This window comes from Tatumella ptyseos ATCC 33301 (genome assembly GCF_000735525.1).
Classification (GTDB): domain Bacteria; phylum Pseudomonadota; class Gammaproteobacteria; order Enterobacterales; family Enterobacteriaceae; genus Tatumella; species Tatumella ptyseos.
The window spans coordinates 1-96,965 of the sequence record NZ_JMPR01000047.1 but is presented as its reverse complement, the minus strand read 5'-3'; the positions used below and the strand labels follow the sequence as shown (position 1 = coordinate 96,965).

The window sequence follows — 96,965 nt, the reverse complement described above, 5'->3', positions numbered from 1 at the left end:
CGATACTACTGGTTACTGCCACTACATAATGTGAATTGGTTGCGGGGGCCGGATTTGAACCGACGACCTTCGGGTTATGAGCCCGACGAGCTACCAGGCTGCTCCACCCCGCGTCCGTGGATGCGCACTATACTCTCCACAGCCTTTGATGCAACCCATTTATGATAAAAAACGTAAAAAAAACCGTCATCTGCTGAATTTTACGGCACTTTTCTTTTTTTATGTAAATCACAAGGGCTGTTAATGCGGAAGATTTTATTATCACCCTGCCTCTGCTATCTTCGCTTCAGATAATTCAGCGAAGGCAGCGTAATGAAAGGAAAATGGGTAAAGCTTGCACTGACCGGGGCATTTCTGGCGTTACTGGCCGGATGTTCTTCCCGGCCTACCGACCGCGGTCAGCAATATAAAGACGGAAAACTGGATCAGCCCTTTGCGCTGGTTAACCAGCCGAATGCGAAAGGGAGCCCGGTAAACGCACGAGACTTTGCCGAACAGGTCCGGCAGATCCAGGGGGCTTCCGGCGCACTCTTTAATCGTAACAGCAGTACCTATACTGCCATTGAAAGCTGGCTGGTCGCCGGGGGGAATACCCGCGAGCTGCGTCAGTTTGGTCTCAATGCCTGGCAGATGGAGGGGACCGATGATTATGGGAACGTCCAGTTCACCGGCTACTACACCCCGGTGATCCAGGCCCGCTATACCCGTCAGGGGGAGTTTCAGTACCCTATTTATCGTATGCCACCACACCGCCGCGGGCATAAATTGCCGAGCCGCGCAGAAATTTATAACGGTGCACTAAGCTCCCGGTATGTGATTGCCTGGAGTAACTCATTAATTGACAACTTTATGATGGATGTCCAGGGCAGCGGTTATGTGGATTACGGTGATGGCCGGCCGTTGACCTTCTTTGGTTACGGAGGCAAGAATGGCTGGGCGTACCACAGCATCGGTAAAGAGCTTATCGATCGCGGGGAAGTGAAGCGGGAAGATATGTCAATGCAGGCCATTCGTGAGTGGGCAAATAACCACTCTTATGCAGAGGTCCGGGCCTTGCTGGAAACAAACCCTTCCTTTGTCTTCTTCCATCCGGAATCCTACACTCCGGTCCGTGGGGCCAGTGCCGTGCCGCTGGTGGCTAAAGCCTCCGTTGCTGCCGACCGCTCGCTGATCCCGCCCGGAACCGTATTGCTGGCCGAAGTGCCACAACTGGATGAGAAAGGGAAGTTTAATGGCACGTACCGGATGAGGCTGATGGTCGCTTTGGATGTCGGCGGGGCAATTAAGGGACAACATTTCGATATTTATCAAGGGATTGGCCCTGAAGCGGCCCATCTGGCCGGTTTTTATAATCACTACGGACGCGTCTGGGTGTTAAAATCCGCGCCGGGAACAGGATTACTGACCCGCTAAGCATCCGGCGGAAGAGGGCAAACATAGCCACTCTTCCGCCTGCGGTAATAAAGAATGCGGTAATAAAGAATAATGAGAAGAAAGAGGATCTATGCCGGAAGTGACTGATACCTGGCGCCAGCGTTTTGGCGGTACAGGTCGTTTATATGGTCAGCAGGCTCTGCACTGGTTTGCAGATGCACGCTTTTGTGTGGTTGGCATTGGCGGCGTTGGCTCCTGGGCCGCAGAAGCATTGGCCAGAACCGGCATCGGCCATATCACGTTAATTGATATGGATGATGTCTGCATCACCAATACTAACCGGCAGATCCATGCGCTTCGCGGTAACGTGGGGCAGGCAAAAACCGAAGTCATGGCTGAACGCCTGCGGCAGATTAACCCGGAATGTGATGTTGTCTGTATTGATGATTTTGTGACGCCGGATAATGTGGCTACCCTGCTGGATAACCGGTTTGATTACGTCATCGATGCCATCGACAGTGTCAGACCCAAAGCGGCCTTGCTGGCTTACTGTCGCCGTAACAAGATCCCGTTGATCACTACCGGCGGCGCGGGCGGGCAAATCGATCCGACGCAGATTGCGGTGACGGATCTGGCGAAAACGATTCAGGATCCACTGGCGGCAAAATTGCGTGAGCGACTGAAATCCGATTTTTCTATCGTTAAAAACAGTAAAGGCAAACTGGGCATCGACTGTGTGTTCTCTACCGAAGCCCTGGTCTATCCGCAACCGGACGGTACTGTCTGTGCTTCCCGCAGTACGGCTGAAGGCCCGAAGCGTATGGATTGTGCTGCAGGATTCGGTGCAGCCACGATGGTCACGGCCAGTTTCGGATTTATTGCCGTTTCTCACGCGCTGAAAAAGTTTATCGCCAGAAAAGAACGTCAGGCGGCTGATGCCACCTGATGCTCTGCGGTTCAGGCGCTGCGGGCAATACGATGAATGGCTGCGGCCAGAGCTTCCAGACCACTACTGCGACTGGCACTAAGCTGTTCTTTTAACCCCAGTCTGTCAAAAATGGCCAGCGGATCGACACCGGATAATTCGCTGGCTGTTTTCCCTTCACATACCGTCAGCATCACTGCCAGTAACCCTTTAACGATGCGTCCTTCGCTGTCACCGTAAAAATGGAAAGTGCCATCATCCAGCCGCTGACTTCCCAGCCAGACACGGTTTTCGCATCCGCTGATTTCATTCTCCGGTGTTTTCAGTGTTTCCGGCAGGGCCGGTAATTTCCGGCTCAGCAGGATCAACTGGCGGTAACGTTCCTCCCAGTGGCGGAACTGGCCGAACTGCTCAGTTAACCCGGCATCGGTGATGTCGTGACCAAACGGATGTGGTGCGATTAAAGACGTCATAACATTACTCACTTAACAGATCATGGGCCATCCGGACTGCCCGGACAAAAGCGTCAACATCCTGTTGATTATTATAAGGGGCAAATGACGCGCGCAGGCAGCCCTGAATGTCCAGCGCCTTCATCAGCGGCTGTGCACAATGTTGTCCCGCACGTATCGCTATATTTTGTTCTGCCAGCAGGGTCACCATATCGGACGGATGGATGCCCCCGATACTGAAAGATAACAGCGGGGCATTATGCTGCCGGAAACTGCGAAAACCGGGCAGTTCCGCCAGTTGCTGTTCTGCGTCAGTGGCCAGAGATTCACTCCACAGTGCTGCAGCCTGGTGGTCCACGGTGGCTAAAAAGTCCAGAGTGGCGCCAAAGGCGCAGACGCCGGCAATATTCGGTGTACCGGCTTCCAGACCATGGGGGGGGGCCATTGCACTGAACCCATCGAAACTGACCTGGTCGACCATTTTTCCGCCTCCCATCCAGGGTTTCATCTCCGCCAGACATTCGGTACTGGCATAGAGTACCCCGACACCGGTCGGGCCGTAGAGTTTATGGCCGGAAAAAGCATAAAAGTCAGCCTGAAGGGCGGTGACATCGGCGGGCTGATGAACGATCCCCTGGGCACCGTCGACCAGTACTCTGACGCCTGCGGCATGCGCCGTAGCAATAATGTCGGACAATGCCGGGAGTGCCCCGGTCACGTTTGACATCTGGCTTATCGCCAGCAAACGGGTTTTACCGGTCAATAGCTGCGGCAGCAGATCGTTGCGCGGCAGCCCTTCAGCGGTCACCGGCCATTTCACCACGCGGGCCCCTTTTTCGGCAGCAATCATCAGCCAGGGGATCAGGTTAGCGTGATGCTCCATCTCACTGACCAGGATTTCATCACCCGCTTGTAACTGATGTGACAGCCAGCTGTGTGCGACCAGATTGATGGATTCGGTCGTGCCCCGGGTCCAGATTATCTGTGACGCGCTCTGCGCGTTGAGTAACTCCGCGACCTGCTGGCGGGTATGCTCATAAGCAGCGGTCAGTTTTCTCGCCTGCGAGTGCTGACTGCGGTGCACCGTTCCCGCCGCGCGGTAACATGCTGTGCTGGCATCAATCATCGCCTGAGGTTTCAGGGCGGTGGCCGCACTGTCCAGATAGATGTCATCCCCGCTAAGTGCAGGAAACTGCTGGCGAAAACGGGCGGCATCAAAACCATTCATAACGTACTCGTGTCCGGTAAATTTAAGATAAGACTGAAAAAACCTCACCCACTGGTAAAGTTGTAAATATGTCATATGATTTATTAGCAGACTGTAAGCATATTTATTGCTTAATGTTAGTTATCCGTCGCTACGGACGAAAACATGGACTGCATATTGACAGAATCGCTGACAGTTTAAGGTATTCTTATCTGTAAGGAGATAATAAATGAAAAAGCAACTCGCAGCAGTATTCGCGGTATCCGCGCTCGTCTTCACCCTGGCTGGTTGTTCGTCTAACTATGTCATGCATACCAACGATGGCCGTACCATCGTAGCACAAGGTAAACCCAGCGTTGATGACGATACCGGTATGATCGTCTATAAAGACAGCAGTGGTATTAAGCAGCAAATCAACCGTTCTGATGTGAAAGAAATGACTCAGCTCGGTCAGTAAGGGTATCGTATTGATTGCAGTCGCCGGTGGCGGCTGCTTTATCTTCTCTCCTGTTCGCCCTGCCACGGTTCTGACGTATTATCCCCCCGGCCCCTGCCATTTTTTTACTGAAATGATTAATTATGCCGTTCTTCTGTCAGGTTTATGCATAATCCGGATTTATGCAAATATCTGCGCAAACGTTTAGCTTTTCGCATAAGCTGAGTTATTGCGGCTTGCAGCGTTTTTACGGGGGGAGATGGCATCATCGGCGGGATTGAATACGAAAGACAAAAAAAAACACCGCATAAAGCGGTGCTGTAAAAATATAAACTATGGACAGACAGGGTATATCACAGGAAATAAATCAGGTCTGAAAAACAGACCAAATGCAAACACAACATCACCACCTAAAGCCAAAAGAGTCTGAAATGACTGGTTCAGAAAACTTTTCGTTCCGGCTCAGGAAGTGCGTGAACTATAGGTATTTGCTGGTGCTTCCTCAAGGGACAATTTATAATGCTTCGGATAAAAAAAACTAATGCCTGAGTGCGTTCCGGCTCCGGCATCCTATTAGCCCTGAATCTGAAGACTGTTATGTCAAAACGACTGCCTCCTCTTAATGCCCTGAAAGTCTTCGATGCGGCCGCACGGCACCTGAGTTTTACCCGGGCGGCCGAAGAACTGTTTGTGACCCAGGCCGCTGTCAGCCACCAGATTAAATCGCTGGAAGACTTCCTCGGCCTGAAACTGTTCCGCCGTCGTAATCGCTCGCTGTTACTGACCGAAGAAGGTCAAAGCTATTCGCTGGATATTAAAGAAATATTTTCCGCACTGAATGATGCTACCCGTAAACTACAGGCCCGGAGTGCGAAAGGTGCATTGACGGTCAGTCTGTTACCCAGTTTTGCGATCCAGTGGCTGGTCCCGAGGCTATCCAGCTTCAACCAGGACTGTCCGGGCATCGATGTCCGTATCCAGGCGGTTGACCGTGAAGAGGATAAACTCTCTGACGATGTGGACGTGGCTATCTTCTATGGCCGGGGGAACTGGCCGGGCTTGCGGGTGGAAAAACTGTATGCTGAATATCTGCTGCCGGTTTGTTCACCGGCGCTGCTGACCGGTGAGTTTTCACTGAAGAGCCCGGCCGACCTGGCTCATTTCACCTTATTGCATGACGCATCGCGCCGTGACTGGCAAAGCTATACCCGGCAACTGGGACTGAACCATGTCAATGTTCAGCAGGGGCCCATCTTCAGCCACACCGCAATGGTATTACAGGCCGCCATCCACGGGCAGGGGATTGCACTGGCGAATAACGTGATGGTGCAAAGTGAACTGGAAAGTGGCCGTCTGGTGTGTCCGTTTAATGATGTTTTGGCCAGTCAGAACGCTTTTTATCTGGTTTGTCATGACAGTCAGGCAGATCTGGGTAAAATAGCGGCTTTCCGGCAATGGATTCTGGCGCGTGCCGCCAGTGAACAGGAAAAGTTTCGTTTTCGCTATGATTAGCAAAACAGGACGCAGCCAACGTACCCGATGAGGAACAGGACATGTCCAGCCGCACGATGTTTATTTTTGCCGCCATCAGCGGTTTTTTACTGGTGGCTTTCGGTGCTTTCGGCGCCCATGTGTTAAGTAAAACCCTGAGCAGCAATGAGATGGCCTGGATCCATACCGGCCTTGAATATCAGGCGTACCATACGCTGGCTATTCTTGGCCTGGCATCGGCAATGCTGCGCAGGGCGAATATCTGGTTTTACTGGAGTGCAGCACTCCTTGCGTTAGGGACAGTTCTCTTCAGCGGCAGTCTTTACTGCCTGGCACTGTCTCATCTGATGTTTTTAGTTTTTGTGACGCCGGTCGGAGGCCTTTGCTTCCTGGCCGGATGGTTTTTGATGTTGATTGGCGCTCTGCGTCTGAAACGAAAGGCAGGCAGCCATGAATAAGGTTTTACTCTATTGTCGTTCCGGGTTTGAAAAAGAATGTGCGGCAGAAATCACCGCCCGTGCCACAGCACTGGAAGTGTTTGGTTTTGCGCGGGTGAAGGATAATTCGGGCTACGTGATTTTTGAATGTTATCAGTATGAAGATGCCGATAAATTGATCCGTCAGATCCCGTTTGCATCACTGATCTTTGCCCGACAGATGATAGTGGTCGGTGAATTATTACGGGATTTACCGCCGGACGATCGTATCACTCCGGTGTGTGGCATGCTGACGGGGGCCGTTGAAAAGGGGGGAGAACTGCGTGTTGAAGTCCCCGATACTAATGAAGCCAAAGAACTGCTTAAATTCTGCCGAAAATTCACGGTGCCACTACGGGCTGCATTACGTCAGAACGGTATTCTGCTGAATTATGAATCGGCAAAGCGTCCGGTCGTGCATGTTTTCTTTATTGCCTCCGGTACCTGCTATGTCGGTTACTCTTACCCGGAAAACAACTCTCCGTTGTTTATGGGGATCCCACGGCTGAAGTTTCCGTCCGATGCCCCGAGCCGTTCAACGTTAAAACTGGAAGAAGCATTCCATGTTTTTGTGCCGGCAGATGAATGGGACGAGCGTCTGGGGAGCGGAATGTATGCGGTGGATCTGGGAGCCTGTCCGGGCGGCTGGACGTATCAGCTGGTGAAACGCAGTATGATGGTGTATGCGGTCGATAACGGACCAATGGCCCCTGCGCTGATGGATACCGGACAGGTGATCCATTGCCGCGAGGATGGCTTTAAATTCCGTCCGGCAAAATCGAATGTGACCTGGCTTGTCTGCGATATGGTGGAAAAACCGGTCAGAGTCGCGGCACTGATGACAGAATGGCTGATCAATGGCTGGTGCAGGGAAGCCATTTTTAACCTGAAACTGCCGATGAAAAAACGCTATGAAGAAGTCACTCAGAACCTGCAAATGATCGCGGAATCGCTGCAGGCCGGGGGGATCAATGCACAGATCCAGGCGCGTCACCTCTACCACGATCGCGAAGAGATCACCGTCCATGTTCGTCGTATCTGGGGAGCCGCGCCAGGACGTCGTGACGAACGCGAATAAACTGCGTTACCTGCCCGTCGCGGGCAGATAACGCAGGCTTTTCAGGTTTCCCTGTAAATCCAGACAGGTTGCCAGTCGGGCAACCTGTCTGGAGATCAGCGCAATTTCCTGCGCGCCCTGTAATTTCTTACGCCACTTTTCTTCTACCTGATCCAGTTGCTGAAAAAGCGTCTCCAGATTATCAAAACGGCGGATAAGCTCTGCCGCACTCTTTGGCCCTATCCCAGCCACACCGGGAATTTTGCTCCCTGCGATACCGCAAAGCCCCCAGTAATCCGGCAATTGTCCGGGGGAGACACCGTATTGCTGCCGGATAAAAGGCACATCCAGCCAGCGTTTCTGAAAGTAGTCACGTAAGCGAATTTCGGGCACCAGCAACTGGCAGTAACCTTTGTCTGTCGACACAATGGTGGTTTGCTGGCCAGCCTGCGCCATTTTACAGGCCAGGGTAGCGGCCAGGTCATCGGCCTCATCGTCGGTGGCATGCCAGCAATGAATACCGCTTTCAGCAAATACCTGATGCAGGGCAGGCATCAGCAGGCGCAACTCTTCCGGCATCTCCGGACGACCGGCTTTATATTCACTCAGTACCTGGTGTCGCCAGCCTTCACGCTGATGCGGGTTATCAAATACGCCGACCACATGGGTGGGCTGGGTGTGTTGCAGTAACTGGCGCAGGGCGGCACGGGTGCCGGTCAGACACTGATTACCCTGAACCGCATGGATTCGGCGAATGAGGTTCAGTGCATCGATGATCAGTAGATGATAAGTCATAATTGCCGGAGAATATAAACGCTGAAAACTGCGTAAAGTAAAAACAGAAGCTGCTTACCGGCGGCTGGCCGGTAAGCAGAGAGACTACCTGATGATTTCGTAGCAAGGGACATACGCACTGCCCGGAAGTTTCATCCGGTGTTGAGCGACGAACCCCTGTAACATTTCATCCATGCGGTGCATGATATCGGCATCACCATGAATTTTAAACGGTCCGTGGGCCCGGATTTCGCGGATCCCGATGTCTTTCACATTTCCTGCCACGATCCCTGAGAACATCCGGCGCAAATCTGCGGCCAGTTTCTCTTTCGGCTGATCCTGGTTCAGGTTAAGGGCTGACATATTGGCATGGGTCGGCTGGAACGGCAGTTGCAGTTCCGGTTCGATACGCAGTGACCAGTTAAAACTGTACGCATCGCCGGTCTGACGGCGGTACTCTTTCACGGCGGGCATCGCCTGCTTCATGGTTTTTGCTACCGCATGGGCATCATCAATAATAATCCGGTAATGACGGGTGGCCGCCTCGCCCAGGGTATTGATAATAAAATCATCCAGTACACGGAAATAGTCTTCACTTTCTTTCGGCCCGGTCAGTATCAGCGGCAGAACCTGCTGCTGGTTGTGCGGATGCATCATAATGCCCAGCAGATAGAGTAGTTCTTCGGCCGTCCCGACGCCTCCCGGGAAGATAATGATCCCGTGCGCGATACGGACGAAGGCTTCCAGCCGTTTTTCGATATCCGGCATGATAATCAGTTCATTAACCAGCGGGTTCGGTGGTTCAGCAGCGATAATCGACGGTTCGGTCATGCCGATAAAACGTCCTTCACGGTAGCGCTGCTGTGCGTGGCCGACAGCGGCACCTTTCATCGGCGCTTCCATCACGCCCGGGCCACAGCCGGTACAAATATTAAGTTCACGCAGACCTAACTGCGTTCCGACATCCCGGCAATACTGGTATTCCACAGGGTTTACTGAATGCCCTCCCCAGCACACCACCGTATTCGGTAACTCACCCACATGCAGAGCACGGGCATTACGCAAAATTGAAAACACCATATTGGTGATGTAGGCCGAATCTTTCGGGTTAGGTTCACGAAAACGTGCCGAATGATTCAACTGGCCGGTGACGAACAGGATATCCCGTAACACGGCAAATAAGTTCGCCTGCAGGGAGCGGATGATCTGACCGTCGACAAAGGCATTTTCCGGCGGATTAATCAGCTCCAGTTTTACGCCGCGCTCGCGACGCAATACGTTAATATCGAAGTCTGTAAACTGTGACAGCAGTTGCTGACTATTATCCGTCAGGCTGCCGGAATTGAGCACCGCCAGTGAGCAGTTGCGGAATAACTGATACAGGTCACTGCTGGCGGTTCTTTTCAGCATATCTACTTCCAGTTGTGAAAGCAGATCCATAGCCCCAAGAGGGCTGATATGTGTAATCAAGAGAACTCCTTACTCCCCGCGGGGAACTGCTGCATCACACAGCGGCTGTAAAATCATTTACCGTGACGCCGGCTCCCTGTCCGGCCCTGTTTTTATCTGGCCGGTGCTTCAGAGTATCGCTGGCGTACGGATTTTCACAAGTGATAAGTAGTTATTTCCTGTGATGATTACGGGGAGTTACGGAGTTTACTGACGGGCCAGTCGGGCGACAGGGGCTTCGAATGCCACGTTACTGCGCCACGGATTAATGTCCAGGCCACCTCTGCGTGTGTAACGGGCATAGACGGTCAGTTGTTCCGGCTGGCAAAACTGCATCAGGTCATTGAAAATGCGCTCAACACACTGTTCGTGGAATTCATTATGCTGGCGGAAAGAGAGCAGGTAACGTAGCAGTGCTTCACGCTCTATCCGTGGACCGCGATAGCGGATCATCACAGAGCCCCAGTCAGGCTGTTGAGTGATCAGACAGTTGGATTTCAGAAGATGGCTGACCAGCGTCTCTTCGACGATGTCGGATGTGGTGGCGTCTTGCAGCAGATTATTATCAAAGCTGTAATTATCGACAGTGATCGGCAGGTCGTCGATGCACTCTCCGGCGAAATGGCCGACCGGCTGTCCTTCCGCCTCACTGAGGCTGGAGAGTGTCACTGTGACTTTTCCGCCGGCACAAGCGCTGAGATCTTTTTCAAGCGTGGCTCTGACGGTTTCAGTATCTGCAAATTTTGTCTGATTGAAACTATTCAGATAGAGTTTAAAACTTTTCGATTCAATCAGATTACGGCTGGTGGCGCAGAGAGCCACGTAGCCGATAGCAACGCGCGGAACGCCCTGGTCATTCAGCCAGGAGAGTTCGTACAATGTCCAGAGGTCTTCGCCATGAAAGGGCAGGTTACCTTCCTGTAAACCCAACCCGTCACGGTTGAGGCTTCGCGGGACCGGTTGTAATAACTCCGGAGCATAGTGTTCAGTGTAGGAAGTTTTTTTCCCCAGGGTCAGACCTTCCAGGGCCTGATGTTGGTCATAATGAGTCATGAAAGTACCACGGATAAAGTAAACGTTGTGCTCAGTGTACCCGATCAGAAGTGAGAAAATGAATGATGCAGCAAACCTTAGATGCTTTACACGCCTTTACCCGCCGCTATTGTGAGAACTGGCAGCAGCAAACCGGCCATTTTCCGCTGAGTGAAGCACTCGCGGGAATCGATTCTCCCTGTGTTGAGTACAGTGACGAGCAGGGAGTGTTCTGGCAACCCCGGCCGTTTACGTTACCGGCGACGCTGGAAGCGGTAGAGCGTGCGCTGGATATTGTGATCCAGCCTGCCGTTGTCGCCTGGTATACCGCTCAGTTCGCGGCGGATATGCAGGCCGTTTGGCAGGGGCGTGTGATGACGTTATTACAGGTCTGGAATGAAGAGGATTTTAGTCGGGTGCAGGAGAATTTAATCGGACACCTGGTGATGAAACGTCGGCTGAAGCAGAGTCCGACGCTGTTTATTGCCGCTACCGATCACGACACCGAAATTATTTCGGTCTGTAACCTGAGCGGTGAAGTTATCCTGGAATCACTTGGAACCAAAAAACGTGAAACACTGGCACCGTCACTGGCTGATTTTATTAATAAATCCGAAGGTATTGTTACGAAATAACCGGTAATCCTGATATTTGTGTAATAGAAGGCAATTGTTAACTTGATTCAGATCAATAAATAGTGTTTTTAACCTGGTATGACTCTTTATATAAAGCCTTCCTATTTCATAAGGTTACTTTAAAGGATATTGAATTATAACGCTAATTAAGATTTTTACTGTAAAAATCTCGTTGCGGAAAATGGTGACTCTGACAGAATGGCACCTACTGGCAGGAGGCCGGGGAAGTTACTTGTTTTCAGGATGAAAGCAACCCAGGGATGGTGGTATCTGTTATGGATGTCAGATACCGTAAGGTTGTTTCAGGATGAAGTAACCTGCTCTGCCTGAGCTAAACCCCCCTCCGCAGGAGGGAAGTTACTGTCGGGGATAGACAGTGACGCATTGAGCCAGAAAGTCCGGTCAGGATGACCAGGCGGATACTGATAAAGCTCAATGAACGCAGGGAGCACGATTGTAGCCGGATTGCTGCGAACAGACTGGGAGTACTGTATTTTTACAGTACTCCCTTTTTTATGCTCATCACTTTTCCCCTGTGTAATGATATGCTGGCGCGGTTTTTATCAGGAATAGGAGAATACCGGTGGCTGAGCAATATATTGTCCTGCAGCGACTGTCGCAACTTGAACAGATCTTACGGGACCATGAGCTATGGCAGGAAACGGCGCCAGCAGAGAGCGCGTTGCAAAGCGACCAGCCCTTCAGCCTGGATACCCTGCATCCTCTGGAATGGTTACAGTGGATTTTCATTCCCCGTATGACGGCGATTATCGATGCCGGAGCCGGGTTACCTGAAAAACTGGCCATCGCCCCTTATTTTGAAATGGCGCTGGAGCCTCAGCTCAGCGTACGTCCGGTATTGTTACTGACCTTAAGGCAACTTGATGGTCTTTTTGAACAAGAAACACCTTAATGCTTGAAATTATTTATCAGGATCAGTGGCTGGTTGCCGTCAACAAGCCCGCAGGTATGCTTGTCCACCGCAGCTGGCTGGATCGGCATGAAACCACTTTCGTCATGCAGACATTGCGCGACCAGATAGGCCAGCATGTTTTTACTGTCCATCGTCTCGACCGCCCGACGTCCGGGGTGTTGATCTTCGCATTATCTTCCGAGGTTGCACGGCTGTTATCACAACAGTTCGAACAGCATCAGCTGGAAAAAACCTATCATGCCATCGTGCGTGGCTGGCTGACAGAGGCAGGGGTACTGGACTATCCGTTGATGGAAGAGCGGGATAAGATTGCAGATAAACATTCTGCCGCACCTACCGAACCTCAGTCTGCTCTGACTCGTTATCAGCCACTGGCACAGGTTGAAATGCCGGTGCCTATCGGGCGCTATTCCACCTGTCGTTACACTCTGGTGGAACTCACTCCGCAAACCGGTCGTAAGCACCAATTGCGTCGCCATATGTCGCACCTGCGGCATCCTATTATCGGTGATACTAATCACGGGGATTTACGTCAGAATCGCGGTGCCGCCGAACATTTCGGATGTCAGCGACTGATGTTACACGCCTCCCGGCTGATGCTAACGCACCCGGTGACCGGGGAGCCATTACGCCTGCATGCAAGTCTGGATACGGTCTGGCAAACGGCCTTTGAGCATTTTGACTGGCAGGCGCAGTTACCGGACTTACCCCGGTCCGCCCTGTTGACAGACCCGCCAGCGACGGAGGAGCAGTAATGGCCAGTATCGGAATTTTTATCGGCACCGTGTATGGCAATTCACAGCTTATAGCCGAAGAAGCTCAGCCATTGCTGGAAGCCGCCGGACACCAGGTTCACCTGTATGAAGAACCTGAACTCAGTCAGTGGCTGGATGAAAGCCTGCAAATCCGGTTAATTATTACCTCCACGACCGGGCAGGGCGATTTTCCGGACACTATCGCCAGGCTCTATAGCGATATGAAAGACCAGTGCGGTTACCAGCCAACAGTACGTTACGGGCTGATTGCATTGGGGGACAGCAGTTATCAGGAGTATTGCGGGGCCGGTCAGGCTTTTGAACAGTTGTTGCAGGAGCACCAGGCACAGCGTATTGGTGAGATCCTGCTGATTGATGCGCAGGAGCACCCGGTACCCGAAGAGGTGGCATTACCCTGGGTAGAACACTGGATAACCTTATTGTAGTCTGCATAAACGCGGGCAGGAGAGCCTTTCCTGCCCGCGTTTATGCGCCCGACCTCCCGCAAGGCAGAAAGAGCTCTTTTCTGCCACTCTTTCCGGTGACGACGCTGTTTCTGTCAGCCACCGATGCATTTCAGGCAATCTGCCATGCCGGCGGTTTCAGAGACCGGCAATACTCAGCTTTTCATGATTATCCCTGGTAATATGACCTTTTCCCGGCAGGCAGGGCTGACGACAAGTGGAAAGATTTGTTAATGTATTTGTCTTTTTTACGCTACATTTCGCCTGTTTTTCCGTATCATTATCTGCAGAATTTTACGGAACGGGTAAAATACATTCTGTTGCCGGGATCCCCGGCATGCCTCTGATAATCTGCCATATTAAGAGAACACATTACTGATGGTGCAATTTTATTCCGCTGCCAGGCGCGCGAAGCCCCGCAAAGAACTCACGGTAACGATTGATGAGCTTGACCCGTTTGGTCAGGGCGTGGCGCGTTATCAGGGAAAAGCCCTGTTTGTCAGCGGTGCACTGCCCGGAGAAAAAGTGCAGGTGATAGTGCAGGAAGATAAACGTCACTATTCCCGCGGTAAAGCAACCCGACTCCTCACGCAAAGTCCTGACCGGGTGGTTGCACGTTGTCCTCATTATGGTGAATGTGGGGGCTGCCAGCAGCAGCACGTCAGTGAGGCACTCCAGCAGCAAAGTAAAAAGAATGCACTGGAAAGAATGCTGAATCACAACAGTTCGCAACCGTTGAACGTGGAACAGGTGATCCGCGGAGACAGCTGGCATTACCGGCGACGTGCCCGGCTGAGCCTGCGCTGGGATAATAAACAGCAGCGGCTGGAGATGGGGTTTCGTAAAAGTGGCAGCAGCGAGATTGTGAATATCCGTCAATGCCCTGTTATGGTGCAACCCCTGGAGCGTTTGCTGCCCGAACTGAGACAGTGTTTAAGCGGATTACAGGGTGCGCGGGATCTCGGACATGCCGAGCTGGTACAGGCAGATAATGGTGTGGTGCTGGTTTTACGCCATCTGAAACCCTTTTCTGTGGCAGATAAAGAAAAACTGGAACGATTTTCGCAAAGCCATCAGTTAATGTTGTTTCTTGCACCGGACAACAACACACTGCAACACATTTGCGGAGAAATGCCTTATTATCAGTCGCATAACCTGAAGCTTTCTTTCAGTCCGCAGGATTTCATCCAGGTCAATGACAAGGTGAATCAGCAAATGGTGACTACGGCCATCGACTGGCTGGCATTGCAGCCCGGCGACCGGGTGCTGGACCTGTTTTGCGGAATGGGGAACTTCACCCTGCCTGTCGGGCAGTATGTTGAGAATGTTGTCGGTGTTGAAGGGGTAGCAACATTAGTTCAGCAGGCTGCGTATAATGCGCAGGATAATGATTTACATAATGTCACGTTCTACCGGCACGATCTGGAACAGGATGTGACAGGACAACCCTGGGCATCGCAGGGGTTCACCAAAGTTTTGCTCGATCCGGCAAGGGCCGGTGCCGCCGGAATAATGGCGCATATCATTGCGCTGGCACCACAACGTATAGTGTATGTGTCCTGTAATCCCGCCACTCTGGCTCGTGACAGTGAGCCGTTGATGGCAGCAGGCTATATTGCGGAACGGGTGACGATGCTGGATATGTTCCCTCATACCAGTCATCTGGAATCCATGGTGCTGTTCAGCAGAACCTAAACGGCCAGGCAGGCCGTCATGCAGGAGAAGTTATGGTTGCGGTAAGAAGTGCGCATATGAATACGGCAGGGGAATTTGCCCTCGAACAGTGGATTGCCAGTCTGGGGATCGCCAATGAGCAATCCTGTCAGCGACTGGCGGACTGCTGGCGTTATTGCGAAACCGGGACCCGTCACCATCCTCTTCAGCCGATGTTACTGTGGCGTGGTATCGAGATGGTCGAAATACTGACCGAACTCAGTATGGACAACGATACACTGCGCGCTGCGTTGCTGTTCCCGCTGGCTAACGAAGAGGTGGTCACCGAAGAGCAACTGGAAGAGCGGTTTGGCAGGGAAATTGTTTCGCTGGTGCATGGTGTCCGGGATATGGATGCCATCCGCCAGTTGAAAGCGACCCATAACGATTCAATGGCCTCTGAGCAGGTGGATAATGTCCGCCGCATGTTGCTGGCGATGGTTGAAGACTTCCGTTGTGTGGTGATCAAGCTGGCAGAGCGGGTCGCCCATCTGCGCGAAATGAAAGATGCGCCGGAAGATGAACGAGTTCTGGCGGCGAAAGAGAGCACCAATATCTATGCGCCGCTGGCAAACCGCCTGGGGATCGGTCAGTTAAAATGGGAACTGGAAGATTACTGTTTCCGCTATCTGCACCCGGAAGAATATAAGCGTATCGCTAAATTGCTGCATGAGCGGCGGGTCGATCGCGAACAATATATCGAAAATTTCGTCGATAATCTGCGTCAGGAAATGGCCCGGGAAGGCGTCAGGGCTGAAGTCTATGGGCGGCCGAAACATATCTATAGCATCTGGCGCAAGATGCAAAAGAAAGCCCTGTCTTTTGATGAGTTGTTTGATGTACGTGCCGTGCGGATAGTGGCTGACCGCCTGCAGGACTGTTATGGCGCATTGGGTATCGTGCATACTCTTTACCGGCACCTGCCCAGTGAGTTTGACGACTATGTCGCCAACCCTAAACCTAACGGCTACCAGTCTATCCACACCGTGGTCCTGGGGCCTCGCGGGCAAACGGTCGAAATACAAATCCGTACCCGGCAGATGCATGAAGATGCTGAACTGGGGGTCGCTGCGCATTGGAAATATAAAGAAGGTCCGGGCATCAGCAATACCCGTGGTGCGGCGGGTCACGAAGAGCGTATTGCCTGGTTGCGTAAACTGATCGCCTGGCAGGAAGAAATGGCTGACAGCGGTGAAATGCTCGAGGAAGTCCGCAGTCAGGTGTTTGACGACCGGGTGTATGTGTTTACGCCGAAAGGGGATGTCATCGACCTGCCTGCCGGCTCGACACCGCTGGACTTTGCCTACCATATCCACAGTGATATCGGACATCGCTGTATCGGTGCCAAAATCAGCGGACGGATTGTGCCTTTCACCTATCAGTTACAGATGGGTGATCAGGTTGAAGTGATTACCCAGAAACAGCCGAACCCAAGCAGGGACTGGCTGAATCCGAACCTCGGGTATATTACTACCAGCCGTGGTCGTGCCAAAGTGCATGCCTGGTTCCGTAAACAGGATCGCGATAAAAATATCCTGGCCGGACGGCAGATTCTGGACAGTGAACTGAGCCATCTGGATATCAGCCTGAAAGAGGCGGAAAAGTTGCTGTTGCCGCGTTATAACATGACCTCTATGGATGAAATCCTGGCGGCCATTGGTGGCGGTGACATCCGGCTTAACCAGATGGTGAACTATCTGCAGGGCAAGCTGAATAAACCGACAGCCGAGGAAGAAGACAGGGAAGCCCTGCGTCAGTTGACTCAGAAATCACACAGTAATCACAATGCCGGAAAAGAGAGTGGCCGCGTGGTGGTCGAGGGCGTCGGTAATCTGATGCACCATATTGCCCGTTGCTGTCAGCCTATCCCGGGGGACGATATCGTCGGCTTCATTACCCAGGGGCGGGGGATCTCTATCCACCGGGCCGATTGTGATCAGCTGGCGGAGCTGACGAATCATGCGCCGGAACGTATTGTCGATGCCGTCTGGGGTGAGAGCTATTCCAGCGGATATTCACTGGTGGTGAGGGTCATTGCCAATGATCGCAGCGGTCTGCTGCGTGATATTACGACCATTCTGGCCAATGAAAAGGTGAATGTACTGGGGGTTTCCAGCCACAGCGATACGAAAAAACAGCTCGCCACCATCGACATGGATATCGAAATTTATAATCAGCAGGTATTGGGCCGTATTATTGCCCGTCTGAATCAGGTGCCTGACATTATCGATGCCAAACGCCGTCATTAACCGGCCTCCGATCCCCGGTCAGCCTCTGGCTGACCGGGGATGGTTTTGCCCTCCTTCGTTGAGAATGCCATGAACACATCAGAATCCTCATTACAGCATTTGCTGAGCCTTATGCAGCAATTACGTGACCCGCAACACGGTTGTCCGTGGGATAAACAGCAGACGTTTGCCTCCATTGCCCCGTATACCTTAGAAGAAACGTATGAAGTGATTGATGCGATTCAGCGTGGGGACTTCACTGAACTGCGGGAAGAACTGGGCGATTTGCTGTTCCAGGTCGTGTTCTATGCACAAATGGCTCAGGAACAGAATCTGTTTGATTTCAGCGATATCTGTCAGAGCATCAGCAGTAAACTGGAACGCAGGCACCCGCATATCTTTGCCTCACCGCAGGATAAACAGGTGAAAGATATCAATCAGCACTGGGAAGCGCTGAAACAGCAGGAGCGACAGGATAAGTCGCAGCATTCCGCGCTGGATGATATTCCCCGGGCAATGCCAGCCCTGATGCGGGCCTATAAAATCCAGAAACGTTGCAGCAATGTCGGTTTTGACTGGAATGAAACCGGGCCGGTACTGGACAAAGTGCATGAAGAAATTGCTGAGGTGATGGAAGAGGCCAGCCGCGATGAGATTAACCCGCAGCGGCTGGAGGAGGAAATAGGGGACCTGCTGTTCGCCACGGTTAACCTTTCCCGTCATCTTGGCAGTAAAGCCGAGACGGCGTTACAAAAAGCGAATGATAAATTCGAAAAACGGTTTCGTCAGGTCGAAAGCATTATTGCAGCACAAGGACTGACGATGCCGGGGGCAACCCTGGAGCAGATGGAAGCGGCCTGGCAGCAGGTAAAACAGCAGGAAAAATCCTGAGACTATTTAACAGGCAACCCTCTGCACAACGCCTCTGATTTTCCCGGCTGACTTTTCCGTGGCCAGAAGATGCGCTATCCGGTGAGCGGGCTTTCTGTGATCCCGGCGGCCGGCCCGGTTCCGCGTGGATAACCTTCCGGCAGAGCGGTTGCTTCAGCCTGCGGTGTTAAGTCGCGCAGTTTTTACTCCGTCCGTCATCAATCCGCCATCAGAAAGTGATAAATAACTTTTATTCAGCAGGCTAACTCGTTTCAGCTTTTTGCGAAAAACCCACAAAATTGTGATGAAAATCAAGTATAGCGGCGAGAGTTTGCCGTAAAGTGTCGGTTACGCAGAGTGAAGAGTCAATGAATCATCAATTGTGGCGGATGCGGCTTTCGGGTATACTGTTTTCCCGTCCTGGTGATTCCACCGTCTTTAAACCTTAACTCTCAGGTTCAGCATGACAACGAACTATATTTTTGTGACCGGCGGGGTCGTATCCTCTCTGGGTAAAGGCATTGCTGCAGCCTCCCTGGCAGCTATTCTTGAAGCTCGTGGTCTGAAAGTGACCATTATGAAGCTCGACCCTTATATTAACGTCGATCCAGGCACCATGAGCCCGACTCAGCATGGTGAAGTATTTGTCACTGATGATGGTGCAGAAACGGATCTTGACTTAGGGCATTACGAGCGTTTTATCCGTACCCGTATGTCACGCCGTAATAACTTTACTACCGGACGTATTTACTCTGAAGTTCTGCGTAAAGAACGTCGCGGTGACTACCTGGGGGCGACCATTCAGGTGATCCCGCACATCACTAATGCCATCAAAGAGCGCATTATTGAAGGCGGCGAAGGCCATGATGTGGTACTGGTTGAAATCGGCGGAACCGTCGGTGATATTGAATCACTGCCATTCCTGGAAGCCATTCGTCAGATGGCGGTCGATGTGGGTCGTGAACATACCCTGTACATGCACCTGACGCTGGTTCCTTATATGGCGGCGGCCGGTGAAGTGAAAACCAAACCGACTCAGCACTCCGTAAAAGAACTGCTGTCGATTGGTATTCAGCCGGACGTACTGATTTGTCGTTCAGATCGTGCCGTCCCAGCCAACGAACGCGCTAAGATTGCGCTGTTCTGTAACGTGGCAGAGAAAGCGGTTATCTCACTGAAAGATGTCGATTCTATTTATAAAATCCCGGGACTGCTGAAGTCTCAGGGCCTGGACGACTTTATCTGTAAGCGTTTTAATCTGAATGCACCGCAGGCTGACCTTTCCGAATGGGAACAGGTCATTTATGAAGAAGCCAATCCGGGTGGCGAAGTCACTATCGGTATGGTCGGTAAATATGTAGAACTGCCGGATGCTTACAAATCAGTGATTGAAGCATTGAAACACGCGGGTCTGAAAAACCGCGTCACAGTGAATATCAAACTGATTGATTCTCAGGATATCGAAACCCGTGGTGTTGAGTTACTCAACGGACTGGATGCTATCCTGATCCCTGGCGGTTTTGGTACCCGGGGTATCGAAGGCAAAATTCTTGCAGCTCAGTATGCCCGTGAGAATAAAATCCCTTATCTGGGGATTTGCCTCGGTATGCAGATTGCGTTAATTGAGTTTGCGCGTAATGTTGCCGGTATGACCGGGGCAAGCTCAACGGAATTTGACCCGAACTGTAAATCGCCGGTGGTTGCATTGATCACTGAATGGCGCGATGAAGAAGGTCGTGTTGAAGTGCGTGATGAAAAGAGCGATCTTGGCGGCACCATGCGTCTGGGAAGCCAGGCCTGCCAGTTGTCTGATGACAGCCTGGTGCGTCAGATGTATGGGACATCAACGATTGTTGAACGTCATCGTCATCGCTATGAAGTGAATAATCTGTTACTGAAGCCTATCGAGGCGGCAGGTTTGCGGATTGCGGGTCGTTCCGGAGATGACCAGCTGGTAGAAATTATTGAAAACCCTAACCATCCGTGGTTTGTGGCCTGCCAGTTCCATCCTGAATTTACCTCGACCCCGCGTGATGGTCACCCGTTGTTCTCAGGATTTGTCAAAGCATCGGTTGAGCATCAGAAAAGTCTGGCGAAGTAAGCTTATCACTGCAACGCGCGAACTTTTCGCGCGTTGCTTGTCTTAGGATTAAGAAGTTTTAGCTTAACTTGTACTGAGGAAAAACGAATGTCCAAAATCGTAAAAGTCATCGGTCGCGAAATTATCGACTCACGTGGTAACCCGACTGTTGAAGCAGAAGTACATCTGGAAGGTGGTTTCGTTGGACTGGCAGCTGCACCGTCAGGCGCTTCTACGGGGTCCCGTGAAGCACTGGAACTGCGTGATGGCGATAAATCTCGTTTCCTGGGCAAAGGTGTCACGAAAGCAGTTGCGGCTGTTAACGGACCCATTGCTGAAGCAGTCACAGGTAAAGATGCGAAAGACCAGGCCAATATCGATAAAATCATGATCGATCTGGACGGTACCGAAAATAAATCTAAATTCGGTGCTAACGCGATTCTGGCCGTTTCTCTGGCAGCGGCAAAAGCGGCTGCAGCGTCTAAAGGCCTGCCTCTTTACGCTCACATTGCTGAACTGAACGGTACTGCCGGCAAGTTTTCTATGCCACTGCCTATGATGAACATCATCAACGGTGGTGAGCACGCGGACAATAACGTCGATATTCAGGAATTCATGATCCAGCCGGTAGGCGCTTCCAGCATCAAAGAAGCTATCCGCATCGGTTCTGAAGTTTTCCATCACCTGGCGAAAGTACTCAAGGCGAAAGGCCTGAATACTGCAGTCGGTGACGAAGGCGGTTATGCCCCTAACCTGGCATCCAATGCTGAAGCGCTGGCGGTTATCGCTGAAGCGGTTAAAGCGGCAGGTTATGAGTTAGGTAAAGACGTCACTCTGGCGATGGACTGTGCGGCTTCTGAGTTTTATAACAAAGAAACCGGTAACTATGAACTGAAAGGCGAAGGTAAAACCTTTACCTCTCAGGAATTCACCCATTACCTGGAAGAACTGACTCAGCAGTATCCTATCGTTTCCATCGAAGATGGTCTGAACGAATCTGACTGGGATGGTTTTGCTTACCAGACTAAAGTTCTGGGCGATAAGCTGCAACTGGTGGGTGATGACCTGTTCGTGACCAACACCAAAATCCTGAAGGAAGGTATCGAAAAAGGTATCGCTAACTCCATCCTGATTAAATTCAACCAGATTGGTTCACTGACCGAAACGCTGGCTGCCATTAAGATGGCAAAAGATGCCGGCTACACCGCGGTCATTTCACACCGTTCCGGTGAAACTGAAGATGCGACTATTGCTGACCTGGCGGTAGGGACTGCGGCTGGTCAAATCAAAACCGGTTCAATGAGCCGTTCTGACCGTGTTGCGAAATACAACCAGCTGATCCGTATCGAAGAAGCTCTGGGCCATAAAGCGCAGTTTAACGGCCGTAAAGAGATCAAAGGTCAGGCATAAGCCTTTTCCTTATCTTCGTTGAATAGCCCCTCCGGCAGACCGGAGGGGCTTTTTTTATACCTGCAAACAGGGAGTGCCTCGTTATCCGGCAGTGACTGAACGTTGCTGCGACAGGCGTAGCTGATAATTGATTTTTTCTATTTCATTACAGCTCAGTAAACCAAACGGATAAACCAGAGTGTTATTGCTATACATACCTGCTCTTGACGGATGACGGAACAGATTCACCGGAAAAAAATAGCGATCGAGAAGTCCTTCAGGCAGTTCATTGATATCAGCGTGAAAGGTGTAGAAACTGGCATTTTCCTGTCCGTGACAGCAAGGTTCCGGCAGATACTGTAACCCGCCCAGAGCCAGCGCAGCCTTCTGGCGTCTAGACTGCATACTACTGGTCAGATATTTCATAAAACGGCTGGATTCCAGAAATGCGCTGAGTAACGACCGGGTCAGAGGATGGATATCACTGACCAGCAATGGAGCCAGCGTCCGGAGGGGCTGCATCAATGGCTGAGGGGCAACAATACAGCTGACATTCATTCCGCTGCCGGTCAGTTCCGAAAGCTGGGTAAGATAAATAATCCGCGGATTCGGATAACGATGACTGAGTGTCGGGATCACTGACTGACCGAACCCCAGCATGGCAAAACTGTCATTTTCGATGATCAGAGAGTCATGACGGGAGGCCCATTCATTGAGCATTTTACGTCGGGACTCACCCAAAGGGATAGCCATCGGAAACTGGTGTGCCGGTGAGGTAAAGATAAGATCAGCGCCGCTATCCGGAAAGTCTTCCACCCGAATGCCCTCACTATCGACGCCAATGGGAATGACGGTGAAATCTAAACACTCGAATAATTCACGAATATTTGGCGGGCAGGGGTCTTCAATCAGCAGTACCGGTTGCTGGCGAATTACCGCGATACTTTTCGCTATCAGTAACAAGGCTTCCTGTAGCCCCGGTAGCAGAAAAAGATGCTCCGGCTGCAGGGTGACTCCGCGGGAAATTCGTATAAACCGGCAGAGATTTTTTTTCAGCGACTGATCATTTTTATCTGACAATTCACCGTTCGTGGGGTGTGAAAGCGTCCCGCTCTCTTCAAACCAGCGACGGATAAAGTGTTTGGGTAACTGCACGCGGTTGCTGCATCCCAACCACTGAGAAAATTCCAGTGTCTTTTTTTTTCTTCCGGATATTTTTCCGTAGCTACTGAGGGATTTCTGACCGGCTTAGACTCTGAAGCCGCAGGCAGGAACCCGCCAGTCACCAGATAGCCGCTGCGTTCATGCCCCTGGATATAGCCCAGAGATTCCAGCGTCTTATAGACCAGTAATACAGTGCCTCGCGAAACTTTGTACCGGGTGCCCATGGTACGAATAGAAGGCAGGAAATCTCCTTTTTTTAATGTGCCAATAATTATCATCTGACTGATGTCATCAATCATCTGTTGTTTTATTGTCTGTTTAGTCAGCATCGATACATGTTCCCTATGAATGGTACTGAATTAAGAGATTAATTCTGACATTCATAGCATAACATTATAAATTGTCGCAACATAAATTAAACGTGATGAGATGCTTTCGGACTCTTTATTGTTGCTTTGTTAAATATATTGGTGAATATCTAAAGGAATAATTATCACTTCATGTAAAGATAACAGCTAAAACATTTACATTGGTATCGTTTCTGAACGGGGTAAATAAGAAAAATACACGACATGAAATGGGTGTTTTTGTCGGTCAGGCCTGAAAATCAGGCTGTGTGTCAGTTTACAGATAATATCGGTACACTGTCATTTTTATTAATACTCCCTGTCGCTTGAATATTATTTTTGTCAACGTATTATCATCGTACAGTGCTGAAAACCGCATTGTCATATCGACAATAAATGTTAATTGTTTTTTATATTTCAAAGTTAAGGATGATGACTAATGACTGAACAACTGACTTCATTATCTCTGAAAGTCCAGATGGCCCTCAGTGAGGGCGGACGTCGTATCTGCCAGGCGATGCGTAAAGAGAACGGCGTAACAGCCATAGAATATGCTGTCATCGCCGTTGCAGTAAGTGCGATGTTATTGACTGTTTTCGGAAGTGACGATGGTTCTTTCGTCAAGGCGATAACCGATAAATTTAATACGCTATCCAATAATATTAATGGCACTATCAAGTAACGACTGAATTTTAATTATAAGGAGGGAAGGTCTGCCCTCCTTATCCTGTGAATAAAACAGATGATAAATACTCTGTGTCTGACCATGATACTGCTGTTACTGATCAGTGTCTGTTATACCGATATTATGTTCAGGGAAATAAAAAACAGGACAGTCATTATTATTGCACTGTTGTCTTTTATTTCGACATTAACGCATCCTGAACCGGTTAATCTGATCTGGACATTAATGATATTCGTCACAGGTGTATTACTGGTACTGGCAAATATTATCGGGGCCGGTGATATTAAACTGATTGCCGCACTGAGCCTGTCTTTACCCGGTGCAGACATCCCGGCATTCATTTTTCTCATCACACTGTCGGGTTTGCCGTTGATCCTGGTAACAGTATTGCTCCATAAGATGACAGGGAGTCGTCATAAAATAACATTACCCTATGGGGTTGCAATTAGTTGCGGATATTTATTTCACCTTTTGGGATAAACAGGATGAACAGTGAATCAAAGACTGTTAGTTATTATCGCGGTTCTGTTACTTGTGGTTGGCGTCAGTGGTTTGCTTATGAGCGGAGACAGCTCACCGTCGGCTGACACTGAGGAAACACAGAAACAGGTAACGTATTTCGTTACCACCCGGGCGCTGAGTGCCGGTAGTCGTCTGACAGACGATGATATTACCCGTCATAAAAGCCCGCCGGCAGAGGCTGGCATAACGGCAGAGGCAGGCCAGACAGAGATGCCGGACTCGCCAGTAGGATATTTTCTGCAGGTGGATAAAGCGGCAGGTGAACGTCTTTCTGCCGGGGAAATTACCCTGATCGACCCGATAAATCAGCAGCCCGGAAAACATATGATCCGCTACAGCGCGCTGATCTACGAGCGCTATACCGGCGCTATCCAGCATCTCCGGCCTGGAGACAGGGTGGATGTGTATCTCCGTTTTGATGCTCAGCGTCCGGGAAGTCAGCGTACTCACCGTCAGTCGCTGCTCAACGGTGAGTCCGGGCTGAATATGTTTCGTATTTTTAAAGCACGACGGGTGATCAGCCGGCCTGAAAAAGCCAGTGCTTCTTTGCTGGCCCGTCAGTCGCTGATTGAGGTTGATGATAAATCGACGGGGAAAGGCTCACTGAGTGTCGATCTCGAACTCAGCCAGGCTGATCTGAAACGGTTATTTCTGGTTACGAATAATTATGAGCTGGTGCTGTTCCCGGTTGTTAAGGAAGAGCAACCCAAGGTCACCCCCGGTAAAATGCAAGGAAAAGCACAATGAAACGCCCCGACAGCAGATTTTCCGCAGGTATTGCCGGAAAAGTGTGGTTGAAATGCTTACTGATGTTTTGCCTGTTATTTCCGCTCAGTGTCACTGCGGAAACTCTTTATCTTTCAAAAGGCGGAGCCAGGACGCTGAAAGTGAATACAGTGATAGACACGGTATTTACCACCGACCCGGAAGTCGTGGACTACAACCTGATAAGCGATCGTGAAGTCGTGATTTACGGTATCCAGAATGGTGTCGGTGAGATCCTGTTAGTCCAGAATGATGCCACCCGTAAGATCAAAGTGGTGGTTGATCCTTTAGTCGGTAAACTCGCCTCACAGATCCAGGATCAGTTCCCGGGATCCACGATAGAACTCCGTAAAGTCGGCGAAAGCTACGTATTGTCAGGCGTGGCTGTGGATGAAGAAAGCCGCGACGCTATTTATCAGATAGTCGGTGAGGCCCTGGGTATGGAAAGTGACACCGGCACCACACAGATGAGTACGGACAGCCTGGGGAGTGTCAATGTCGCACTACTTAATCGTGTCAGCTACAAGAAATTGCAGAACCGGATGCGTCTGCCTCAGGCCAATCAGGTGAATGTGAAAATATCCGTGGTCGAACTCAATAAAAGTTACAGTGATAGCCTCGGCATTGAGTGGGGGCAAGCCAGCAGTGTCGGAAATTTTGTACTCAATAAGCTGAAATTTAATGCCTCTGAACTGACGTCTATGATCCATGCACTGGGTAATGAATCGGTCGCCAGGGTACTGGCCGAACCTAATTTGTCGGTGCTGTCAGGAGAGACGGCAGATTTTCTGGTCGGCGGTGAAATTCCTGTGGTGACCAGTTCTTCAAATGGCAGCAGTGTCGAATATAAAGAAATTGGTGTTCGCATGACGCTGGGCGCGAAGGTGGAAAACAGTCAGAAAGTCCGGTTGATGATTTATCAGGAAGTCAGCAATGTTGACAGCCAGAATACTACAACCTCTGAATCCTACTATTTGCCCACACTGAAATCCCGTAAGGCCAGAACCACCATTGAACTGGCGGATGGTGAGAGTTTTGTACTGGCTGGCCTGCTGAGTGAATCCGAACAGGAAGTGCTGAAAAAGGTACCTTTTATCGGCGACATTCCGGTGCTGGGAGCATTTTTCCGTTCGACTTCGGCACATCGCGAAAAAACAGAATTAGTGGTGGTGGCCACGGTCAATCTGGTACGTCCGGTGTCTTCCTCTCAGGTGACCTTACCGGCATGGCAACGCAGTACCTTACTGGAGCGGTATTTCAATATTCATAGTTTTTCCGGTGACAATGGCGGCAAAAATGTTGTCAGTTTCCTTGAACAGGGTGGTTTTATTTACTAGTGAGGCAGTTATGCGGCAAGGGATCCTGCTGTTAATCGCGTTATGGAGTTGCGGGGTAATGGCGAGCGAGGGATATCGCTTTACGTTACAGGGCCGCAGTGATATTGACCAGGAAATACTGGTCTCAGAAGTCGTCTCATTTCATCGTTACGTGTCGGGTACGATTTCTCTGCAATGGTATCTGAACGATGCCGACGATATTGTCGGCCAGCTGAAACAACGTCTTATCACGGCCGGCGTGCCGGAAAACAGTATACGGTCAGAGAAAATACCTGCCCGTGAAAACAGAACCACTCCGGGGATAGTGACCGTACTTCTCCGCCCGGGGGAGCGTGATACGCTGTGTCAGTTGCAGGAAAGTAATTTTCGTTTCGACAGTGACTCCCGCATGGGCTGTGCGGTTGAAAATAATCGCCGTATCTCTGAAATAAATTCAGCAGGTAGTCACTGAGCGACAGGGAGGTCTGATGTTGTTATTTTCGGATACAGAAAAGCAGGCAGCTCAGTCTGCTGATCGGGTACTGGTGATAGCCGACCATGCGGAGGTGATGGATAGCGTCTGCGAGCAATTGGCTATCCGTAATACCGGAGAGGTACGACAGTTCACCGGGACGGTTTCACAACTTGAGAAATATACAGAATCCGGCAACGTGGATGTGGTGATTTTTGAAGTCAGTGAACAGGATGATGTCGAAGTGATCGCCGGTTTGCTGGAACTGCATATTTCCCGTAGTGCGATTCAGATTGCTATTGGTAAACAGGACTCCCTGACCCGGGCCGACAGCTTTATGCAGCATGGGATCAGTTATTGCCATTATCCGTCTCAGCTTAATGCGATAGGTGCATTACTGGCCTCCGGTAAACAGCCATTTCGCGATCAAAACAGCGCTATTCGTTTCTCCATCCTCGGCTGTAAAGGGGGGATTGGTACCTCGCGGCTGAGCTATCATATTGCAGAGAATATCGCGCGGATCAGGCAATCACCGACCTTACTGGTACAGGGCTGCGGTGGCAGCCGCAATCTGGATTTGATCTCCCGGGTAGCCATCAGTAATGAGGTGACGCTGCTGCAGAATAATTTCTTCGCCATGTACGAAGAACCGAATCATGCCTGGTTTTTTAATAATCCGTTATACGACCGGCATCAGTGTGTGGTTTTTGATTTCAGTGCGTATAACGCCTCTGATGAAAATATCGAAAATATACTGACTCATTCTGACAGCGTCCTGCTGATCTGCGACCGGGATCTGTCCTCTATCCGCATCGCCAAAAAGATTATCGAAGCGAATGCGCACCTGCAGAACAGTAATAACGGTATTAAACGTCTTTACCTCTGTTTTAATCAGCATCATCCGAAGATTAACGGCGAAGTGATTGCCCGGGAAATGGGGGATCTTGTCGGTCAGCAAGCCGACATTATTATCCCTTATATGCTGAAAGCCGGTGATCCCTCTTTGAGTCTGGAGGTTAATGGCAAATTCCGTCCGATACTGGAAAGCATGACCTATCTGTTACTGGGCAAGAAAAAAGAAATCACTCAACCCTCTCTGTTATCCGTGCTGAAACAGCGTCTGACAAGGAAGTCTGATTAATCATGAACCCTAAATATGAAGCGCTGGCCCGCCGTCTGCGAAGCAGTGTGCTGCCCCGGCTGGATCTGGATCAGATAGATAAGCTGATGGACGATCGTACGGCACTGATCCGTGAGATCTCTCAGGCAGTCCATCGGATGAGTGTTGAGCTGAACCAGTATCTGCCGGCGGAAGAGACGCGTGAGCTGGCCTCCGCCGTGGCCGATGAAATTCTCGGGGTCGGACCCCTGCGCGAGTTGATGGAAGACGAATCGGTGAGCGACATTCTGGTTAACGGGCCGGATAAGATTTTTGTGGAGCGGGGCGGGAAGCTGGTCTTTACCGGTAAAAAGTTTGTTGATAACCAGCAGCTGACCGAGATTGCCAAGCGCCTGGTCAGTCGCGTCGGCCGCCGTGTTGATGAATCCCAGCCGCTGGTGGATGCCAGGATGAGTGATGGCAGCAGGCTGAATGTGGTGATCAATCCCATTGCGCTGGACGGGACGTCGATCTCCATACGTAAGTTCAGCCAGGTATCACGCACATTGAGGGACCTGGTGAGCTGGGGCGCAATGAATGAACAGATGGCTAACTTCCTCTCTATCGCGGTGCGTTGCCAGAGCAATATAGTCATCTCCGGGGGGACCGGCTCCGGTAAAACGACCTTACTCAATGCTCTGTCGCAGCATATTAATAGTGATGAACGCATTATTACCCTGGAAGATGCCGCGGAGCTACGGTTGCAGCAGCAGCATGTTGTCCGCCTGGAAACACGCATGGCGGGAGCGGAGAACAGCGGCCAAATCTCTATGCGGGATCTGATGATTAATACCCTGCGTATGCGTCCGGATCGGATCATCGTCGGGGAGTGTCGCGGGGGGGAAACCTTTGAAATGCTGCAGGCGATGAACACCGGCCATGACGGTTCGATGACAACACTGCATGCGAACTCTCCGCGTGATGCGGTGGCCCGTCTGGAAAACATGGTGATGATGGCCAACCTTAGCCTGCCTATTGAAGCCATTCGTCGCAATATTACTTCCGCAGTGAACCTGATAATTCAGGCCAACCGTCTGCATGACGGTTCCAGAAAGATCACTCAAATCAGCGAAATTATGGGGCTGGAAGGCGACACCATCGTGCTGCAGGACATTTTCAGTTTTGAAGTGGATGACAGCGTTCAGGGAAAAGTGATGGGCCATTTTACCACGCCGGGCCTGTCCGGACGCTCCAGTGTTGTGATCCGGGCACGGGAACACGGGCTGGATACTTTACTGAAAACAGTTTTTGGGTAAGCGATGAGTGTTCTGTTTTTAGCCTCACTGATTATCGCCGTACTGGTGTTATGGCTGGTGTTGCAGCGAAATCAGTCAACCCGAAAAGCGTTAACCCGTTCGGTACAGAGACGGCAGGTACTGCAATCCCTGATCAACCAGAAAGACAGCGAAAATACGCAGGCGTCCCTGCTGTCCCGACTGCAGCACATTATGCTGACAAAGCTTGCCGGGATTTACCGGGTATTTTATGCGGGAAGTCCGGTGATGCTGATGAAGCATCTGGCATTTCCGGCCGGGGCCGCGGCAGGGATCACCACACTGAACGGACTCTATATTGGTTTCCCTGGCAGTTGGGTCGCGGGTGTTGCCGGAGTGGGGTGTTTTGTCGTGTTCTACGGCATGCTGAAAAAGCGGCGCAGGAAACAGTTTTCTGCTGACTTTAGCGAAGCACTGACCACCATTAACGGGGCAATCTCCTCGGGGCGCACATTTCTGCAGGCGATGAGCGATTACAGCCAGAGTCGCGATAACGCTCTGGCAGGAGAGTTTCGCACACTTTCACGACGGCTCAATCTTGGGGAACCGGCGGAAACGGTATTTATGGAGTCCTGGCAGCACTATCCGTACCGGGAATATTATTTTTTCATTGTCGCTATTCTGCTGAATATCAACAGTGGCGGCCGTCTGAGAGAGGTTCTGGCAAAACTTCAGCGCTCAATTGGCAGCGGCATTGCTATGGAAAAGAAAATGCTGTCCATGACCTCAGAAATGCGGATGTCCGCGCGGATCACCGGGGCCATCCCCTTTATTTTTCTGATCCTGCTGAAATTTATCAGTCCGGAAAATTTTGAGTTTGTGCTGCACGATGAACGGGGAAAAGTACTGCTCTATTACCTGATTGGCAGTGAACTGTTCGGACTGATGGTCATTAAATTTCTGATGAGGAAGCTCTGATGATAAGCCCGTTATTACTTATTGCTGTTACTGGTATTGCTCTGGTAGCCGCTGTTTACGGTGAACGGAAGTATCGCTCGAATAAACTGCAGAAAGCCATGACGGTGGTGGATGCCGGGACGCACCGACTGAAAATACAGCAGCTTAAAGAGCATCATCATACGGAAGCCGTCCTTGAGCAGAATAACCCGCTACTCAATCTCTATCGCCGGCTGGATGGCAGTATCCTGAGCAAAGTTCTGCTGGCTGTGCTGGCCTTTGGCATCATCGTCGTGGTTTTCCGGGCCAGTGGCAGTGAACTGAGTCGTGAATCCTGGCTGATGGCTGGCGTTTTTAGTCTGGTTGCCACCATTATTCTGCCCGGTATGGCCCGCGCCATGTTTGTAAAACGGCGGCTGAAAACACTTAGCGCAGAATTACCGTGGATGATCGAGTTACTGGCCGTGAGTGTACAGTGCGGAATGACCATCGAACAGGCCTTCAGTTTTCTGGCGGATAAAATGGACGGGATTAACCCTGACTTTGTCCCGTTTCTGACAAGGCTGGTAAGGCGTACTGAGGTCAGCGGTCTGAGCGTGGCTCTGGACCATTTTTACCGCGAATTACCTTCCGCCGAAACGCGGATGTTTTGTGCCATGTTACAGCAAAGTATTCGTTACGGTTCGTCCATGTACGAGCAATTAATCGAACTGGCGCGCGAGATCAGGGAAGTTCAGCTGCTGGGGACCGAAGAAAAAATCGGTCAGCTCGGGGCCAAAATGAGTGTGCCGCTGATCCTGTTTTTTATGTTTCCTGTCGTGGTGATTGTCGCTGCGCCGGGTGTAATGAGGGTGATGTCCAATGGGTAAGTTAAGGATAACAACAGTATTTTTCGCCATTGCGGTGAGTTTTGTCAGTGGATGCAGTGAACCATCAGCCACCATCGGGGGGCAGCGTTTCTCACTGCCTGAAGGCTCGAGTGACGAACAATTGCTGCTGAAAGCCCGAAATTACTCGGGGCTTATCAGTCTGAAGCAACAAGCGCTGAAAACCAATGACTCGCCGGAGGTCCGCTATCAACTGGCAGAATATTATTATTTATCCGGGGATTATAAATCCTCGCTGTACCATCTGAATAAACTGATGGGCAAAAATACAGCGACAAAAGTCTCTCTGCTGCAGAGTAAAAATCTCAGTTCCTTAAAAAAATATAAAGAAGCGCTGAATTTCGTTGGCATGGCGCTGAATAAAGATAATCACAGCGGGGAGGCGCTGAACCTGCGGGGAGTTATTCAGGCTGAAAACGGTGACCTTAAAAGTGCTCTGGTGAGCTTTGATGCTGCGCGAAACGCCTATTTTCAGGAAGAATCAGTCGTTAACAATATCGCGATGGTCTATATCGTCCAGAAACGTTACCACGAGGCCGTACAGATGCTGCTGCCGGTGTATCTGCGGGGCTACCATAACCCGCAACTGGAACATAATCTGGCCTTTGCTCTGGCGAAAACAGGGGATTTACGTTACGCCAAAGAGATTATCAAACGCGGCAACTATGCGAAGAACCCAGACATGCTGGTGGCGGATCTGTTCCGGGTCCAGAGTTTTTGATTCACTTTATTGTCAGACGCAGTCAAAGGATGGACGATGAAAAAAAGCATCAGGGCATTGTGGCGGCGGGTCAGACCGGAGCAGGGAGTGATCACCATTGAGTTCTCCTTTATCTTTATTATTTTTATCTTTTTTATCTTCCTCTTTTTTGAGGTCAACCGTTTTGTCTATGTTTCCGCGAGTATTGATCTCACCTTATCAGAGGCTGCCAGGATAACGTCCCGCACAGAAAGCAGTGACAGTAATTACACAGAGGTTTTTGCCAGCAATATCCGCCAGCAAAGCAGTTTCTGGGATATGTTTATTGATGCCAGTAATTTCACCCTGACGGTGCGTTATTGCAATTCTGTCAGCGCGGCGGTGAACGGTAACTGTAACAGTACGGACGGACGAAATTTTCCGCTGGCCCTTTATTCGGTCCGTTATCGTTATCGTCCGCTATTATTTACTTTCGCCGGAAATAGCGCTGTTAATAATCTGTTTAATTCACTGGATAATTACCTCTCCCGGCAATTGTTGTATGTCCAGGAATATGAATCAGGGAATGAATGATATGGATTACAGACAGCGCATAGGGGCATTTCTCCGTAACCCGCAGGGGTCAGTGGTCGTGGAGGCGGCATTTATTTTTGTCTTTCTGTCGGTACTCACCGTGGCCGCCATGGATTACGGATTCTGGCTGATGGCCCGCAGTAAAGCAGAACGGATTAATTACTCGCTGGCGGCTGTTATCCGTGAGCGCAGCACGTTATACAACGGGCAGGAAACGCCCGGCAGCAATGAGGTCACGGAACTGGCGTCATTGGCAAAATTCCTGGCACAGGACAGTACGGTGTCCTCTCTGTGTGTACGGTTAGAAAGCGTCAGCTTCAAAGAGACCACGACCCGTCAGGTCGATAAATACCAGAAAACCAGCGCAGGTAAATCTAAATGTGAGGTCAATGCACCGGCACTGACGGAAAATCTGCAGCTCTCTCCGCTAAGCATTCGCGGACGCTGGGTACCACTCTATCAGGTCTCTCTCAGTGTTCCGGCACCACGGGGCAGCCTGTCTGCATTGTTACGTAGTAGCGGAGCCTTACCCGAGACCATCACGGTCAGTAATATCGTGCTGGCACGATAAGCAGGGAGCGACATGAAATTTATTACGCGATTGCCGGTGATACCCGGTACGCTGTTACTGCTGGCGTGTGTCTTCCCGTCCGGCAGTGACGCCGCTCAGAGCAGCGGCGGACAGAAAAAACAGGCCATTATTTTCCTCAACACGCAGCAGGGGAAAGAGAACCAGTTGGCCCGGGAAATTAACCGGCAACTCTATTTCAGCCGTACGCTGTCACGTCAACTGGATGTCACGCTGATCGATATCTCTCCCGGCGGGCCGGCGTTGTCCGGTGCCGCCAGATACCTGAGAGATACTTCCGGTATCTGGGTCGCAAAATACCGGCCTCTTTCATTACCCGCCTTGTTTTGCCTTCAGGGGAAATCCCGTCATTTCTATCATCTGACTACTGCGGAAGACATACGGAAATGTTTATAGAAAAACTGAGAGCGTTGACCTCCCGTCTGGCCAGTGAACGGGGGGTACTGATAGTCCCTTTTGCCATCCTGTTACCGATACTGATTGTGTTAATGGCTTTGGGCATTAACAGTGCGGCGGGGCTGGCCAGTAAAGCCAGAATGGCCGATGCGGCGTCTGAAGCATCGCTGGCGGTATCGGCATCCTCCCTCGCGAATGACACTCAGACGGCCGCGGGGAAAGAAGAAATCGCGGCCGGAAAAGCGATGGTCGCCGCATGGATGAAATATTACTTCCCGGCGATGCAAGGCACACCGCAGGTAGATTTCACCGTTGTTCAGGATCAAAATCAGTCTTCCTCCGATATTCGCTATACCTATTACAATGTGGCGATTTCCCTGGACCTGCCTTACCTGTTCCGCCACCGGACGCTGACCGGCAATAGCCATAATTACACGCTCAATGCCAGTGAGGGGCATGTCAAAAAATACATTTCAAAACCGGCAGACTATGTCTTTATCGTTGATTTCTCGACTTCCCAGATTGGCTCGCGGATGAAGATGCTGAAAAGTGTCTTTGCTGAAATCACTGATTATGTGGTCGGCGCCAGCCCGGAATCCCGTATTGCTATCGTGCCGTTCAGCACCGGTGTGGTGGTGAAATTACCCGGTAAAAACCAGCGGGGGGGCGCTATGCTCGGGTGCAGTGTGCTTTTTGTACCCAAAGACGACTGGAATATTGATTATGCCTTCTGGGCCGATAAACGCACGGCAACGACTTCTGCCTATCAGGCCCTGAACAGGCAAACCTATCTGATGGATGAGGCTCGTTACAATTATTACCACAGGTATGTGGCGGCCTCTCCCCCGGCAATCAGTGAGGCCAATATGAAGGCTTCCTGGTGCCGGACGAACAGTACTTACGGTCAGAAAGCGGGAAGGTATCAGTACAGTTGCTCTGATCCGCGTGACCCGGATGATGATATTTTTTCAGCCAAATCTCAGGCGATTATTCAGCGCGAATTTCTCCGGGCTGCGAAGATACAGTCCAGGCAAGTGACAACGTTTACCATAGAGCATGATGACGCCATCGATTATCCGGCGACGCTGAATAAAATGTTCTCCGATGAAGCCATCATTACCCTGCCCATGCCACTGACCCCGCTGGACGGGACCTATGCCTGGGGATATAACGAGATGTGCCGCCAGGCAGGGTGGTGGAATAAAAGCACGAATAATCTGGTAAATCGTTCACCGAAAGCCTGGCTTATTCCTCTGACCGGAGATGCGGATCAGTTGCATGAGTTTCAGTCCATGGAGCCTTATGGCTGGACACATTTGTCATCAGCCCTCGTACGCTCGGTGCCGGTGATGATGGAAGGGCAAAACCGGCGTAAGGTCTTTATTATGATCTCGGACGGTAATGACAATACCCATCCGCATAAAGTGACCGACAAGTATCTGAAAACCTATGATCTGTGCCGTAAAATTGAAGAAGGTCTGCTTGCCCGTCCGCAGACGAATACCAGTAAAGTTGAATTTTACTATGTCTCTACCACGAATGCGGCCAGTCGGGTGAAATACTGGTCGGATTATTGTACCGGCAGTGGCCGGGCAAAAACCGCGACCCAGAGTGATGCCCTGATCAAACTGATTAAAGGGATCATCAGTGATGAAACCGGTCATCTGGCGGTGAATTAATCCGGTAAGAAACGATCACAGAATGCTTTCGCCGCCGGATCAGGCATGATCTGCGGCGGAAGATCTGTAATAATGGTCGATTATCTTTTGTAATGATTGAGCAAGTGATGCTGTACCCGATTAACGAAATGTTTCAAACCCTTCAGGGCGAAGGCTTTTATACCGGTGTACCGGCCATTTTTATCCGTTTACAGGGGTGTCCTGTCGGGTGCAGCTGGTGTGACACCAAACATACCTGGGAAAAATTCGCCGATAACGAGGTCCCTGTCGGGGATATTCTGATTAAAACGGTTGAAAGCGAGCAGTGGGGCAATGCTGAACCGTTAACGCTGCTGAAAATTATCAGTGAGCAGCAATGGACGGCACGCCACGTGGTGATCACCGGCGGCGAGCCGGCAATTTATGATCTGCGTCCGCTTACCACGGCACTGGAAGCTTTTGGCTACAGTTGTCAGATTGAAACCAGCGGCACGCACCCGATTCAGTGTTCAGATAACACCTGGGTCACGGTCTCACCGAAAGTGAATATGCGTGGCGGCTATGATGTACTGACTCCGGCGCTGATCCGTGCGGATGAAATCAAACATCCGGTGGCCCGTGAGCGGGACATTGAAGCTCTGGAGCAGTTACTGGCGCAGGTACAGGACGATAAGTCACGTATTATTGCTCTGCAGCCTATTAGCTGTAAGAAAGAAGCCACGGAGCTTTGTATCTCTGCGTGTATTGCCCGCAACTGGCGGCTATCAATGCAGACCCATAAGTATCTGAATATTGCCTGAACCGGTGCCGGCGGTCTGAGGATGGCCGGCAATCGGTAAGTCTGTTTTTTTCTGCGTTATGCCTGTCCGCGATAGACACAGCCAGCGGTACAGGTTTCTTTGATCATGACTGCGCTCAGTAACGGCAATTCAGGTTTCATTTTCTGCCAGATCCAGGCCGCCAGAACTTCGCTGGTCGGGTTTTCCAGTCCGTCAATCTCATTCAGGTAATGATGGTCCAGCTGTTCATAGAGAGGCTTAAAGCGTGCCTTCAGTTCAGCAAAGTCCATCACCCAGCCGGTGTGCGGGTCCACTTCACCTGTAATTTCCAGACGAACAAGGAAAGAATGCCCATGCAGGCGTCCGCATTTATGCCCGTCCGGGACATGGGGTAAATAGTGAGCCGCTTCGAACTGAAATTCTTTAAAGAGTGTAGTAACTGACATAATTCTTCCCGAGTGTAAAAGCCGCAGATTCTACCGCAAAACCTGGCATTTCTCACACTTTTCCCTGATATTCCCTTTGTAACCGATACCAGTCTCCGACAGATGGCAGAAGTTTATCGCTTACCACTTTTACTGGTTAATATTAGTGATAAAACCCGTTAGGCAATTTGGTTATGTGATATGCATAAGCTGTCTTTTACCGGCATACTCTCTCCGTTAACCTTACATTTACTGATTCTATTTTTCGCCGCTGATACTGGACTACGAAACGCAATGACCAATAAGGCCCCACAGCTTCCGCTTTCGGCAGAACAACTCGCCCAATTACAGGCTGCGACGCAGGATTTTTCTGTGACCCAGATGGCCTGGCTCTCCGGCTATTTCTGGGGACGGTTAAGCGGCGATACGCCGGTTGCCGCGACCACCGCTTCGTCCGCAGGCACAAGCCCGCAGGCCGCCCCGGCACCGACCGTCACTATTCTTTCCGCATCACAGACCGGCAACGCCAGACGGCTGGCTGAGCAGCTACGGGACGATTTACTGGCCACCGGAGTGGTGGTTTCTCTGGTGAATGCCGGCGATTACAAATTTAAGCAAATCGCTCAGGAAAAATGGTTGCTGGTGGTGACATCGACCCAGGGGGAAGGTGAACCGCCGGAAGAGGCTGTGGCCTTACATAAATACCTGATGTCGAAAAAAGCGCCGGAAATGAAGTCGACGGCATTTGCGGTCTTTGGCCTGGGCGACAGTTCCTATGAGTTTTTCTGTCAGGCCGGTAAAGACTTCGACCAGCGTCTGGCGGATCTCGGTGCAGAGCGACTGCTGACCCGCGGTGATGCAGATGTGGATTATCAGGCGACAGCCGATCAGTGGCGCCAGGAGATTGTGGCGTTACTGCAGCAGCGGTTACCGGCGGTCTCCGATGCGGCGGTATCACAGGCTGCCTCCGGTGCCAGTGACGAAATTGACAGTACTCCGTATACCAAAGAACAACCCCTGGTCGCGTCGCTGGCCGTAAATCAGAAAATTACCGGCAATGACTCGCAGAAAGATATCCGTCATCTGGAGATAGATCTGGGCAATTCCGGTCTGCGCTATCAGCCAGGGGATGCGCTGGGCGTCTGGTTTGACAATGACCCGCAACTGGTGGAAGAGCTGCTGGGATTATTGTGGCTGGACGGAAAGCAGGAGGTCAGTGTTGCCGGCCAGTCATTGCCTCTGGCAACCGCGTTACAACAGCATTTTGAACTGACGGTCAATACCCCGCAGATTGTGGAAAAGTATGCACACCTGTCCGGGCACAGTGAACTGTTGTCGATGGCCGGAGATAAGGCTGCGCTGCAGGCTTATGCGCAACGGTGGCCGATTGTCGATATGGTTCGCCATGCACCGGTCGAATTGCGGGCAGAGCAGTTAACAGACCTGTTACGGCCGCTGACGCCGCGTCTTTATTCGATTGCCTCCTCTCAGGCCGAAGCCGAAGATGAAGTGCATATTACGGTCGGTGTGGTCCGTTATGATATTGAAGGCCGCGAACGCAGCGGCGGAGCCTCCGGCTTCCTGGCTGACCGGCTGGAAGAAGACGGCGAGGTGCGGGTGTTTATCGAACATAACGATAATTTTCGTTTGCCTGAAAACCCGCAGACCCCGGTGATCATGATTGGCCCCGGCACCGGGATCGCCCCTTTCCGTGCGTTTATTCAGCAGAGAGACAATGACGGTGCTGAGGGTAAAAACTGGCTGTTCTTCGGTAACCCGCACTTCACCGAGGACTTTCTCTATCAGGTCGAATGGCAGAAATATGTGAAAGACGGCCTGCTGACCCGTATCGATCTGGCCTGGTCCCGTGACCAGCAGGAAAAAATTTATGTGCAGGACAAACTCCGTGAGCAAGGGGCAGAAGTCTGGCGCTGGATTGAGGAAGGTGCACATCTTTATGTCTGTGGCGATGCCAGCCGTATGGCAAAAGATGTTGAACAGGCCCTGATTGAGATCATTGCCGAACAGGGGCAGATGGATAGCGAAGCTGCCGACGAATATTTGAGTGAGCTGCGCGTGGCGCGCCGTTACCAGCGAGATGTGTACTAATGAGTGATAAAAATCCCGGCCCGTTAGTGGTCGAAGGCAAACTGACGGATGCCGAGCGCCTGAAAAAAGAGAGCCACTTTCTGCGCGGCACGATCACCGATGATTTGTCCGACGGCCTGACCGGCGGATTCCGCGGCGATAACTTTTTGCTGATCCGCTTTCACGGCATGTATCAGCAGGATGATCGTGATATCCGTGCCAGCCGCGCAGCGCAGAAACTGGAGCCGCGTCATGCCATGATGCTGCGTTGCCGTCTGCCTGGCGGGATTATTACGCCGCAGCAGTGGCTGGCGATTGACCGCTTTGCCACCGATAAAACCCTTTATGGCAGCATCCGTCTGACTAACCGTCAGACCTTCCAGTTCCACGGGATCCTGAAGAAAAACGTGAAACCGGCCCATCAGATGCTGCATGAAGCGGGGCTCGATGCCCTGGCGACGGCAAACGACGTGAACCGCAATGTGCTCTGTACGTCGAACCCGGTGGAATCTGAATTACATCAGGAAGCCTACGAATGGGCGAAACGCCTTTCTGAGCACCTGCTACCCCGGACCCGTGCGTACGCGGAAATCTGGTGGGACCAGGAAAAAGTGGCGACCACCGATGAAGAGCCGATCCTCGGCGAGACGTATCTGCCGCGTAAATTCAAGACCACGGTGGTCATTCCGCCGAACAATGATGTTGATTTGCATGCGAATGACATGAACTTTGTGGCAGTGGCTGAAAACGGCAAACTGGCGGGGTTCAACCTGTTGCTGGGGGGCGGATTATCCATTGACCACGGTAATAAAGCGACCTATGCCCGTACCGCGACCGAAATCGGCTTCCTGCCGCTGGATAAAACGCTTGATGTCGCCACCGCAGTGGTGACTACCCAGCGTGACTGGGGGAACCGGACCGATCGTAAAAATGCCAAGACCAAATACACCCTGGAACGGGTCGGGGTGGACGTCTTTAAAGCCGAAGTCGAAAAACGGGCCGGGATCACTTTTGAACCCGTCCGTCCGTATGAATTTACCACCCGCGGCGACCGTTTTGGCTGGATCAAAGGCATCGATAATCAATGGCACCTGACTCTGTTTATTGAAAACGGTCGTTTGCTGGACTATCCGGGCCGTTCCCTGAAAACCGGGATTGCTGAAATTGCCAAAATCCATCAGGGCGACTTCCGTCTGACGGCTAACCAGAACCTGATCGTCGCCGGGGTGGCGGGATCGCAAAAGCAGATCATCGAAGACCTGGCCCGTGAACATGGCCTGATGGAATCCGTCAGTGTTCAGCGTGAAAATTCCATGGCTTGTGTGGCATTCCCGACCTGCCCGCTGGCGATGGCCGAAGCAGAACGCTTCCTGCCGGCGTTTGTGGATGAGGTAGAAACCATTTTGTCCCGTCACGGGGTGGGCGATGAACATATTGTCCTGCGGGTGACCGGGTGTCCGAACGGCTGTGGCCGTGCACTGCTGGCAGAGATTGGATTAGTGGGGAAAGCCCCCGGCCGCTATAATCTTCATCTCGGAGGCAACCGCATCGGTACGCGTATCCCGCGGATGTACCGTGAAAATATCAGTCAGCAGGAAATCCTGTCGGTATTGGATGAACTGATTGGCCGCTGGGCCTGTGAACGTCAGACGGACGAAGGTTTCGGCGATTATGTGATCCGGGCGGGCATTATCCGGCCGGTACTCGATCCTGCCCGTGATTTCTGGGAATAACGGAGGTAGCTATGTCTCTCAGGTTATCCGAACTGAATGCACTGGATAAAACAGAGCAACAGCAGGCGCTGAGTGAAGTGAATCAGCAACTGGAAGCACTGACCGCAGAACAGCGGGTGGCATGGGCACTGGAGAATCTGCCCGGTAACGTGGTACTCAGTTCCAGCTTCGGGATCCAGGCCGCAGTCTGTCTGCACCTGGTGACCCGCCAGCGACCGGATATCCCGGTGATCCTGACCGATACGGGGTATCTGTTTCCGGAAACCTATCAGTTTATTGACCGGCTGACGGATCAGTTACAACTGAACCTGCAGGTATTCCGTGCCAGCGAATCACCGGCATGGCAGGAAGCCCGCTACGGGAAACTCTGGGAGCAGGGGGTTGAGGGTATCGAAAAATATAATACCCTCAATAAAGTCGAGCCGATGAACCGTGCCCTGGAAACCCTGCAGGCATCGTCATGGTTTGCCGGACTTCGCCGGGAACAATCGCAGAGCCGTGCCGGACTGCCGGTACTTTCTGTTCAGCGCGGCATATTTAAGATCCTGCCGATCATTGACTGGGATAACCGCCAGGTGTACCAGTACCTGAAACAACACGGGCTGTCGTACCATCCGTTATGGGACCAGGGCTATCTGTCAGTGGGAGATACCCATACTACGCGGAAATGGGAACCCGGTATGGCCGAAGAAGAAACACGATTTTTTGGTCTGAAACGTGAGTGCGGCCTGCACGAAGGTTAATCTGTCGCTGCACGATGCTCCCGGTATCGTGCAGCGTTTTCGTACTGTCTCCCTTTCTGAATGCGTTCCTGAACGTCGCCATTAATTTACTGATTTATAGATGAAATATTTTCAGGTGCCCGGAAAATAGTTATTTTCCCTTTTCTCCTGCCCTGCCTGTGCTGAATACCGTGCTATCACGGGGGATAAGATGACTTATTCAGAATACGCATAAGCTTTGCATATTCCATTAAGTTACAGCTCATTCCAAATCGACATTTCAAACCGGCCCTGTCAGTCGTATAGTCATTATTATTCTAAGTTAATAACAACCAGGTGACCGTGGATTACCTTCCCCTATTTGCAGAGCTCCGGAACCGGCCCGTTTTAGTGGTGGGCGGCGGAGATATTGCTGCACGAAAAATTAGTTTACTGCATCGCGCCGGCGCGAAGGTCTATGTGGTCGCGCGGAAGCTTTGTGAAGAGCTGGCAACTCTGCACCAGCAGCAGCAATTGATCTGGCTGGCGACAGAATTTGAAGAGTCGCAGCTGGATGCGGTGTTTCTGGTGATTGCGGCAACAAATGATAATGCGCTGAATCAGCGGGTGTATAACGCGGCGGAACAACGGCAGAAGCTGGTCAACGTGGTAGATGATCAGGCGCGTTGCAGTTTTATCTTTCCCTCGATTGTGGACCGCTCACCGCTGGTGGTGGCGATCTCTTCCGGGGGGAAAGCACCGGTACTGGCCAGATTCTGGCGCGAAAAGCTGGAGTCTCTGCTGCCGGCCAGTCTCGGAGAGGTGGCCAGGATTGCCGGCGAATGGCGTGACCGGGTGAAGCAACATTTGCCGGATGTCACCCAGCGTCGCTATTACTGGGAACGCCTGTTCGGCGGCCGTTTTACGGCACTGGTCGCGGCTGGCCGTCAGCAGGAAGCCGAAAAAATAGCAGAGCAGGAACTGCATCAGCACAGCACCCCGAAAGGGGAAATTTATCTGGTGGGGGCCGGTCCGGGAGACCCGGGGCTGCTGACCCTGCGCGGATTACAGGTTCTGCAACTGGCCGATGTCGTGCTGTATGACTATCTGGTCAGTGACGAGATTCTGGACTTAACCCGACGGGATGCTGAGCGTATTTGTGTCGGTAAGCGGGCAGGGGCGCACCTGGTTATCCAGGAAGAGACCAACCGTTTACTGGTCCGCCTGGCGCAGGAAGGTAAGCGGGTGGTTCGTCTGAAAGGCGGTGACCCGTTTATTTTTGGTCGTGGTGGCGAAGAATTGCAGGTCGCAGCGGAGGCCGGTATCCCTTTCCAGGTGATCCCGGGGATCACGGCCGCCTCCGGAGCCACGGCGTATGCGGGGATCCCGCTGACACACCGTGACCACTCGCAGAGTGTGCTTTTTATTACCGGACATTGCCAGCCAGGCAGCGAGCTTGACTGGCCTTCTCTGGCCCGTGCGCGCCAGACGCTGGCTATCTATATGGGCGCGATGAATGCAGAAACCATCAGCCGCGAGCTTATTGCCCACGGGCGGGAACCACACACGCCGGTGGCGATTATCAGCCGCGGCACCCGTGCGGATCAGCAGGTGAGTAAAGGTACCCTGGCCGGACTGGGCGAACTTGCACAGCAGGCACCGTCTCCGGCGTTACTGGTTATTGGTGAGGTGGTTCTTTTACAGGATCAGCTTGCCTGGTTTCAAACTTCATCATCGCAGGTCGACGACGACCCGCGGCTGAACCCTTCTGTTTGAGGAAAAGTTGTATGGATCAGAAACGATTGACTCATCTGCGTCAGCTTGAGGCAGAGAGTATTCATATCATCCGTGAGGTGGCTGCCGAGTTCAGCAACCCGGTGATGATGTACTCCATTGGTAAAGATTCCTCAGTGATGTTGCATCTGGCCCGTAAAGCCTTCTATCCGGGGAAATTACCTTTCCCGTTGCTGCATGTGGATACCGGCTGGAAATTCCGTGAAATGTACGAGTTCCGTGACCGCACAGTTAAAGCGATCGGTGCCGAGTTACTGGTTCACCGTAACCCGGAAGGGGTAGCGATGGGGATTAACCCGTTCGTTCACGGCAGTGCTAAGCACACGGACATCATGAAGACCGAAGGTCTGAAACAGGCGCTGAATAAGTACGGTTTTGATGCCGCGTTCGGTGGCGCACGCCGTGACGAAGAGAAATCCCGTGCCAAAGAGCGTCTCTATTCTTTCCGTGACCGTTTTCACCGCTGGGACCCGAAAAACCAGCGTCCGGAGCTGTGGCATAACTACAACGGGCAGATTAACAAAGGCGAAAGTATCCGTGTGTTCCCGCTGTCTAACTGGACGGAACTGGATATCTGGCAATACATCTTCCTTGAAAATATCGAAATCGTACCGCTTTACCTGGCCGCTGAACGTCCGGTACTGGAGCGTGACGGTATGCTGATGATGATTGATGATGACCGTATCGATCTCAAACCCGGAGAGGAAATTAAAAACCGCATGGTGCGTTTCCGTACTCTCGGATGCTGGCCACTGACCGGTGCCGTCGAATCGCAGGCGGAAACACTGCCGGAGATCATTGAGGAAATGCTGGTTTCCACGACCAGTGAACGCCAGGGCCGTGTGATTGACCGTGATCAGTCCGGGTCTATGGAACTCAAAAAACGCCAGGGATATTTCTGAGGAAACTGCCATGAATGAAGTATTAGCACAGGAAATTGCGGCTCAGGGCGGAGTGGAAGCCTGGCTGACCGCACAACAACATAAAAGTCTGCTCCGGTTTCTGACCTGCGGCAGCGTCGATGACGGCAAGAGTACGCTGATCGGCCGGTTACTGCATGATACCCGTCAGATTTATGAAGATCAGCTCTCATCACTGCAAAATGACAGCAAGCGTCACGGAACCCAGGGTGAAAAACTGGATCTGGCATTGCTGGTGGACGGGCTGCAGGCAGAACGTGAGCAGGGCATTACCATTGATGTGGCTTACCGCTATTTTTCTACCGAAAAACGTAAGTTTATTATTGCGGATACCCCGGGCCATGAGCAATACACCCGGAATATGGCGACCGGAGCCTCGACCTGTGACCTCTCAATTTTGCTGATCGATGCCCGTAAAGGGGTACTGGATCAGACCCGTCGTCACAGCTATATCTCAACCCTGCTGGGGATCAAACACCTGGTGGTGGCGGTGAATAAGATGGACCTGGTGGATTTCAGTGAGCAGGTCTTTAATGATATCCGTCAGGATTACCTGGATTTTGCAAGCCAGCTGCCGGATGACCTGGATATCCGTTTTGTGCCCCTTTCCGCACTGACCGGAGATAATGTTGCCAGCAGCAGTGAGCATATGCCGTGGTACACCGGGCCTTCTCTGTTACAGATTCTGGAAACGGTAGAAATTGTTCCGCCGACCGTTGAGCAACCCATGCGTTTCCCGGTGCAGTATGTGAACCGCCCGAATCTGGATTTCCGCGGGTATGCCGGCACACTGGCCTCAGGCACCGTCCGTACCGGGCAGGCCGTCAAGGTTCTGCCTTCCGGGGTTCGTTCCACCATCGCGCGGATTGTCACCTTTGATGGCGACCTGCAGGAAGCCTCCGTCGGGGAAGCCATTACGCTGGTACTGAGTGACGAAGTGGATATCAGCCGGGGGGATTTGCTGGTCGATGCAGAGGAAACCCTGAAGCCGGTACAATCTGCCGAAGCGGATGTGGTCTGGATGGCGGAAGCCCCGCTGACGGCCGGAAAAACCTATGGTATCAAAGTTGCCGGTAAGCAGGCCCGGGCAACCGTTGACCATATTGTTCATCAGGTCAATATTAACACCCTGGAGACGGCGGCGGTTGACGAATTACCCCTGAACGGTATCGGTAAAGTTGTCCTGACCTTTGATGAGCCACTGGTGATTGACCCTTATACTGACAACCCGGTCACTGGCGGACTGATTTTTATCGATCGTCTCAGCAATGTGACGGTCGGTGCCGGGATGATCTCTGCCTTGCGTGATGAGGCTGAAGATACCACGGGCCATCAGTACAGCGAATTTGAACGTGAGCTGAATGCACTGGTTCGTAAGCATTTCCCTCACTGGGGTGCCCGTGATCTCTCCGGAGGCCGTTAATGGCTGAGCATGATGAAAATGTGGTCTGGCATCCGCACAGTATTACCCGGGAAGATCGCCAGCAGCGACAGGGGCATCGTGGTGCTGTTGTCTGGTTTACCGGACTTTCAGGGTCGGGAAAGTCGACCCTGGCGGATGCGGTCGAACAGCGATTATTTCAGCAGGGGGTCAATACCTTCCTGCTGGATGGCGATAATGTCCGCCACGGATTATGTCGCGATCTGGGGTTCAGCGATGCCGACCGCAAAGAAAATATTCGCCGGGTTGGTGAGGTAGCAAAACTGATGGCAGATGCCGGTTTACTGGTGCTGACGGCCTTTATTTCCCCGCATCGTAGTGAGCGACAGATGGTCAGGGAATTGCTGCCGGCGGAACAGTTTATTGAGGTCTTTGTGGATACCCCGCTGCAGGTCTGTGAAGCGCGTGATCCGAAAGGGCTGTACCGTAAAGCCCGTGCCGGAGAACTGACCAATTTCACCGGTATTGATGCGGTTTATGAGGCTCCTGAGCAGCCAGAACTGCATCTTGATGGCGAACAATTCGTTACAAAACTGAGTGACGAAATCATCGATCTGTTACGCAGGAAAGATATTATCGATCTTTGAGATTACAGGGCGAATTTCTGCCCCTGTAACGTAATCACAGGATCGATATGCTGAACGTCACTTCATTGCTTGCCAGACAATCAATTCCGCCGGAAGAGGGCAGCGGTGCCTCTCTTTCCGGCGGGGTTATTGGTTTTTTTGCGTATTTATTTGCGCTGGCAACGCCATTTTTCTACTTTGGTGCCAGCGTATTGTTCTTCTTTATGTATACCTGGCCGTTCTTTCTGGCATTACTGCCGGTGTCCGTCATTGTGGGGATTGCGTTTTCTATCTGGCTTAACCGCCGTTTGTTCCTGACCCTGCTATTTACGCTTCTGATTGTGATTTCTTTTTTCTGGGTGTTATTTTCCTTCCTTGCCGGCTGGAATTAGGGCCTGTCCTGAGGATCTTTTCTGAAAAACAGCCATGTTATTACGGTCGGTACCGCATTTTTATTACAGAATTTTCATGAAAAATACGACATTTTGGTTGCCACAGTGGAGTCCTGCCGAAAGTTATGGGATGATTGAGCGGTTTTTCAGGGGGCGGGGATGGGAAAACTGACAATATTGTTACTGATTTTACTTGGCTGGCTGCAATACTCGCTTTGGCTGGGTAAAAACGGTATTCATGATTACACTACGGTTAATCAGGAAGTCGTGGCTCAGCAGGCAATCAATGCCAAACTTAAAACGCGAAATGATCAGCTGTTCGCGGAGATAGACGATCTGAACGAAGGTTCGGAAGCTATCGAAGAACGGGCACGTAATGAACTGGGTATGATTCGTCCCGGTGAAACTTTCTATCGTCTGGTAACAGAGCAAAATAAACGCACTACACAATCTGTGGTGTCAAACCAACAACGATAAAAACGACAACAATGACTAGCACCGTATCCTTTCCGGATGTGATTGCTGTAGTTCCGGCGGCCGGTATCGGCAGCCGGATGCAGTCCGATCGTCCGAAACAGTACATGACTCTCGGTCAGCGTACTCTGCTCGAATACAGTATCACTTCTTTATTTACTCACCCTGCTGTCAGTAACGTCGTGGTAGCTCTGCATCCCGACGATGACCAGTTTCATCGATTACCGCTGGCATCTGACCCGCGTATTATGACTGTCACCGGGGGAAGCTCCCGGGCAGATTCGGTCTATGCCGGACTGCAGGCGGCAGGCGGGGCAGAATGGGTACTGGTGCATGATGCTGCGCGTCCCTGCCTGCATCCGGATGACCTGCACCGTTTACTGGCGCTGAGGGCGGTCAGTGAGGTCGGGGGCATTCTGGCCTCACCGGTCTCTGACACGATGAAACGTGCCATCCCGGGGGGCTGCGATATTGAACATACGGTCGACCGCGAGGCGCTCTGGCATGCGCTGACCCCCCAGTTATTTCCGTTAGCACTCTTAAAGCAGTGCCTGCGTCAGGCGATGAATGACGGAGCCACCATCACAGATGAAGCTTCGGCACTGGAGTATTGCGGGTACCATCCCCGGCTTATCCAGGGGCGCAGTGATAATATCAAAGTGACCCGTCCTGAAGATTTGGCGCTGGCAGATTTCTTTTTAACCCGCAGGCAGAAAGAGGAGAACGCATGATGCGTATCGGCCATGGTTTTGATGTTCACGCCTTTGGCGGAGAAGGCCCGCTGGTCATTGGCGGTGTCAGAATTCCTTTTGAGCAAGGGTTTATTGCCCATTCCGATGGCGATGTTGCCTTACATGCCCTGACGGATGCTTTATTAGGTGCAGTCGCGATGGGAGACATCGGTAAATTGTTCCCGGACACGGACCCGGCGTTTAAAGGCGCCGACAGCCGCGGGCTGTTGCGTGAAGCCTGGTCCCGCATTCGCCAGAAAGGGTATGACATCGGGAATGTCGACATCACGTTGATTGCACAGGCACCTAAGATGCTGCCCCATATCGCTCAGATGCGTATTAACATTGCTGAAGACCTCGGCTGTCATATGGACCAGGTCAATGTGAAAGCCACGACGACAGAAAAGCTGGGCTTTACCGGCCGCGGTGAAGGCATTGCCTGTGAAGCGGTGGCACTTCTGACGGCGGCAGCCCGATGAAAATGAGTGAACTGCAGTATCTGCACGGTAAGCCTACGGTTTCCGGCGTCATGCGTGCCACGGCCGATGATTTCCGTGTGACAGAAGACCTTGGATATCAGCCGGATGGCGAAGGGGAACAGCTGCTGGTGCGTTTGCGTAAAACCGGATGCAACACGCGGTTTGTGGCCGATGCCCTGGCCCGTTATCTGAAAATACCGGCCCGTGAAGTCAGTTTTGCCGGCATGAAAGACCGCCATGCGGTGACCGAGCAGACATTCTGCTTACGGCTGCCGGGTAAAGAAATGCCCGATATGGGTGGCTTTGCTTTGGAAGGCTGTGAAATTTTACATGTTTCGCGGCATAAACGAAAAATCCGTACCGGGGCACTGGCCGGTAACGCTTTTAGCCTGATCCTGCGTAACATCAGTGATCGTGATGCGGCCGAACAGCGACTCGCCCTGATTGCTGAAGCCGGAGCGGTTAACTACTTCGGTGAGCAGCGATTCGGTCGTGATGGTCATAACCTGACCATGGTAACCCAGTGGGCCTGTGGTGAAATCACGGTCCGTGATCGGAATAAGCGCAGTTTACTGCTCTCGGCAGCGCGAAGTGCTATGTTTAATCAGGTGACCAGCGCACGGCTGGCGGCGCAGGGTGACCTGCAGACACTGATGCGGGGCGATTGTGTGCAGCTTACCGGTCGCGGTAGCTGGTTTGTCGTGAAAGACGATGAACTGGAGGACGTGCGGGGGCGTGTGCAGCGTCATGAACTTCGCCTGACCGCACCGCTGGCCGGTCGTGGTGAGGCCGGCCCGCAGGAAGAGGCAAAGTTGTTTGAACAGCAGATCCTGGACCAGAATCCGGAACTCTGTACTTTGTTGTGCAAAGAAAAAACCGATGCGGCCCGCAGAGCAATGCTGGTGGTCCCGAAAAATATGCACTGGCAGTGGCTGGATGATGCCACGCTGAAACTGGATTTCTGGCTTCCGGCCGGCAGTTTCGCGACCAGTGTTGTCCGTGAACTGTTATTCCAGGGAGGTGTGTTTGAGGATATTGCTGAGTAATGATGATGGTGTTTTCGCACCGGGCATCCAGGTACTGGCCAGTGCATTACGTTCAATGGCTGATGTACAAGTGGTCGCTCCGGATCGTAACCGGAGCGGGGCCTCAAATGCCCTGACGCTGGAATCACCGCTGCGCACGTTTACCCACAGTAACGGTGATATTGCCGTATTGATGGGCACACCGACCGATTGTGTTTTTCTGGGCGTTAACACCCTGATGCACCCGAAGCCGGATATTGTCGTTTCCGGCATCAACGCCGGCCCGAACCTGGGGGACGACGTGATTTACTCCGGAACGGTTGCCGCGGCGATGGAAGGTCGCCATCTGGGGCTGCCGGCGCTGGCTATCTCCTTACACGGGCAACGTCATTATGAAACGGCTGCCGCCGCCACCTGCGCTATCCTGCAGGCGTTGCAGCGTGTGCCATTACGGACCGGACGGGTACTGAATATCAATGTGCCGGATGTGCCGTTGTCAGAAATTAAAGGCTACCGGGTGACCCGTTGCGGACGCCGGCATCCTGCCGACCAGGTGATCACCCAACAGGATCCTCGTGGTGAGACAATTTACTGGATAGGTCCGCTGGGAGGCACGCTGGATGCCGGTCCCGGTACCGACTTTGCGGCGGTTGAACAGGGGTATATCTCAATTACCGCTCTGGACGCCGATCTGACCGCTCATCCTGCTCAGGAAACACTGGCAGACTGGCTGGAGCATGCAGAGGTCGCGCTGCCATGCTGAACAAACGCATTGAAATGTTACTGGCGCAACTGCGCCGACAGGGGATCGGTGATGAGCATATTTTACGTGCCATCGCCGATGTCCCTCGTGAGCATTTCATTGATGAAGCGTTTGAACACAAGGCATGGGATAATAATGCGTTACCGATTGGCTACGGACAGACTATCTCCCAGCCTTACATGGTGGCCCGGATGACTGAGCTGCTCGGGGTGACACCGCATTCCAGGGTGCTGGAAATCGGTACCGGCTCCGGTTATCAGACAGCCATCCTGGCTCACCTTGTTGATCATGTTTATTCTGTAGAACGGATTAAGGGGCTACAGTGGCAGGCGAAACGGCGACTGAAGCTGCTGGATTTGCATAATATCTCTACCCGCCATGGCGATGGCTGGCTGGGCTGGCCTTCCCGGGGGCCATTTGATGCTATTATAGTCACCGCGGCACCCCCGGAAATCCCGGCGGCTTTATGCGGTCAGCTGAGTGAACAGGGAGTGATGGTATTGCCGGTAGGCGATGAACATCAGGTATTACGACGTATACAACGTTCAGGTGATGATTATATTGATGATGTGATCGAGCCTGTGCGTTTTGTCCCTCTTATCCAGGGGGACTTAGCCTGACAGGCTGGTGAATTAAACGAAAACAGGTCGCGCAGCGTGTCGCTGACAGGACAGTCAGTGTCACCCGCCTTTATAGTGACCCTTGCCGGGACGCACAGATCTTAACGGCTTGCAGCCGGCAGGGTGTCATATCTCTTCCTTTTGTTATCCGGGGGAACGATGAGCACGGGAAGCACAACTTTTCAATTATTTCCATTACGCCGACTGGCGTTTTTAACCTTTGCGGCAGTCGCACTGGCGGGATGTAGCTCTGATGATAATACTCAAGCTCCTATCTCTGCCATCAACGGCAGTGCCGGCGGTCACACCAGTGATGCACCGGCCTCTTACGGACGTGTTCCGACAGCGCCGGTCATTAACGGTACCGTTCCCTCCGGCCCGGGTAGCAGCATGACCTACCGTCCGGTACAGCGTACGGCTGAACCGGTTCAGGCACCGGTACGTACAGAAAACGGACATATTGTTTATGATCGTACGTATGGGAACATTCCGAAAGGCAGTTACAACGGACCGACCTATACCGTAAGACGCGGTGATACCTTGTTCTATATTGCCTGGATCACCGGTAACGATTTCCGTGATTTGGCGCAGCGTAATAATGTTGCCGCCCCTTACTCTCTCCATGTAGGACAGGTGCTGCAGGTAGGTAACAGTTCCGGGCAGCCAATCACAGGTGGCAATGCAATTTCAATCGCTGATTCCTCTCAACCTTCCACAAATCCATCGGCTACGCCTTCTGTAAGGCCGGTTGCACAGCAACCAGTTATTACGTATTCTGATGATTCGGGTGACGAAACAAACAGCACCGCTAATAGTGGCAGTAAGTTATTACCGTCGAGATCACCGGTTGTGGGCAGTGCTTCAGCACCTATCACGGCACCGGTCAATCCACCGACGGCAAGCAGTACTTCAGTCAGCTCCGCGCCTATCACTACCTGGCGCTGGCCGACAGAAGGAAAAATTATTGATAGCTTCTCAGCCTCCGAAGGCGGCAATAAAGGGATCGATATTGCCGGCTCCCGGGGACAACCAGTGGTTGCTACTGCTGCGGGTCGTGTGGTTTATGCCGGTAATGCGCTCAGGGGATATGGAAACCTGATCATCATTAAACACAATGACGATTACCTGAGTGCGTATGCGCATAACGACACGATGCTGGTCCGCGAACAACAGGAAGTCAGCGCAGGACAAAAAATTGCAACGATGGGGAGCACAGGAACAAGCTCAGTCAGACTGCATTTTGAAATTCGTTACAAGGGGAAATCCGTCAATCCGTTGCGCTATTTGCCGCAACGATAACAGGCAGGGCTGAGATGGCTCTGTCCGGGATAAGGGGAGGAGCCATTGATGAACCGAAATACACTTAAAGATAGTGAGTTACAGGAAGATGCGTTTGATGACAATGGCAACGAAGCCTTTGATGAGAATGCATTAGTAGCAAATGACTCTAAAGATGATGACGTAACAGAAGATGATCAGCTGACTCAGGCGACGTCTCAGCGTGTTCTGGATGCCACTCAACTCTACCTTGGGGAAATTGGATTTTCTCCGTTACTGACCGCCGAAGAAGAAGTTTTCTTTGCCCGTCGGGCTTTACGCGGTGACGTGGCAGCACGTCGCCGTATGATCGAAAGTAACCTGCGTCTGGTAGTGAAAATATCGCGGCGTTACAACAATCGTGGTCTGGCACTGCTTGACCTGATTGAAGAAGGGAATCTCGGCCTGATCCGCGCGGTTGAGAAATTTGATCCTGAACGTGGATTCCGTTTCTCAACTTATGCGACCTGGTGGATCCGCCAGACGATTGAGCGTGCAATTATGAATCAGACACGGACTATCCGTCTGCCTATTCATATTGTGAAAGAGCTTAATGTCTATCTGCGGACCGCCAGAGAACTGGCTCATGTCCTTGACCATGAGCCAAGTGCAGAAGAAATTGCCGGAGAACTGGATAAACCGGTTGAAGATGTCAGCAGGATGCTGAAACTTAACGAACGTATAACGTCTGTTGATACCCCGTTAGGGGGAGAGTCGGATAAGGCGCTGCTGGATATTTTGTCTGACGATAATGACAGCGGTCCTGAAGATCGTACCCAGAACAATGATATGAAACAGAGCATTGTTAAATGGCTGTACGAGCTGAATCCAAAACAGCGTGAAGTTCTGGCCCGCCGCTTTGGGCTGCTGGGCTATGAAGCCGCGACTCTGGAAGATGTCGGGCAGGAAATTTCTCTGACCCGTGAACGTGTCCGCCAGATTCAGGTGGAAGGTTTACGTCGGTTACGGGAAATCTTACAGGGACAGGGTCTTAGCATTGAAGCGTTGTTTCGCGAGTAACAGGACGTTTTCGCGTAACGGACCATTTTCAGGGATGAACTGAGAGCAGCCTGTCACGACAGGCTGCTTTCTTTTATGCTTTTTGCAGGGGTCAGACCAGGTCTTTTAACCGGTACAACCATTCCAGTGCCTGACGCGGTGACATAGTGTCAGGATCCAACGCTTCCAGAGCTTCAACCGCCGGCGAAACCTCAGCTTCCAGCAGTGGCAACTGTGGCCCCCCGCTACGGGACGGCGTATCTTTTGCTGAAATCATCTCCAGTTCACGCAGCTTCTGGCGCGCACGTTTAATGACTTCTTTCGGGACACCTGCCAGTGCCGCGACGGCCAGCCCGTAACTTTTACTGGCCGGGCCTTCCTGAACACTGTGCATAAAGGCAATAGTCTCGCCATGCTCCATCGCATTCAGGTGAACATTGACCACCCCTTCCAGTGTTTCCGGTAAGGCGGTAAGTTCAAAGTAATGGGTTGCAAACAAGGTCAGGGCCTTAATGCGGTTCGCCAGGTTCTCGGCACAGGCCCATGCCAGTGATAATCCGTCATAGGTTGAGGTACCGCGGCCAATCTCGTCCATCAGTACCAGGCTGTTTGCGGTGGCATTGTGCAGGATGTTGGCCGTTTCGGTCATCTCTACCATAAAGGTGGAACGTCCGGAAGCCAGGTCATCGGCGGCACCGACCCGGGTAAAAATACGATCTATCGGGCCCAGAGTCACTGCTTCTGCCGGCACGTAACTGCCGGTCCAGGCTAACAGAGCAATCAGCGCCGTCTGGCGCATATAGGTACTTTTACCCCCCATATTTGGCCCGGTGACAATCAGCATCCGCCGCTGTGGCGAGAGCGCTAACGGGTTAGCGATAAAGGGGTCTTTCAGCACCTGTTCAACGACCGGATGACGTCCTTCCCGGATATTGATCCCGGCAGCGTCCTGTAAAACCGGACAGCAATAATTAAGTGTCATTGCGCGTTCTGACAGGTTTGTTAATACATCAAGTTCTGATAATGCACTGGCACTTTGCTGCAACGGTTCAAGGAAAGGCAATAACTGATCAAAGAGTGCGTCATACAGCGCTTTTTCCAGCGACAAGGCTTTGCCTTTCGAGGTCAGGACCTTATCTTCATACTCTTTCAGCTCAGGAATAATGTAACGCTCGGCATTTTTCAGCGTCTGGCGGCGCACGTAATGCATCGGTACCAGATGGCTCTGACCCCGGCTGACCTGAATATAGTAGCCATGCACCGCGTTAAACCCGACTTTCAGGGTATCCAGCCCCAGTGACTCTCTCTCCCGGATTTCGAGTTTATCCAGATAATCGGTCGCACCGTCAGCCAGCGCCCGCCATTCGTCCAGTTCTTCATTGTATCCCGGTGCGATAACGCCGCCGTCTCTCACCAGCACCGGCGGGGTTTCGATAATGGCACGCTCAAGTAATTCCCGCAGATCGGTAAACAAACCGCTTTGTTGAGCCAGTGTTTTCAGACGCGGGCTGGAAGCTTCGGCTAAAACTTCCTGCAATTCCGGTAATTGACGGAATGCGTGGCGCATTCTGGCGAGGTCACGCGGTCTGGCGGTCCGCAGTGCCAGACGAGCCAGAATACGCTCCAGGTCGCCCACCTGGTGTAACAGCGGTTGCAACTGCTCATTCAGGTCCTGAAGCTCGGCAATGCAGCTCTGGCGCTCCCGGATCACCCCGGCATCACGCAGGGGCATATGCAGCCAGCGTTTCAGCATCCTGCTTCCCATCGGGGTGACCGTTTTATCGATCACTGCCGCCAGGGTATTATCGGTGCCCCCTGCCATATTCAGGGTAATTTCAAGATTACGCCGTGTCGCGGCATCCATAATAATGGTGTCCTGCTGGCGTATCATACTCAGCGAGCGGATGTGCGGCAGGGCGGTGCGCTGAGTGTCACGGGCATACTGTAACAAACAGCCTGCGGCAGGCAGGGCCAGCAGCGCCTGTTCAACACCGAACCCGCGCAGATCGCGGGTCCCGAATTGCATATTCAGCTGCTGGCGTGCGGTACTGAGTTCAAATTCCCAGATCGGGCGGCGGCGCAAACCGCGGCGGCCATCAATTAATGCCATCGCAGCAAAGTCTTCCGGATAGAGCAGCTCGGACGGATGGGTCCGCTGCAGCTCAGCCGCCAGCGCTTCCGCGTTTTCCGGCTCGCTCAGCAGAAAGCGTCCGGAGCTGATATCCAGCGTCGCATACCCGAACCCCGTACCTTTCGGGCTTTCATACACGGCAGCCAGCAGATTATCCTGACGCTCATTCAGCAGGGCTTCATCACTGATCGTCCCGGGAGTGACAATACGGACCACTTTACGTTCGACCGGGCCCTTACTCAGTGCAGGGTCGCCCACCTGTTCACAGAGAGCGACGGACTCCCCCATCTGAACCAGTTTTGCCAGATAACCTTCCACCGCATGATAAGGCACGCCCGCCATCGGGATAGGTTGCCCGGCGGAGGCCCCGCGTTTGGTCAGAGAGATATCCAGTAATTGCGAGGCTTTCCGTGCATCATCAAAGAACAGCTCGTAAAAATCGCCCATCCGGTAGAACAGCAGAATGTCCGGATGCTCCGCTTTCAGACGCAGGTACTGCTGCATCATCGGGGTATGAGAGTCTAAATTTTCGATTGTACTCATAGTGTTGAGATGTCCATTATCATAAAAATTAGAGAGTTAAGTGATTTTATGATTATCATTTTTACTCACGTTGTCTCATGGGATCTCATGAAATCCTGGCGTTAACGGCAGGCTGACGAGTAGCTTGCCAGACGGCAGAGGGAAAAAATGCAGCTTCAGGAGCCACAACCCACATTTCCTTTCACGAGTACGTGGTGAGTATGATAACGGAGTCTGACAGGCAGGAAAACACGCGGGAAAGCGACTTTTTTCGGCGGCGTCCGAAAGAATGAAATTTGGCGATGGCGCTGCAGCGGATTACGGAGAAAATCGGTGCCTTCGTGTATCGTGTGGAAAAACCGGCGTTAAGTCCTTTTTCTATCGTTACACTAGTCCTGTTACTGGAAAATCTGGCTCGATATGAAAAACCTGGGTGAACGCGGCGGACGTAACAGGGTTGCGCGGTTGATGAGGCTCGCTGAATTAGCAACTTCCTTTTCAATCATCATAGAGGAATGTTGACGAGTGCCAGTGATTTTACCATTGGCATTATCTACTGGAAGATTGATACCGTGGCTTAACCCAATAATTTCTATACTACCGTCACGATCCTGAATATCGACAGAACCTTTAATATCTGCACCACCATCATCTTTAAGCCACATATACGGAGGGATTGGCATGTTATTTTTTCCTTATTTTATTAATTAACTTCATTGTAACTAAATAGACTAAAGTTGTTATAGAAAAAACGGTTATTACGGACACATAGAAATAAAGATCATAGTAATTGTCAGCACCTATTTCTCCTGAGCCATAAATAAGATGACCAAGCCATGAATAGAACTTGTCACTAATCCAATTTTCAGGAGTACCTAGGGTGCGTGCTATAACCAGAGACAAAAGGATATAAAATATAACTTTTGTAATTCTACGGGCAAGTGTTGTTATAGTCACCAGCTATTACCTCCACCCAGCCACGAGCCATAAGTGACCGCATACATGGAACTTGTATTGGAGCCGTTCTTAGAAGTGCATTTCTGATGAGGGCATAGTCTGAATTATGTGCAATTGTTATACAACCCTCAGAAACGCGACCTGGATGAAGTCTAAACAATCAACGATGAACACCATTAATCCAAGTCCCGTCATCAATACTCAAATCATCCTTGTATAGAGCAAACCACTCATCCCGTCCAAATTCAGCACCATAGTAAAATTTGTTGTATAGATCTTGTGCCTTAGCTTTAGCCCAGGAGCCTAGCCCACCAGCTCCTCGCTCTACTATCCAGTACTTCCCTGGTGGTAGTGGGCCGTCGCTCGGAATAGCTCCACATGCTCCTTTATTCCGGTATACCCCTTTACCAGAGAAAGCCATGAAAACACCCACACCATACAGATTGAAAGGTGCATAATCTGCCCCATTCAATATCAATTTTCCGTGTAAGGCCATGCTCTTTTTCCTTATGCTATTGTAAATCCTTATAAATAGTGTATCTATTGAGTGGGGGTGAGTAAATAACACAATATGTGGTTTTTTGTTCCTTAGAGAGTTAGTTATCTGCTTCTATCAAACCGCACCCACATTCCTCAAAATGTATCCCATCAGTAAACCAGAGCCTGCTAATTAATCACTTTGTTCCTAAATTTAAAAGGGTTAATCTTTGCAAAAGAGGACTGCTGCATCATTGGGGTATGAGAGTCTAAATTTTCGATTGTACTCATAGTGTTGAGATGTCCATTATCATAAAAATTAGAGGGTTAAGTGATTTTATGATTATCATTTTTACTCACGTTGTCTCATGGGATCTCATGAAATCCTGGCGTTAACGGCAGGCTGACGAGTAGCTTGCCAGACGGCAGAGGGAAAAAATGTAGCTTCAGGCGCCACAACCCACATTTTCTTTCACGAGTACGTGGTGAGTATGATAACGGAGTCTGTCAGGCAGGAAAACAAGCGGGAAAGCGACTTTTTTCGGGGCCGCCTGAAAGAATGAAATCTGATGATGGCGATGCAGCGGATTCCGGAGAAAATCGGTGCATCAGCTCCCTGCGGCGGTTTAACCCGGAGTAAGGTTTTTCTGCCGCGACACGAGACGCCTGACGGAAAACCAGCCCGGGTTCAAAGGGGCACTTTCTGCGGACTTCTTTCGCCGCAGTACCTCCGGCAACCATCGGTTTCTTTCGCAAACGACTTAACCTTTTGACATTTACGTGAAAAGGCTCACATACGTACTATATCTTATTGCACGTAGTACGATCTGTGTCGTACCGTATTGATACAGAGGATCTTCCCGCTTACCATGTCCGGGAATCAGATTATTTCTGGATATTATTGCTTTAAATATTATAGGAGCATTCGTCTGAAATATGAAACTGGTCGTCAGGCAGGTTTTAATGATTTTTAAGGTAATAATACTCTTTCGCTATATAACAACCTATTCCTGGCATCAATGTGATAAAAGTGCGATATGATGAAATTCATAATCCTGTTTATTTCTATTGTTTTTTTAACATCCTGCCACATAAATGATCCTCGCCCGGAAAATCATCGGGCTAAGGTCAGTGTAGCCGGTGGCAGGGTTTGTATTACTGCACCGGGGGCTCAGGGCGAAAGGATCACCTCATTAAGTATTAATGAAATCGGGAGTAGTGAAAATATGATTGCCAGAACATTCACTATTGATAATGCACCAGTGTTATTTTCAGATAAATGCATTTCAGATGCCGGCTTTACTTTTGCCCCCGGTAAATCATATATATTCTCTGTTAATGCAATACGGATAAAAGAAAATCACACTATCGAAAATGGCAATAGTTATAGTGTGACTTTTTCCGTGTGGAAAGATAACGGAAAATTCAAAGTAAAAGATATTAACTAACCCGCCGGGAAATTATGCCTGATTTCCGGCGGTCAGGGGAGCGCGTCTGTCACCCGACCTATGGCGAAGCTTGATCAGGTCATCCCGTATCCGTAGAGGGAAACACATCTTTCCGAAATTATCTCATCGGGTGAAGAAGCCCGGGATGAATTCCGCAACAACCCGGGACCGGGGAACGGGCAGCCCGGGAGGCGTTAACCGCGAAAAAACTGGCGCGGAGCCTGTCGGCAGTGAAATACTAACCGGGCTGACATAAAGCATAACGGGCCTCCGATACGGTGAGGCCCTCTGGCTTACTCCACCGTGCCGCTCATCGACAGCGGTGTTTCTGCGGCAGTAAAACTGTTCATGATCCTGACGTAGTGCTTACGCTGGCTGTCAGTAAATTCTCCCGTCGTGGCAAGGGTAAAAATAAGAAGATTACTCTGCGATGGATTGAGTGAACCCTCGTAAGGCAGGCGGATCACTGACAGGATCTGTTTCGTCCATTCACCATTATTCAGAAACCGGTTGGCGGCCTGTAATACAGGAAGCTTTGACGGCCCGAGCTCATGACTGAGGATCTCGCCTTCCGGCGTGTAGCCGGGCGTAAATTGCCGCATCCGTTGCTGCTGCATCTCATAGAAATCTTCCATGGTCTGGTCGGCTGCCAGCTGAGCGCGGTTGATGATCACTTCGTAGGCTCTGTTCTCTTCATCGGTATACTTCAGGATATTCACTGAGTAATCCGCGTCCGGGAGCAGTGTCAGAAATGTGCCTTCCGGCAACGGGTAAGTCACGGGTTTGTTAGTCATAGTCTTTATTTACCTGGAATAAATGAGGGTAGAGGGGAATGATTTCGATGCGCCGGTTACCGGCCCGTCCCTGCTGACTGTCATTGGTGGTTATCGGACGGGTTTCACCGGCACCATCAACAATAAAATGGCTGGACGGAAATTCACTATTCGCTACCAGCCAGTCGCGGACGGACTCAGCCCGGCGTAAGGAGAGGTAACGGTTTCCCGCGGCTGTACCGGTATTATCGGTGTAACCCACGATCAGAACCGGATACTGTGACGTACGGCGCAGCGCCGGTAACAGCGCTGCCAGCGTCTGATAACGTGTGCCGGTGATCGTGCTGCTGCCGGGATCAAACCATCCGGTGCCGTCGTCAGGCAGCGACAGCGGTGCGATGACCGCCGAAGGCATTAATGGTGGCCCGGTGAGTGGTGGCCTGGAACCGGAAAGCAACAGGGTTGCACTCAGTGACAGACATAACAGCAGTCCCGGAACGACGAACCGCTGTCGTTTGCGAGGGCTGACCGATGCTGTGAATGGCTCACCCGGTGGTTCGGAGGCAACCGGCAAAAGAGGCGGCAGCGGCAGGCAAGGTGCCGCCTGCGACAGGGCCGGATACAGTAAATAGCGTTCAGCCAGCCAGTGTGACCAGCCGCCGTGGCGGGGAAAGCCCTGACGGATATCAGCCAGCAGTAACTCCGTTAACTGCAGCGGAGTATCGGTGAATAACCCGCCCAGGGCAGAGTTCAGTTCACCCCCTGTCAGCCATTCTGACAACGGTTTTGCGGCGCAGGCACGCGCGGTGGCATAACTGTCGCCGCAGCGCGCCGCATTCTGCAGTTGCTGATGCAGCCGTGTCAGCCACTGAGAAAATGAATCTGAGCCGGTACCGGGAGGCGTCCGGACCCAGGCTGCATCCCGGGGGGCTCCGGGCGGATGCCGGTGGCTCAGCCGGGCATACACCACCAGCTGGCAGCGGATCCGCGGAAGTTTTACGGCGCTGAGCAGACTGTGCCGCCAGTGTACGAAGGCGGCAGCCAGCAGAGCGTCACTCGCGAAAGTGTCTCCCGTCAGAGGGATCAGGCACTGAATAGCGACCTGCGGGTGTTTTTCAGAAAAATAACGGATACGTTCCATTAATACCTGTGGATCGGTCACGACGACCCGGTGACAGGACAGATCGCGACTGCCTGTTGTATCGTACTGGCTGAATCCTTGTACGGCACAAGGACCGGTGATCAGGCAGATCTGCGGCTTCCCGGCCTCCGGCGAGTCCCCGGGCGTACGGGCGACAGGATGAGGTGTCATTCCCGGTAACGAAAAATAGCGTTTCCGGTATTCGGCAAGAAAAGCGTCAGTCACCGCTCTGTCGCTATTTTCCGTGACTGACAGCAGACAGAGCAGGCGATAGCCGTAGCGAAACAGCGTGTTATCACCGCAGACCAGCAAGGCCTGCAGGACCACAGAAATGTCTGCCCGCGAGTCTGTACCGGCAGGAGCCTGCGCTTCGCCTCCGGAGCGCGTCTTTCTGACCGAACAGTGTTGCTGGTGCTGCTGAAGCTGCAGGTCAAGGAAGTAACGCAGCAGGCAGCAAAGTGAGTGGCTTTGTTCTGCGTCGTGATGTTCTTCCGTCAGGCTCTGGCTGAACGCCGTTATACGGCTTGCCAGTCGTTGCCGGAGGGCTGAAAGTGAGGGAATGACTGCCCCGGCTCGGATCAATATGCCGTAAGCCGCCAGCTCATCAAAACAGGTTTCGTGAGTCACCAGGGGGTCTCCGTCAGTTCACCCCAGCCGACCCCGGACTGCCAGCCACAGGTCCGTATCCGGTGCGGGTAACAACAGGGGAGGGTGGAAAAGCGGATCGACAGTGAGACCGCGGATTGTTCGTCCGGAGATGTCAGGCTGGCAGGAGGCTGGCGGCAGGTGAACAGCAACCGGTTATCCCTGTCATAAACACTCAGTCGGATAAATTCATAGCCGGCCCCGGGACCGGTGATTTCGGCGGGGGAAAGCGTTATTGTTCTGTGATGCCACAGAGTAAATGCCTCCAGCCATTCGGCATCGCTGGCGGGCGGGACAGCAAAAAAAGCCTGTTTTTCATCACCGCTAACGGCAGGCTGAACCGCCCTCAGACGTAAATGCAAACCGGTCTGATATTCAAACTGTCTGAGCGTTCTCTGATCACCATGGCCGTAAGGGGGGGCTATCTCCTGTGCGTCATTGTTTAGCCCGAGGAGGGTTGCGAGTCGTTGCTTTGATACCCGGTCCCGCTCCCACCATGCCCGGCTAACCGCCCCCTGTTTCCTGGCGTCATCGTTATGATCCTGCCAGATCTTCGAACATTCTGCGCGCTTGTAGTAATGCCACAGCAGGGGGATATGGGGATGGTAGACATCATAGCCCTGAGTAAATGCCCTCACCGACATACCGATCTCTTCCCCGGCAAAGAAGATCTGCGGGTCATTCGGGACATCCCGCACAAAGCGGCCCGGGGCAAAAATAAAGCCCCCGGCCAGATAACTGCCCCGCACAGGACGGGGGGCCGTCAGGACATGGCTTCCCACCATCGGTATGCCTTCCCGGGTAAATTCCCTGAAAATCATCCGGCTCACCGATGTCTGTTTACTTTTTTGTTCATCATCACCCGGCTGATAGCCGGGCGGGTAGGCGGAAAGTACCGGTAACGCACTGATCTTCTTAAGCGACTCCAGTAAAGAGATCATCTGCTGATCCCATCCTTCAATAAACCGGCAATGGGAATCGATCTGCAGGAAGTAAGGTTCATCCTGATAGCAGGTTTCTGACAGATGACGAGCCCAGCAGGCACCTTCACTGGTCAGATAATGGCGGTAAATTACGGTGACAGAAGCGCCGTTATAGCAAAAAAAACGGGTATCCTGAGTCTCTGACTGACGGGATACCGTCAAACCGGCATCGCTGAATACCGAAAAATCTCCCTCGTCCTGCCAGCACACCGCAATATGTAAGTGCTGCGGTGATGAAGCATTATCTGTCATATCTTTCAGTGTCGGGATCAGTTCCGGGTCACGGTAGCTGGCGATACTGACAAAAATATCTGGCTGGGGTGGCATATGTTTCTCCCGGAAAATCATCAGTCAGGTGATATCAAAGATAATCTCAGCTTTGGCCGAAAATGCCCCGGCCGAAGGCTGCACCAGGCCTGCGGCAGAAAGTTCCGCCGTCCAGTGAAATTCCGCACTGTTCTGACTGAGCGTACTGGTGATTTGTTCTCCGTCTTTACCGTTCACTTTCAGTGCCCGGTTCTGGCTGTCTTTGATAGTGATCCTCAGGCGGCCACTGCTTCCTCCGGCATCCTTCACCATAATACTGGCGGCATCATAAGAAGGGGTATCGGTGGTGATGTAAGCCGTGGCAGAGTAGTTGCCATAGTCCGTTTTACAGTTGATAGCAAAATCCAGTTTTTCCGACACGCCGGACTCAAGCATTTTGGCGGTGACCTTGCCGAAATTTACCGTTTTCGCACTGTCAGCCGTGCAGACCGGAGTGCTGATAATTTTAATTTCGCTGAGGGCCAGCTTACTCAGATAGTTATTCGGATCATTACTGACAATCAGATAAAAATAGCCAATAGGCCCGGGAGGCATAATGAGGTCACCGGCCGGGTTATTAAGCTGGAGGGTGTCAGCCACTTTATAAAACTCCACCTTATAGCCGGAAACGTCGGGGAAACGGAAGTAAACATACCCGGATTCATCCACTTTTGGCATATAAACCGTGGTGGGAAACCCTCCCCATTCGGGCAGGCCATTGGTCCAGAGCGGCTTAATGACAATGCCGGGAATATTGGTTTTGAAGGTCTTGTTCTGTGCGTTGTAAGACTCCAGTCCGATCACTCTGCGACCGACTTCGGTGCCGACCGGACAGTAAGTATAGAAAATATTATGACCTAACCGCGGGGTTTCAAAGGAGGCTATCGGAGTGGTGCTGTCAGCCGGGGCATCGGCCGCAATCGTAATCACCTGGTCCGGCACAGTTAATATTGCCGGGTAGCCACTTTGCCAGTCACAAAGGGCCCGGGCGCTTCCTGCGCCTAAAAACAGAGGCATCAGCAGTAGGGTTCGCCATCTCATATCTCTCGTCCTTAATTATCTTTCAGTAATAAGAGGATTTCCGGTGGATACATCGCCACCAGTTCAGCAAAATTTCGGCCAATACTCCGTTCTGCATAGGCCAGTAAAGGGATGACCGGGCTGCCGGGCTCCGCGTCTCTGAGCCAGAGACGCACCTCCTCCAGTCTGGCGCAGGCGCTCTGCCGGTCACTGATAAACGGTAGCGCAGGCACTAAGAGGGGAGCGGAGGACGGCTCTGCATTACCGGGAAGGTTTGTTGCTGCAGGAACATCCGTCGGCGGGCATTCAGCCACCGGCTGAACGGATGAGCGCAGAGGGGGGACGGGGCTGAACAGCTTCAGCAGAGAGAGCAACCCGGTAAGATCAGGAGCTTCCTCGCCCAGATCCTCCCGTATCAGTGAAACCAGCTGTTCCGCAGTCTGATGAGCCTGTGATAAGTCACGATACGTTGTGTCTTCACTGCAGGCCCATTGCTGGCGCAGAAGGGGGATCCGCTGTGCTAACAGGGCTGCATCGGCAGGCTGATATCGGCAGGCTTTTTCGACGTCGCGAACACTTATCTGCCCCTCCGCCGTTTTCGGTAAGCGTAACTGGCGGATATCGGCCAGTATTCCGTGACTGTCATTCAGTTCGCCAAACGCATTGGCTCTGAGTTGCGGGGTGAACTCTTCTTCATCAAAAAGCTGCGGATGCAGGGGTTCCGGCCATTTTTTTAACAGGGTCAGTAACAGAGAAAGGCCGTTTTCCAGAGCCGCAGCCCCGGTCAGTCTGATCCTGCAGCGCATTAATATAATAAATAACCGGATATCTTTACTCCGGCACAATAGCCGGCGGGCGGAAGCCGCCGTTTCTGCCCAGTTAACTGACTCTGCCGGCTCGTAAAAATCACCATACTGGGCATCGGCTTTGGGTTGCAGGCCTGCCAGTAACAGTAAAAATTGCGGGTCGTCATCAATACTTATTCCGCATGGGGCATCGGCACTGATTTCTGTCAGTAGTGACGCATCATCATTTTCAGGCGCAGTGTCCTGAACTATTGTCTGTTGCATGAATTTCCTGCCTCTGAGTATCCTGCGAAATTCTCCGGTTCGAAACACATCCCGGCCAGTGGTTGTGTTGTGTTTTCTCTTTCCAGCCAGACGGCATGCCCTAACTGATGACGGCCATTCAGCTGTGCCAGAGGGATCTGATCGGCCGCCAGTACGAGCTGCACATCCCAGCTGTATTCCACCCCGATAAAACATCTCACCCATTCACGTAATACAGGCATATCCTCCCCTCCGGGGATAAAAGAGAGATACTGTTGCAGGGTAAGCGGACCCACGATGAGTCTGAATTTATGCTGGCGGTCATGCACCGTATCACCGAGGATTGCGCCTTCCCCTAACCGGCTGGCCCCGTTTTTTACCCCGAGACGGCTTTGATCTTCCCGGGCTAACTCAATCCATTGCAGAACAAACTCCTGAAGACGGAAGGGCAAATCGAAATAATGTTGCAGGCTGCCTGTCAGGCCATCGGGGGAGCGTGCTTCCCTGGCCAGATGCGGGGCGGAAGCCAGTTGAGCATGGCGCGGTAACGGGGATGAATGGTCTGCCGTAGGTGCAAATCCCGTCAGGCAGCCCACGTAAAAAGAAAAACGCTCATTTTGCGGGTCATCCAGGGTTGCCGTGTCCTGACACAGAAACCATGCACGGTAAAACAGTGACAAGGCCCGGTGGTGAAAGATATCCGCGAAATCACTCAGGCCGTAATCCTGGCGGGTCGTACAGAAATAGGCCTGTTCTGACAGGTGTAACGGAAAGACGCTGTTCGGTCCCCAGATCCCCGGCCAGAACAGACGTATTTTCAGGATCCCGTCGTCGTCATTCAGGCTGGCAATTTCCCGCGGCGGAAAGATCATGCCAGGCTGCTGCCCGAGGCGGACCGGCTCCTGGCCCGGCAGCCGCGCGGTACCCGGTGCCGGAGAGTGAGGGTGGCGGGCGGCAACAGCCCTCATCAGACTGAAAAAACCACTTTCCCAGGGCGCTGAGCATTCGTACCACGGGGCTGTATTTCCTGTCGCAGGCGGAGAGTGCCGGGTCATAAGATCCCCCGCCGGCCCGGGCGTGCCGGCCAGTCGGCGACCCGTCCGCGCTGAACCGAATACAGTTCGGTTTCGGTGAAAATATTGATCGCCGCATGACGGGACAGATAATTCTCCATAATCAGTCCGAATAAATAAGGACTGAGGCCGGAAAAACCCGTCTCATCGACGGTCAGGCGACAGCGGATCCCGCGGCCGTAAATCAGCAGGCCTTCCCCGCCCAGTCGTCGGATCACCGGTTCGGTCGTACATCCGACCAGGCTTTCTATCTGTGTGACGGTCTCCGGGTCTGAACGGGTCGTAAATAATTGCAAAATATCACGCAGAAAACCGGCACCGCCGGCCTCCGGCATTTCACCGACCGGCAGATAATTCAGGCTAAGCTGAGAAATCAGACGCCAGGCGGCCTCACCGACAGCAAAAGATCCCCTCGGGGCCGACGGGGTACTGACAAACTCAGCCTGGCTTACCGGCACATCTTCCGGCAGGGTCAGCCGGAAGCGGGCATGCTCTGCCAGTGTGCAGGGCAGATGACGGTTAGTCACCAGGGCATCTACCCGCAGGTAACGCAGAGTATCGCTGTAAGGGGCTTCATGTTGATCCACCAGCGAAATATAAGTCTCCGTCCCCGGATAAGCGCGTTGTGTCAGATAGCTGCTATCGTCCGGTTGTACCTGGCGAACTTCCCGCTGCAGAGAGAAGTAGCGTCCGTAATTCCCCTGGTCCACATGGCGGGTGTGATACAAAGGGTTAAAGACAACCTCGTCACTGTTGTCTGCCTGTAGCCCGGTCACGTGACTGACAGAAAAAATTTCATAATCCAGGGGATGACAACGATCGACCACGGCATGAAACTGATTCAGCGAGCGGTTGAGGGTGATCCTGTCCAGACGCTTCGGAAACAGGTTGATCACCGGGGTACAAAATAATAAGAAACGGGCAGCATTGACATGGGCAATCAGCTCCTGCGGTAGCCGGTCCAGCAAAATAATAATTTCGGCTTCCCGGGTGTGATTGCTTTTCAGACCCGCGGCAAGCCGGGTCAGAGTAAAGAAATAGAAACGCTGGCGGCAGCAGACGTACTCCTGTAACAGGGTATGCCCATGAAACATGTTCCAGCTGGCCGGCAGCAGTCCCTGATGAGGTTCCAGGCCTTCCGGAACCAGTGGCTGCTCTGTAATGAGGGTGGCAGGAGTACCTGCATGAGGAGAAGGCATAATCACGGCCTGATGATGACAGTGCAGCAATTCAAACAGATGTGACACGATAGTTTCATCGCCGGAGATATAGATAGGTAGTCTGTCCAGTCCCTCCAGCTCCGAAAATGTGGCATCTCCGGTCAGCTTCAGCCGTAAACGCAGGGCACCTTTACATTGGCTAATATCACAATCTTCCTCTGCCACCCCGGGAAGATCCGGCGGTATCGAGGTCAGACTGGCGTCGGCAATTTCCAGCGGCCAGAGCGTCACCGGCTGGCTGTTACGAAACTCGCACCGGGTCTGACTTTCCGGCAGGCGCTGGCTGATAAACGCACTGTCCCGGTCGAGGGTATAGCCGCGGGTTAAATCACCGGTGTCGGGGTCCGGATACAGGCGAACGACCCCCATCGAAGGCGTCGGTGAATTGTAATTCGGTGACAGTGTGTCCAGTAATCGTTGAGTGAACCGGGGAAATTCGGCATCCAGTTTGATACGGGTTCTGGCGGATAAAAAGCAAAACGCTTCTATCAGCCTTTCCACATAAGGATCGGCAACTTCTATCCCCTGCATTCCCAGTCTGGCAGCAATCGCCGGATGCTTTTGCGCAAACTCACAGGCCATTTCGCGGATAAATGTCAGCTCACGGTTATAATAATCCAGAAAATTATTTTCCACGTTTTTCTCTGATTAATGACGTTCATTTTTAATGAGGGTGGTGCGGAGCTAACCCGCAGGTGATGACACTCAGTCGAAACGGATAAATACATTACATTTGCTGTTTCCTGTCTTTTTACTTTGGTCAGATTTACTTATCCGACGGTCAGAATAAATTCCCGCCTGATAAATTACCGGTGAATTTATCTGTGTATTTAAGCGGGCTGAATAATAAATTTAATCACAGTTTTTAAATTGACGAGGAATACATAACCCGGGGGAAACTGTTTTCATCTTAATGATTAATTCTGCTGCCCGTATTGACCTCGCCAGAAGATATTATCGATTGCTGCCAGGAATAAAACAGCTAATCGCCGTTGTTTTTCTTTTTTAGGAATATGCATCAGGCTGTTTTCTTATTTTTATATAACTGTCAGGTGTGACGTTGTGAAGATATTATTTTTTTGGCTACTATCCGGGGCATGACTGCAGGGTGATATTCAGTGTTACACATCCTCTTAACTTTGAATGAGTTGTTTTTTTCGGGTGCGCTAAAAATTATGATCGTCAGAAGAACGTTATTCGATAAACTTAACGACGTATTATCCCGAAGTATTGAAAGCGGGACAGAACTCTGTCGTCTCAAGGGTAATCCTTATGTGGAACTGGTCCACTGGCTGATGACCCTGCTTCAGGAAGAACGCTGTGATCTGCAGTTTATTCTTCGCCACTACCAGACAGACAGGGCGATACTGGAAGAAGACCTGATGACTCAGGCCGCGCATTTGCCGCGCGGGGCGGAAGAGGTAACCGATTTCTCTTACCTTATTGAGCTGGCGATCGAGAAAGCCTGGATGATAGCAAGCCTCGGGGAAGAGCCGGTGGCAAAAATACGCAGTCTGCATCTGGTGATTGCACTGCTGAGTCATCCTGAACTGCGTCGTGCATTATTCGCCTTATCATCGGAATTTCGCGTACTGTCTGCGGAAGAAATCAGCCATATGTCGGCAATGCTGACCCGGGACTCGGCAGAGCAGGAAAGCCTTATCATGGCGGAGGGGATGGCGTCGGAGAACGGAAACATGTTCTCTGATCTCCGGCCAGCAGCAGGAAATGCGCTGGAGATGTATACCACCGACCTGACGGCACAAGCCCGGGCGGGGAAAATTGACCCGGTCACCGGCAGGGACAGTGAAATTACCACCATCATTGATATTCTGTTGCGCCGTCGCCAGAACAACCCGCTACTCACCGGGGATGCCGGGGTAGGGAAAACGGCGGTGGCTGAAGGCCTGGCGCTGGCGATTGCCGACGGTGCCGTACCGCCCTCGCTGGTGAATGTCCGTCTGCTGGCGCTGGATATCGTGGCCCTGACTGCCGGTGCGGGAATGAAAGGCGAATTTGAGTCCCGTCTGAAATCCGTTCTCGAATCTGCGGCCCGGGCCGTTCCTGCCGTCATCCTTTTTATCGATGAATTTCATACGCTGGTCGGTGCTGGCGGAGAAGCCGGGACCGGTGATGCGGCGAACCTGATGAAACCGATGCTGGCCAGAGGGGAGATCCGCACGATAGGCGCGACAACCTGGAGTGAATTTAAACGGCATATTGAAAAAGATCCTGCGCTGACCCGTCGGTTTCAGGTTGTACAAATCGACGAACCCTCCGAACCTTTATCGGTACAGATGTTACGTGGACTGCTGCCTTCTCTGGAACAGCATCATCAGGTCCTGATCCTTGATGAGGCTTTGCAGGCTGCGGTCCGGTTATCTCACCGCTATATTCCGGCAAGACAGTTACCCGACAAAGCGATCAGCTTGCTGGATACTGCCTGTGCCCGTGTTGCGATTGCCAGGTATACCCCTCCCGTTAAGCTACAGCAGCTTCGTGCCAGTGCAAGAGCCTCGGTCAGTGAACTGGAGTTACTGGATAAATCTCTGTGTTTTGGTAAAGCCAGTGTGCAGTCCAAAAGTGACATTGAGGACTCCCTCAGAGATGTGTTACAGGAGTCAGATCTTCTGGAGAAACGCTGGCATCAGGAGTGCGAACTGCTGACGGAGATCTATGCGCTAAGAGAGCAGTTGCTGCAACCCGGCCTGCCGGATACGGAAGTTCAGAAGCTTCAGCAGCAACTGCAACATGTGCAGTACACCCTGGAACAACAGGGGGAACAGCCTCCGCTGGTCCGTGCCGAAGTCGATGCAACGGTCATTGCTGAAATTATCGCGCAATGGACAGGGATCCCGACCGGACGGGTAATGAAAGATGATTTGAGTGCGGTGCTGGAACTCCCGGCACAGCTGGCTGCCCGGGTCACCGGGCAGCCACGCGCTATCGGGCAAATTTGCCAGGCTGTCCGGACGGCAAGGGCGGGATTATCCGATCCTGACAGACCGACAGGGGTTTTCTTCCTTACCGGGCCTTCCGGTACCGGTAAAACGGAAACGGCGCTGGCACTGGCTGAGTTACTTTACGGGGGGGAGTCGAATCTGATCACTATCAATATGAGCGAATTCCAGGAGGCTCATACCGTTTCGACGCTGAAGGGCTCTCCGCCGGGCTATGTCGGATACGGTGAAGGTGGCATTCTCACGGAAGCGGTACGCCGTAAACCCTACAGTGTGGTGTTACTGGATGAGGCAGAAAAAGCACACCCGGATGTTCATGAATTATTCTTCCGTATTTTTGATAAAGGAACTCTGGAAGATGCTGAGGGGCGTCGTATTGATTTCAGGCACACCCTGATCCTGCTCACCAGTAATATCGGGAGTGACTTACTGACGGTAAGTCATTCTGATGAGTATGCACTGCCGGAAAACGAGACTCTGTTAGCGCAGCTCCACTCTTTATTACTAAAAACATTTCCTGCTGCATTTCTGGGCCGCGTCAGTGTTGTTCCTTATTTCTCTTTGTGCAGAACGTCACTGGAGGCCATTGTCAGGATGCAGCTTTCTAAGATTATTACCCGTTTGTATGAACAGCAATCACTGGAACTGAAGTACAGCGATGACATCGTCAGTTTTATTATTAATCGCTGTCAGACAGTCACCTCCGGTGCCCGGGAGATCATCCATGTGATCGGGAAAGAGATCCTTCCTGTGATAGCGACATATCTGTTATCCCGCACCAAAAACAACAGAGTTGAAAAAGAACACCTTTTTTTGAGCTATATCCCTGAACAGGGGGTAGCACTGGTGGTTGATGATCCGGAAAACAAGGAGGTTGAGCGATAAGCACGAAATTCAGTGAAAAACATAAAGAGGGAAGTTTCTACCTGAAGGGTAATTACGTGACAAAAATAGGGATTTTTATGCAAAAAAATAAAGTATCTATCAGTTTACTGGCGCTGTTTGCATCGTCTTTCGCATTATCTGCTTCAGCCGCAGATACCCTGAACCCCGGACAAGGCATGGTAACGTTCGACGGGGAGCTGGTGGGGGAGACCTGTACTATCGAAAATGACAACCTGATCGTCACTTTGCCGACAGTATCGACCCAGTCGATGCAGGGTGCCGGAGGCCAGAGCGGCATTAAAAACTTTGATATTAAAGTGAAGGATTGCCCCGGTTCCTTTAAGAAAGTGGCTGCCCATTTCGAGCCGATCGGTTCCTCCGGGATTAACTACAGTACCTGGAACCTGAAAAATGATTATCAGGCCACCACCGGAAGTAAAGAAGCTGCAGCGAATGTCGAGGTTCGTTTATTTAATTCGGATCATACACATCTTCGTCCCGGTGATACCGGAAAAGAAGTGGATATCGTTGGCGGGCAGGCCAGTATGACCTATGCCGGCGGCTATTATGCCACCGGGGTAACGACGGCAGGGAAAGTCACGGCGCATGTGGTATATACGCTTTCTTATCCTTAATAGCGTTATTGGTAGTTAAATACCACGGGGGAGCGAAAGCTGCCCCTGTTAATCCACTATTATTAATGGTTTATTCTATGAGATGTTATAAGGGAATAATCTCGTGCCTTGTGGTTATTATCGCCGGGTTACTGTTGCTGCCTGTTCCTGCCAGCGCAGGTGTGACAATAGCCGGTACCCGGGTTATTTTCCCTGCGGCTGAACGGGAAAAAAGTATCCGTACTAATAATAAAGGAAGCTCTCCCGTACTGGTGCAGGTCTGGGTCGATGACGGCAGTAAGAATAATGATATTAATACTATGTTGGTACCGTTTACTGTAACGCCACCGGTTTACCGGATTGATCCCGGTAAAGGACAAAGTGTCAGGCTGATATATAACGGTATGGAATTACCGACGGATCGTGAATCCGTTTACTGGTTTAATTTACTGGAGATACCGACAGTTAATGATGACGATAAAAATAAAGATCGGCTGGAATTGGCTTTTCGCACCCGGATAAAAATATTTTATCGTCCTCCGGCATTAACAGGAAATAGTACCGATTATATTTCAGCATTACGCTGGCACACGGAACCTAATAAAAAATCCGTGAAAATAGAAAACCCAACGCCGTATTACTTTTCTTTCGAGTCCGTGACGGCAAAAGACGGGAAGCAAACGTATCCGCTTGTGCCGCAAATGCTGGCACCGTATTCCTCTGCGTCATTAGCCACGGCAGGCTCGCAGGGATTACCCGCCCGGCTCAGTAGCATCGAATTTAATGTACTTAATGATTACGGCAGCACAGTGACTGAAAAAGTCGTTTATCAGCAAAACAAAGGCTGGGTTCTGAGTCAGTCAGCCGGAGATGAGTCCTGATGGCGGAGCCCATAGCGTAATACGCTCGGCAGGATGACAATAACTGAAGGGAGTCAGAGAGTTGAAAATGATCACTTTGAGCGCCGGACTGCGCGACAATAGCGGGTATTCCGTGAGATTCGGCATACTGGTTTTCAGCAGTAGTTTACTCATATTACCGGTTTCGGCGGCAGTCTCTGCAGAACTCTCTGACAGTCCTTTCGCGCCGGATCGCGCCTCACCGGTTGTCTTTAACAGTGCATTTATTCATGGCAGTACCGTGGATGTGAACCGGTTTTCGACAGGTAACCCGGTGCCCCCGGGCCAGGCGGTGGTTCGGGTACGGGTGAATGGTAAGATCCGCGGAAAATATGATGTCTTATTTGTCGCCGTGCCGGGCCGTGATATTGCCGAACCTTGTTTCAGTGCCGCTCAGCTTGAACAGTTTGGCATCCGGCCACCGGTTATGAAAAACCGGGCGGCTGACGGTGAGCAATGTAATGCGTTACCACGCTGGATTGATGGGGCCAGCACCCGCTATGACCCTGCTGATTTTGAACTTGAACTCTTTGTTCCTCAGTTATACCTGGTCAGCCAGCTACCCGGTTATACCGACCCGTCGACCTGGGACAGTGGTGTTCCGGCAATGTTTCTGGATTACACGGCGAATGTTTATACCCAGCAGTTTTCCAAAGGTTTTTCTAACGGTATCGGCCATGCAATCAGCGCAAACCTGGGGTTACTGACCGGCATTAACCTGTTTGGCTGGCAGTTGCGTAACCGCAGCAGCAATTATTTTTCCGGTACCGGGAGTCCCGGTTCCCGAAATCTGTATACCTACGCCCGGCATGATCTTCCGCTGCTTAAAAGCCAGGTGACGCTCGGTGAAACCGTCACCAGCGGAGATCTGTTCGATAGTCTGAACATTCGTGGCGTGCAGCTCGCCTCTGATGACCGGATGCTGCCGGAAAGCTTGCGTCAGTATAACCCGGTCATCCAGGGGATCGCGGAAAGTAATGCCCGGGTTCAGGTCACTCAGCATGGGCAGCTGATCTATGAAACCACGGTTCCCCCCGGTCCCTTTGAGATTAATAGCATCGGTGCGATGGGATATGGCGGTGATTTACTGATGACCATTATCGAGGCCGATGGCAAACAGCGTACCCAGGTGATCCCGTATTCTGCCCCTCCGATGTTACTGCATGCCGGTGTCTCCCGTTACTCGGTATCTATGGGGGAGATGAATGAAATCAGTATGCAGAAAAAACCGCTGATGGCGACCGGCTTTTATCAGTACGGAATGAACAATTTTTATACGCTTTATGGCGGCGGGCAGTTTTCAGAAAATTATCTCTCTCTGGCGGTCGGGCAATCTTTTAACACGCGGGTTGGGGGGATCTCGGTCGATATCACCCGGGCCAGAAGCCGGTTGAAAGATAGCCGCGTATCAACAGGCAATAGTTTTAACGTCGGGTTCAGTAAGTACCTGGAGTATTCAGGCACAAATATCTCAATGGCAGCGTATCGCTACTCGTCAAAAGGGTTTTATTCCCTGCGTGATGCCGCCGCAGAACGTTATGGTATGAACCGTGACTACTACCTGGTTGACTACCGTACCCGCCAGCGACTTTCGGTGAATCTTGCTCAGACCTTACCCGGCGACAGTCGTCTGGTGCTGGCGGGTAACTTTTATCAATACTGGAATAACCGAAATGCGTCTTCCCAGTATTCGCTCTATTTCAGTAAATCACAGCGACTATTTTCCTGGTCCGCTGGGATCAGCAGAACCTATAACGCTATCGGCAAAAATATTAATAGCTATTCGTTGTCGTTAACTATTCCGTTAAGTCGTCGCTATAACATCACCGATAAGCCGTTATTCAGCTCCATGAGCATGATGATGAGTCGGGATAATGCCGGGAATACGTCTCTTATCACGAATGCGAACGGCAGTCGCGGTGAGCGCTCCTCGGTAAGTTATGGTCTGGGCACCAGCACCGGGCGTCTGCGCGGGGGCGGTACCAGTTATTCACTGAACGGCAATATGAACTATTACTCAGATATGGGGCAGTTTGGGTCAACACTGGCCATTGGCAACCAGTCACGCCAGTTCTCTGCAACGGCTACCGGAAGTCTGGTGGCACACCGTGGCGGCCTGACAATGGGACCTGCGCTGGGCGAGTCACCTTTCGCAATAGTGAATGTGCCCGGGGCGGAAGGGGCTAAGTTACTGAATGGATACGGGTCCAGAATCGACAGTCGGGGATATGCCATTGTGCCATCACTGACACCTTACCGCGAGAACACGGTGTCTGTTGACAGTAAAGGTCTGCCGGATACGGTGGATATTTTGCAGAATGAACAGGTCATTATTCCCCGCATGGGGGCCGCAGTGTCTGTGACGATGAAAACCCAATCCGGCCAACCGGTGTTACTGATTATTCGGGATCCGCAAGGTAATTACCTGCCGATAGGCAGTGAGCTGACTAACGCCTCCGGGGAAGTGACCGGCATTGTCGGGCAGGCCGGTATGGCATTTATTCGTGGCTGGAATATAGGGACTGAAGCGATATCAGTCCGCACCGGAAGCACCTTCTGTACCATTTCTGCAGACAACGCTCTGGCGCAAGACATTTCCCGGTCAGGCAGCAGTTCGGTGATCCGTGCGGAGGTCATATGCAAGTCATAACACTGAATGTCGCAAAAAAAAGAAACCGCGCGATGACTTTGCTGATGTTGCTGCTATCGGCCACGGCGTCTGCCGGCGATTATCCGATCACGGTGAATTTCAGTGGAGAATATGTGACTGAAACCTGTGAGATCAAAATCAACGGAAGTGGTAGTAACGAAGCAGTAACGCTGCCGAGACTCACCACCGCGGCCCTCAGTAACAGTGGCGGGGAAGGTGGGAAGACCGGCTTTACCGTGACCCTGGCAGAGTGCCCGGGGTTCACGTCCGTAAATCTGCTTTTCAGTAGTGCTTATTCCCCGGCAGACAGTGCCACCGGTAATCTTCTTAATCAGACCGGTAATGAATATAGCCGCAATGTACAGCTCAGGATCCGTAAGGAAGACAATAGTCAGATAGTGATTGATGACCGTAATACGGCTCAGCAATACAGAATATGGTTTGCCAATACCCCGGTCACTCATCAGTTTTATGTCAGTTATTTTTCAGATAATTCAGGTCCGGTGACAGCGGGTAAAGTCCACGCCATTGCCGGTATTACCGTCGATTATCATTAACCGGACAGGCATTTTGTGCCGTCAACCGGCATGGCTTTTCTGTCCATTAACGTTCAACAAAAGGTGAATATGCTTATGCCTAAGGATAATTCTCAGAAGTTTATTGCAAGGAACCGTGCCCCGCGGGTACAGATTGAATATGACGTTGAAATCTACGGGAATGAAAAAAAAATAGAGTTGCCGTTTGTCATGGGAGTGATGGCGGACTTATCCGGTAAAACGAAAGAGCCTTTACCCCCGGTCGCGGAGCGTAAGTTTCTGGATATTGATATCGATAACTTTGATGAGCGAATGCAGGCAATGCAGCCGGGGGTAGCCTTTGCGGTGCCGGACACTCTGACCCGTGACGGACAATTGATGGTCAATATGACCTTTGAGTGTATGGATGATTTCTCGCCCGATGCCATCGCCCGCAAAGTCGGTGCACTGTCACAGTTGCTGGAAGCCAGGACGCAACTGGCGAATCTGCAAACGTATATGGATGGCAAGGCAGGTGCAGAGAGTCTGGTCATGAAAGTGCTTCAGGATAAAGCACTGCTGAATACGTTAGCGAAGGCCCCCCGGGAAGATTCTGTATGCACAGATACCGCCACCGGGGATGAATGAAAGTATCAGGGATGAGAGATTATAGTAATGGATATACGTAAGCAGAGCGCGCAGCCGGTAAAAACTGACATCCGGCAAAGTGATTTTAATGCATTATTATCAAAAGAGTTCCGTCCGCGGTCAGACCAGACGCGGGTTGCGGTTGAAAATGCCGTAAAAACGCTGGCCGAACAGGCTTTGCAGAGTTCGGTGACCATCGCCGATGATGCTTATAAGAATATCTCAGCTCTGATTGCAGAGATTGATCGGAAACTGACAGAACAGATTAATTTAATCCTTCACCATCCTGAATTTCAGGCGCTGGAAAGTGCATGGCGAGGGTTACATTATCTGGTCACTCATACCGAAACGGACGAGAAGCTTAAACTGCGTTTTATGGACATCTCAAAACAGGAGTTGAGACGTAACATCAAACGCTATAAAGGTATCGCCTGGGATCAGAGCCCGCTGTTTAAGCAAATTTATGAAGAAGAATATGGGCAACTGGGAGGAGAACCTTACGGGTGTCTGGTGGCGGATTATTATTTTGACCACTCAGCGCCGGATGTTGATCTGTTATCTTCCATTGGCCGGATAGCCGCGTCCGCCCATGTGCCGTTTATTACCGGTGCTTCGCCTTCCGTATTACAAATGGAAAGCTGGCAGGAGCTGGCGAACCCGCGGGATCTGACCAAAATATTTACCCGTAATCTGGAATATGCCGCATGGAATGCCCTGCGGTTATCTGAAGACTCGCGTTATATTGGTCTGGCCATGCCCCGGTTTCTGGCGCGCCTGCCTTATGGGATACGCACTAATCCTGTCGATGCGTTCAGCTTTGAAGAGGATACCGAGGGAGCGGATCACAGCCGCTATGTCTGGGCAAATGCCGCGTATTCGATGGCCGTAAACATCAATCGTTCTTTTAAAAATTACGGCTGGTGCACGATGATCCGCGGGGTAGAAAGTGGCGGCGTAGTGGAAAAACTGCCGTGTCATACTTTCCCCACAGATGATGGTGGTGTCGACATCAAATGCCCCACAGAAATCGCTATTTCTGACCGCCGGGAAGCTGAGCTGGCTAAAAACGGATTTATTCCGCTGATCCACCGTAAAAATACAGATTATGCCGCCTTTATCGGTGCCCAGTCACTGCAGAAGCCTGCCGAATATCACGATGCTGATGCGACAGCCAACGCTAACCTTTCTGCACGTTTACCTTACCTGTTTGCCTGTTCCCGCTTCGCTCATTACCTGAAATGTATTGTCCGCGACAAAATAGGGGCCTTTAAAGAGCGGGAAGATATGCAAAGGTGGCTCAATGACTGGATTATGAACTATGTGGATGGTGATCCGGCAAACTCCTCAGAAGAAACCAAAGCACGCCGTCCTCTGGCTGATGCGGAAGTGCTGGTGGAAGATGTTGAAGGGAATCCGGGCTACTACCAGGCGAAGTTTTTTTTAAGACCCCATTTTCAGCTTGAAGGACTGACAGTGTCTTTACGAATGGTGGCTAAATTACCGTCAGTAAAAGATGTTGCCTGAAAAAATATCATTACCGTTATCCGGTGAATGAGAGTGTGAATAGTTCCGTGGACGACAACATCCATCAGGACGTCGTCTGAAGACGTAATTACGTTACCTGTCAGGTAACGTGTATCAATAACAGCGATAAATAAGGATTATTATGGCTCAGGATATGTTTATTAAAATTGATGGCATCGAAGGTGAATCTCTGGATGCTTCTCATAAAAATGAAATAGAAGTGCTTAACTGGAACTGGGAAAGTTTTCAGCATTCCAATATGCACGCCGGTTCGGGTGGCGGAGCCGGGAAGGCGACCGTCAGTGATTTCAGGTTTGAACATTATCTGGATAAAGCAAGTACAAATTTATTAAGTTATTGCCTTTCCGGGAAACATATTAAAGAGATTAAATTTGTTGTCCGTAAAGCAGGGGGGGATCCCCTGGAATATCTGAGCATTAAATTCACCGATGTCATTATTACGCAGGTAAGTGCATCCGGCTGCAGCAGTGAGGATGTCCGCCCCCGTGAAACTGTCTCCTTTTCATTCTCCGGATTTACTCAGGATTATGTAATGCAGAGTGCGGAAGGAAATAAATCAGGCATTATTTCCACCAGTTACGACATCAAAGCGAACCAGCGTAGTTGATTTTTTCAGGCCAGCTGAGTATTCAGTCTGGCCTGAATTTATTTCACAGGGGTAAAATTATCACCGGAGTCAGAGGAGGTGAATATAAAGACGTTTATCTTACATTCTGTGTTAAAAAATATTTTACGATTAAATAAGAGAGAGCCTTTTTCCGAAAAGCTCAGGCTGTTGTCGTTATCTTGTGTCTTTTTATCTGTTGCCTGCAGTTATTCATCACCGGAAAAAGCACCTCATCTGCAGTTTATTGATATTCGGGTGGATAGAGATGTGAACCTGAACCGTTATGGTGAACCGGCTCCGGTAAATATTTCAATCTATCGTATGGATACGCCGGGGGAAATAAACAACGATATGACAGAATTACAGGACTTTCGGAATAATAAAAGGGCCGAAGTAATATTCAGTGCGGTATTTCAGCCGGGAGAAATACGCTGTCTGAAATTACCATTGCAGCCGGAGACTTTGGCGATCGCGGTTACCGGTGAATTTCGTGATATTGAACATGCACAATGGAAATCGGTACAGCCACTCCCGCACACCCGTACTCTTCCCTGGTGGAAAAGACTCTTTACCACCCGTGACAACACCCTGTATGCCAGAGTTCACCGGCAGGGGCTGACTCTGACCGGAACGGAATAAATCATGAAAACCAATAAAGTGGTCTGGAGTGAGGGATTATTTTTACGTCCCCAGATATTTCAGCAGCAGGAACGCTATCTGGAGTATTTTATCCATCAGCGGGCGTCTGCCCCGGGTCTCTATTTCTGGGGGTTTTCCCGCTATGAGATAGACAGTGAAGCACTGACTTACGGCAAGCTGGTATTACGCAGCGCCAGTGGTGTTTTTCCTGATGGCACACCCTTTGATTTGCCCGGTCATGCCGGGATCCCTGCGCCTCTGACGCTCCTGCCGGAACACAGTGGCAAGACTATCTTTCTTGCCGTGCCGCTCAGGCTGGATAACAGCGATGAAACTATCTTCAATACCGGAACGCCCGATTCCCTGGCGAGGTTTTGTGCCGTGGATACTGAGCTGACGGACAGTAATGCTATCCGGCAAGGGAGGAAACCGGTTCAGCTGGCCCGGTTACGGCTGCAGTTACTCCCCGAAAGCGGAATAACCGGCTCCTGGATTGGTTTGCCATGTGCAAAAGTCAAAGCGCTTCGCCCGGACGGCAGCGTATTACTGCACACAGATGATTACATTCCTCCGGTCAGCGGCTACGGGGCGAATGCGTTACTTAGCGAATGGCTCAATCACCTCAGTGGGTTAGTGAAGATGCGTGCCGGGTTACTTGCCGGGCGGCTGATTGCCAGTGATGGCAAACCTGAAGATAACGCCAGTGTTATGGATTATCTGCTATTGCAGATATTCAATAAATATCAGGTGATCCTGGAGCATCTGCGTCATACCCCGAAAACCCCGCCGGTCGATTTTTATCAGGTCCTCGCGCAACTGGCTGCGGAGGCATCGACATTTGTGAAAACGAAAGTCCGTCGTCCTCTGCCGGCCCCTGAATATGATCATGCCAGTCTTTACACTTCGATCCGTCCGCTGGTGGATCAGGTTCATGACCTGCTCAATCAAATTCTGGTCAGGGCGGGAGAAATTATTCCGTTACATGCCAAAGGTAACGGTATCTGGGTGGCATCCGTATTGCCGGCTGAACTGAACGCTTTTGAGGGGATAGTTCTGGCCGTACATGCCCGCCTGGCTCCGGATATCCTGCAGCATCAGTTTTTCTCCCGGGTCAAAATCAGTGCGCCACAGCACCTTCATGAACTGGTGCGATCACACCTGCCGGGGTTATCGATTCAGGCATTACCCGTGCCCCCGCGCCAGATCCCCTACCGGTCGGACTATGTTTATTTTGAACTGCAGAGAAAAGGTGATTTCTGGCGGGCGATAGCGGAATCCGGATCGATGGCTTTACATATCGCCGGTGATTTTCCTGCCCTGAATATGGAACTTTGGGGGATACGAACCTCATGAAAACAGAGAATGCACAGGAAGTGCCCCCACAGCAGCAAGCTTCCGGGGAAGAGGAGGGATGGGGCGATTTTTTGCTGGATAAAAGTGATCTCTGGGAGAGTGAGGAGGAAATCCCTTCCGGTCATCCGGAATACCAGTATGTACCGCTTCAGCATGAACGGATCTCTGCTGTATTTGAAACTGACCCTGAGCATGTCCGTTCGCGCATACCGGCGGTAAAAGCTGCCAGCGATCCGTTGCTGGAAGCCGCCAAACCTCTGTTACGGGCTATCAGCGAAATGCCCCGTGAGATGAATGATCTCCGGCATGCGGTTTCCCTCAGAGAGATCCTGAAACGTGAAATTAATTATTTCACGATGCTTTGCGATGAAGTGAATATACCGTGGAAAAAAATGGCCATTGTTCGTTACTGCCTCTGCACGGCTCTGGATGAAGCTGCACACAGTACGCGCTGGGGAACGGAAACCGGCTGGTCGCAAAACAATCTGTTGAATTACTTTGAAAATGATAACGATGGCGGGACTAAATTTTTCCTGCTGATTGGCCGGATAGCGATGAGTCCTGCTGAGTATATTGATGTTATCGGGATTTTACTGCGCATACTCGGGCTGGGGTTTGAAGGACGTTACAGTATTCAGCACGACGGTGAGCGGCAACTGATAAAAATACGCCAGCGGCTGCTGACTCTGTTACAGAGTCATCGGCGGCAGCAGGCATTGCCAGCCATTATGGGGATCCTGCCGGAATACCCGCCAGTGTCTCGTCGCCGCTGGCATCTCCCGTTGCGTACTACGCTGATTATCTCGGGGGCTATTCTCGCGATCAGCTGGCTGAATGATAGCTACCGGTTATTTGTGGCCAGACAACCTCTGCTGGCGGCGATCCGGGCGCTTTATCCGGTGCCTGCCCCCGAATTATTTCCTTTCCCCCGTTTACGACTGAGCCTGTTACTGCAACCGGAAATCCGACAGCAGTTACTGACGGTGAGTGAAGATGATCAGCAGAGCCATGTGGTGTTAAGCAGCGATCATACGTTCGAGTCCGGCTCTGCCCGGTTATCTCCGGCGATGTCAGAGGTGATCAGCCGGGTTGCGACACAAATTAATCAGGTAAACGGTTCGGTACGGGTTATCGGGCATACCGATTCTATCCCTGTCCGTCAGGGGGCTATCAAAGATAACGCAATGCTTTCTTCCCTCCGTGCGCGTGCAGTTGCGGATGTCCTGATAGCTTCCGGAATTCCGGCAGACAGAGTGTCGGTACAGGGGATGGCAGCAGGGCAACCCATCGCCAGTAATGCGACCGCTGCCGGCAGATCCGCTAACCGGCGTGTTGAACTTTTTGTTACTTATTAATGAGATATAATATGTCTTTTCTCAGTCGTCTTGTATCGCGTAATAATCTTTTTCTGCTGCTGCGCCTTGTGATTGCCGGGGTGTTGATTGCGGTTATCTGGTTCACAGGACCAAAGGTAGGATTTGGTGAAGCCCGGCCGTTGGCCGACGTGTTGCCGCGGTTACTGGTGATCCTGTTCATTATTTTCCTCTTTATTACAACCCTTACCCGCTGGCACTGGTCACTGACGGTGCTGGTGACCTGCATTCTGTTGCTTTGGGTGGCGGGACCGAACCTCTCTTTTGGCGAAGGATTTTTTCTCACCGGCGTTACGACGCGGCTATTACTCACCGGCCTGATGCTGGTGGCCTGGCTGGTTTATTACGCCGTTCTCTGGTTACGGCGCAGGGGGCGTTTTCGCCGTCCGGTCGCTGACGGGGAGACAGAGATATCTGCAGGAATGGACGCGATGTTCCGGCAGGTCACCCGGGAGTTGCAGCAGAGACCTAAAAAAGTATCCCGCCGGGAGGTACTGACCGGGCTGATACAGCAGCAGGAGGCTATTCCATGGTATCTGATACTGGGCAGCCAGGGGGCCGGTAAAACAACGGCTGTCCGTCAGTGTGGCCAGCATTTCCCGTTGACCGGCACCCTGGAGCCTTTGTCAGTCAGTGCCGGTCACCCGGAGCAGTGCCGTTGCTGGCTGGCGAATGATGCGGTTTATCTTGATACGGACGGTAAATATATCAGTGCCGCACAAAGCAGCCAGGCAGAATGGCTGGCGCTGCAGAACGCATTAAAATCCTGCCGGCCCGATGTCGCTATTAACGGCGTTTTACTGATGGTTTCCGCGCCGGAACTGATGGCCACGGACAGCGATGCCAGAGACGGGCTCGCTGCAACATTACGTCACCGGCTGAGTGAACTGCGCCGGATCCATGATCAGTTTTTCCCGGTCTATCTGGTGGTAACTCAACTGGATTACCTGTGCGGATTTTCTGAATATTTTCGCGGGCTTTCCCGGCAGGAGCAACAGGACATCTGGGGGATCAGCTTCCCTGCGGGCGCCGGAGAATCGCTGGTCAGTCAGCAGGCGGAACAGCAATTGAACTCACTGGTTCAGCGGATTGAGTCAGACATTAATATCCGTTTGCTGAAAGAGTATGACCCGCAGGATCGTAAAAGAATGTACGGCTTCCCGGGGGATCTGGCGGTTCTGGTGCAGAATTTACAGCAGTTCCTGCAGACACTTTTTTTCCCCTCCCGCTATGACGATACCGGTAACAGCTCTGCATTACGGGGAGTCTATTTTACCAGTTGTTATCCCGGGACCCCCCGCCGGTTTACTAACCCGAAAACCGTTATCCGCCAGTGGGCTGATTATGTGAACCCGCCGGCTGCGCCGGTTACAGTGCCGGAGGCAGAGGTCATCCGCCAGCAGGAGCCCGGGCATCCCTTTTTTTTACACCAGCTCTTTTGTGAACTGATTATCAGGGATCAGTCTCTGGCTGCAAAAAGGTCATTGACGGTTTCCGGCCCTGTTATACAACACTGGCTAAAACACAGCATGCTGCTGTTGTTACTAGCCATGCTCTCTTATGGCTTATTTCGCAGCTATCACAATAATGCCGCTTATTTACAGACGATCACCGGTAAAACCGTAGCACTTCGGGAGGCTCAGGAACGTTTTATTCGCCTGGACCCGACGGCCCGGCCACCGGAACTGCCTCCGTTGCTGGCCGGTTTCCGGAACCTGCCGGTTTCCCCGGGGCTGGACCTGACAGATCCGGGGGTAAACTGGCGTTACGGACTCTTTACCGGTACCCGGATAGCCAGGGCTTCTGAGAGCCTTTACCGGTGGATGCTGCACGAAACCTTACTGCCGTTTATCCGTCAATATGCGACACGTCAGTTAACGCTGGCGCTGGCTGAGCGCTCCCCGGAAACCGTGTATGTCAGTCTCCGACGCTATCTGATGGTCTATGGCATTATCCCGGCCGATTTACCTTTCCTGACCCGTGATCTTTCCGGCCTGTGGCCCGCGGCAACGCAGCTTTCTGTGACCCCTGGTGATCTTACCGTGACGCCTCACCTGACAACGCTCTTCAGCCAGCCACAGTCACAGCTTCGGGAGCCAGCGGATGAGGCATTGATCCGCCGCGCCCGGGCTTTACTGGCGCGCGAAGATACGCCGGCACGTATTTATTTACGGCTGAAAAACGGATTGTCTGTTGATGCTCCTCCGCCACTGGATCTCCGGCAAATGGCAGAAGACAGCAGTCGTCCGTTGTTTGAGCTACAGGCAGAGGCTCCGGTGTCTGCAATACCCGGCCTTTTTACGCAGGCAGGCTATCAGCAGGTCAAAAAAAAATCCTGCTACAGCTCAACACGCTGGCCGGAGAGGACAAGGTAGTCATGGGTAATTTATCAGAAAAGAACAATCGGAACGCCTCACCGCAACGGATGCTGCCGGCCCCCGTCAGGCTGTATAACGCGGTGATGGAGCGCTACCTGTCGGAATATACACGCACCTGGCAGCACTATCTGGCTGAAATCCGGCTCCGTCGCTCAGCGCTGACAGGGCATCCGGCGCGGCCTGAATACCGGCAGGCTGCCGAACGGCTGGGGCAACTGGCGGCCATCGACTCACCGTTATTTACCCTGTTACAGCGAAGTGTGGCAGAAACAACACTGGCCGGATATCCGGTGGCAGACAGTGAAAAAAAACCGATAACCGCCGATGTGGCCGGGATCCGGCAGGGACTGGAAGCTTATCGTGCCGATCGTCAGTCTGTCCTCCGGCGGCAGGTGGATAATCATTTCAGGCCGTTGCGTTACTTTGTGCGGGGAGGCGGGGAGGCCGTGCAGGCCGCGGAGAATTGTCAGACGGACACCCCGCTTTGTCAGCTCAGAGCACAACTGGAAGAGTTACAGGCCTTGCTGAGTGCTCAGCGGACAGAGAGCGACAAAGCGTCTCCCGAAGCCATCGCTGAATTTATCGCGGAACTGCTGGCCCGTTCGTCTGGCTGGCCGTTACCGGTCAGAAATATGGTGCGGCCATTGCTGGAACAGATTGCCGCCGATAACCGTCAGGCGGCAACGGCCCGGACGACGGCGGGTATTGCGGCAGGCCCGGCCGCGTATTGCCGCACTGTTCTGGCAGGCAGGTATCCTTTTGTTCAGACAGCCCGGGAAGTCAGCAGGGAAGATTTTGTACGCTTCTTCACCGGAGAAGAGAGCGCCGGGGTGTATTTTGAACAAAATCTTGCCGGGAAAACGGTGATGACGGGATCCCCCTGGCATTTCAAAGATAGTGCTCCGGCAGACAGTGAGAACCGGAGCCTGCAAATGTTCAGCAGTGCACGACAGATCCGACAGGCATTTTTCCCGGGCGGGGCTACGCAGATGTCCCTTCCCCTAAAGGTCTCAGTGCCCTGGCTGTCTCCGGACTTCAGCCGCCTTGAATTACGTACCGCATCTCAACGGCTTTCCTATACCCACGGCCCGGTCAGGCAGACGGCAATCAACTGGCCAGCCGCGGGTGATGATCCGTCAATTACCCTGAGCCTGACCTCTGCCAAAACCGGTGAAGTCCGCACCCGCCGGTTTACCGGCCCCTGGGCGCTGTTTCGCTGGCTGGATAGCGCTCAGCAATTGCGGGTGACGCTGACGGGGGAGGTTGCTGCTGATTTCGGTACCGGTGACGGCAGCTCCGCAGCCACCTTGCAGATTGCCGGACTGGCCTTTCATGGGGAGCCTCTGGTGACCCTGTTAAGACGATTTACCTGTCCGTGATCTCCGGAAGTGCAGAGCGGAGGACCCCCGGTTTTTCTGTCTGCACCATTTTTAACGATAACTAACAGACCTGGCGGTTTTATGACCCGAACTATTACCTTAGAAAGTCCAGCCATGCCTCTCCTGCTTGGTGAACCTGCGTTGGTGGTCACTCGCCTGCAGGGAGAAGAATCACTGTCGGCACTCTATAATTATACGGTGACCGCAACCACGCCGGACAATAGCAATATCTCATGGCAGGCAGCCTCGGCTATCGACATCAAGTCATTGATCGGTAAACAGATGACTCTCCGGATAGCCCTTAATGACTGGCGGACGGATACCGGAACAGAGAAAGCTTATCGCGAGATCACCGGTATTGTTCAGCAGGTCAGGTATCTGGGTCGCAGGAATAATTGTGCTCTTTATCAGATGGTCCTGCGTCCCTGGTTGTATCTGGCCGAGCTGACGTCAGATTTTCGTATTTTCCAGAATAAAACGGTCACTGAGATTATCGGAGAAATACTTGCCGACTATGATTTCCCGCATGAAAAACGGATATCAGAGACCTATCCGCCACTGGAATATCAGGTCCAGTACGGAGAAACCGATTTCGCTTTTATACAGCGATTGATGGAAGCGTGGGGGTTGTACTGGTTTTTTGAGCATCAGGGACAACAGCACAAATTAGTGATTGTCGATAATATCGGGGCACATAAGCCCTTTTTTGCCGGCAGCCCGCATGTGGTGGGGTATGACCAGCAAACGCATGAAAACCGCAAAGAATATATTGCAGAATTTCATCACCTGCAAACCCTCACATCCGGCCGCTGGGTCACCAATGATTATGATTTTACCCGTTCCCGGGCCGACATTATGTCCCTCGACAGTCAACCCCGACAGACCAGTTTTAACCAGCAGGAGATATTTGACTGGCCGGGGAACTATGGCGATCCCGCGACGGGAGACCATCTTGCACGGGTCCGGATGGAAGAACAGGGCGCGGCAGGCTCACGCAGTCAGGGGAGCGCCCCGGTACCGACGATTGTGTGTGGCTGTGTTTTCACTCTGGATCATTATCCGCTGGCGAAAGCGAATTGCGAATACCTTGTCCTGGGGACAGAGCTGGATTTCCGGGAAATCACGGAGCGAACCGGGAAAGCCGATTTCTCATTGCAATGCCATTTCCATGTGCAGCCTGTCACCAAAATTTACCGGCATCCGCGATCGGTCCCCCGACGCAGAACCTACGGACCACAGACCGCCATTGTGGTCGGCCCGCCAGGAAAAGAAATCTGGACGGATGAATATGGCCGGATCAAAGTGCGTTTCCTGTGGGATCGTTATGGAAAAAACAGAGAGTCAGACTCCTGCTGGCTGCGTGTCAGTCAGCCCTGGGCGGGCAATAATTTTGGCGGTATCTGCATCCCGAGAGTGGGGCATGAAGTGATTATCGACTTCATTAACGGCGATCCTGACCGGCCGCTGGTGATGGGCAGTCTGTATAACAATGTCACTATGCCTCCGTGGGAACTCCCTGAAAATGCCACACAGAGTGGCTGGATCAGCAGAACCCCTGGTGGCGGTCGTGCAAATTTTAACGGCATCCGCTTTGAGGACAAACCCGGACTGGAAAATTACTGGGAGCAGGCCGAAAGAGATATGAGCCGGCTGACCAAACGGGATGAGGAACAGGTGATCGGCCGCTCCCGCGCCGTAACGGTAGGAGCTAACGATGCATTGTCGGTGGCAGGTGAAAGCAGTTTGCTGGTCGGGGGGGCGTTAGGTATCTCTGTGGGAGGAGAGCAGAACGATAATGTCGGAGGAGCGAAAGGGATTAATGTCGGAGGAGCCTTTATGACCGCGGTAGGAGGATATCACTCTGTCGTGGTCGGTGGTGCACATCAGATGGCTGCCGGAGGCGCCGCAACCATGACCGCGGGGGGGATTTTCTGTATTAACTCCGCCAATGAGCTGGTGATCAGCGCGCCGCTGGTGCGGATTATCGGCTCCGGGCAACTGGTATTACAGGGCGGGCAGGTGTTGATAAACCCCGGAGATTGCCAGAATTGTGGCGGAGGGGGAGGTGGTGGCGGGGGAGCCATTATCGGTAAACCCGGGATCCCGGGAATTCTTGGCGGTACAGGCATGGTGGGGCTTTCCGGCCTGCCGATACCGACAGAAAGTCCGACGGAATCTCCGACGGACACACCGCTGCCGACACCGACGGAAACCGAAACGCCACCCTGGAGTCCGCCGGTGGGATGAAAGCAGGCGTTTTACCGGGAATGCAGATCTAAAGCGACGTGATGAAAATTCAGGGGGTAGAAAATGTTTAATGCAGCAAGGCTTGGCGATGCAACCACCCATGGCGGTGCCATCATTAGCGGGGCTTCGACGGTTTTCATTAACGGCCTTCCTGCCGCTGTTGCAGTGGTCAGTCTGGCCGGTTGCAGCCTCTCCCATGGTGCGGCCCCGGTGGTGACGGGGTCAGGAACCGTCTTTATTGAGGGGTTTGCGGCAGCCAGAATCAGTGATATTACCGGATGCGGGGCGACTATTTGTACGGGAGCCGGAAATGTTTTTATTGGCTAATCGTGGGAAGCCCGCGGGGGGCGGGAAAGCGCGTTCAGCATCTCACCGCCCGGAGCTTCCCGCGGATCAGCAGTCCCTGATCTCCGGGGAATTTTTTGTGGTGGATAGCCAGTTCAGCGGTGGGACCTATGCGACGGATAAGCATAGCGGTTACAGTCTGCTGAGTGAGAATGCCCGTGATATTCTGAAAGTTCTGGGGGATGAGTATATCTGTTATCTCTGTGACCCGCAGGGGATGCAGCGCAAAGAGACGGCAGGCTCACCGGAGAAAATCATCCCGCCGGAAAGTTCAGGTCCGGATCCCGCAGCAGATCAGAAAACGCTGACTGAATACCTGCTGGGTGACGATCGGCTGATTGACCGGGTACTTGGCGAAACGTCCCAGGATGAATGGATTTCCCGGACACTGTTCGGGGAGGATGAACAGGATCTTTTCTCTGCACTGGCTCCGGAATATCTGGTGAGAGATTTACCTGATGTTAAATAACGAATGTATTACCTTGTACTTAATCCCGGATGAAAATTCCGGGGGAGGGGAATAATATGAAATCAGGATGGCGTTACCCGCCAGCGTTATCGGAAAGGCTTATTTATTCTGAAAGTCCGGAATGTAAAAACGGAGATTACCGGATAAGCGCTGAAAAAATGCGTCAGCTGGTGATCACTGAAATTATAGAATTATTAAATCATACCAATGCAGAAAATGAAATTGACGGTGATAAATATCCGAACATCCTTTCATCCTCAATGAATTTTGGCCTGCCACCCCGCCATTTTTTTTCAGATCAGGAAGACGGCAACCGGACTGAACATGATATCAGGACGGCGATATTACGTTTTGAGCCCCGGGTGATCCCGGAAACCTTAATTGTGCGTGTATCACAATCCTCCCGGAGCAGACAGCAACAGGTGACGATAGTTGTTGAGGTCTCAGCGATGATTTACTGGCATCCCTCGCCGCTGGATCTCTATCTTAAAGGGCATTATGACAGAGATAGCCGAAAACTATTCATGAAGTAGGCAATGTCTTAAACTATGATGAGAAAACGGTGGTTTTTTATTTTTTATTGGGTGTAAGATAATTTATTTTTTATAAATCCGGGCGGTGATATTCATCTTCTGTATTATTACAGCATGCTGTAATCTGTACCGGTAAGATGCAGGGCGGTAATGATGAATAAATTTAAATATACTGGCTCACTCCTCTTGTTTAATTGAAAGAAAATTACATGTCAGGTGTAATCATCCTGTTTGTATCCTTGTTCGATAATATGCATATTAGCCTATGGAAAGGCGGCTTTTGTCTTCTTATAAAAACAAATAACAGGTGTAATGAATGACATTGGAAATACTTTTTTTTGAGCCGAATATCTATGAAGTGATAGGGATTAAAGCGATTGTCTGTCAGCAATACTCCGGGGACCCTGCTGACATCCGTTTTCCTTCTCCGGAAGCGTCCCCGTTACAAAATAGTGCCCGCATTATTTTCCGTCATGAAGCGATTACTATGAAGTTACCGGTTTTGCCTGTCTGCCGGGAACAGACGTCCGCTGCCTTCCCGGTGATGACGTTGCACGTTCCGTTTCTCAGCCGGAAATGTCCGGTCGATGATTTTTCCTTAAAAATAAAAAAATTCTGAGCATTGCGACGGCAAGCATGGGACTCCCCCTGACAGACAGCCTTTCAAAATTGAGCGGTTACAGGCAGTTATCTGATACTGAGTATCAGGTCATGATCCTGATAGGCCGCGGGATGACCTGTCAGGATATCTCCCGGGCACTGAACCGTTCAGAAAAAACCATCAGTGCACATTACCGTAACGTCAGCCGGAAAATGGGGGCGGCCAATCGGGCGGAATTTTATCGCTATGCTTTTTTTATATCCCGTTCGGGGGGAGACAGAAAAAATACGCTATTTTTGTAAGCCGGATAGCCGGACCCGGTTTTATGACCTCACGGCCGGAATATCCTTCGGCTTAAATGCTTTTTATCAGCAATTTTCGGAATTTTTTTCCGGAGTCACTTTGGGTCTGCGGGCGAAAGCATTATGATGGAAATCTTTCTGTTTTCTGGTTGATGGGTCCCTGATGCGTTACAAAATTGCGTTGTTACCGTTATTTGCCTTACTTGCCGCTTGTAGCAGTAAACCGCAAGGGGCTTCCGGGTCTTCGCCACAGGAGGGTTTTTTACGTCCTCCCGGGGCCGGGCAGGGGATGTTGTCCGCCGATTTTCTGGGACAACCTCAGACTGAAGCGTTCATCACGATGATGGTTAAAAAACATGGTTTCGATCGCCGTCAGCTGGAGTCCTGGCTGGGACAGGCCCGTCGTCTGGATTATGTGCTACGTCTCATGGATCGCCAGGCGCCAAATGTGGCACCGGCCGTCGGCCCTAATGGTGCATGGTTACGCTACCGGAAAAATTTCATTACCCCGGGCAATGTCCAAAACGGAGTGGCTTTCTGGGATCAATATCAGACCGAACTTCAGCAAGCTCAGCAGAAATACGGTGTACCTCCCGAAATTATTGTCGGCATTATCGGGGTTGAAACCCGTTGGGGCCGGGTGATGGGGAAAACCAGGATTCTGGATGCGCTGGCAACGCTGGCGTTTGATTACCCGAGGCGTTCAGCCTATTTCAGCAGCGAACTTGAGACCTTTCTGCTGATGGCCCGCAATGAAAAAGAAAGTCCGCTCGGGCTGAGAGGATCGTTTGCCGGTGCGATGGGCTACGGGCAGTTTATGCCATCGGCGTATCAGAAATATGCGGTCGATTTCAACGGCGACGGGCATATTAATCTGTGGGATCCCGTCGATGCTATCGGTAGCGTGGCCCACTATTTCCAACAGCACGGCTGGCAAGCCGGTCAGGCAGTGGCTGTCACTGCGAACGGTTCAGCCCCCGGCCTCAAAGATGGCTTTACTACACGTTATAGCGTGAGTCAGCTGGCGGCCTACGGCCTGCAGCCGCAAATGGCGCTGTCAGGCTCTACAGAGGTGAGTCTGCTTCGCCTGGATATGGGGCAGTATTATCAGTACTGGTTCGGGTTACCTAACTTTTATGTCATCACCCGCTATAACCACAGCACACACTATGCAATGGCGGTCTGGCAGCTGGGCGAGGCGGTACGCAATGCCCGGCAAGGGCGCATTTTTTAATTCAACCCTTCCCTTATCAAATGTGTGGATATACTATGGCGCCCTTTGCGGGCGCCCTTTGTGCCTGCCGTTACATGAAGGAATTCCCATGCAAACATTACCTCCCTGCCCGCAATGCCATTCAGAGTATACCTGGCAGGATAATGATAACTACAATTGTCCTGAATGTGGTCACCTCTGGCCGGTGAATGAAAGCCAGCCTGCGGAAACTGAGCTTCAGGTACGCGATGCTAACGGGAATCTGTTGGCGGACGGCGATTCAGTGACAGTAATTAAAGATCTGAAAGTGAAAGGCAGCTCATCCGTCTTAAAAATCGGTACCCGCGTGAAAAGTATTCGTCTGGTCGAAGGAGACCATAATATCGATTGCCGTATCGATGGCTTTGGTCCGATGAAACTGAAATCTGAGTTCGTGAAAAAGAACTAACGTTCTTTCCGTTTTGCACTTTCGTGGTGCCCGGTACAGTTGTGAGGCCGGGCACCGCGCGATTAACTTTCCCTCTTTTCTTACTGTTTTCCCTCAGCCTTATTCCCAAATCACCCGCAAGCCGGCGGAGATCACTTGAAAACCAGAGATTAACCCATAGTATCTTCTGAGGTGTGGCAGACATTTTTCATGCCGGAAAATGACAGGAGAGACGATGGATAGGGACTTACAGCAGTTAAGCATTAAAGCCGGCCAGTTTTTGTTGTCCCGCGGGGCGACGTTAACGGCGGCGGAATCCTGTACCGGGGGGTGGATAGCCAAGGTCATTACCGATATCAGCGGCAGTTCGGCCTGGTTTGAACAGGGGTTTGTGACCTACAGCAACGAAGCTAAAACAACGATGCTGGGCGTGAGCCCTGATACGCTGGAAACCCACGGAGCAGTCAGTGAGCCAACGGTCCGTGAAATGGCGAACGGTGCGCTGCAGCAGGCGGGCGCTGATTATGCTATTGCCGTCAGCGGCATTGCCGGCCCCGGTGGGGGCAGTGACGAGAAACCGGTAGGAACGGTCTGGTTTGGTTTTGCTTCTGTAGCCGGTGAAACGGTGGCCATTCATCGTTTGTTCCGGGGTGACCGTGATGAAGTTCGCAAGCAGGCGGTCATTTTTGCACTGCAAACATTGTGTGAAGGATTTGCGGAAAAATAAACTTGATACTGTATGACTATACAGTATAATTGGTGGTCACAGAGACAGAGAATATCATCAAATTTGCCTGGCTAATCCGGCATAATCAGGAGTGGAAATGGCGATCGACGAAAACAAACAGAAGGCTTTAGCCGCAGCGCTGGGGCAGATTGAAAAGCAATTCGGTAAAGGCTCCATTATGCGTCTGGGTGAAGACCGCACCATGGACGTTGAGACTATTTCGACCGGTTCTCTGTCTCTTGATATTGCGTTAGGTGCCGGCGGCCTGCCGATGGGGCGTATTGTTGAGATCTATGGCCCGGAATCGTCAGGTAAAACGACACTGACCTTACAGGTGATTGCTGCTGCCCAGCGTAAGGGTAAAACCTGCGCCTTTATTGATGCAGAGCATGCACTGGACCCGGTCTACGCCAAAAAGCTGGGTGTGGATATCGACAACCTGCTGTGTTCGCAGCCAGATACCGGTGAACAGGCGCTGGAAATCTGTGATGCGCTGGCACGTTCCGGGGCGGTAGACGTTATCATCGTCGACTCTGTCGCGGCACTGACACCAAAAGCTGAAATTGAAGGCGAAATCGGTGATTCACATATGGGACTGGCTGCCCGTATGATGAGCCAGGCGATGCGTAAACTGGCCGGTAACCTGAAACAGTCCAATACCTTACTGATTTTCATCAACCAGATCCGTATGAAAATTGGTGTGATGTTCGGTAACCCTGAAACGACCACCGGGGGTAATGCCCTGAAGTTTTATGCGTCTGTACGTCTGGATATTCGTCGTATCGGTGCCATTAAAGAAGGCGATAATGTCGTCGGCAGCGAGACGCGGGTGAAGGTTGTTAAGAATAAAATTGCGGCCCCGTTCAAACAGGCTGAATTCCAGATCATGTACGGTGAAGGTATTAACTTCTATGGTGAGCTGGTTGACCTTGGCGTGAAGCATAAGCTGATTGAAAAAGCCGGTGCATGGTATAGCTACAATGGCGATAAAATTGGTCAGGGTAAAGCGAATGCCAGCAATTACCTGCGTGATAATCCGCAGGCTGCCACAGAGATCGAAAAGAAACTGCGTGAGATGCTGCTGAATAATCCTAATGAGAAAACCGCGGAAGCAGAGAAGGACGAAAGTCACCTCGATGCAGCCAGCGACGATCATCAGGAATTCTGATGTAAAAAGTCTGACGGATATTAAAAAAACGGGAGATAGCCTCAGGGCTGCTCCCGTTTTTTTTTACCCGCCGCCACTGATAGAGTAGGGCGGTATTCACTGTTTTACCGGTCAGAGAAAGGAACACCATGCTTTTTACAGAAAACGAACGACGCCCGTCATTTACTGCACTCCTTGACCGTGCAATGAGGCTGCTTGCCCAGCGTGACCATCCGGAACAGGAGTTGCGGGAGAAAATTCATCTGTCACTGCGTCGAAGCGAGTTGCGACAGGGCAGTGCAGAGCCCCTGGATGAGGAAGCGCTGGAACAGGTCATCGCTTACTGCCATGAAAACGGCTGGCTGAATGATGACAGCTTTACCGAACGCTTTATTGTCAGCCGGAGCCGGAGTGGTTACGGCCCTCAACGTATACGTCAGGATTTAACGCAGAAAGGCGTGGACAGACACGTCATTGAGAGGGCAATGAGTGAGGCAGATGTTGACTGGCTGGCGTGTGCCAGTGACGTTGCACAGAAAAAATATGGAGATCAGGGACCGGCCTGTCTGAAAGAAAAAGCGAAAGCACAACGTTTTTTATACTCCAGAGGCTTTCTTATGGCAGATATTCGTGCTGTTTTAGCAAATTTTGGTCACTGAGCCATAATGGGATTTTACTTCCCCGTGAAGAAAACTTATCTTATTCCCACTTTTTGTTCCTTCGTCACGGCCAGATGTTATTTCAGCAATCGCCCGGACTGAGAGGAACATCCGTTAGCGTGATACCAGGATAATTATGAGCAAGAGTACTGCTGAGATCCGTCAAGCGTTTCTCGATTTCTTTCATGGCAAGGGACATCAGGTTGTAGCCAGCAGCTCCCTCGTACCGAATAACGATCCGACGTTGCTGTTTACTAACGCCGGTATGAACCAGTTTAAAGACGTTTTCCTCGGTCAGGATAAACGTAGCTATCATCGTGCAACCACGTCACAGCGTTGCGTGCGTGCGGGCGGTAAACATAACGACCTGGAAAATGTCGGGTACACCGCGCGTCACCACACCTTTTTCGAAATGCTGGGTAACTTCAGTTTCGGCGACTATTTCAAATCTGATGCAATCGCTTACGCCTGGGAGTTACTGACCGGTGATGAATGGTTCAGTCTGCCTAAAGAGCGGTTATGGGTCACTGTCTATGAGACCGATGACGAAGCCTATAATATCTGGGCAAATGATATTGGTATTCCCCCGGAGCGTATTATCCGCATCGGCGACAATAAAGGGAGTGCCTACGCCTCTGATAACTTCTGGCAGATGGGTGATACCGGCCCTTGTGGCCCATGCAGTGAGATTTTCTATGATCACGGAGACCATATCTGGGGAGGTCCTCCGGGCAGCCCTGAAGAAGATGGCGATCGTTACATAGAGATCTGGAATATCGTCTTTATGCAGTTTAACCGTCAGCCTGACGGAGCCATGCTGCCGTTACCCAAACCTTCTGTAGATACCGGTATGGGTCTGGAACGTATCAGCGCGGTATTACAACACGTTAATTCTAACTATGAAATCGACCTGTTCCGTAACCTGATCCGTGCAGTAGCAGAGGTGACCGGTACTACCGATCTTAATAATAAATCGCTGCGTGTTATTGCTGACCATATCCGTTCCTGTGCATTCCTGATTGCTGATGGTGTGATCCCATCCAATGAAAACCGGGGTTATGTCCTGCGTCGTATTATTCGCCGTGCGGTTCGTCACGGGAATATGCTCGGTGCCAAAGAGAGCTTCTTCTACAAACTGGTACAGCCGTTGATTGACGTTATGGATATTGCCGGTGAAGAGCTTCGTAAACAGAAAGATCATGTTGAAGCAGTGCTGAAAACTGAAGAAGAGCAGTTTGCAAAAACGCTGGAACGTGGTCTGGCCCTGCTGGACGAAGAGCTGTCAGCACTGACCGGAGATACTCTGGACGGTGAAACGGTTTTCCGTCTGTATGATACGTTTGGCTTCCCTGCGGATTTAACGGCGGATGTCTGCCGTGAACGTAATCTGAAAATTGATGAAGCCGGGTTTGAAGAGGCAATGGAAGCGCAGCGTCAACGTGCGCGCGAAGCCAGCGGATTCAGCGCGGACTACACCAATCTTATTCGTGTCGAAAAAGACTCTGCCTTTACAGGGTACGATGCCCTGCAGGCGCAGTCCGAAATCACTGGGATTTTTGTAGAAGGACAAGCCACAGAAGAACTCAACGCCGGGCAAGAGGCCATTATTATTCTGGACCAGACACCGTTCTACGGGGAGTCGGGCGGACAGGTGGGTGATACCGGTACTCTGACGGCTAACGGGGTCACCTTCACGGTGTCTGATACCCGTAAGTATGGTCAGTCCAACGGCCATCTGGGGACGCTGACCGAAGGGACGTTGAAGGTTGGGGATAGCGTAGCCGCTAACGTTGACGAACAGCGCCGTGCCCGGATTCGTTTGAATCACTCAGCCACGCACTTACTGCATGCGGCATTGCGTGAAGTGTTAGGTGATCACGTGGCTCAGAAAGGGTCACTGGTGAATGACAAGTATCTGCGGTTCGATTTTTCTCATACCGAAGCGGTAAAACCGGAGCAGTTACGTCGTGTTAATGAGATTGTGAACGCGCAAATTCGCCGCAACCTGCCTGTCGAAACCAGTATTATGGATTTGGACGAGGCCAGGGAAAACGGCGCAATGGCGTTGTTTGGTGAAAAATACGATCAGAAAGTTCGTGTCCTGACGATGGGAGACTTCTCTGTCGAGCTGTGTGGGGGAACTCACGCCAGCCGGACCGGAGACATCGGTCTGTTCCGTATCACCTCAGAGTCAGGTACTGCGGCCGGTGTTCGTCGTATTGAAGCCGTGACCGGTCAGACGGCGCTGGAGAGTGTGTTCACTCAGGATGCTCAGTTGCATGAAATTGCACATCAGGTGAAAGCCAATAACAGTAACCTGAATGAAAAAGTACGATCTCTGGTGGAGCAGGTTCGTTCACTGGAGAAAGAGGTACAGCAGTTGCAGGATCAGCAGGCAGCTCAGGAGAGCAGTTCCCTGGCAGCGAAGGCCATTGATATTAAGGGCGTCCGTGTGCTGGTTAGCGAGCTGAAGAACGCCGAGCCTAAATTGCTACGGACGATGGTTGATGATTTGAAAAATCAGCTGGGTTCTGCTGTTATTGTGCTTGGCACTGCGAATGAAGGTAAAGTTTCTCTAATTGCTGGTGTCACGAAAGATTTAACGAATAAGGTAAAGGCAGGGGAACTGATTAGCGTCATCGCCGGTCAGGTTGGTGGTAAAGGTGGTGGTCGTCCGGACATGGCTCAGGCCGGCGGAACGGACCCTGCTGCATTACCGGCAGCTCTGGCAGGGGTTGAAGCGCTGGTCAGCGCTAAGTTGTAATGAATTAAAACGAGCTATCGGTAAAGGCGCTCAGGAGGTTTCTCCGGGCGCTTTTTACACGATGAACAGCCAGTAATGATAAAGTCAGGGCGTAATGGTGTATTTCGGCTAAACTAACTATTAGCGAAATGTATTGGCAAACTGATTGAATTTTCTGTATCAGTCATAGTCAATATATGTGTTGCGTTATACGATGGATTTGCCGGGAGCATGAACAGGCCCGACTCTTTTAATCTTTCAAGGAGCAAAGAATGCTTATTCTAACTCGTCGAGTTGGTGAAACCCTCATGATTGGCGATGAGGTGACGGTCACGGTATTAGGTGTGAAAGGGAATCAGGTACGTATAGGCGTTAATGCTCCCAAAGAGGTTTCTGTCCACCGGGAAGAGATCTACCAACGCATTCAGGCAGAAAAAACCCAGCAGCCTGACTACTAACATATTCAGCGCCTCGTTTTTTAACGAGGCGCGCCTCTTTTTAACGATCGGCTTTTCGTTGCTCTGTCTTTCTTAGCCCGTGCTGTGCTGTTGAAAAACCACTCTTTTTGCTTTTTAAATATCCTGATTGATGAAGAAGCGCTCAAACAAACAATCTTCCGGAAAAAAAGTTTGACTTATAAGTCGGGGAAAGTAATATGTGCGCCAACGCAGCGACGAAGAGCGATGTAAAGCACTGAGTCGGGCGGGAAGTAAAGTAACAATGGTGAGGTGGCCGAGAGGCTGAAGGCGCTCCCCTGCTAAGGGAGTATGCGGTCAAAAGCTGCATCGAGGGTTCGAATCCCTCCCTCACCGCCATTTACGCTGCATCCGTAGCTCAGCTGGATAGAGTACTCGGCTACGAACCGAGCGGTCGGAGGTTCGAATCCTCCCGGATGCACCATGCGTAATCTGGAACGTTAGTTTACAAAGATGTGATAGCAGCACTCTGCATTATACAAGAATTCTAAAAT

The 96,965-nt window shown here is 51.7% G+C and carries 89 protein-coding genes, 3 tRNA genes and 2 pseudogenes; 75 read left to right on the top strand and 19 right to left on the bottom strand.

The window, feature by feature from the left end:
• Positions 1 to 36: 36 nt before the first annotated feature.
• A tRNA-Met gene (locus GTPT_RS15315) sits at positions 37 to 113 on the bottom strand.
• A gap of 199 nt (positions 114 to 312) precedes the next feature.
• Between GTPT_RS15315 and mltA the strand changes: the two genes are divergently transcribed.
• Both mltA and tcdA read left to right on the top strand, forming a co-directional pair.
• Entirely contained in the window at positions 313 to 1,413 is a 1,101-nt protein-coding gene (gene mltA / locus GTPT_RS15310; RefSeq protein WP_029989869.1) for a murein transglycosylase A, read from the top strand.
• 91 nt (positions 1,414 to 1,504) lie between these two features.
• Positions 1,505 to 2,320: a tRNA cyclic N6-threonylcarbamoyladenosine(37) synthase TcdA gene (tcdA, locus tag GTPT_RS15305; protein WP_025902639.1), complete on the top strand. Its 816-nt coding sequence runs from the start codon at positions 1,505 to 1,507 to the stop codon at positions 2,318 to 2,320.
• 11 nt (positions 2,321 to 2,331) lie between these two features.
• Here the strand turns inward: tcdA and csdE are convergent, their stop codons facing one another.
• Together csdE and csdA are read right to left on the bottom strand one after the other, a co-directional pair.
• The gene (csdE, locus tag GTPT_RS15300; protein WP_025902638.1) at positions 2,332 to 2,772 is read right to left on the bottom strand and encodes a cysteine desulfurase sulfur acceptor subunit CsdE; all 441 of its coding nucleotides are present in this window, start codon (positions 2,770 to 2,772) and stop codon (positions 2,332 to 2,334) included.
• 4 nt (positions 2,773 to 2,776) lie between these two features.
• Entirely contained in the window at positions 2,777 to 3,979 is a 1,203-nt protein-coding gene (gene csdA, locus GTPT_RS15295) for a cysteine desulfurase CsdA (RefSeq protein ID WP_029989871.1), read from the bottom strand.
• A gap of 208 nt (positions 3,980 to 4,187) precedes the next feature.
• Here csdA and GTPT_RS15290 point away from each other — a divergent pair, with 208 nt between their 5' ends.
• The 4 genes from GTPT_RS15290 to rlmM all read left to right on the top strand — a co-directional run bounded on the left by GTPT_RS15290 (position 4,188) and on the right by rlmM (position 7,439).
• Positions 4,188 to 4,415 (top strand): YgdI/YgdR family lipoprotein, encoded by a 228-nt coding sequence (locus GTPT_RS15290; RefSeq protein WP_025902636.1) that lies wholly within the window; start codon positions 4,188 to 4,190, stop codon positions 4,413 to 4,415.
• Positions 4,416 to 4,991: 576 nt separating this feature from the next.
• Entirely contained in the window at positions 4,992 to 5,906 is a 915-nt protein-coding gene (locus tag GTPT_RS15285) for a transcriptional regulator GcvA (protein ID WP_025902635.1), read from the top strand.
• 41 nt (positions 5,907 to 5,947) lie between these two features.
• Complete coding sequence (locus GTPT_RS15280) at positions 5,948 to 6,343, top strand: DUF423 domain-containing protein (protein WP_025902634.1); 396 nt, start codon at positions 5,948 to 5,950, stop codon at positions 6,341 to 6,343.
• Positions 6,336 to 7,439 carry a 23S rRNA (cytidine(2498)-2'-O)-methyltransferase RlmM gene (gene rlmM / locus GTPT_RS15275; RefSeq protein WP_025902633.1) on the top strand — a complete coding sequence of 368 codons (1,104 nt, stop codon included), beginning with the start codon at positions 6,336 to 6,338 and terminating at the stop codon, positions 7,437 to 7,439. The genes GTPT_RS15280 and rlmM overlap by 8 nt, the downstream gene beginning before the upstream one ends.
• A 6-nt stretch (positions 7,440 to 7,445) precedes the next feature.
• Here rlmM and xni read toward each other — a convergent pair whose 3' ends face one another.
• From xni to queF, 3 genes are all read right to left on the bottom strand, one after another.
• Complete coding sequence (xni, locus tag GTPT_RS15270; RefSeq protein WP_025902632.1) at positions 7,446 to 8,213, bottom strand: flap endonuclease Xni; 768 nt, start codon at positions 8,211 to 8,213, stop codon at positions 7,446 to 7,448.
• 84 nt (positions 8,214 to 8,297) lie between these two features.
• Positions 8,298 to 9,662 carry a nucleotide 5'-monophosphate nucleosidase PpnN gene (gene ppnN / locus GTPT_RS15265; protein ID WP_029989873.1) on the bottom strand — a complete coding sequence of 455 codons (1,365 nt, stop codon included), beginning with the start codon at positions 9,660 to 9,662 and terminating at the stop codon, positions 8,298 to 8,300.
• A 186-nt stretch (positions 9,663 to 9,848) separates the two neighbouring features.
• Entirely contained in the window at positions 9,849 to 10,694 is an 846-nt protein-coding gene (queF, locus tag GTPT_RS15260) for an NADPH-dependent 7-cyano-7-deazaguanine reductase QueF (RefSeq protein WP_025902630.1), read from the bottom strand.
• 62 nt (positions 10,695 to 10,756) lie between these two features.
• Here queF and syd point away from each other — a divergent pair, with 62 nt between their 5' ends.
• The 9 genes from syd (at position 10,757) to eno (ending at position 21,762) form a co-directional block, all read left to right on the top strand.
• Positions 10,757 to 11,308 (top strand): SecY-interacting protein, encoded by a 552-nt coding sequence (gene syd / locus GTPT_RS15255; RefSeq protein WP_025902629.1) that lies wholly within the window; start codon positions 10,757 to 10,759, stop codon positions 11,306 to 11,308.
• 583 nt (positions 11,309 to 11,891) lie between these two features.
• Positions 11,892 to 12,221 carry a YqcC family protein gene (locus GTPT_RS15250; RefSeq protein ID WP_025902628.1) on the top strand — a complete coding sequence of 110 codons (330 nt, stop codon included), beginning with the start codon at positions 11,892 to 11,894 and terminating at the stop codon, positions 12,219 to 12,221.
• Positions 12,221 to 12,997, top strand: a complete 777-nt coding sequence (gene truC / locus GTPT_RS15245; protein ID WP_025902627.1) for a tRNA pseudouridine(65) synthase TruC — start codon at positions 12,221 to 12,223, stop codon at positions 12,995 to 12,997. Before GTPT_RS15250 ends, truC begins: the two co-directional genes overlap by 1 nt.
• Positions 12,997 to 13,443 (top strand): flavodoxin, encoded by a 447-nt coding sequence (locus tag GTPT_RS15240; RefSeq protein ID WP_029989876.1) that lies wholly within the window; start codon positions 12,997 to 12,999, stop codon positions 13,441 to 13,443. The genes truC and GTPT_RS15240 overlap by 1 nt, the downstream gene beginning before the upstream one ends.
• A 396-nt stretch (positions 13,444 to 13,839) precedes the next feature.
• Positions 13,840 to 15,156 carry a 23S rRNA (uracil(1939)-C(5))-methyltransferase RlmD gene (gene rlmD / locus GTPT_RS15235; RefSeq protein ID WP_025902625.1) on the top strand — a complete coding sequence of 439 codons (1,317 nt, stop codon included), beginning with the start codon at positions 13,840 to 13,842 and terminating at the stop codon, positions 15,154 to 15,156.
• A 32-nt stretch (positions 15,157 to 15,188) separates the two neighbouring features.
• The gene (gene relA, locus GTPT_RS15230) at positions 15,189 to 17,423 is read left to right on the top strand and encodes a GTP diphosphokinase (RefSeq protein WP_025902624.1); all 2,235 of its coding nucleotides are present in this window, start codon (positions 15,189 to 15,191) and stop codon (positions 17,421 to 17,423) included.
• Positions 17,424 to 17,492: 69 nt separating this feature from the next.
• Complete coding sequence (gene mazG, locus GTPT_RS15225) at positions 17,493 to 18,293, top strand: nucleoside triphosphate pyrophosphohydrolase (RefSeq protein WP_029989878.1); 801 nt, start codon at positions 17,493 to 17,495, stop codon at positions 18,291 to 18,293.
• A 442-nt stretch (positions 18,294 to 18,735) separates the two neighbouring features.
• On the top strand, positions 18,736 to 20,373 hold the full coding sequence (gene pyrG / locus GTPT_RS15220) for a glutamine hydrolyzing CTP synthase (protein ID WP_025902622.1): 1,638 nt from the start codon (positions 18,736 to 18,738) through the stop codon (positions 20,371 to 20,373).
• 87 nt (positions 20,374 to 20,460) lie between these two features.
• Positions 20,461 to 21,762: a phosphopyruvate hydratase gene (eno, locus tag GTPT_RS15215; protein ID WP_025902621.1), complete on the top strand. Its 1,302-nt coding sequence runs from the start codon at positions 20,461 to 20,463 to the stop codon at positions 21,760 to 21,762.
• Between the two features lie 81 nt (positions 21,763 to 21,843).
• Here eno and GTPT_RS15210 read toward each other — a convergent pair whose 3' ends face one another.
• A complete protein-coding gene (locus GTPT_RS15210) occupies positions 21,844 to 22,896 on the bottom strand; it encodes an aminotransferase-like domain-containing protein (protein WP_156097540.1) in 1,053 nt (350 codons plus the stop codon).
• Positions 22,794 to 23,234 (bottom strand): GntR family transcriptional regulator, encoded by a 441-nt coding sequence (locus tag GTPT_RS15205; protein WP_038011725.1) that lies wholly within the window; start codon positions 23,232 to 23,234, stop codon positions 22,794 to 22,796. The genes GTPT_RS15210 and GTPT_RS15205 overlap by 103 nt, the downstream gene beginning before the upstream one ends.
• A gap of 457 nt (positions 23,235 to 23,691) precedes the next feature.
• Between GTPT_RS15205 and GTPT_RS15200 the strand changes: the two genes are divergently transcribed.
• The 15 genes from GTPT_RS15200 to queE all read left to right on the top strand — a co-directional run bounded on the left by GTPT_RS15200 (position 23,692) and on the right by queE (position 35,945).
• Positions 23,692 to 23,934 (top strand): Flp family type IVb pilin, encoded by a 243-nt coding sequence (locus GTPT_RS15200; RefSeq protein ID WP_025902619.1) that lies wholly within the window; start codon positions 23,692 to 23,694, stop codon positions 23,932 to 23,934.
• A 60-nt stretch (positions 23,935 to 23,994) separates the two neighbouring features.
• Positions 23,995 to 24,417, top strand: a complete 423-nt coding sequence (locus tag GTPT_RS15195) for an A24 family peptidase (RefSeq protein WP_051170717.1) — start codon at positions 23,995 to 23,997, stop codon at positions 24,415 to 24,417.
• 12 nt (positions 24,418 to 24,429) lie between these two features.
• On the top strand, positions 24,430 to 25,206 hold the full coding sequence (locus GTPT_RS15190; protein WP_025902617.1) for an SAF domain-containing protein: 777 nt from the start codon (positions 24,430 to 24,432) through the stop codon (positions 25,204 to 25,206).
• Complete coding sequence (locus tag GTPT_RS15185) at positions 25,203 to 26,561, top strand: type II and III secretion system protein family protein (protein ID WP_025902616.1); 1,359 nt, start codon at positions 25,203 to 25,205, stop codon at positions 26,559 to 26,561. The genes GTPT_RS15190 and GTPT_RS15185 overlap by 4 nt, the downstream gene beginning before the upstream one ends.
• Positions 26,562 to 26,571: 10 nt before the next feature.
• Positions 26,572 to 27,012, top strand: a complete 441-nt coding sequence (locus GTPT_RS15180; protein ID WP_025902615.1) for a hypothetical protein — start codon at positions 26,572 to 26,574, stop codon at positions 27,010 to 27,012.
• A gap of 16 nt (positions 27,013 to 27,028) precedes the next feature.
• Complete coding sequence (locus tag GTPT_RS15175) at positions 27,029 to 28,153, top strand: CpaE/TadZ family protein (protein ID WP_029989885.1); 1,125 nt, start codon at positions 27,029 to 27,031, stop codon at positions 28,151 to 28,153.
• Between the two features lie 2 nt (positions 28,154 to 28,155).
• Positions 28,156 to 29,427, top strand: coding sequence for a TadA family conjugal transfer-associated ATPase (locus tag GTPT_RS15170; protein WP_025902613.1), 1,272 nt, complete (start codon positions 28,156 to 28,158; stop codon positions 29,425 to 29,427).
• Between the two features lie 3 nt (positions 29,428 to 29,430).
• Positions 29,431 to 30,363 (top strand): type II secretion system F family protein, encoded by a 933-nt coding sequence (locus GTPT_RS16790; RefSeq protein WP_051170718.1) that lies wholly within the window; start codon positions 29,431 to 29,433, stop codon positions 30,361 to 30,363.
• The gene (locus GTPT_RS15160; protein WP_025902611.1) at positions 30,363 to 31,211 is read left to right on the top strand and encodes a type II secretion system F family protein; all 849 of its coding nucleotides are present in this window, start codon (positions 30,363 to 30,365) and stop codon (positions 31,209 to 31,211) included. Before GTPT_RS16790 ends, GTPT_RS15160 begins: the two co-directional genes overlap by 1 nt.
• Positions 31,204 to 31,950, top strand: a complete 747-nt coding sequence (locus GTPT_RS15155) for a tetratricopeptide repeat protein (protein ID WP_029989890.1) — start codon at positions 31,204 to 31,206, stop codon at positions 31,948 to 31,950. Before GTPT_RS15160 ends, GTPT_RS15155 begins: the two co-directional genes overlap by 8 nt.
• A 36-nt stretch (positions 31,951 to 31,986) precedes the next feature.
• Positions 31,987 to 32,502 carry a TadE/TadG family type IV pilus assembly protein gene (locus GTPT_RS15150; RefSeq protein WP_025902609.1) on the top strand — a complete coding sequence of 172 codons (516 nt, stop codon included), beginning with the start codon at positions 31,987 to 31,989 and terminating at the stop codon, positions 32,500 to 32,502.
• A 1-nt stretch (position 32,503) separates the two neighbouring features.
• Positions 32,504 to 33,073 (top strand): tight adherence pilus pseudopilin TadF, encoded by a 570-nt coding sequence (gene tadF, locus GTPT_RS15145; RefSeq protein ID WP_160318971.1) that lies wholly within the window; start codon positions 32,504 to 32,506, stop codon positions 33,071 to 33,073.
• A 12-nt stretch (positions 33,074 to 33,085) separates the two neighbouring features.
• Positions 33,086 to 33,487: a hypothetical protein gene (locus GTPT_RS15140; protein ID WP_025902607.1), complete on the top strand. Its 402-nt coding sequence runs from the start codon at positions 33,086 to 33,088 to the stop codon at positions 33,485 to 33,487.
• The gene (locus tag GTPT_RS15135) at positions 33,478 to 35,166 is read left to right on the top strand and encodes a pilus assembly protein (RefSeq protein ID WP_025902606.1); all 1,689 of its coding nucleotides are present in this window, start codon (positions 33,478 to 33,480) and stop codon (positions 35,164 to 35,166) included. The genes GTPT_RS15140 and GTPT_RS15135 overlap by 10 nt, the downstream gene beginning before the upstream one ends.
• Before the next feature lie 107 nt (positions 35,167 to 35,273).
• Positions 35,274 to 35,945 carry a 7-carboxy-7-deazaguanine synthase QueE gene (gene queE / locus GTPT_RS15130; protein ID WP_025902605.1) on the top strand — a complete coding sequence of 224 codons (672 nt, stop codon included), beginning with the start codon at positions 35,274 to 35,276 and terminating at the stop codon, positions 35,943 to 35,945.
• 56 nt (positions 35,946 to 36,001) lie between these two features.
• On the opposite strand, the gene queD is transcribed toward queE, so the two are convergent.
• Positions 36,002 to 36,370 (bottom strand): 6-carboxytetrahydropterin synthase QueD, encoded by a 369-nt coding sequence (gene queD / locus GTPT_RS15125; protein ID WP_025902604.1) that lies wholly within the window; start codon positions 36,368 to 36,370, stop codon positions 36,002 to 36,004.
• A gap of 273 nt (positions 36,371 to 36,643) precedes the next feature.
• Between queD and cysJ the strand changes: the two genes are divergently transcribed.
• The 16 genes from cysJ (at position 36,644) to rpoS (ending at position 52,413) form a co-directional block, all read left to right on the top strand.
• The gene (cysJ, locus tag GTPT_RS15120; protein ID WP_025902603.1) at positions 36,644 to 38,458 is read left to right on the top strand and encodes an NADPH-dependent assimilatory sulfite reductase flavoprotein subunit; all 1,815 of its coding nucleotides are present in this window, start codon (positions 36,644 to 36,646) and stop codon (positions 38,456 to 38,458) included.
• Complete coding sequence (gene cysI / locus GTPT_RS15115; protein ID WP_029989892.1) at positions 38,458 to 40,170, top strand: assimilatory sulfite reductase (NADPH) hemoprotein subunit; 1,713 nt, start codon at positions 38,458 to 38,460, stop codon at positions 40,168 to 40,170. The genes cysJ and cysI overlap by 1 nt, the downstream gene beginning before the upstream one ends.
• Before the next feature lie 11 nt (positions 40,171 to 40,181).
• Positions 40,182 to 40,913, top strand: coding sequence for a phosphoadenylyl-sulfate reductase (locus GTPT_RS15110; protein ID WP_025902601.1), 732 nt, complete (start codon positions 40,182 to 40,184; stop codon positions 40,911 to 40,913).
• A 321-nt stretch (positions 40,914 to 41,234) separates the two neighbouring features.
• Positions 41,235 to 42,647: a siroheme synthase CysG gene (cysG, locus tag GTPT_RS15105; RefSeq protein WP_025902600.1), complete on the top strand. Its 1,413-nt coding sequence runs from the start codon at positions 41,235 to 41,237 to the stop codon at positions 42,645 to 42,647.
• An 11-nt stretch (positions 42,648 to 42,658) separates the two neighbouring features.
• A complete protein-coding gene (cysD, locus tag GTPT_RS15100) occupies positions 42,659 to 43,567 on the top strand; it encodes a sulfate adenylyltransferase subunit CysD (RefSeq protein WP_029989893.1) in 909 nt (302 codons plus the stop codon).
• 10 nt (positions 43,568 to 43,577) lie between these two features.
• Positions 43,578 to 45,008, top strand: coding sequence for a sulfate adenylyltransferase subunit CysN (cysN, locus tag GTPT_RS15095; RefSeq protein ID WP_029989894.1), 1,431 nt, complete (start codon positions 43,578 to 43,580; stop codon positions 45,006 to 45,008).
• Complete coding sequence (gene cysC, locus GTPT_RS15090; protein ID WP_029989895.1) at positions 45,008 to 45,613, top strand: adenylyl-sulfate kinase; 606 nt, start codon at positions 45,008 to 45,010, stop codon at positions 45,611 to 45,613. The genes cysN and cysC overlap by 1 nt, the downstream gene beginning before the upstream one ends.
• Positions 45,614 to 45,660: 47 nt before the next feature.
• On the top strand, positions 45,661 to 45,984 hold the full coding sequence (locus GTPT_RS15085; protein WP_025902596.1) for a DUF3561 family protein: 324 nt from the start codon (positions 45,661 to 45,663) through the stop codon (positions 45,982 to 45,984).
• 159 nt (positions 45,985 to 46,143) lie between these two features.
• The gene (gene ftsB / locus GTPT_RS15080) at positions 46,144 to 46,461 is read left to right on the top strand and encodes a cell division protein FtsB (protein WP_025902595.1); all 318 of its coding nucleotides are present in this window, start codon (positions 46,144 to 46,146) and stop codon (positions 46,459 to 46,461) included.
• Positions 46,462 to 46,472: 11 nt separating this feature from the next.
• Positions 46,473 to 47,189 carry a 2-C-methyl-D-erythritol 4-phosphate cytidylyltransferase gene (ispD, locus tag GTPT_RS15075; RefSeq protein ID WP_029989896.1) on the top strand — a complete coding sequence of 239 codons (717 nt, stop codon included), beginning with the start codon at positions 46,473 to 46,475 and terminating at the stop codon, positions 47,187 to 47,189.
• A complete protein-coding gene (gene ispF, locus GTPT_RS15070) occupies positions 47,189 to 47,668 on the top strand; it encodes a 2-C-methyl-D-erythritol 2,4-cyclodiphosphate synthase (RefSeq protein WP_025902593.1) in 480 nt (159 codons plus the stop codon). The genes ispD and ispF overlap by 1 nt, the downstream gene beginning before the upstream one ends.
• Positions 47,665 to 48,714: a tRNA pseudouridine(13) synthase TruD gene (gene truD, locus GTPT_RS15065; protein WP_029989897.1), complete on the top strand. Its 1,050-nt coding sequence runs from the start codon at positions 47,665 to 47,667 to the stop codon at positions 48,712 to 48,714. The genes ispF and truD overlap by 4 nt, the downstream gene beginning before the upstream one ends.
• On the top strand, positions 48,695 to 49,456 hold the full coding sequence (gene surE, locus GTPT_RS15060) for a 5'/3'-nucleotidase SurE (protein WP_025902591.1): 762 nt from the start codon (positions 48,695 to 48,697) through the stop codon (positions 49,454 to 49,456). Before truD ends, surE begins: the two co-directional genes overlap by 20 nt.
• Positions 49,450 to 50,076 carry a protein-L-isoaspartate(D-aspartate) O-methyltransferase gene (locus GTPT_RS15055; protein ID WP_025902590.1) on the top strand — a complete coding sequence of 209 codons (627 nt, stop codon included), beginning with the start codon at positions 49,450 to 49,452 and terminating at the stop codon, positions 50,074 to 50,076. The genes surE and GTPT_RS15055 overlap by 7 nt, the downstream gene beginning before the upstream one ends.
• A 159-nt stretch (positions 50,077 to 50,235) precedes the next feature.
• Positions 50,236 to 51,375 carry a murein hydrolase activator NlpD gene (gene nlpD, locus GTPT_RS15050; RefSeq protein WP_029989898.1) on the top strand — a complete coding sequence of 380 codons (1,140 nt, stop codon included), beginning with the start codon at positions 50,236 to 50,238 and terminating at the stop codon, positions 51,373 to 51,375.
• Positions 51,376 to 51,423: 48 nt separating this feature from the next.
• A complete protein-coding gene (gene rpoS / locus GTPT_RS15045; protein WP_029989900.1) occupies positions 51,424 to 52,413 on the top strand; it encodes an RNA polymerase sigma factor RpoS in 990 nt (329 codons plus the stop codon).
• 91 nt (positions 52,414 to 52,504) lie between these two features.
• On the opposite strand, the gene mutS is transcribed toward rpoS, so the two are convergent.
• The 3 genes and pseudogenes from mutS to GTPT_RS15030 form a co-directional block, all read right to left on the bottom strand.
• Positions 52,505 to 55,066 carry a DNA mismatch repair protein MutS gene (mutS, locus tag GTPT_RS15040; RefSeq protein ID WP_029989902.1) on the bottom strand — a complete coding sequence of 854 codons (2,562 nt, stop codon included), beginning with the start codon at positions 55,064 to 55,066 and terminating at the stop codon, positions 52,505 to 52,507.
• 437 nt (positions 55,067 to 55,503) lie between these two features.
• Positions 55,504 to 55,728: pseudogene (locus GTPT_RS17595) on the bottom strand (type VI secretion system tube protein Hcp); the annotation flags it as partial.
• A gap of 248 nt (positions 55,729 to 55,976) precedes the next feature.
• Positions 55,977 to 56,498, bottom strand: a pseudogene (locus GTPT_RS15030) (DUF2778 domain-containing protein).
• Positions 56,499 to 57,516: 1,018 nt separating this feature from the next.
• Here GTPT_RS15030 and GTPT_RS15020 point away from each other — a divergent pair.
• A complete protein-coding gene (locus GTPT_RS15020; RefSeq protein WP_029989906.1) occupies positions 57,517 to 57,927 on the top strand; it encodes a putative T6SS immunity periplasmic lipoprotein in 411 nt (136 codons plus the stop codon).
• Positions 57,928 to 58,220: 293 nt separating this feature from the next.
• On the opposite strand, the gene GTPT_RS15015 is transcribed toward GTPT_RS15020, so the two are convergent.
• The 7 genes from GTPT_RS15015 to tssF are packed head-to-tail and all read right to left on the bottom strand — an operon-like array spanning position 58,221 to position 66,773.
• The gene (locus GTPT_RS15015; RefSeq protein WP_029989907.1) at positions 58,221 to 58,721 is read right to left on the bottom strand and encodes a DcrB-related protein; all 501 of its coding nucleotides are present in this window, start codon (positions 58,719 to 58,721) and stop codon (positions 58,221 to 58,223) included.
• Complete coding sequence (locus GTPT_RS15010; RefSeq protein WP_029989909.1) at positions 58,714 to 60,468, bottom strand: OmpA family protein; 1,755 nt, start codon at positions 60,466 to 60,468, stop codon at positions 58,714 to 58,716. Before GTPT_RS15010 ends, GTPT_RS15015 begins: the two co-directional genes overlap by 8 nt.
• A complete protein-coding gene (locus GTPT_RS15005; protein ID WP_029989911.1) occupies positions 60,465 to 61,796 on the bottom strand; it encodes a GlcNAc-transferase family protein in 1,332 nt (443 codons plus the stop codon). Before GTPT_RS15005 ends, GTPT_RS15010 begins: the two co-directional genes overlap by 4 nt.
• 24 nt (positions 61,797 to 61,820) lie before the next feature.
• On the bottom strand, positions 61,821 to 62,816 hold the full coding sequence (locus GTPT_RS15000) for a fimbrial protein (protein ID WP_029989913.1): 996 nt from the start codon (positions 62,814 to 62,816) through the stop codon (positions 61,821 to 61,823).
• Positions 62,817 to 62,827: 11 nt separating this feature from the next.
• Entirely contained in the window at positions 62,828 to 63,865 is a 1,038-nt protein-coding gene (locus GTPT_RS14995; RefSeq protein WP_051170719.1) for a type VI secretion system protein TssA, read from the bottom strand.
• A complete protein-coding gene (gene tssG, locus GTPT_RS14990) occupies positions 63,850 to 64,899 on the bottom strand; it encodes a type VI secretion system baseplate subunit TssG (protein WP_051170720.1) in 1,050 nt (349 codons plus the stop codon). The genes GTPT_RS14995 and tssG overlap by 16 nt, the downstream gene beginning before the upstream one ends.
• Positions 64,896 to 66,773, bottom strand: coding sequence for a type VI secretion system baseplate subunit TssF (gene tssF / locus GTPT_RS14985; protein WP_029989918.1), 1,878 nt, complete (start codon positions 66,771 to 66,773; stop codon positions 64,896 to 64,898). The genes tssG and tssF overlap by 4 nt, the downstream gene beginning before the upstream one ends.
• Before the next feature lie 536 nt (positions 66,774 to 67,309).
• On the opposite strand from tssF, the gene tssH reads away from it, so the two are divergent.
• From tssH to GTPT_RS14850, 28 genes are all read left to right on the top strand, one after another.
• The gene (gene tssH, locus GTPT_RS14980; protein ID WP_029989920.1) at positions 67,310 to 69,982 is read left to right on the top strand and encodes a type VI secretion system ATPase TssH; all 2,673 of its coding nucleotides are present in this window, start codon (positions 67,310 to 67,312) and stop codon (positions 69,980 to 69,982) included.
• Between the two features lie 77 nt (positions 69,983 to 70,059).
• On the top strand, positions 70,060 to 70,617 hold the full coding sequence (locus GTPT_RS14975) for a fimbrial protein (RefSeq protein WP_038011720.1): 558 nt from the start codon (positions 70,060 to 70,062) through the stop codon (positions 70,615 to 70,617).
• A 110-nt stretch (positions 70,618 to 70,727) separates the two neighbouring features.
• On the top strand, positions 70,728 to 71,477 hold the full coding sequence (locus GTPT_RS14970; protein ID WP_241964884.1) for a fimbrial biogenesis chaperone: 750 nt from the start codon (positions 70,728 to 70,730) through the stop codon (positions 71,475 to 71,477).
• Between the two features lie 67 nt (positions 71,478 to 71,544).
• Positions 71,545 to 74,145 carry a fimbria/pilus outer membrane usher protein gene (locus GTPT_RS14965; protein WP_029989926.1) on the top strand — a complete coding sequence of 867 codons (2,601 nt, stop codon included), beginning with the start codon at positions 71,545 to 71,547 and terminating at the stop codon, positions 74,143 to 74,145.
• Positions 74,133 to 74,702 carry a fimbrial protein gene (locus GTPT_RS14960; protein ID WP_051170721.1) on the top strand — a complete coding sequence of 190 codons (570 nt, stop codon included), beginning with the start codon at positions 74,133 to 74,135 and terminating at the stop codon, positions 74,700 to 74,702. Before GTPT_RS14965 ends, GTPT_RS14960 begins: the two co-directional genes overlap by 13 nt.
• Positions 74,703 to 74,771: 69 nt before the next feature.
• On the top strand, positions 74,772 to 75,308 hold the full coding sequence (gene tssB, locus GTPT_RS14955; protein ID WP_029989929.1) for a type VI secretion system contractile sheath small subunit: 537 nt from the start codon (positions 74,772 to 74,774) through the stop codon (positions 75,306 to 75,308).
• Between the two features lie 27 nt (positions 75,309 to 75,335).
• Positions 75,336 to 76,832, top strand: a complete 1,497-nt coding sequence (tssC, locus tag GTPT_RS14950; protein ID WP_029989931.1) for a type VI secretion system contractile sheath large subunit — start codon at positions 75,336 to 75,338, stop codon at positions 76,830 to 76,832.
• A gap of 142 nt (positions 76,833 to 76,974) precedes the next feature.
• Entirely contained in the window at positions 76,975 to 77,460 is a 486-nt protein-coding gene (locus GTPT_RS14945; RefSeq protein ID WP_025902570.1) for an Hcp family type VI secretion system effector, read from the top strand.
• 168 nt (positions 77,461 to 77,628) lie between these two features.
• The gene (tssJ, locus tag GTPT_RS14940; protein WP_160318970.1) at positions 77,629 to 78,099 is read left to right on the top strand and encodes a type VI secretion system lipoprotein TssJ; all 471 of its coding nucleotides are present in this window, start codon (positions 77,629 to 77,631) and stop codon (positions 78,097 to 78,099) included.
• 3 nt (positions 78,100 to 78,102) lie between these two features.
• Positions 78,103 to 79,452 (top strand): type VI secretion system baseplate subunit TssK, encoded by a 1,350-nt coding sequence (tssK, locus tag GTPT_RS14935; protein WP_025902568.1) that lies wholly within the window; start codon positions 78,103 to 78,105, stop codon positions 79,450 to 79,452.
• Positions 79,449 to 80,807: a type VI secretion system protein TssL, long form gene (gene tssL / locus GTPT_RS14930; RefSeq protein ID WP_029989934.1), complete on the top strand. Its 1,359-nt coding sequence runs from the start codon at positions 79,449 to 79,451 to the stop codon at positions 80,805 to 80,807. The genes tssK and tssL overlap by 4 nt, the downstream gene beginning before the upstream one ends.
• A gap of 11 nt (positions 80,808 to 80,818) precedes the next feature.
• A complete protein-coding gene (gene tssM / locus GTPT_RS14925; RefSeq protein ID WP_169740235.1) occupies positions 80,819 to 83,200 on the top strand; it encodes a type VI secretion system membrane subunit TssM in 2,382 nt (793 codons plus the stop codon).
• 2 nt (positions 83,201 to 83,202) lie between these two features.
• Positions 83,203 to 84,582 (top strand): type VI secretion IcmF C-terminal domain-containing protein, encoded by a 1,380-nt coding sequence (locus GTPT_RS17950; protein WP_038011713.1) that lies wholly within the window; start codon positions 83,203 to 83,205, stop codon positions 84,580 to 84,582.
• An 81-nt stretch (positions 84,583 to 84,663) separates the two neighbouring features.
• Entirely contained in the window at positions 84,664 to 86,829 is a 2,166-nt protein-coding gene (locus GTPT_RS14915; protein WP_235501120.1) for a type VI secretion system Vgr family protein, read from the top strand.
• Between the two features lie 63 nt (positions 86,830 to 86,892).
• Positions 86,893 to 87,156, top strand: coding sequence for a PAAR domain-containing protein (locus GTPT_RS14910; RefSeq protein WP_025902563.1), 264 nt, complete (start codon positions 86,893 to 86,895; stop codon positions 87,154 to 87,156).
• Positions 87,140 to 87,643: a hypothetical protein gene (locus GTPT_RS14905; protein WP_029989939.1), complete on the top strand. Its 504-nt coding sequence runs from the start codon at positions 87,140 to 87,142 to the stop codon at positions 87,641 to 87,643. Before GTPT_RS14910 ends, GTPT_RS14905 begins: the two co-directional genes overlap by 17 nt.
• 56 nt (positions 87,644 to 87,699) lie before the next feature.
• The gene (locus tag GTPT_RS14900; RefSeq protein WP_051170722.1) at positions 87,700 to 88,176 is read left to right on the top strand and encodes a GPW/gp25 family protein; all 477 of its coding nucleotides are present in this window, start codon (positions 87,700 to 87,702) and stop codon (positions 88,174 to 88,176) included.
• 316 nt (positions 88,177 to 88,492) lie between these two features.
• A complete protein-coding gene (locus tag GTPT_RS16785) occupies positions 88,493 to 88,795 on the top strand; it encodes a hypothetical protein (protein ID WP_051845739.1) in 303 nt (100 codons plus the stop codon).
• Between the two features lie 17 nt (positions 88,796 to 88,812).
• On the top strand, positions 88,813 to 89,079 hold the full coding sequence (locus GTPT_RS18065) for a helix-turn-helix domain-containing protein (protein WP_051845737.1): 267 nt from the start codon (positions 88,813 to 88,815) through the stop codon (positions 89,077 to 89,079).
• Between the two features lie 163 nt (positions 89,080 to 89,242).
• Entirely contained in the window at positions 89,243 to 90,313 is a 1,071-nt protein-coding gene (gene mltB / locus GTPT_RS14890; RefSeq protein ID WP_025902559.1) for a lytic murein transglycosylase B, read from the top strand.
• Positions 90,314 to 90,401: 88 nt separating this feature from the next.
• The gene (locus GTPT_RS14885) at positions 90,402 to 90,740 is read left to right on the top strand and encodes a zinc ribbon domain-containing protein YjdM (RefSeq protein WP_025902558.1); all 339 of its coding nucleotides are present in this window, start codon (positions 90,402 to 90,404) and stop codon (positions 90,738 to 90,740) included.
• A gap of 214 nt (positions 90,741 to 90,954) precedes the next feature.
• Positions 90,955 to 91,446: a nicotinamide-nucleotide amidase gene (gene pncC, locus GTPT_RS14880; RefSeq protein WP_025902557.1), complete on the top strand. Its 492-nt coding sequence runs from the start codon at positions 90,955 to 90,957 to the stop codon at positions 91,444 to 91,446.
• Between the two features lie 97 nt (positions 91,447 to 91,543).
• Complete coding sequence (recA, locus tag GTPT_RS14875; protein WP_025902556.1) at positions 91,544 to 92,614, top strand: recombinase RecA; 1,071 nt, start codon at positions 91,544 to 91,546, stop codon at positions 92,612 to 92,614.
• A gap of 128 nt (positions 92,615 to 92,742) precedes the next feature.
• Positions 92,743 to 93,252 (top strand): regulatory protein RecX, encoded by a 510-nt coding sequence (locus GTPT_RS14870; RefSeq protein WP_025902555.1) that lies wholly within the window; start codon positions 92,743 to 92,745, stop codon positions 93,250 to 93,252.
• Positions 93,253 to 93,388: 136 nt separating this feature from the next.
• The gene (alaS, locus tag GTPT_RS14865) at positions 93,389 to 96,016 is read left to right on the top strand and encodes an alanine--tRNA ligase (protein ID WP_025902554.1); all 2,628 of its coding nucleotides are present in this window, start codon (positions 93,389 to 93,391) and stop codon (positions 96,014 to 96,016) included.
• A gap of 251 nt (positions 96,017 to 96,267) precedes the next feature.
• Complete coding sequence (gene csrA / locus GTPT_RS14860) at positions 96,268 to 96,453, top strand: carbon storage regulator CsrA (RefSeq protein WP_025902553.1); 186 nt, start codon at positions 96,268 to 96,270, stop codon at positions 96,451 to 96,453.
• Positions 96,454 to 96,717: 264 nt separating this feature from the next.
• A tRNA-Ser gene (locus GTPT_RS14855) sits at positions 96,718 to 96,810 on the top strand.
• 8 nt (positions 96,811 to 96,818) lie between these two features.
• Positions 96,819 to 96,895: transfer RNA gene (locus GTPT_RS14850), tRNA-Arg, on the top strand.
• The last annotated feature ends 70 nt before the right edge of the window (positions 96,896 to 96,965 follow it).

Bases quoted from the DNA above. Each gene is read 5' to 3' on its own strand.
- mutS (WP_029989902.1), bottom strand. From the start codon at position 55,066: ATGAGTACAATCGAAAATTTAGACTCTCATACCCCGATGATGCAGCAG.
- mltA (WP_029989869.1), top strand. From the start codon at position 313: ATGAAAGGAAAATGGGTAAAGCTTGCACTGACCGGGGCATTTCTGGCG.
- GTPT_RS15155 (WP_029989890.1), top strand. From the start codon at position 31,204: ATGGGTAAGTTAAGGATAACAACAGTATTTTTCGCCATTGCGGTGAGT.
- GTPT_RS14975 (WP_038011720.1), top strand. From the start codon at position 70,060: ATGCAAAAAAATAAAGTATCTATCAGTTTACTGGCGCTGTTTGCATCG.
- csdA (WP_029989871.1), bottom strand. From the start codon at position 3,979: ATGAATGGTTTTGATGCCGCCCGTTTTCGCCAGCAGTTTCCTGCACTT.
- tssB (WP_029989929.1), top strand. From the start codon at position 74,772: ATGCTTATGCCTAAGGATAATTCTCAGAAGTTTATTGCAAGGAACCGT.
- GTPT_RS15015 (WP_029989907.1), bottom strand. From the start codon at position 58,721: ATGACTAACAAACCCGTGACTTACCCGTTGCCGGAAGGCACATTTCTG.
- GTPT_RS16790 (WP_051170718.1), top strand. From the start codon at position 29,431: ATGAGTGTTCTGTTTTTAGCCTCACTGATTATCGCCGTACTGGTGTTA.
- GTPT_RS14995 (WP_051170719.1), bottom strand. From the start codon at position 63,865: ATGCAACAGACAATAGTTCAGGACACTGCGCCTGAAAATGATGATGCG.
- cysI (WP_029989892.1), top strand. From the start codon at position 38,458: ATGAGTGATAAAAATCCCGGCCCGTTAGTGGTCGAAGGCAAACTGACG.
- eno (WP_025902621.1), top strand. From the start codon at position 20,461: ATGTCCAAAATCGTAAAAGTCATCGGTCGCGAAATTATCGACTCACGT.
- GTPT_RS15240 (WP_029989876.1), top strand. From the start codon at position 12,997: ATGGCCAGTATCGGAATTTTTATCGGCACCGTGTATGGCAATTCACAG.
- tssL (WP_029989934.1), top strand. From the start codon at position 79,449: ATGAAAACAGAGAATGCACAGGAAGTGCCCCCACAGCAGCAAGCTTCC.
- cysD (WP_029989893.1), top strand. From the start codon at position 42,659: ATGGATCAGAAACGATTGACTCATCTGCGTCAGCTTGAGGCAGAGAGT.
- GTPT_RS14915 (WP_235501120.1), top strand. From the start codon at position 84,664: ATGACCCGAACTATTACCTTAGAAAGTCCAGCCATGCCTCTCCTGCTT.
- GTPT_RS15110 (WP_025902601.1), top strand. From the start codon at position 40,182: ATGTCTCTCAGGTTATCCGAACTGAATGCACTGGATAAAACAGAGCAA.
- GTPT_RS16785 (WP_051845739.1), top strand. From the start codon at position 88,493: ATGACATTGGAAATACTTTTTTTTGAGCCGAATATCTATGAAGTGATA.
- rpoS (WP_029989900.1), top strand. From the start codon at position 51,424: ATGAACCGAAATACACTTAAAGATAGTGAGTTACAGGAAGATGCGTTT.
- queE (WP_025902605.1), top strand. From the start codon at position 35,274: ATGCTGTACCCGATTAACGAAATGTTTCAAACCCTTCAGGGCGAAGGC.
- rlmD (WP_025902625.1), top strand. From the start codon at position 13,840: ATGGTGCAATTTTATTCCGCTGCCAGGCGCGCGAAGCCCCGCAAAGAA.
- tcdA (WP_025902639.1), top strand. From the start codon at position 1,505: ATGCCGGAAGTGACTGATACCTGGCGCCAGCGTTTTGGCGGTACAGGT.
- GTPT_RS15020 (WP_029989906.1), top strand. From the start codon at position 57,517: ATGATGAAATTCATAATCCTGTTTATTTCTATTGTTTTTTTAACATCC.
- alaS (WP_025902554.1), top strand. From the start codon at position 93,389: ATGAGCAAGAGTACTGCTGAGATCCGTCAAGCGTTTCTCGATTTCTTT.
- GTPT_RS17950 (WP_038011713.1), top strand. From the start codon at position 83,203: ATGGGTAATTTATCAGAAAAGAACAATCGGAACGCCTCACCGCAACGG.
- xni (WP_025902632.1), bottom strand. From the start codon at position 8,213: ATGACTTATCATCTACTGATCATCGATGCACTGAACCTCATTCGCCGA.
- GTPT_RS15055 (WP_025902590.1), top strand. From the start codon at position 49,450: ATGCTGAACAAACGCATTGAAATGTTACTGGCGCAACTGCGCCGACAG.
- GTPT_RS15290 (WP_025902636.1), top strand. From the start codon at position 4,188: ATGAAAAAGCAACTCGCAGCAGTATTCGCGGTATCCGCGCTCGTCTTC.
- csrA (WP_025902553.1), top strand. From the start codon at position 96,268: ATGCTTATTCTAACTCGTCGAGTTGGTGAAACCCTCATGATTGGCGAT.
- GTPT_RS14905 (WP_029989939.1), top strand. From the start codon at position 87,140: ATGTTTTTATTGGCTAATCGTGGGAAGCCCGCGGGGGGCGGGAAAGCG.
- GTPT_RS15150 (WP_025902609.1), top strand. From the start codon at position 31,987: ATGAAAAAAAGCATCAGGGCATTGTGGCGGCGGGTCAGACCGGAGCAG.
- GTPT_RS14870 (WP_025902555.1), top strand. From the start codon at position 92,743: ATGCTTTTTACAGAAAACGAACGACGCCCGTCATTTACTGCACTCCTT.
- GTPT_RS15200 (WP_025902619.1), top strand. From the start codon at position 23,692: ATGACTGAACAACTGACTTCATTATCTCTGAAAGTCCAGATGGCCCTC.
- GTPT_RS14910 (WP_025902563.1), top strand. From the start codon at position 86,893: ATGTTTAATGCAGCAAGGCTTGGCGATGCAACCACCCATGGCGGTGCC.
- GTPT_RS15205 (WP_038011725.1), bottom strand. From the start codon at position 23,234: ATGCTGACTAAACAGACAATAAAACAACAGATGATTGATGACATCAGT.
- cysC (WP_029989895.1), top strand. From the start codon at position 45,008: ATGGCTGAGCATGATGAAAATGTGGTCTGGCATCCGCACAGTATTACC.
- GTPT_RS15195 (WP_051170717.1), top strand. From the start codon at position 23,995: ATGATAAATACTCTGTGTCTGACCATGATACTGCTGTTACTGATCAGT.
- GTPT_RS15170 (WP_025902613.1), top strand. From the start codon at position 28,156: ATGAACCCTAAATATGAAGCGCTGGCCCGCCGTCTGCGAAGCAGTGTG.
- GTPT_RS14900 (WP_051170722.1), top strand. From the start codon at position 87,700: ATGAAATCAGGATGGCGTTACCCGCCAGCGTTATCGGAAAGGCTTATT.
- GTPT_RS15005 (WP_029989911.1), bottom strand. From the start codon at position 61,796: ATGCCACCCCAGCCAGATATTTTTGTCAGTATCGCCAGCTACCGTGAC.
- truC (WP_025902627.1), top strand. From the start codon at position 12,221: ATGCTTGAAATTATTTATCAGGATCAGTGGCTGGTTGCCGTCAACAAG.
- GTPT_RS15135 (WP_025902606.1), top strand. From the start codon at position 33,478: ATGTTTATAGAAAAACTGAGAGCGTTGACCTCCCGTCTGGCCAGTGAA.
- GTPT_RS15175 (WP_029989885.1), top strand. From the start codon at position 27,029: ATGTTGTTATTTTCGGATACAGAAAAGCAGGCAGCTCAGTCTGCTGAT.
- GTPT_RS15180 (WP_025902615.1), top strand. From the start codon at position 26,572: ATGCGGCAAGGGATCCTGCTGTTAATCGCGTTATGGAGTTGCGGGGTA.
- GTPT_RS15285 (WP_025902635.1), top strand. From the start codon at position 4,992: ATGTCAAAACGACTGCCTCCTCTTAATGCCCTGAAAGTCTTCGATGCG.
- GTPT_RS14885 (WP_025902558.1), top strand. From the start codon at position 90,402: ATGCAAACATTACCTCCCTGCCCGCAATGCCATTCAGAGTATACCTGG.
- relA (WP_025902624.1), top strand. From the start codon at position 15,189: ATGGTTGCGGTAAGAAGTGCGCATATGAATACGGCAGGGGAATTTGCC.
- mazG (WP_029989878.1), top strand. From the start codon at position 17,493: ATGAACACATCAGAATCCTCATTACAGCATTTGCTGAGCCTTATGCAG.
- tssC (WP_029989931.1), top strand. From the start codon at position 75,336: ATGGATATACGTAAGCAGAGCGCGCAGCCGGTAAAAACTGACATCCGG.
- GTPT_RS14960 (WP_051170721.1), top strand. From the start codon at position 74,133: ATGCAAGTCATAACACTGAATGTCGCAAAAAAAAGAAACCGCGCGATG.
- mltB (WP_025902559.1), top strand. From the start codon at position 89,243: ATGCGTTACAAAATTGCGTTGTTACCGTTATTTGCCTTACTTGCCGCT.
- ispD (WP_029989896.1), top strand. From the start codon at position 46,473: ATGACTAGCACCGTATCCTTTCCGGATGTGATTGCTGTAGTTCCGGCG.
- cysN (WP_029989894.1), top strand. From the start codon at position 43,578: ATGAATGAAGTATTAGCACAGGAAATTGCGGCTCAGGGCGGAGTGGAA.
- rlmM (WP_025902633.1), top strand. From the start codon at position 6,336: ATGAATAAGGTTTTACTCTATTGTCGTTCCGGGTTTGAAAAAGAATGT.
- GTPT_RS18065 (WP_051845737.1), top strand. From the start codon at position 88,813: ATGGGACTCCCCCTGACAGACAGCCTTTCAAAATTGAGCGGTTACAGG.
- ftsB (WP_025902595.1), top strand. From the start codon at position 46,144: ATGGGAAAACTGACAATATTGTTACTGATTTTACTTGGCTGGCTGCAA.
- queF (WP_025902630.1), bottom strand. From the start codon at position 10,694: ATGACTCATTATGACCAACATCAGGCCCTGGAAGGTCTGACCCTGGGG.
- recA (WP_025902556.1), top strand. From the start codon at position 91,544: ATGGCGATCGACGAAAACAAACAGAAGGCTTTAGCCGCAGCGCTGGGG.
- GTPT_RS15280 (WP_025902634.1), top strand. From the start codon at position 5,948: ATGTCCAGCCGCACGATGTTTATTTTTGCCGCCATCAGCGGTTTTTTA.
- tssG (WP_051170720.1), bottom strand. From the start codon at position 64,899: ATGACCCGGCACTCTCCGCCTGCGACAGGAAATACAGCCCCGTGGTAC.
- truD (WP_029989897.1), top strand. From the start codon at position 47,665: ATGAAAATGAGTGAACTGCAGTATCTGCACGGTAAGCCTACGGTTTCC.
- queD (WP_025902604.1), bottom strand. From the start codon at position 36,370: ATGTCAGTTACTACACTCTTTAAAGAATTTCAGTTCGAAGCGGCTCAC.
- cysJ (WP_025902603.1), top strand. From the start codon at position 36,644: ATGACCAATAAGGCCCCACAGCTTCCGCTTTCGGCAGAACAACTCGCC.
- GTPT_RS15140 (WP_025902607.1), top strand. From the start codon at position 33,086: ATGAAATTTATTACGCGATTGCCGGTGATACCCGGTACGCTGTTACTG.
- GTPT_RS15000 (WP_029989913.1), bottom strand. From the start codon at position 62,816: ATGAGATGGCGAACCCTACTGCTGATGCCTCTGTTTTTAGGCGCAGGA.
- nlpD (WP_029989898.1), top strand. From the start codon at position 50,236: ATGAGCACGGGAAGCACAACTTTTCAATTATTTCCATTACGCCGACTG.
- tadF (WP_160318971.1), top strand. From the start codon at position 32,504: ATGGATTACAGACAGCGCATAGGGGCATTTCTCCGTAACCCGCAGGGG.
- tssK (WP_025902568.1), top strand. From the start codon at position 78,103: ATGAAAACCAATAAAGTGGTCTGGAGTGAGGGATTATTTTTACGTCCC.
- pncC (WP_025902557.1), top strand. From the start codon at position 90,955: ATGGATAGGGACTTACAGCAGTTAAGCATTAAAGCCGGCCAGTTTTTG.
- syd (WP_025902629.1), top strand. From the start codon at position 10,757: ATGATGCAGCAAACCTTAGATGCTTTACACGCCTTTACCCGCCGCTAT.
- GTPT_RS15085 (WP_025902596.1), top strand. From the start codon at position 45,661: ATGCTGAACGTCACTTCATTGCTTGCCAGACAATCAATTCCGCCGGAA.
- GTPT_RS14965 (WP_029989926.1), top strand. From the start codon at position 71,545: ATGATCACTTTGAGCGCCGGACTGCGCGACAATAGCGGGTATTCCGTG.
- GTPT_RS15160 (WP_025902611.1), top strand. From the start codon at position 30,363: ATGATAAGCCCGTTATTACTTATTGCTGTTACTGGTATTGCTCTGGTA.
- tssM (WP_169740235.1), top strand. From the start codon at position 80,819: ATGTCTTTTCTCAGTCGTCTTGTATCGCGTAATAATCTTTTTCTGCTG.
- csdE (WP_025902638.1), bottom strand. From the start codon at position 2,772: ATGACGTCTTTAATCGCACCACATCCGTTTGGTCACGACATCACCGAT.
- pyrG (WP_025902622.1), top strand. From the start codon at position 18,736: ATGACAACGAACTATATTTTTGTGACCGGCGGGGTCGTATCCTCTCTG.
- ispF (WP_025902593.1), top strand. From the start codon at position 47,189: ATGCGTATCGGCCATGGTTTTGATGTTCACGCCTTTGGCGGAGAAGGC.
- GTPT_RS14945 (WP_025902570.1), top strand. From the start codon at position 76,975: ATGGCTCAGGATATGTTTATTAAAATTGATGGCATCGAAGGTGAATCT.
- GTPT_RS15185 (WP_025902616.1), top strand. From the start codon at position 25,203: ATGAAACGCCCCGACAGCAGATTTTCCGCAGGTATTGCCGGAAAAGTG.